93 protein-coding genes and 1 other annotated feature are annotated in these 100,200 nt (G+C 44.5%); of the genes, 2 read left to right on the forward strand and 91 right to left on the reverse strand.

The window, feature by feature from the left end; genetic code table 11:
- Window positions 1-275: 275 nt before the first annotated feature.
- The 32 genes from M3234_RS23805 to M3234_RS23960 all read right to left on the reverse strand — a co-directional run bounded on the left by M3234_RS23805 (window position 276) and on the right by M3234_RS23960 (window position 34,907).
- Window positions 276-1,055 carry a ribonuclease HII gene (locus tag M3234_RS23805; protein ID WP_262307109.1) on the reverse strand — a complete coding sequence of 260 codons (780 nt, stop codon included), beginning with the start codon at window positions 1,053-1,055 and terminating at the stop codon, window positions 276-278.
- Between the two features lie 57 nt (window positions 1,056-1,112).
- Window positions 1,113-1,988: a ribosome biogenesis GTPase YlqF gene (gene ylqF, locus M3234_RS23810; RefSeq protein WP_066318523.1), complete on the reverse strand. Its 876-nt coding sequence runs from the start codon at window positions 1,986-1,988 to the stop codon at window positions 1,113-1,115.
- Window positions 1,989-2,021: 33 nt separating this feature from the next.
- On the reverse strand, window positions 2,022-2,582 hold the full coding sequence (gene lepB / locus M3234_RS23815) for a signal peptidase I (protein ID WP_262307110.1): 561 nt from the start codon (window positions 2,580-2,582) through the stop codon (window positions 2,022-2,024).
- Window positions 2,583-2,786: 204 nt separating this feature from the next.
- A complete protein-coding gene (rplS, locus tag M3234_RS23820; protein WP_262307111.1) occupies window positions 2,787-3,131 on the reverse strand; it encodes a 50S ribosomal protein L19 in 345 nt (114 codons plus the stop codon).
- 142 nt (window positions 3,132-3,273) lie between these two features.
- Window positions 3,274-4,017 carry a tRNA (guanosine(37)-N1)-methyltransferase TrmD gene (gene trmD / locus M3234_RS23825; RefSeq protein WP_262307112.1) on the reverse strand — a complete coding sequence of 248 codons (744 nt, stop codon included), beginning with the start codon at window positions 4,015-4,017 and terminating at the stop codon, window positions 3,274-3,276.
- Window positions 4,014-4,532, reverse strand: a complete 519-nt coding sequence (gene rimM, locus M3234_RS23830) for a ribosome maturation factor RimM (RefSeq protein ID WP_262307113.1) — start codon at window positions 4,530-4,532, stop codon at window positions 4,014-4,016. Before rimM ends, trmD begins: the two co-directional genes overlap by 4 nt.
- Before the next feature lie 11 nt (window positions 4,533-4,543).
- A complete protein-coding gene (locus tag M3234_RS23835) occupies window positions 4,544-4,927 on the reverse strand; it encodes a YlqD family protein (RefSeq protein ID WP_262307114.1) in 384 nt (127 codons plus the stop codon).
- A gap of 86 nt (window positions 4,928-5,013) precedes the next feature.
- Window positions 5,014-5,244, reverse strand: a complete 231-nt coding sequence (locus M3234_RS23840; protein WP_066318505.1) for a KH domain-containing protein — start codon at window positions 5,242-5,244, stop codon at window positions 5,014-5,016.
- 14 nt (window positions 5,245-5,258) lie between these two features.
- Window positions 5,259-5,531, reverse strand: a complete 273-nt coding sequence (rpsP, locus tag M3234_RS23845) for a 30S ribosomal protein S16 (RefSeq protein ID WP_262307115.1) — start codon at window positions 5,529-5,531, stop codon at window positions 5,259-5,261.
- 198 nt (window positions 5,532-5,729) lie between these two features.
- Window positions 5,730-7,082 (reverse strand): signal recognition particle protein, encoded by a 1,353-nt coding sequence (gene ffh, locus M3234_RS23850; protein WP_262307116.1) that lies wholly within the window; start codon window positions 7,080-7,082, stop codon window positions 5,730-5,732.
- 12 nt (window positions 7,083-7,094) lie between these two features.
- Window positions 7,095-7,427, reverse strand: coding sequence for a putative DNA-binding protein (locus M3234_RS23855; RefSeq protein ID WP_262307184.1), 333 nt, complete (start codon window positions 7,425-7,427; stop codon window positions 7,095-7,097).
- A 138-nt stretch (window positions 7,428-7,565) separates the two neighbouring features.
- A complete protein-coding gene (locus tag M3234_RS23860; RefSeq protein WP_262307117.1) occupies window positions 7,566-10,364 on the reverse strand; it encodes a VWA domain-containing protein in 2,799 nt (932 codons plus the stop codon).
- Complete coding sequence (locus M3234_RS23865) at window positions 10,348-12,129, reverse strand: vWA domain-containing protein (protein ID WP_262307118.1); 1,782 nt, start codon at window positions 12,127-12,129, stop codon at window positions 10,348-10,350. The genes M3234_RS23860 and M3234_RS23865 overlap by 17 nt, the downstream gene beginning before the upstream one ends.
- Before the next feature lie 13 nt (window positions 12,130-12,142).
- A complete protein-coding gene (locus M3234_RS23870) occupies window positions 12,143-13,012 on the reverse strand; it encodes a DUF58 domain-containing protein (protein WP_262307119.1) in 870 nt (289 codons plus the stop codon).
- On the reverse strand, window positions 13,009-14,016 hold the full coding sequence (locus M3234_RS23875) for an AAA family ATPase (protein WP_262307120.1): 1,008 nt from the start codon (window positions 14,014-14,016) through the stop codon (window positions 13,009-13,011). Before M3234_RS23875 ends, M3234_RS23870 begins: the two co-directional genes overlap by 4 nt.
- Before the next feature lie 5 nt (window positions 14,017-14,021).
- Complete coding sequence (locus M3234_RS23880; RefSeq protein ID WP_262307121.1) at window positions 14,022-15,578, reverse strand: hypothetical protein; 1,557 nt, start codon at window positions 15,576-15,578, stop codon at window positions 14,022-14,024.
- A gap of 11 nt (window positions 15,579-15,589) precedes the next feature.
- Entirely contained in the window at window positions 15,590-16,441 is an 852-nt protein-coding gene (locus tag M3234_RS23885; protein WP_262307122.1) for an ABC transporter permease, read from the reverse strand.
- The gene (locus M3234_RS23890; RefSeq protein ID WP_262307123.1) at window positions 16,438-17,373 is read right to left on the reverse strand and encodes an ABC transporter ATP-binding protein; all 936 of its coding nucleotides are present in this window, start codon (window positions 17,371-17,373) and stop codon (window positions 16,438-16,440) included. The genes M3234_RS23885 and M3234_RS23890 overlap by 4 nt, the downstream gene beginning before the upstream one ends.
- Window positions 17,370-19,736, reverse strand: a complete 2,367-nt coding sequence (locus M3234_RS23895) for a hypothetical protein (protein ID WP_262307124.1) — start codon at window positions 19,734-19,736, stop codon at window positions 17,370-17,372. The genes M3234_RS23890 and M3234_RS23895 overlap by 4 nt, the downstream gene beginning before the upstream one ends.
- A 172-nt stretch (window positions 19,737-19,908) precedes the next feature.
- Window positions 19,909-20,895, reverse strand: coding sequence for a signal recognition particle-docking protein FtsY (ftsY, locus tag M3234_RS23900; RefSeq protein ID WP_262307125.1), 987 nt, complete (start codon window positions 20,893-20,895; stop codon window positions 19,909-19,911).
- 17 nt (window positions 20,896-20,912) lie between these two features.
- Window positions 20,913-24,479 carry a chromosome segregation protein SMC gene (smc, locus tag M3234_RS23905; protein ID WP_262307126.1) on the reverse strand — a complete coding sequence of 1,189 codons (3,567 nt, stop codon included), beginning with the start codon at window positions 24,477-24,479 and terminating at the stop codon, window positions 20,913-20,915.
- A 46-nt stretch (window positions 24,480-24,525) separates the two neighbouring features.
- A complete protein-coding gene (gene rnc, locus M3234_RS23910) occupies window positions 24,526-25,272 on the reverse strand; it encodes a ribonuclease III (protein ID WP_262307127.1) in 747 nt (248 codons plus the stop codon).
- A 152-nt stretch (window positions 25,273-25,424) separates the two neighbouring features.
- Window positions 25,425-25,658 (reverse strand): acyl carrier protein, encoded by a 234-nt coding sequence (gene acpP, locus M3234_RS23915; protein WP_066318449.1) that lies wholly within the window; start codon window positions 25,656-25,658, stop codon window positions 25,425-25,427.
- Window positions 25,659-25,712: 54 nt separating this feature from the next.
- Window positions 25,713-26,456 (reverse strand): 3-oxoacyl-[acyl-carrier-protein] reductase, encoded by a 744-nt coding sequence (gene fabG / locus M3234_RS23920; RefSeq protein WP_262307128.1) that lies wholly within the window; start codon window positions 26,454-26,456, stop codon window positions 25,713-25,715.
- Window positions 26,456-27,400, reverse strand: a complete 945-nt coding sequence (gene fabD / locus M3234_RS23925; protein ID WP_262307129.1) for an ACP S-malonyltransferase — start codon at window positions 27,398-27,400, stop codon at window positions 26,456-26,458. The genes fabG and fabD overlap by 1 nt, the downstream gene beginning before the upstream one ends.
- Before the next feature lie 13 nt (window positions 27,401-27,413).
- On the reverse strand, window positions 27,414-28,418 hold the full coding sequence (gene plsX, locus M3234_RS23930) for a phosphate acyltransferase PlsX (RefSeq protein ID WP_262307130.1): 1,005 nt from the start codon (window positions 28,416-28,418) through the stop codon (window positions 27,414-27,416).
- A gap of 7 nt (window positions 28,419-28,425) precedes the next feature.
- Complete coding sequence (fapR, locus tag M3234_RS23935; protein ID WP_262307131.1) at window positions 28,426-28,998, reverse strand: transcription factor FapR; 573 nt, start codon at window positions 28,996-28,998, stop codon at window positions 28,426-28,428.
- 106 nt (window positions 28,999-29,104) lie between these two features.
- Window positions 29,105-31,153 (reverse strand): ATP-dependent DNA helicase RecG, encoded by a 2,049-nt coding sequence (recG, locus tag M3234_RS23940; protein ID WP_262307132.1) that lies wholly within the window; start codon window positions 31,151-31,153, stop codon window positions 29,105-29,107.
- The gene (sdaAA, locus tag M3234_RS23945) at window positions 31,150-32,034 is read right to left on the reverse strand and encodes an L-serine ammonia-lyase, iron-sulfur-dependent, subunit alpha (RefSeq protein ID WP_262307133.1); all 885 of its coding nucleotides are present in this window, start codon (window positions 32,032-32,034) and stop codon (window positions 31,150-31,152) included. The genes recG and sdaAA overlap by 4 nt, the downstream gene beginning before the upstream one ends.
- Before the next feature lie 27 nt (window positions 32,035-32,061).
- Entirely contained in the window at window positions 32,062-32,724 is a 663-nt protein-coding gene (gene sdaAB / locus M3234_RS23950) for an L-serine ammonia-lyase, iron-sulfur-dependent subunit beta (protein WP_262307134.1), read from the reverse strand.
- 120 nt (window positions 32,725-32,844) lie between these two features.
- Complete coding sequence (locus tag M3234_RS23955; protein WP_262307135.1) at window positions 32,845-34,527, reverse strand: DAK2 domain-containing protein; 1,683 nt, start codon at window positions 34,525-34,527, stop codon at window positions 32,845-32,847.
- A 17-nt stretch (window positions 34,528-34,544) separates the two neighbouring features.
- Window positions 34,545-34,907 carry an Asp23/Gls24 family envelope stress response protein gene (locus M3234_RS23960; protein WP_066318411.1) on the reverse strand — a complete coding sequence of 121 codons (363 nt, stop codon included), beginning with the start codon at window positions 34,905-34,907 and terminating at the stop codon, window positions 34,545-34,547.
- Window positions 34,908-35,195: 288 nt separating this feature from the next.
- Between M3234_RS23960 and rpmB the strand changes: the two genes are divergently transcribed.
- Window positions 35,196-35,384 carry a 50S ribosomal protein L28 gene (gene rpmB / locus M3234_RS23965; protein WP_007087786.1) on the forward strand — a complete coding sequence of 63 codons (189 nt, stop codon included), beginning with the start codon at window positions 35,196-35,198 and terminating at the stop codon, window positions 35,382-35,384.
- 115 nt (window positions 35,385-35,499) lie between these two features.
- On the opposite strand, the gene spoVM is transcribed toward rpmB, so the two are convergent.
- The 17 genes from spoVM to M3234_RS24050 form a co-directional block, all read right to left on the reverse strand.
- Window positions 35,500-35,583 carry a stage V sporulation protein SpoVM gene (gene spoVM, locus M3234_RS23970; RefSeq protein WP_066318409.1) on the reverse strand — a complete coding sequence of 28 codons (84 nt, stop codon included), beginning with the start codon at window positions 35,581-35,583 and terminating at the stop codon, window positions 35,500-35,502.
- Window positions 35,584-35,694: 111 nt separating this feature from the next.
- Window positions 35,695-36,342: a thiamine diphosphokinase gene (locus tag M3234_RS23975; protein ID WP_262307136.1), complete on the reverse strand. Its 648-nt coding sequence runs from the start codon at window positions 36,340-36,342 to the stop codon at window positions 35,695-35,697.
- 58 nt (window positions 36,343-36,400) lie between these two features.
- Window positions 36,401-37,045 carry a ribulose-phosphate 3-epimerase gene (rpe, locus tag M3234_RS23980; protein WP_262307137.1) on the reverse strand — a complete coding sequence of 215 codons (645 nt, stop codon included), beginning with the start codon at window positions 37,043-37,045 and terminating at the stop codon, window positions 36,401-36,403.
- A gap of 2 nt (window positions 37,046-37,047) precedes the next feature.
- Window positions 37,048-37,929: a ribosome small subunit-dependent GTPase A gene (gene rsgA, locus M3234_RS23985; RefSeq protein WP_262307138.1), complete on the reverse strand. Its 882-nt coding sequence runs from the start codon at window positions 37,927-37,929 to the stop codon at window positions 37,048-37,050.
- Window positions 37,930-37,976: 47 nt separating this feature from the next.
- Window positions 37,977-39,947, reverse strand: coding sequence for a Stk1 family PASTA domain-containing Ser/Thr kinase (pknB, locus tag M3234_RS23990; RefSeq protein WP_262307139.1), 1,971 nt, complete (start codon window positions 39,945-39,947; stop codon window positions 37,977-37,979).
- The gene (locus tag M3234_RS23995) at window positions 39,948-40,700 is read right to left on the reverse strand and encodes a Stp1/IreP family PP2C-type Ser/Thr phosphatase (protein WP_262307140.1); all 753 of its coding nucleotides are present in this window, start codon (window positions 40,698-40,700) and stop codon (window positions 39,948-39,950) included.
- 4 nt (window positions 40,701-40,704) lie between these two features.
- Window positions 40,705-41,793 (reverse strand): dual-specificity RNA methyltransferase RlmN, encoded by a 1,089-nt coding sequence (gene rlmN, locus M3234_RS24000; RefSeq protein ID WP_262307141.1) that lies wholly within the window; start codon window positions 41,791-41,793, stop codon window positions 40,705-40,707.
- Window positions 41,794-41,796: 3 nt separating this feature from the next.
- Window positions 41,797-43,149, reverse strand: a complete 1,353-nt coding sequence (gene rsmB, locus M3234_RS24005) for a 16S rRNA (cytosine(967)-C(5))-methyltransferase RsmB (protein WP_262307142.1) — start codon at window positions 43,147-43,149, stop codon at window positions 41,797-41,799.
- A gap of 1 nt (window position 43,150) precedes the next feature.
- Window positions 43,151-44,095 (reverse strand): methionyl-tRNA formyltransferase, encoded by a 945-nt coding sequence (gene fmt / locus M3234_RS24010; RefSeq protein ID WP_262307143.1) that lies wholly within the window; start codon window positions 44,093-44,095, stop codon window positions 43,151-43,153.
- A 1-nt stretch (window position 44,096) separates the two neighbouring features.
- The gene (def, locus tag M3234_RS24015) at window positions 44,097-44,579 is read right to left on the reverse strand and encodes a peptide deformylase (RefSeq protein WP_262307144.1); all 483 of its coding nucleotides are present in this window, start codon (window positions 44,577-44,579) and stop codon (window positions 44,097-44,099) included.
- 57 nt (window positions 44,580-44,636) lie between these two features.
- Window positions 44,637-47,048 (reverse strand): primosomal protein N', encoded by a 2,412-nt coding sequence (gene priA / locus M3234_RS24020; RefSeq protein WP_262307145.1) that lies wholly within the window; start codon window positions 47,046-47,048, stop codon window positions 44,637-44,639.
- Window positions 47,048-48,259, reverse strand: a complete 1,212-nt coding sequence (coaBC, locus tag M3234_RS24025) for a bifunctional phosphopantothenoylcysteine decarboxylase/phosphopantothenate--cysteine ligase CoaBC (protein ID WP_262307146.1) — start codon at window positions 48,257-48,259, stop codon at window positions 47,048-47,050. Before coaBC ends, priA begins: the two co-directional genes overlap by 1 nt.
- Before the next feature lie 275 nt (window positions 48,260-48,534).
- Window positions 48,535-48,753, reverse strand: coding sequence for a DNA-directed RNA polymerase subunit omega (gene rpoZ / locus M3234_RS24030; RefSeq protein ID WP_066318348.1), 219 nt, complete (start codon window positions 48,751-48,753; stop codon window positions 48,535-48,537).
- A 1-nt stretch (window position 48,754) separates the two neighbouring features.
- The gene (gmk, locus tag M3234_RS24035) at window positions 48,755-49,369 is read right to left on the reverse strand and encodes a guanylate kinase (RefSeq protein WP_262307147.1); all 615 of its coding nucleotides are present in this window, start codon (window positions 49,367-49,369) and stop codon (window positions 48,755-48,757) included.
- Between the two features lie 12 nt (window positions 49,370-49,381).
- Complete coding sequence (gene remA / locus M3234_RS24040; protein WP_066318345.1) at window positions 49,382-49,645, reverse strand: extracellular matrix/biofilm regulator RemA; 264 nt, start codon at window positions 49,643-49,645, stop codon at window positions 49,382-49,384.
- A gap of 57 nt (window positions 49,646-49,702) precedes the next feature.
- Window positions 49,703-50,578, reverse strand: coding sequence for a YicC/YloC family endoribonuclease (locus M3234_RS24045; RefSeq protein ID WP_262307148.1), 876 nt, complete (start codon window positions 50,576-50,578; stop codon window positions 49,703-49,705).
- Window positions 50,579-50,684: 106 nt separating this feature from the next.
- Window positions 50,685-53,363 carry a calcium-translocating P-type ATPase, SERCA-type gene (locus M3234_RS24050; protein ID WP_262307149.1) on the reverse strand — a complete coding sequence of 893 codons (2,679 nt, stop codon included), beginning with the start codon at window positions 53,361-53,363 and terminating at the stop codon, window positions 50,685-50,687.
- A gap of 167 nt (window positions 53,364-53,530) precedes the next feature.
- On the opposite strand from M3234_RS24050, the gene M3234_RS24055 reads away from it, so the two are divergent.
- Window positions 53,531-55,246 (forward strand): Rqc2 family fibronectin-binding protein, encoded by a 1,716-nt coding sequence (locus M3234_RS24055; protein ID WP_262307150.1) that lies wholly within the window; start codon window positions 53,531-53,533, stop codon window positions 55,244-55,246.
- An 88-nt stretch (window positions 55,247-55,334) separates the two neighbouring features.
- Here M3234_RS24055 and pyrE read toward each other — a convergent pair whose 3' ends face one another.
- The 42 genes from pyrE to mraZ form a co-directional block, all read right to left on the reverse strand.
- Window positions 55,335-55,967, reverse strand: a complete 633-nt coding sequence (gene pyrE / locus M3234_RS24060) for an orotate phosphoribosyltransferase (protein ID WP_262307151.1) — start codon at window positions 55,965-55,967, stop codon at window positions 55,335-55,337.
- Window positions 55,964-56,680: an orotidine-5'-phosphate decarboxylase gene (pyrF, locus tag M3234_RS24065; protein ID WP_262307152.1), complete on the reverse strand. Its 717-nt coding sequence runs from the start codon at window positions 56,678-56,680 to the stop codon at window positions 55,964-55,966. The genes pyrE and pyrF overlap by 4 nt, the downstream gene beginning before the upstream one ends.
- Entirely contained in the window at window positions 56,652-57,593 is a 942-nt protein-coding gene (locus M3234_RS24070) for a dihydroorotate dehydrogenase (RefSeq protein WP_262307153.1), read from the reverse strand. The genes pyrF and M3234_RS24070 overlap by 29 nt, the downstream gene beginning before the upstream one ends.
- Window positions 57,590-58,369: a dihydroorotate dehydrogenase electron transfer subunit gene (locus M3234_RS24075; RefSeq protein ID WP_262307154.1), complete on the reverse strand. Its 780-nt coding sequence runs from the start codon at window positions 58,367-58,369 to the stop codon at window positions 57,590-57,592. Before M3234_RS24075 ends, M3234_RS24070 begins: the two co-directional genes overlap by 4 nt.
- Window positions 58,366-61,572 (reverse strand): carbamoyl-phosphate synthase large subunit, encoded by a 3,207-nt coding sequence (carB, locus tag M3234_RS24080; protein WP_262307155.1) that lies wholly within the window; start codon window positions 61,570-61,572, stop codon window positions 58,366-58,368. The genes M3234_RS24075 and carB overlap by 4 nt, the downstream gene beginning before the upstream one ends.
- The gene (locus M3234_RS24085) at window positions 61,565-62,656 is read right to left on the reverse strand and encodes a carbamoyl phosphate synthase small subunit (protein ID WP_262307156.1); all 1,092 of its coding nucleotides are present in this window, start codon (window positions 62,654-62,656) and stop codon (window positions 61,565-61,567) included. Before M3234_RS24085 ends, carB begins: the two co-directional genes overlap by 8 nt.
- Entirely contained in the window at window positions 62,653-63,939 is a 1,287-nt protein-coding gene (locus M3234_RS24090; protein ID WP_262307157.1) for a dihydroorotase, read from the reverse strand. Before M3234_RS24090 ends, M3234_RS24085 begins: the two co-directional genes overlap by 4 nt.
- Window positions 63,899-64,843, reverse strand: coding sequence for an aspartate carbamoyltransferase catalytic subunit (locus tag M3234_RS24095; RefSeq protein ID WP_262307158.1), 945 nt, complete (start codon window positions 64,841-64,843; stop codon window positions 63,899-63,901). The genes M3234_RS24090 and M3234_RS24095 overlap by 41 nt, the downstream gene beginning before the upstream one ends.
- A gap of 161 nt (window positions 64,844-65,004) precedes the next feature.
- Complete coding sequence (locus M3234_RS24100) at window positions 65,005-66,318, reverse strand: solute carrier family 23 protein (protein WP_262307159.1); 1,314 nt, start codon at window positions 66,316-66,318, stop codon at window positions 65,005-65,007.
- 156 nt (window positions 66,319-66,474) lie between these two features.
- Window positions 66,475-67,017 (reverse strand): bifunctional pyr operon transcriptional regulator/uracil phosphoribosyltransferase PyrR, encoded by a 543-nt coding sequence (gene pyrR, locus M3234_RS24105; RefSeq protein WP_066318290.1) that lies wholly within the window; start codon window positions 67,015-67,017, stop codon window positions 66,475-66,477.
- Between the two features lie 164 nt (window positions 67,018-67,181).
- A complete protein-coding gene (locus M3234_RS24110) occupies window positions 67,182-68,093 on the reverse strand; it encodes an RluA family pseudouridine synthase (protein WP_262307160.1) in 912 nt (303 codons plus the stop codon).
- The gene (gene lspA / locus M3234_RS24115) at window positions 68,065-68,556 is read right to left on the reverse strand and encodes a signal peptidase II (RefSeq protein ID WP_066318283.1); all 492 of its coding nucleotides are present in this window, start codon (window positions 68,554-68,556) and stop codon (window positions 68,065-68,067) included. Before lspA ends, M3234_RS24110 begins: the two co-directional genes overlap by 29 nt.
- A gap of 76 nt (window positions 68,557-68,632) precedes the next feature.
- Window positions 68,633-68,929, reverse strand: a complete 297-nt coding sequence (locus M3234_RS24120; RefSeq protein WP_262307161.1) for a hypothetical protein — start codon at window positions 68,927-68,929, stop codon at window positions 68,633-68,635.
- A gap of 148 nt (window positions 68,930-69,077) precedes the next feature.
- Window positions 69,078-71,849: an isoleucine--tRNA ligase gene (gene ileS / locus M3234_RS24125; RefSeq protein WP_262307162.1), complete on the reverse strand. Its 2,772-nt coding sequence runs from the start codon at window positions 71,847-71,849 to the stop codon at window positions 69,078-69,080.
- Between the two features lie 73 nt (window positions 71,850-71,922).
- Window positions 71,923-72,161: a binding site (T-box leader), on the reverse strand.
- A 49-nt stretch (window positions 72,162-72,210) separates the two neighbouring features.
- On the reverse strand, window positions 72,211-72,726 hold the full coding sequence (locus M3234_RS24130) for a DivIVA domain-containing protein (protein ID WP_262307163.1): 516 nt from the start codon (window positions 72,724-72,726) through the stop codon (window positions 72,211-72,213).
- A 202-nt stretch (window positions 72,727-72,928) separates the two neighbouring features.
- Complete coding sequence (locus tag M3234_RS24135; protein ID WP_262307164.1) at window positions 72,929-73,705, reverse strand: YlmH family RNA-binding protein; 777 nt, start codon at window positions 73,703-73,705, stop codon at window positions 72,929-72,931.
- A gap of 26 nt (window positions 73,706-73,731) precedes the next feature.
- On the reverse strand, window positions 73,732-73,995 hold the full coding sequence (locus M3234_RS24140) for a YggT family protein (RefSeq protein WP_262307165.1): 264 nt from the start codon (window positions 73,993-73,995) through the stop codon (window positions 73,732-73,734).
- A gap of 5 nt (window positions 73,996-74,000) precedes the next feature.
- Window positions 74,001-74,471, reverse strand: coding sequence for a cell division protein SepF (locus M3234_RS24145; RefSeq protein WP_066318262.1), 471 nt, complete (start codon window positions 74,469-74,471; stop codon window positions 74,001-74,003).
- Between the two features lie 11 nt (window positions 74,472-74,482).
- Window positions 74,483-75,160: a YggS family pyridoxal phosphate-dependent enzyme gene (locus tag M3234_RS24150; protein ID WP_262307166.1), complete on the reverse strand. Its 678-nt coding sequence runs from the start codon at window positions 75,158-75,160 to the stop codon at window positions 74,483-74,485.
- A gap of 7 nt (window positions 75,161-75,167) precedes the next feature.
- Window positions 75,168-75,983 carry a peptidoglycan editing factor PgeF gene (gene pgeF, locus M3234_RS24155; RefSeq protein WP_262307167.1) on the reverse strand — a complete coding sequence of 272 codons (816 nt, stop codon included), beginning with the start codon at window positions 75,981-75,983 and terminating at the stop codon, window positions 75,168-75,170.
- A gap of 79 nt (window positions 75,984-76,062) precedes the next feature.
- Window positions 76,063-76,323: a YlmC/YmxH family sporulation protein gene (locus M3234_RS24160; protein WP_262307168.1), complete on the reverse strand. Its 261-nt coding sequence runs from the start codon at window positions 76,321-76,323 to the stop codon at window positions 76,063-76,065.
- Window positions 76,324-76,491: 168 nt separating this feature from the next.
- Complete coding sequence (sigG, locus tag M3234_RS24165; RefSeq protein WP_066318246.1) at window positions 76,492-77,271, reverse strand: RNA polymerase sporulation sigma factor SigG; 780 nt, start codon at window positions 77,269-77,271, stop codon at window positions 76,492-76,494.
- A 161-nt stretch (window positions 77,272-77,432) separates the two neighbouring features.
- Window positions 77,433-78,152, reverse strand: a complete 720-nt coding sequence (gene sigE / locus M3234_RS24170; RefSeq protein ID WP_066318243.1) for an RNA polymerase sporulation sigma factor SigE — start codon at window positions 78,150-78,152, stop codon at window positions 77,433-77,435.
- A gap of 45 nt (window positions 78,153-78,197) precedes the next feature.
- Window positions 78,198-79,130, reverse strand: coding sequence for a sigma-E processing peptidase SpoIIGA (spoIIGA, locus tag M3234_RS24175; protein WP_311315694.1), 933 nt, complete (start codon window positions 79,128-79,130; stop codon window positions 78,198-78,200).
- 1,173 nt (window positions 79,131-80,303) lie between these two features.
- Window positions 80,304-81,458, reverse strand: coding sequence for a cell division protein FtsZ (gene ftsZ, locus M3234_RS24180; protein WP_066318239.1), 1,155 nt, complete (start codon window positions 81,456-81,458; stop codon window positions 80,304-80,306).
- Window positions 81,459-81,500: 42 nt separating this feature from the next.
- On the reverse strand, window positions 81,501-82,796 hold the full coding sequence (ftsA, locus tag M3234_RS24185; RefSeq protein WP_262307170.1) for a cell division protein FtsA: 1,296 nt from the start codon (window positions 82,794-82,796) through the stop codon (window positions 81,501-81,503).
- Between the two features lie 128 nt (window positions 82,797-82,924).
- A complete protein-coding gene (locus M3234_RS24190) occupies window positions 82,925-83,287 on the reverse strand; it encodes a small basic family protein (protein WP_066318218.1) in 363 nt (120 codons plus the stop codon).
- Entirely contained in the window at window positions 83,287-84,018 is a 732-nt protein-coding gene (locus M3234_RS24195; RefSeq protein ID WP_262307171.1) for a DUF881 domain-containing protein, read from the reverse strand. The genes M3234_RS24190 and M3234_RS24195 overlap by 1 nt, the downstream gene beginning before the upstream one ends.
- 36 nt (window positions 84,019-84,054) lie before the next feature.
- Complete coding sequence (locus M3234_RS24200) at window positions 84,055-84,768, reverse strand: DUF881 domain-containing protein (protein ID WP_262307172.1); 714 nt, start codon at window positions 84,766-84,768, stop codon at window positions 84,055-84,057.
- Window positions 84,743-85,534, reverse strand: coding sequence for a cell division protein FtsQ/DivIB (locus M3234_RS24205; RefSeq protein ID WP_262307173.1), 792 nt, complete (start codon window positions 85,532-85,534; stop codon window positions 84,743-84,745). Before M3234_RS24205 ends, M3234_RS24200 begins: the two co-directional genes overlap by 26 nt.
- Before the next feature lie 242 nt (window positions 85,535-85,776).
- Entirely contained in the window at window positions 85,777-86,685 is a 909-nt protein-coding gene (gene murB, locus M3234_RS24210) for a UDP-N-acetylmuramate dehydrogenase (protein WP_262307174.1), read from the reverse strand.
- A 62-nt stretch (window positions 86,686-86,747) separates the two neighbouring features.
- Window positions 86,748-87,851, reverse strand: a complete 1,104-nt coding sequence (murG, locus tag M3234_RS24215) for an undecaprenyldiphospho-muramoylpentapeptide beta-N-acetylglucosaminyltransferase (protein ID WP_262307175.1) — start codon at window positions 87,849-87,851, stop codon at window positions 86,748-86,750.
- 157 nt (window positions 87,852-88,008) lie between these two features.
- Window positions 88,009-89,109: a stage V sporulation protein E gene (spoVE, locus tag M3234_RS24220; protein ID WP_262307176.1), complete on the reverse strand. Its 1,101-nt coding sequence runs from the start codon at window positions 89,107-89,109 to the stop codon at window positions 88,009-88,011.
- A 76-nt stretch (window positions 89,110-89,185) separates the two neighbouring features.
- Window positions 89,186-90,538, reverse strand: a complete 1,353-nt coding sequence (gene murD / locus M3234_RS24225) for a UDP-N-acetylmuramoyl-L-alanine--D-glutamate ligase (RefSeq protein ID WP_262307177.1) — start codon at window positions 90,536-90,538, stop codon at window positions 89,186-89,188.
- Window positions 90,539-91,513, reverse strand: coding sequence for a phospho-N-acetylmuramoyl-pentapeptide-transferase (gene mraY / locus M3234_RS24230; RefSeq protein ID WP_262307178.1), 975 nt, complete (start codon window positions 91,511-91,513; stop codon window positions 90,539-90,541). It lies immediately after the preceding gene.
- A gap of 3 nt (window positions 91,514-91,516) precedes the next feature.
- Window positions 91,517-91,966, reverse strand: coding sequence for a hypothetical protein (locus M3234_RS24235; RefSeq protein WP_262307179.1), 450 nt, complete (start codon window positions 91,964-91,966; stop codon window positions 91,517-91,519).
- Window positions 91,967-91,968: 2 nt separating this feature from the next.
- Window positions 91,969-93,429 (reverse strand): UDP-N-acetylmuramoyl-L-alanyl-D-glutamate--2,6-diaminopimelate ligase, encoded by a 1,461-nt coding sequence (locus tag M3234_RS24240; protein WP_262307180.1) that lies wholly within the window; start codon window positions 93,427-93,429, stop codon window positions 91,969-91,971.
- A 356-nt stretch (window positions 93,430-93,785) separates the two neighbouring features.
- Complete coding sequence (locus M3234_RS24245; protein WP_262307185.1) at window positions 93,786-95,705, reverse strand: stage V sporulation protein D; 1,920 nt, start codon at window positions 95,703-95,705, stop codon at window positions 93,786-93,788.
- A 108-nt stretch (window positions 95,706-95,813) separates the two neighbouring features.
- Window positions 95,814-98,051: a penicillin-binding protein gene (locus M3234_RS24250; protein WP_262307181.1), complete on the reverse strand. Its 2,238-nt coding sequence runs from the start codon at window positions 98,049-98,051 to the stop codon at window positions 95,814-95,816.
- Window positions 98,048-98,407, reverse strand: coding sequence for a cell division protein FtsL (gene ftsL, locus M3234_RS24255; protein ID WP_066318156.1), 360 nt, complete (start codon window positions 98,405-98,407; stop codon window positions 98,048-98,050). The genes M3234_RS24250 and ftsL overlap by 4 nt, the downstream gene beginning before the upstream one ends.
- A 32-nt stretch (window positions 98,408-98,439) precedes the next feature.
- Window positions 98,440-99,372, reverse strand: coding sequence for a 16S rRNA (cytosine(1402)-N(4))-methyltransferase RsmH (gene rsmH / locus M3234_RS24260; protein WP_262307182.1), 933 nt, complete (start codon window positions 99,370-99,372; stop codon window positions 98,440-98,442).
- A gap of 67 nt (window positions 99,373-99,439) precedes the next feature.
- Window positions 99,440-99,871, reverse strand: a complete 432-nt coding sequence (gene mraZ / locus M3234_RS24265) for a division/cell wall cluster transcriptional repressor MraZ (protein ID WP_262307183.1) — start codon at window positions 99,869-99,871, stop codon at window positions 99,440-99,442.
- Window positions 99,872-100,200 lie beyond the last annotated feature (329 nt).

Genomic DNA, 100,200 nt, shown 5'->3' on the forward strand with positions numbered 1-100,200 from the left:
CAAAAATGGATCGAAACCTAGGGGTGGAGTTGGGGCCTTGACAGTTTCGTTCATATCAGGAGGCTCCCAGGCACGCCCGCGGAAAGCGAAGTGCCTGGAGCGCAAATCAACAGACATATCGAATAGTCTATTTATTAATAGTATTATAACAAATTAACGCGGTGGATTGTTAAAGAAAATAAACAAAATAAAGGCTGTCGAAACTTTCTCGACAGCCTGAACAGGCTTTCGCCTGTATTATTTTGGAATTGATGCCAAATTTTTATGTATTTTGATTATAAATCGCCATAAATAAAGTCTTTGACGGGAGCAAATGTTTTTCGGTGATAAGGGGTCACGCCAAAATTCTGAATCGCCTCGATATGCTCTTTTGTTCCATACCCCATATTTTGGTCAAAGCGATATTCAGGGTAGTGCCCGGCAAGCTCCTTCATCCACTCGTCCCTGGCCACCTTGGCCACAATCGAAGCGGCTGCAATTGAGATACTTTTGGCATCGCCTTTGATAATCGATTCCGAAGCAAATGGAAGTTCTAGTTTCATTGCATCAATCAAGACCATATCAGGGTTGTGCCCTAATGAGGCAATCGCCGTTTTCATTGCCTTCTTTGTGGCCTGATAGATATTAAGGTCATCGATTTCCTCGGCATGAATCATCGACACCCCGACTGCGGTTGCCTCAGTTCTAATGATTCCAGCATATTCCTGGCGTTTTTTTTCAGATAGCTGTTTTGAGTCGTTCAGTCCCGGCAGATAGAAATCCTCAGGCAAGATCACCGCCGCTGCAACTACCGGACCGGCAAGCGGCCCCCTGCCTACTTCGTCGACCCCAGCAATAGCCTTGAAGCCCTGTAAACGGCAGTTGCGTTCGTATTGTGTCATCTCGAAAAATTTATCTTTTAGCCGCTTTTCCTGCTGTTGTTTTTTCTTCCATCTTGTCAGAATAGTTTGGACACCTTTGCGGTCATCCTTCTCCAATTGTAGAATAAAAGGGTGTGATTGTTCATCCAATGCTGCCAGCCGTTTTTCAATTTCTGCAATCGCCAATTTTTCCATGTCATTCACCTTGCCATTTTTTTAAAAAGGAAAGCCCCCCAGTTCGGAGGGCGTGTTTTATTCCTTATTGTCCATCTCTGTTTGGTAATCTTCCGGTTTTTCAAATGTCAGCGGGCCAAACTTTTCGGTACGGATTTCCCGGATGACCAGTTCCGCTACCTTATCGTAATCGACCACGCCTCCGCCCATCAGGCAGCCTCTTAGCGTGCCGATATGGTCGAACAGGGCTACGACATCCTCCGGTATTTCAGAAAGCTTGTACCTCTCCTGGAGGCGTTCAGGGTACTCACGTTCCAGAAATCTAAGTGTATAGACAGTCAAATCCTGCAGATTCAATAACGTGTCCTTAATTGCCCCGGTAATCGCAAGCTTCACTCCGACCTCCTGGTCTTCAAACTTGGGCCAGAGGATCCCCGGTGTATCAAGCAGTTCCAATTCTTTGCCCACTTTTATCCACTGTTGGGCTTTTGTCACTCCAGGAGTATTACCTGTTTTGGCAATATTCTTTTTAGCCAGGCGGTTAATCAGCGTTGATTTCCCAGCATTCGGAATCCCGACAATCATAGCTCGGATTGCCCTCGGCTTAACGCCTTTGGCTTTTAGCCGGTCAAACTTTTCTTTCAGGATTTCCTGTGAGGCTTTGACAATGTCCTTCATCCCCTCGCCAGCCTGGGAATTTACCGCCAAGGCTTTGACACCCTGCCCGGCAAAGAAGGCAATCCATTGCTTTGTTACCTCTTTATCCGCCATATCCGCCTTATTTAACAATACAAGCCGCGGCTTGTGTTGAATAATTTCGTCAATCATTGGGTTTCTAGAAGAATAGGGGATTCTTGCATCCACCAATTCAAAAATAATATCAACTAATTTTAATTTTTCCGTGACCTCTCTGCGAGCCTTGGCCATGTGGCCAGGAAACCATTGAATCGTCAAAGCTGCCACCTCCTTTTAAAGCTTAAACACATTTTATTTAGAAGTGACGATGTGAGCATCCTTTATTGGCCAATAAACAATGCTGGTATTGCCAATTACCTTTTCCATTGGAATGGACCCAATATGCCTAGAGTCTTTGCTAAAGCGGCGATTGTCACCCATCACAAATAATTCTCCTTCAGGAACCGTCATTTGACCGACTGGTGTTTCTTCCAATGTGAAATTGTCTGTTAAAGGCCCATCCTGCGCCTGCTTTTTGTATTCCTCTAAATAGGGCTCTTCATATGCTTTACCATTTACATACAAAATATCATCTTTATACTCAATTTTATCACCCGGAAGCCCGATAACGCGCTTAATATAATCTTTTTGCTCGGGTGCGTGAAACACGATAATATCAAACCGTTTTGGTTCGCCAATCTTATAGCTGAACTTATTGACAATCATTCGGTCCTGATCTTTTAAAGTAGGCATCATCGACAATCCGTCGACCACTATCGGCGCAAATAAGAAATAGCGGATGATCGCCGCAAGGGCGACAGCAATTAACAGCGCTTTTGTCCATTCCCAAAATTCATTTTTCTTTTTAGCCATTCCAAGTCCCCACCAATCCTGCAAAAAAATCTTTGATAATGTCTATTTTACATAAATTAAACATATTAAACACGATGGGAGTGTGATTTTTAATCAAACTTAAAAAATAGTTTACAAAAATCAGGCTTACCAACCCGTTTTTACTAATGAATCGTCTGTTATGTATGAAAAAAGAGCTTGCCAAGCAAGCTCTTTTTTTTCATATTAGCGGATTTCTTTAATACGAGCTTTCTTACCACGAAGTTCACGCAAGTAGTAAAGCTTCGCACGGCGAACTTTACCGCGGCGAATTACTTCAAGATTCGCAATTTTTGGTGTGTGTACTGGGAATGTACGCTCAACGCCAACTCCGTAAGAAATTTTACGGACTGTGAATGTTTCGCTGATACCACCACCACGACGCTTAATCACAACACCTTCAAATAACTGAATACGCTCACGAGTACCCTCAACAACCTTAACGTGTACACGTACAGTGTCACCAGGGCGGAACGAAGGAAGGTCAGAACGAAGTTGTTCTTTAGTGATTTCTTCAATTAATTTATGCATCGTTTTCAACTCCTTCCAACAGATGCTCTTGCAAAACGAATATCAAGAAAATTGCAGCGGAACATCGTTATCAGACCCAAAACTGTTATTTCAGTTCAAGTCACAAGAAGTATCATACCACATTTGCCATGCTGCCGCAATACTACTGTGACTCTTTTTTTATTTCCTCCAGCCATTTTTTCTGCTGTGATGTAAGGTCAATTTTATCCAACAGGTCCGGCCTTCTTACAAGCGTCCGTCGTAATGCCTCTTTATTGCGCCATTCCTCGATTAATTTATGGTTCCCTGACATCAGTACGTCCGGCACCTTCATGCCGCGAAAATCCGCCGGCCGTGTATAATGCGGATGTTCTAGTAGTCCTGTACTGAAGGAATCCTTCATATGAGATTCCTGATTCCCCAACACTTCAGGAAGCAGGCGGACCACACTGTCAACGACCACCATGGCGCCAAGTTCGCCGCCGGTCAGGACGTAATCGCCAATCGAAATTTCATCGGTAACAATATGCTCTCTAATCCTTTCGTCATAGCCTTCATAATGGCCGCAAATAAAAATCAGATGGTCTTCCTTGGCTAATTCTTCGGCTTTTCTTTGGTCAAACCGCTCTCCCTGGGGACAAAGAAGAATGACTTTCGGATTTTTATTCCCGGCTTGCTCCCGAAGCGATGCCACCGCATCAAAGATTGGCTGTGGCTTTAACACCATGCCCGCTCCGCCGCCATACGGGTAATCATCAACGGTTGCATGTTTGTTGTCAGCAAAATCGCGAAAATTAACGACGTTGTAGTGCACAGCGGATTTTTCGGCACCCTTGGCCAAGATTGAAGAGCCCAGCACGCCGGCAAACATCTCCGGAAATAGCGTAAGAATATCGATTTGCATCATGACAAGAGCCCTTCCATCGGCTCAATTAACACGACTTTTTCCTTTACATCTACCTTTTTCACAACGTCTTGGATATAAGGGATCAGAATTTCCTTCCCACCCTTTCCCTTCACTACCCACACATCGTTGGCACCCGGGGACAGGATATCGGTAATTTTGCCTAATTCTTCCCCTTTTGTTGTTGCTACTAGGCAGCCGATTATTTCATGGTAATAAAATTCATCTTCCTCAAGTTCAGTCAATTGAGACTGGGGCACCTTCAGTATCCCGTCCCGAAATTTTTCGACCAAATTAATATTTTCGTATCCTTCAAACATAAGCAAGTCAAAATTTTTATGGGTACGGTGGCCTTTCACTGTTAATTCGAGTGGTTCGTCAGCTTTAGGGAGAAACAGGTACAATTTATTCCCGGCTTTATATCTCTGGTCAGGAAAATCTGTCCGTGAGATCACCCGAACTTCTCCTCCTATGCCATGGGTATTGACAATTTTTCCGACATTAAACCATTTTTCCATCGTTTCACCTTCTATCTAATTTCCTCTATTTTGCCATCTTTAATAATGATCGTGGAAGTTTGCGATGGGTTCCAGGCATCTCCCACATTCACTTCAACCAAGGCTTGCATTTCCTTTTCTTTTAATTCACTGCCTATCGGTAGGATATGTAATTGTTCGATTTGAAACTCAAGCAGCTTTATTTTTTCCCGGCGCATTTGAATTTCTTTTTCAAAATGGCTTTTTAGCGCTGCCTGGGAAAAGGTTTTCGACTTTTCCAAGCGTTTTAATTCAAACTGGAGCTGGTCGGATTCCTTTTGATATTGAAGCTTCCGGTCATGGAATTGCGTAAACAGATGCTGCTTGCTATTTTCCGTTAAAATTTGTTTCACCACAACAGTCTGAATCAGCTGCATGTCATTGTCTCCTTTTTAGAGTTTTGCTTTCTGATAGCAAAAAAGGGAGGTTCAAAATCCCCTCCCTTTACTCTAGATGCAAAAAGCTATTCACCAATTTCCAAGAAAATTTTCTTATGTTGTGATGATCCTGCTGCGTAAACAACAGTCCTGATGGCCTTTGCAACACGCCCTTGTTTGCCGATCACCTTGCCAATATCCGTTTTATTCACCGTCAAATGGTAGGTAATTCGTGATTCTTCCTCGAATGATTCCACGAGGACATCCTCAGGAAAATCAACAAGTGGCTTAACAATCGTTTCAATTAGCTGTTTCATCGTAGGTTACACGATTACTTGCCTAATTTTGCATTGTGGAATTTTTCCATAATGCCTTGCTTTGAGAACAGGTTACGTACTGTATCAGATGGCTTAGCGCCGTCTTGTAACCACTTAAGAGCCAATTCTTCGTTGATTTCAACTTTTGCAGGCTCTGCAACTGGGTTGTAAGTTCCAACTGTTTCAATGAAACGTCCATCACGTGGTGAACGAGAATCTGCTACTACAATACGATAGAAAGGAGTTTTCTTAGCTCCCATACGCTTTAAACGAATTTTTACTGCCATTTTAAATAAGCACCTCCGAATAGTTTCACACAAGATAGTATAATACCAATTGTTATATCATTTGTAAAGTGTTTTTTCTTTACAGGCCTGCTTCGCTGAATTTTCATCCCTGCAGGCATGCGACGAGCTGAACAATACTCCCTGAATAGGCTTTAGCGCAGGAGCAGGTAGTACCATTATCCCCAAATATTACCAAGTTTAAAAAGGCTTGAATGGGAATTTAAACCCGCCTTTTTTCTTGGCCTTTTGCTGCATGCCGGTCATTTGCTTCATCATTTTCTTCATGTCCTCAAACTGCTTTAACAGACGGTTTACTTCGGCTACAGTGCGGCCGCTGCCTTTGGCAATCCTACGCTTGCGGCTTGAGTTCATGATTTCCGGCTGAATCTTTTCTTCTTTTGTCATCGATCTGATGATGGCTTCAACATGGGCGATTTGCTTTTCATCAATTTGAATATTGTTCAAGCCCTTAATTTTATTGGCACCCGGCATCATTTTCAATAACTCGTCAAGTGGACCAAGATTGCGGACCTGGCCAAGCTGGTCTAGAAAATCGTCCAGGGTAAACGATGCTGTCCGCATTTTCTTTTCCAATTCTTTTGCCTTTTCCTCGTCAATATTGGCCTGTGCTTTTTCAATTAATGTCAGCACATCTCCCATGCCGAGAATTCTGGAGGCCATTCGTTCCGGGTGAAATGGCTCAAGCGCATCCATTTTTTCGCCCATTCCGATAAATTTGATAGGTGTCTGGGTAACGGACCGAATCGACAGCGCTGCTCCGCCTCGGGTATCGCCGTCAAGTTTTGTCAGGACCACCCCGGTTAACCCAAGCTGTTCATTAAAGCTTTGCGCGACATTGACGGCATCCTGACCGGTCATTGCATCCACGACAAGGAAAATTTCATCAGGCTTGGTCAGTTCCTTGATATCCTTCAGCTCGTTCATCAAGGCTTCATCAACATGAAGACGGCCGGCGGTATCAATCAGGACATAATCATGATGTTCTTCCTTTGCTTTGGCGATTGCCTGCCTGGCAATCTCCACCGGACTAACCTGGTCACCTAGAGAAAATACCGGCATTCCCAGCTGCTTACCGAGTGTTTCTAGCTGCTTGATGGCAGCAGGACGATAAATATCGGCAGCAACGAGCATTGGTTTTCGGTTATACTTCTTCCGGAGCAGATTTGCCAACTTTCCGGAAGTTGTTGTTTTACCGGCACCTTGCAAACCAACCATCATGATGACGGTTGGCGGGCGATTTGAAACGGCAATTTTGCTTTGCTCACCGCCCATTAGCTCCGTTAACTCTTCGTTAACAATTTTGATGATCTGCTGGCCGGGTGTTAAACTTTTTAAAACCTCTTGCCCTACCGAACGTTCACTGACCTTTTTGACAAAGTCTTTGACGACCTTGAAGTTGACGTCCGCTTCGAGCAACGCTAAACGGACTTCACGCATCATTTCTTTTACATCCGCCTCAGAGACTTTTCCTTTGCCGCGGATTTTCTGAATCGTATTCTGCAGTCGGTCGGCCAATCCTTCAAATGCCATTCATGCCGCCTCCTAATCCAAATTTTCAAGTTCGGCAACGAGTTCAAGTATTGCCTGTTTTGAGGGAGTCTCCTCACTCAGTAAATCCTTAAAATCTCGCAAAAGCCGGGAACGCTGTTGAAATTTTTGAAATAATAATAGCTTTTCCTCATATTCCTCGAGCATTGCCTCTGTCCTTTTTATATTATCATAAACCGCCTGGCGGCTGACATCATACTCTTCGGCAATTTCACCAAGGGAGTAGTCATCCAAATAATAGAGAGACATATAGCTTTGCTGCTTTGGGGTCAATAACGAATGATAAAAATCATATAAATAGTTCATTCGCGTTGTCTTTTCTAACATCAATTGGCACCCCTCCTCATTTGTTAAGGAAAAAGCCTTTACATTGTAGTTTACACAGTCCCATACAGGCTGTCAAGAAAATATCTTTACAGCTGGTTTTCCTGGCCCTTTATCCTCCAGCTTGCTGCGATTCCTATCTTACCGCTTTCGCTTCTTTGCTTCAAGCAGCCTTTTCATCCGGGCTTCTTTTTCTTCCTGTGAAACGACTGGAATCCTCTTCTTCTTATCGGATGCAGCCGACATCGGTGGTTGCGGTTGGTCAGGCTTCATTTCCGGAACTGGGTCCTGTTTTATCCATCTTTTATTTTCCTGCCTAGTTATTATGTTGTTTTTTGCGTTTGCAAGCTGACCGATCGAAGGCTTCTCTGTTTCCACCTTTTGCCTTACGGTATTGTTAAATAAGGCTATTAGTGGATAAAACGGTTTAAATCCAAGCCGTCGGATCAGGATTTCGAGAACCAGCAATAGAAACGCGGCGAGCAGCAGCTGTTCGCTGATTGGCATTTTCCGCTTTGGCTGTTCCATTAACGGGCGGAACGCCTCTTTTGGGGAGGCAAGCTGTTTGCCTCCTGTAATGTCCGCCAGTTCTTTTAACAGCCCATTATTTGTCCCCTTTAACAAATATTCATCCGAATACGGTACAGAGAAACCGGTTTGAAACAGACGTTCCTGCCCATCTCCTGACGTTTGTTTTGCCCGTAAAAAGTACATCCCCGGTTCATTTGGAAAGATTACTTCATATTCTCCAGGTGCGGTCGGTTTTACACTAGCATCTATTACAGTACCTGTTTGAGAGACGACCGATACTTCGAGTGGAAGAAATTGGCCATCCGTTCCCTTTAAATTGATGACCGTATTGCCGCTTTCCTTGTTGACCGTGTACCGAAACGGCTCGCTATCATATTGCGGAAGCGATTTGGAAACCATCTGATTGATAAATTGCGGCCATTCTGGCCACTGGGCCCAATCCCCCGACCACTTGCCCGTCATATCCGATGTAAAGGCAAGCGTAGTTCCCAAGCCATATTGCCACTCAGCTAGAATCGGGTCCTCTTTTTCACTAATTAGCGGGACAAGTGCCCGATTTTTTGCGGTTACGGCAATATAGGCATTCATCTTTGGAATTCCATTTTTAAAAAATGCTGTCCATTCCGGGTATGGCTGCACAATCGGATAGAATGGGTTATCTTCAATATACGTTCTTGTCGTCATCACGGTCTCTCTGGAAAGGATGCTTGGAATGACAGAAGCATCGGTAACATCATAAAACCGACCGCTCCCTTGCTGCGCCAAATCCTCCAACAGCCTTCGATCCGCGTCGGTACCGAGGGCAACCGTCGATAAGGTTATATTGTTCTGTTTTCCCTCTTCGATCAGTGCTTCATAATCACCGCCCGCTGCTGACTGCCCGTCGGTCAATAGAATAATGTGCTTCCGCTGCAGCTTTAGATCCTGCAATTCCTGAAAAGCCTTTTCAAGGGCCGGATAAATGTTCGTACCACCTCCTACTGAGACAGATCGAATCTGTTCTATCACTTTCTTCTTATCCTCAAGCGGCGCCGTTTCCACGATTTCCCAAGGCCGGTCGTCAAAGGCAATAAAACCCAAAGTATCTTTTTCCCTTAGCAAATCTACCGACCGGGCCGCCGCTTCCTTGGCCAATGTCAGTTTATTGCCGCTCATGCTTCCAGAACGGTCAATGACAATAACCAGCCCAAGCGAGGGCAGTTCTTTTTTTCCTTTAATATCCATATCAACCGGCAGCAATTTTTCAATCGGGGTCTTAAAATAGCCGCCAAGGCCAAAACTGTCTTCACCGCCGAGCATCAGAAACCCGGTGCCAAATTCTTGAACGGCTTTTTCGATTAAGTTCATTTGTAGTTCGCTTACCCTCGTCCCCGAAACATTATTAAAAATAATCGATTGATATTGGAGCATGCCTGCCAAGGTAGTTGGGAGTTTTTCGGGAATAAGCTCGTCGATGACGTAACCGGCCGATTGGAGAATCTCGGTCAGCGAATCATCCTGCTTTCCCTGGATTACCAGGATCCTTGGTGTTCCCTTGACAGTAGTAACAGCATAAAGGGAGTTATTTTCGATAAAGGCGTCTTGTTTATCTGTAACCAATTCAGCCTTAAAAACGGCCATCCCGGGTTCCCTAATCGGATATGCGAAACTATACTGGTTTTGGCCCTCCTTAACAGCGATTTGTTCTTGAAGGATATCCTGATTGTTTAAGGAAATCCGCAATTGGGCCATTTTTTCAGTATTGCTGATGACGCCGACTGTGATATTTACCTGTTCCCCTACATAAAGCGAAGGAGGCACATCAAGCTTTGTTATGGCCGCATCCTCACGAAATGATTGATTAAATTTGACGTAATCAAGCTCAAACTTCTGATTTTTCAATAGCTTCGCCGCATCTTTACCAGTGCCTTCAGTTTCATTTCCATCCGTCAACAGAACAATCCGCCCGCCCTGTTCGCTACTCAGTAAGGAAGATGCAAAACCGATGCCCTCCTCCAAATTGGTTTCGGCGTTATTTATTTTTCCAGTCAATTCGGCAATGGACCTTTTTTTAATAGAAAAGGACTGGTCAACGACGGCTCCATCCGCGAACGAGACGACGGAATAAGTTTGCTCACCCTTCTTTGCTTCTACGCTCTTATCCAGCCAATCGAGAATTTGCGCTTGCTTGTCTTCGAAACTGGCCGAGCGATCGACGAGAAAAACGATGGGTTCCGCTTTTATCGGCAAAAGGATTTGCGGAACCGCCAAAGCCGCAATCAGCAGAAAAAAAATGACCAACCTTAAGCTGAGAATTGTCACTTTTTCTGTAGTACGAGATTTATATATTTGTTTTGCAAACCGATAAATAAGCAGTGAGGCGGGCACCAATAAAAGTAACAAGAATGGGTATTTAAGCTCTAAACCCACGGCGATACACCTCCCACTCTAACGCAAGTAATACTAATGCAATAGCTGCCAGCCAAAACCAGATCGAATCATTTACAGTTACCACTTGTTTTTTCCCTTCGGTTTTTGTGCTATTGAGCGAGAAGGATGGCGCGCTCTTCAACTTCTTTTCACGGTCGTCTAGCTGTACGGTGAAATAGGAAATTTGCCCGTCTGTTACAGCCTGATAGACCCCTGGCTTAACTGGGGCTGTGAAATTTTCTTTGACCAAATCAAATGATGAAAGACTTTTTCCCGCATCATTGAACACTTCCAAGGCTGTCTGCCCTTCCCCAAGCTGGAGGCGCTTTACCTCTCCGGGCTGAAAATAGCCGAGAAAACCTGTCTGCTTTGCCAACCACTGGTAGCTGTTAAACAAAAAGATTGGAAAACCGGGCTGCAGCGGCCAATCGGAATGTTCAAGCGAAAAATTTAATAGAATCGCAGGCTTCCCATTGATGCTCCCTGTCTGAATTAACGGATGGCTGCCGCTATCCATAATCGTATCCCAATTTCCCTCGATTGGGCTGGCAGCGTATTTTATGTAAGTTTTGCTTGTATCAACATATTGTGTTAAAGGTGAATCATTCGCGACAATTGAGTCCTTCAATTCAATTAAATCTTCAGTTTCTTTCGGCTTGTTAATAAAAATGACCGGCAAATTAGGCAGTTTTTCACGCTTCAGCCCTTCAGCAATCATGATCCCTGTTTTTGGAACCTCTGCCTCTTTAGAACTGTCAAGCTGAGTCACCTTAATTCCTATAGTCTCCAGCCCTTTTATGAAGAAGGGATTCACTTCTCCTACAGCAAAAACATCAGGGCTCAAGTTAAAATAAACTGCGGTTTGTTCATTATCAGCAGCATAATGGTCGTTTGTCTCAATTTTTGCCTGATAAAATTTGCGCTGCGGCAAATCTGGGATATTGATGACTAGTTGTTCACCTGGGGCCGCGGTAACCTGTTGTTGAAAAACCACGGTGCCCTCACTACTAACAGTCAAAGGAAAGGTTTTTGGCTCTTTGCCTTGGTTTTCCAAAACAGCAAGGGCGGATATCCCGTTTTCTTTTTGCGCCACCCCAAATGACAGGATTGCAATATTATCCTGGATGACTTGGCTATTATGAATTTCATATGCGACATCATTAAGGCTTGTCTCCAAGCTTTCCCGCTTGGAAGAGTCTGTAAAGATATGGATAACCGTTTCTTGTTTTGCTACTAATGATTCCGCGAGTCGGACAGCTTTGTCGATATTTTCATGCTCATAAGTCACGGATAGATTGTCGATTGTCCGCCCAATCACGGTGGGATTCATTTCCCGATTCAACAGGATGGCAGGATTGTCCCCCGCCTTAATGATCGTTACCTCTTGAGACTTGAGACGCCCAGCCATTTGCTTCATCTCTCGTTTTGCTTCATCTAGAGCTGAATGATTTTCACTTATAGCAGACATCGTAGCCGAGGTATCGACAATCCAAATAATCTGCTCCCCTTCCACTCCCTTTGAAAACCAAACCGGCTTGGCTAATGACAGCATTAAAAGGGTTAGGGCGATAATCTGCAGCCAAAACAAAAGGTTTTGCTGCAGTTTCTGCAGCCAGGGACTTGCTTTCCATTCGTTCATTGCCTGCTGCCACAAAAGGTTTGATGGGTTCATCACGGCCTGATATTGCTTGCGGAAAAAGTATAAAACGACGACGAAGGCGATAAAAACGACCAGGCTAAAAAAAATCGGATTGGCAAAATTCATTTTTATCACCTCATTAACAAAGCATTTTTTTCGCCTTACATTCATGAAAGAGAAATTTCATCAGGTCGGCGTCATCTGTTGTCAGCACATATTGGAAGCCGAACCGTTGGCATAATGCCTCAAGCTGGCTGTTATGTTCTATTAAACGCTTTTGATATTTTTCGATGATCAATTCATTAACCGTCACATTTACCGCTTCATTTGTTTCACTATCGATCAGCTTAATATCACCGGCATAGTCAGGCTCCAGTTCTTGTCTACTTAATAGCTGGATCAACTTTACCTCCTGTTTTGCCGAAGAAATCAAGCGAAATAATGCTTCAAAGTGAGGTATTGGCTCAAGTCCATCGGTAATCACCAAGGTTAGCTGATTGTTTTTTAATGCACTCTTGGGCAAGTTTTCCGTAAATGCCCCGGAAGACTCTAGCTTTGGCAGCTGTTGAATTTGATATAAGACACTTTTTCCATAAACAGAGCCCTTTCTGGTCACCTTGTTAACTGGATGAGATGACACCGGTATAAACGAGAGGCGGTCTTCAGCATTTAGAGCAATGTAACTGAAGGCGGCAGCCAAGTCTTTTGCCCTGTGCCACTTTGTATCCACTGCCGCCATCGAGTTGGAAGTGTCTAAAAAAATCGCGATGGCCAATTCCTGTTCATCCAGAAATCTCTTAATATAATGCTTCTGGGTCCTGCCATAAATATTCCAATCGATCTGCCGCACATCATCCCCTGGCTGATACAGACGAAAATCGGAGAACTCGAGGGAGGAACCATATTTAGCCGCCGTTCTTCTGCCATTATGGCTGCCACGGCGCCGTGTTTTGGCAGTAAACCTGAGCTGTTCCAGCCTGGAGAGCAATGCTGAACCGACGGGTGTCATCGACTGTCCCCATCCTGACCGGCGGTCTCAACGATTTCCATAATCAACTCATCGGTTAAAACACCACTCGCCTCTCCTTCAAAGTTTAATAAGAGACGATGTCTTAACACAGGAACTGCTGTCTGCTTGATATCCCCGATGGCGACATGGTATCTGCCTGCAAATAATGCCCGTGTTTTCGCCATTTGCAGCAGGCCTTGCAGCCCCCGTGGCCCGCTTCCAAATTCGACATATTGTTTTACCCGTTGCGGGGCTTCCTCTGCAGCAGGGTGGGTCGCAGCAATGATGGATACTGCCGTATTAAGGATATCTTCCGAAACAAGAATTTCTTTGGAAAGCTGTTGAATCAGCAAGACATCGCTTATTCCCAACACTTTTGATAATTTTGGAACAGTTGTGCCTGTTGTTCTTAAGGCGATTTCTCTTAATTCTTCCTTGGACGGATAATCAACGTGAATTTTGCAAGTAAACCGGTCCATTTGCGCTTCCGGGAGCGGGTACGTTCCCTCCATATCGATCGGGTTTTGGGTTGCCAGCACAAAGAATGGTTTGGCTAGCTGTTTTGTGCTCCCCATCACCGTAACCGTTTGTTCAGCCATCGCTTCCAGCAAGGCGCTTTGTGTTTTCGGGGTTGCTCGGTTTATTTCGTCCGCCAAAATAATATTGGCAAATAGCGGACCTTCGTGAAAAGCAAATTCCTGCCTTCCGTCGTTCCCAGGCTGAAGAATCATTGTACCGGTAATATCGGACGGCATTAAATCAGGAGTGAATTGGATTCGCCGAAAAGATAATTCAAGACATTCAGAGATGGAGCGGATCAGCATTGTTTTACCGAGCCCGGGCAATCCCTCAAGCAAGGCATGTCCCCCGGAAAAAATGCTCCAAAGCACTTGGTCGATTACCTCATCCTGACCAACAATAAAACTCTTTAACTCTTGTTTTACGCTATTTAATTGTTCAGCTGCAGTAATAAATTGATTTTCTTTCTCCTTTAGTTGAGACAATTTCGTCACTCCCTATTTGGATCCAGCGATAGAAAATAGTTCTTAACGATTTCCTCCAAATCAGCTGGTAGTTTTACACGATCCTGACTATTTCGATAAGCATCCATATAACCGCTATACACATCTTGATACGGACGAAGCTGACCCGGTAATATCGGTCCGTTCCCCTCGTATTGTTCGGCCGGGCTGCCGCCAGATAGTGTTCCGGTTTCGGTTTCAAGATTGGTTTTTCCTGACTGTTTCTCCGGAATTGTCAGAAGCTGACGCGAACCGGGACCAAGCCCAGCACCACTGCCAGTTCCTGTCCCCGAGCCTTGGCCGCTTCCGGAACCTGAACCTGTCCCGCTCCCGTTGCCATTGCCCGAACCACTTCTTGTTTCCGAACCATTTCCAGGTTGCTGGCCATTGCCGGTTCCTTGCTGGTCTTGACCTAGGCCGGTGGCACCTGTTTGCGGTTGGCCATTTTTACCTGATGGCCCTGAGGGATTTTTACCTGATGCTTGATTTGAAGCATACTGATTTGGCGAAAGTCCTTTTGCAGCCAGTTCACTTTGAAGGCTTTTTTCAGCTGTAGTGATGGCGTTTTGCGCTGCCACTAATTGTTTATGGACGGTTTCGGCGTTAAGACCCTCAGAAATTTTTTTCGCAAGCTCTGCCAGTTCCTGTTCCGACAATTTTTTATCGATTCCGGACATTTTTGCGATTGCCTGTTTTTGACCCTCGGTTAACGAGTTATAGTTCTTGTTTAATTGTTCCAATTCCTGTCTGATTTTTTCAATGTCCTTTTCTTGTAAAGCGGCTGCCATTTTTGCCAAATCATTGTTTTTCAATTCCTGCTTCCAGGCCTCAAGTTTTTCTTGTTTTTCTTGTTCCTTTAACGCTTTTAGCTCCAGTTCTTTTTTCTGCTTTGCCAGTTGCTCAAGGGCTTTTAGCGGGTCAGGATTCTGCGTAATGATTTTCTGGGCTTGTTCAAGCGCTTTTTTCTTTTCACCTGTTTTTTCCTGTGCTGTTTTTTCGGCCAATTCCTTTTTGACCTTTTTCATTACCTTTATTTCCGTTTCCTTTTTCGCCGCCATCTTAAGGTTATCGTTTGGAAGCGAAGCAATTAGCGCAGCAGCAGTGACAAGCAGTACCGCCAAGAATAGCCATTTCGGCAAAAAAAAGGTTTGCTTTCTCGATAGGACCCGATGCTGCTCCCGTTTCATACAAGTTAACGCTTCTTTAAGCTGTAATTTTTCAAGAATGCCATCACTGTCGATAAACGATAGCGCTGTGATTACCCGGTCGTCAGGAATGTATCGATTAAATACCATGGCTGCCTCCCTCCAGCCCGGCCGATTCCGCCAGAAACGGAATCCATAGACAATGAGCAGGAGAAAACAGCCAACCCAAATAACCAGATGGTAGAATGGAATCACCATCATCCGTGCCGTGATTAAGATGATCACAACAAAAGCTGCAGAAGCTGTCAGCCAATATTGGATTTCGACACTAGTTTTCTGGAATAACAGCTGGCGCCGCACCGGTTTCAACAGCTGATAATACATTTTTTGCTCTTCCATCGCCCTCATCCCTACGCTTCCGATTTTACTTTCATATTGGGCCGAAGCTTTCGTATGCTAACAACAATCATGATGATAAATATAATCGAATAGGATACAAGATAGGCTGCCCATAACGGAACATCGATTCCAAATCCAATTTGATTGGATAATTCATTAAAGGCATTAGGCTCCAGAAAACCAAAGAGAATGAACCCCGGATTCAGCATCGCAAAAAAATAGGCGACTGGATTGTTTGCCGGCATCGCGCCCATAGAATTGACCGCCATAGAAATGGTAAATAAAAACGCGGTTCCGCCGATCAGAAACAGTGCAACCCCGTAGGTACTGACCATGGCGATGATGGTTCTTCTGACAATAGTCGAGAAAAAGATACCAATGCTCCCAAAGACTAGAATCGTAAATATATAAAAAATAAGGATCAATAAAACCTGCCCCGGAGATATGCCGCCGAATAAGAAAACAATACTGTAAATCGGCATGCTTGCAATAATCATCAACAATAAGAAAGAGATGGACGAAACCAGCTTTCCCATAATAATGCTGGTGGAGCTTTGGTTCGTCGTCAATAAAATATTCAATGTCTGTTTTTCCCGCTCACCGCTTATCACTCCAGCCGTTAACCCGGGAGTAATAAACAGAATTAAACCCAATTGGATAAAGGCAAGAAGCATAAACATCTCCCTGCTCTGATCCGGCCGAAATAATCCCATCGGCGAATTTTGCGTTTGCAGATAGATAAACCCGACAATCAGGATGGTCAGGGCGAGCAAGTAAAAGGCAAGCCCAAGAAAGCTTTTAAAAGAGCGAAACCTGAGCTTAAATTCCTTATTCATGACTGGATTTAGAAACAGATTTCTCATGAAAGCTCCACCCCTTTCGTTATCTCCATAAACACATCTTCAAGGTTTGTTTCCATTTCCGAAAAGCTGATGATGGCAATATCCTGCATCAGAGCGGCTTTTAGCAGTCCAACCTGCTCTTTGGCATTTCCTTGAAAGAGAAATTCCAGCGTCGCGCCGTCGTCCCGTTTGGTTAATTTGCTGACAAGGTGCTGGTCCTCGAAAAAACGGATGGCCTTGTCCACACCGCCATAAAGCTTTACAATAATCAACTTTTCACCCTTCAACCGCTGCTGGATGTCTGACACTGAACCTTCGGCCACCAACCTTCCTTGGTCGATGATCCCAATCGTATCGCACATTTCCGCCAGTTCGGGCAAAATATGCGAAGAAATCAAAATGGTTTTGCCCATATGCTTTAATTCTTTTAAAATTTCACGCATCTCCACTCTCGCTCTTGGATCAAGCCCGGAAGCAGGTTCATCGAGAATTAAAACTTCCGGGTCATGAATCAGTGATCTTGCAAGACAGAGTCTTTGCTTCATCCCTCTTGAGAGAACATCAACATAGGAATCTTGTTTATGGGACAAATTCACCAATTCCAACAGCTGTGGGATCAACTTCTGCCGCTCATTTTGGCTCAGGCCATAACTGGCGCCGTAGAAATCCAAATATTCCACCGTCTTCAACTGGTCGTAAACGCCAAAGAAATCCGGCATATAGCCAATCTGGCTGCGAACCTGTTTAGGCTCCTTCGAAATATTATAGCCATTAATATAAGCGGTACCCGAGGTTGGAGAAAGCAGGGTTGCCAAAATAGAAAAGGTGGTCGATTTACCTGCGCCATTTTGTCCAACAAACCCAAAGACAGTGCCTTTTTCAATCGTTAAATTCAATGAATCGAGCGCAGTAAATTTCCCATATTTTTTTGTCAGATTTATGATTTCAATCATGAGTTGATTTCCCCCTTTATCGACAGCGCCGGCATCCTTACTCGAGGGTCACCTTGTCCTGTTTTAATCAATTTGATCACGATTTCCCCTTCATTTGAAATATACTGCTCCAATTGCTCTGTTATCGCCGTTTTCATATCCGGTAATGGCAAAAATTCACCCGTTGCCTGGTTTTTTATTGAGTAGGCAACATTACTGCCATACCAGACGATTTCCAATTCACGGAGGATTGGCTTTTGTTCTGTTAACTGCTTGGGAACCTGAAGCACGTACTCATATTCTCCATCATCCATTTCCATTTCATTTTGGACACCGCCCATGTCATTAAAAAGGGTCCCACGGATGATATGGATCTTACGTCGTAGCATATCGTCTTTGACCGTAAAAGAACCCGACAGTTCTGTTTTGATATCCATCGGTTGATAGATTAAGCTTAGGCCATTTTTCGCTTCCTTTTTCGCTGCAATATCCGCTTCAATGACAGATGCTTTTGAAAAGCCATAAAGAATCGGCTGATTGCCTAGTGACGAGGAATTATAAAGGAATTCTATTGCTCCGTATTCCATCCTTTCCTGTTTTAGGCGCTTGACATCATTTGGTGAAGCCGGCATCATATATTGGAACATCTGATTGTAAGGACCTGTGAGATAATCTTGCTGCAAAGTTTCATTTACCGTTACCGTTTCACCGCTTTTTAGCGGACCGAGACTAAGTTTTTTTGTCCCCGACCAAATGAATAGTTCATCAAAGTCGTAAGGAAACTGATTGGCGATCGTTCCTGAAAGCTGTTTATTCTTTAAGCTTAAGTTTAAATCGAATTTTCCGGCATTCTGCTTGCTCGCCCTGCCGAAAAAGCTCCTTGTCGACCAATATTCCACATTTGGAAATGTCACTTTGCTTTCTTTCCTCGCATTTTCCAGGATTGCATAACGCTTCCCATCGCCGGCCGACATCATCGAGGAGCCGGGAACACCGTAAAATGTCCCTTTCGAAAAAGTCAGCTCATAGTCACCGCCGGTATTGGAAAGAAACGTGACCGCCTCGAGACCAGTCAAATAGCCATTTTCCGCCTGATAAATCCCTGTCTGATTGATTTGTGGTTTGGCAATCCGGTCCTTTGCACCCACTGCGAAAATGCCAATTGATGATAGGACCGCAAACCCAATAATGACCCACCAGGCATGCTCGCGTTTATCCAGCCTTTTTAGCGTGAAATACAGAATTGGAGAAATAAGGAGCAGGTAAAGCAATAAAAACAAGCTAATTTGCCCGGCTGAAAATTGAGTGGAAGCAAAATATTGATTGACTTCGGCAAATTCGTTATAGAGCATCTCAAACTGGTTCTGATACATTTTTGGCGATTGGTTATTCATTTGCACGCCAAGCATCGGGCTTTGAGCAAACCAGCGGCCGTAATAGTTCCAAGACGCTAATGGCTCGTCCCCAAGCGAAAAGGCTGTTTGCCAAATTTCACCGGCTCCATAGCCTTTATGTACAATCATTGGCAAATCTCCGCTGGTTGCAGATACATTTGCCTCAGGCTTCACCTCACCGACAAAGACCGGCAATGTGTTAAATTCCAATGTTTCAGGCGCTTTTAAGAACTGGGTATCTGCCACTGCCTCCCGTTCTGGTTTCATTGGCAATTCCCTGTATAATGCTCCATAGCTGCCGATCGCATTGGGAGTAGCGCCGACAATTAATCTGCCGCCATTTTTCACCCAATTCAACAAGGCTTGCTGCTGTGTTTCTTTTAGCTTCGCGACCGCAAACTCATCAATGACTATGTAATCCAGGGTATCAAGGCCAAGTTCGTCATAAGGGAGCATCTCTTCTTCCAGGACAATCGGTTCAAGTTGACTTCCTGACGCTTGTACCTTTAATTCTTTCAAACGGTCGGGATTTTCGCTTAACAATCCCATGGTCCTGCCTGCAGGGTCAATATACTTTGGTGACAGGATTTTTTTTCCAACAAAAGCTGTCTCCTTGCCGTCCTTCCAGCTTCCTTTATACAGAAAAATTGATTGTTTTATTTGTTTGCTATTATAAAATTCCTCGGAATACGCCGGTAATGACAGCGAATATGTTTTTTTGCTTCCTTTAGGCACATCAATAGATAAAACCTTTGCCCCGCTGGAATTATAAGTTACACCAAAGTTGAAAAGAAGATCCCCCGAAAAATCTTCACCGTTGTTTTCAACTGTCACTTGAACAGGAAAGCCGCGTCCGCTTTTGATTTTCCCATCAAAGCCCTCTTTGACGGATATTTTTATGTTGCTGCTTGCCGCTTCGGCATCGTAAACCGCAAAAGCCATGAATGACAGGCAAAATAATACTATGATTGCAATCTGTTTTTTTAGCAAATCAATTCCCCCTTTAATCCTTCCATATTTGTAGACGAAAAAATGGACCTATTACACTACAATTCTTTTAAGAATTTTTCTCTTTAGTGTATTTTTACACTTCTACCAATAAAAAGCAATCAGTTTTACAAAAAAACAGCAGTCCATTGGCTGCTGTTTTCGTTGACATGCTTTATTCGCTTTTTTCTACTTGTTCGGCAAATAGGCCGTACACGTATTTCTCCGCATCAAATTCTTGGAGATCATCCATCTTTTCGCCAAGGCCGACGAATTTAACCGGGATTTTTAGTTCGTTCCGGATCGCAAGGACAATTCCGCCTTTTGCCGTTCCATCCAGCTTGGACAGGACGATTCCGCTGACATTGGTGGCTTCTTTGAAGGTTTTCGCCTGGATTAAGGCATTTTGCCCTGTTGTTGCATCCAGTACAAGCAATACTTCATGTGGCGCACCGGGCACCTCGCGTTCGATGACACGCTTGACTTTTTCCAGTTCCTTCATCAAATTCACTTTGTTTTGCAGTCTTCCCGCCGTGTCACATAGCAAAATATCGGCTTTCCGGGATTTCGCCGCCTGAATCGCATCAAACATGACGGCGGCTGGGTCGGAGCCTTCAGCCTGCTTGATCGTCTCAACTCCGACTCTGTCGCCCCAAACCTCGAGTTGGTCAATGGCCCCGGCACGGAACGTATCACCGGCAGCCAACAAAACGGACTTGCCTTCGGCTTTAAATTTATGGGCCAGCTTTCCGATGGTCGTTGTTTTACCAACCCCATTGACTCCAACAAACAGGATTACCGTCAAGCCATCATGCTGGATGTTCAAAGCTGATGATTGTCCCTCACCGGCATTATAGATTTCAACCAGCTTTTCGGAGATGACACTTTGAACTTCTGCTGGATCCTGAATGTTACGGCGTTTCACTTCCGTTTTCAGTTCATCAATCAGCTCCATTACCGTTTCAAAACCGACATCAGCCTGGATTAAGATTTCTTCCAATTCTTCAAAGAAATCCTCATCGACTTTACGGTATCTGGCAACCAGGTCATTGACCTTGCCAGAAAAGCTGTCACGGGTTTTCGTGAGTCCTTCTTTGAATTTCTCTGTGACAGAGTCTGTCGATTTGGTGATTTTATCTTTTAATTTCTTAAAAAAGCTCATGCTTACACTTCCTTTGACTATGATTCAACAAGTTCCCTTGTATCCTCCAGGCGGACGGATACAAGCTTGGATACCCCCGACTCCTGCATTGTGACACCATAGAGGACATTTGCCTCTTCCATTGTCCCTTTGCGATGGGTAATCACGATAAATTGCGTTTCCGAGCTATAACGCTTGAGATATTGGCTGAAACGGTAGACATTGGCTTCATCAAGCGCCGCCTCGACCTCGTCAAGAATGCAAAATGGCACGGGCCGGACCTTTAAAATGGAAAACAATAGGGCAATCGCCGTTAATGCACGTTCTCCGCCTGATAAGAGCCCAAGATTCTGGAGCTTTTTCCCCGGCGGCTGGGCAACGATTTCGACACCTGTGTTTAATAAGTCCTCCGGATCTGTCAATATCAGGTCCGCTCGCCCGCCGCCGAAAAGCGCACGGAACACTGGCTCAAAGTGTTCCCGGATGCCGTCAAAGGTCCCCTTGAAACGTTTTTTCATTTCTTCATCCATCTCTTCTATGACCTTAAACAGCGTATCCTTGGCTTCCTGGAGGTCGGCCTTTTGTTCATTCAGAAACTCATAGCGCTCGGAAACCCGCTCATATTCCTCAATCGCCCCAAGATTGACATTGCCAAGTTCGTCAATCGCAAGCTTGATTAATTTGACCTTTTTCCGCGCCTCATCAACCGTCACTGTCAGCGGGTATTGTTCCTTGGCCCCCTCATAGGTTAATAAATATTCCTCGCGAAGATGTGCCAATCTGTTTTCCAGCTCCACATCCAGGCGGGTCATTTTTACTTCCTCATCCTTCAACACAACGGTCAGACCCTTATGAAGCCGTTTCAATTCTTTAACCTCGAGTTCTACATCTTCCAATTGCCCTTGAAGCGCAAGCCGTTCCTCCCGCCTTGCAGCAATTAGCTGAAGGGTTGCCTCTTTATCCTGTTGTTTTCTCTTTGCCGCTTCCTCCAACTGATCCTCGCCGGTGGAGCTATTTGTCATTTCTGAGGTTAATAGCTGAAAGTCCTCCTCAAGAATGGCCAACTTCTTCCTGCTTTCCTCAAGATCGTTGATGGTCAGTCCAAGGCGTTCGTTGGCATTTGTCAGCTGTTCATTTTTCGAGGCAAATTCAATCTTTAATTCATTTATTTCCGAGGTGATGGTTTCCTTTGATGTTAAATCTTTGGATTTCTGTTCGGTGAGTGCGTTGATTTGCCTGTCTAAATCGGCGATGGCAGTTTGGCATGCTTCCATTGCTTGCAAATTTTGCCCTTTTCTTTGCGATAGCCGGTTATGCTCAGCGTCGATTTGCTCTTTTTCCAAGTCATAGATCGCCAGGCGTTCATTCAGGTTTTTTTCCTCCAACTCTGCTTCACGAAGTTCACCTTTGATCGACTGTTCACTAAGCCGCAGCTCTTCCCCGGTTCTTCTGATTTCCTCCAGCCTTGACTCGGCAATGCGCACCGCTTCTTTAAGGCTTTTGACACTTTGCTCCAGGCCAGCGGTTTGTTCCTCCATGATAACAAGCTTTGCTTTTAAATCCTCTAGCTCGCCTTTTCTTGATAATAGCGACGAGGATTTTTGCTTAGTTGCTCCCCCTGTCATCGAACCGCCCGGATTGACGACATCACCATCTACCGTAACCAGGCGGACCCGGTACTGCAAAAGCTTTGCCATTTCGTTGGCGCCCTTTAAATCTTTTGTGATGACAACATTCCCGAGAAGGTTGTTCATAATCTCGGTATACTTTGGGTCAAATCCAATCAGGCTGACCGCTGTTCCAATAAATGATGGATGATGTTGAATTAATGTAGCCTGGGCAGAAGAGAGCGGCCGCCCCTTGATCACGCTAAGCGGCAAAAAAGTGGCGCGTCCATATGAATGCTGTTTTAGGTATTGGATGGCGGCTCGGGCATTTTCCTCGGTATCCACCACAATATGCTGCAGGGCGCCGCCAAATGCTGTTTCCAGGGCCGCCTCGTATTGTTTAGGAACAGAGACAAGTTCCGCTACAGCGCCTTCGATGCCGCGAAGCTTGGTGCCGCGCATTTTTAATACCTCTTTTACACCCTGGAAGAAGCCGGAATAATCTTCTTCCATCTCCTCCAGCATTTCTTTTCTTGACTTGGCCTGCTGAATAAGTTGGTAGGCTTGGTATAAGGTTTTTTCCTGCTTTTGATAATTACTTTTTGTACTCTCGAGCTTGTGCTGCTGCTCGCGATAATGGACTACCTGTTGTTCCAGTTGCTTCTGGAGATCATCAAGTGCCGTCTGCACTTTCTGCTTACCCGCTTGGACCGTTTCACGTTCCTTAAGGAATTTTTCATTTTCTTCGTCAAGCCTGGCACTTCTTCGTTCCTGCTGCTGGAGTTGTTCAGCAATATGCTTTAATTCATTTTTTGTGCCAGCCTGATCATTAAGCAAATCAATGTATTCACTTTTCAGATTTTCAATTTTCTCATCCAAATTTTCGGTAAATAATAGCAGTTTGTCCTGTTTTCCCTTTAATTGGGCAAGAAGTGCGCTTACTTGTTTTTCCAGTTCGTCAGCGGTATGCTGCTGCACTTCCCGATTTTTCTCCAGTAAACTAATTTTGTCTGTTAATTCCGCAATTGATTGGATGAGCTGCTCTTTGTTTTGTGCCGCATTTTTCTTCCGTTCTTTTAAAACTTCCTTACGGCCCTCAAGCTTTTCCAACTCTTCACTGGCATGAAGCAGAACATTCTGCAGGTCGGTAATGGATTCGTCCAAGGCGGCAATTTGGTCCCGTGTCTCGATGATTTTAGCTTCCTTCAACTGCAATTCTGATGACAGCCTCAGTTCTTCCTGCTGATGCTCATCAAGCTGTTTCGAAAGTGCTTCCCATTTTTGATGAAGATCTTCGATTTCATAAACTGTCAAGGCTACTTCAAATTTCTCTAGCTCTTGCTTTTTCTCCAAATAGTCCTTGGCCATTGATGCCTGCATCTTTAATGGCTCGACCTGCCCTTCGAGCTCATGAAGAATATCATGGACACGGTTTAAATTGTCCTGCGTTTCTGTAAGCTTTTGTTCCGCCTTTTTCTTACGGTTTTTATATTTTAATACACCGGCTGCCTCTTCGAAAATTGTCCGGCGGTCTTCTGCTTTGCTATTTAAAATTTCTTCTACTTTTCCTTGGCTAATGATTGAAAATGCTTCTCTGCCAAGTCCGGAATCCATGAACAAGTCAATGATATCCTTTAACCGGCAAGGCTGCTTGTTAATTAAAAATTCGCTTTCCCCCGCGCGTGTCACCCGTCTGGTCACACTGACTTCATTGTAATCAAGCGCCAGACCCTGGTCCTGATTATCCAAAGTCAAAGTCACTTCGGCATAGTTCAACGCTTTTCTCGAATCACTGCCGGCAAAAATAATATCCTCCATTTTGCTTCCTCGAAGTGATTTGGCAGATTGCTCGCCTAAAACCCAGCGGATGGCATCGGTAATATTACTTTTGCCGCTTCCGTTTGGCCCGACTACCGCGGTAACACCGGGTACAAAATCTACACCTATGCGATCGGCAAATGATTTAAAGCCAATAATGTCCAACCGTTTCAAAAACATTGTTAATCCTCCCTAAAATGCCCGGGATCTCTCCAGTTCCATTTTGTCATTTTCTATGCTGATTGTTTTTTAATACACCCAAAGCCATTTGGGCAGCATGCTGCTCCGCTTCCTTCTTTGACCTGCCTGTTCCTATTCCCAATTCTTCCCCGTTTAAGGTTACCTTGGAAACAAATTCCTTGTTATGGGCAGGGCCTTTTTCCTGCAGGACGCTATATTCAATCACACCGGTCCCGTCGCGCTGGACCAGTTCCTGCAATTGGCTTTTAAAATCCATCACATGAGAAAAAGCACCGGCATTAATTTTCGGAAAAACAACCTTCTCAAGAAATTTAATGACCATTTCCATTCCTTTATCCAAATATAAGGCGCCGATAAATGCCTCAAACACATCGGCAAGCAGGGCAGGACGTTCTCTTCCGCCCGTCATTTCCTCCCCTTTGCCCAGCAGGATCAAGCGGCCAAATCCAAGCTCATTTGCGAAGGCAACAAGCGATGGTTCGCAAACAATGGCGGCCCGTAGCTTTGTCAGTTCCCCTTCGGTCATGGTGGGGTATTTATTAAAAAGAAAATGGGAAATGGTCAGTTCGAGAACGGCATCCCCCAAAAATTCGAGCCGTTCATTATCTTCAAAAGGTTTTCTGCGATGCTCATTCACATAGGATGAATGAGTAAAAGCCTGCCTCAACAATTTTTCATTGTCAAAAATAAAATCTATTTCTTGCTGAAATTCCTTAAATTGTTTGTCTTTTGCGCGATAGTTTAAATCTTTTTCATTCCCATTCTTGCGCATTACATTCTCCACCTTGTATCTGATTTACACTGTTAAAAGTATAACCTTGTTTATACGTAAAGAAACTTGGCCTCCAAAAGGAGCACCAAGTTCTATTCTACCTTAAAAAAGCCCCGTTTGAAAACGGAGCTTTAAGAATTATTCCAACAAGATTACTTTTGACTTTGTATGTAGTTAACAGCGTCGCCAACTGTACCAATCTTTTCAGCATCTTCGTCGGAAATTTCCATATCAAATTCATCTTCCAATTCCATAACTAGTTCCACTACGTCAAGGGAATCGGCACCTAAATCATCTTTAAAGGAAGCTTCAAGAGTCACTTGAGATTCCTCAACACCCAAACGGTCCACGATGATTTTTGTCACACGTTCTAATACTTCTGCCATTCTCACTTCACCTCCCCTCAAGCTATTATATAGTTAAATTAATTTATAGACAAATCACATTACCATGCCGCCATTAATATGGAGTGTCTGACCAGTAATATAGGATGCATCGTCTGAAGCAAGGAAGGCTGTCATCTTTGCGATATCTTTTGGCTCTCCCAGTCTTGCCAACGGAATCTGCTTCAGCATCTCCGCTTTGACATCTTCCGGCAATTGATCCGTCATATCGGTTGTAATAAAGCCAGGTGCAATCGCGTTTACGGTAATATTCCGTGATGCCAGCTCTTTGGCTGTTGTTTTTGTCAAGCCGATGACACCTGCTTTGGCGGCCACATAGTTGGCCTGTCCGGGATTCCCGCTTATGCCGACTACGGAGGTAATATTAATGATTCTGCCGCTTCGCTGTTTCATCAATTGCCGCGTAACCGCCTTGGTTACAAGGAAGACTCCCTTCAGGTTCGTATTGATGACATCATCCCATTCCTGCTCTTTCATCCTCATCAATAGGTTGTCGCGAGTGATTCCAGCATTATTGACGACAATATCGAGCCGGCCAAAACGGTCTACCGCCGTTTTCACCATATCCGTCACTTCATCAGGATTGGCCACATCGCATTTCACCGTAAAAGCATCTCTTCCCAAGGCCTTGATTTCGTCAACGACTTCATTTGCCTTTGCTTCACTGCCGGCAAAATTTACGGCAACATTGGCACCCTGTCTGGCAAGCTCAAGGGCAATCTCCCTCCCAATTCCTCTTGACGCACCTGTTACCAGCGCCGCTTTCCCTTCCAAATTCATCAGTTTTCCTCCTTCAACGCCTCGATGACACCAAGAGCGGTTTCTTCATCGTAGACAGAATAGGTTTTTACTGTTTTGTCAATTTTCTTTATTAATCCCGATAATACCTTTCCGGGTCCGATTTCAATAAAGGTATCGACACCGAGGGCGATCATTTTTTGGACAGAATCCTCCCATAATACCGGAGAATAAAGTTGTTCAATCAATTTATCCTTAATATCCGGAGCGGAAGTAACCGGTTCGGCGCTCACATTGACTACGACAGGAATATTGGCGTCGTTCATTTTCGCTGCATCCAAAACTTCCCGCAGCTGTCCGGCGGCCGGTTCCATCAACGGGGAATGGAACGGTCCACTTACTTCAAGGGGCAGGACCCGTTTCGCTCCTGCTTCCTTCGCTTTTCCTCCTGCTGTTTCCACGCCCTGTCTTGTACCTGATATAACAATTTGCCCTGGACAATTTAAATTCGCTAATGCCACTACGTGTCCGGATTCTGTAACCTCTTGAGTCACCGCAGCCAATTTATCCCGGTCGAGCCCCAAAACTGCGGCCATTGAGCCCTCACCATTGGGAACGGCATGCTCCATGAATTCTCCCCTTTTCCGGACGGCCATAACCCCATCTTCAAAGCTGAGAACACCAGCAGCTACAAGTGCCGAGTATTCCCCAAGGCTATGCCCTGCGACATAATCAGCAGCAATCCCTGATTTTACAAAATGTGTCAATATAGCGATACTCGTTGTTAATAATGCCGGTTGTGTATTGTAGGTCAGAGTCAGCTCTTCTTTAGGCCCCGCAAAAATCAATTGACTCAACGGAAATTGAAGCGCATCATCAGCCCTTTGAAAATACCCCATTACCTCTGGATACTTATCCGCCAAATCTTTGCCCATTCCAACTGCCTGTGAACCTTGGCCGGGGAACACAAATGCTATTTTTCCCACTGACTTCGCTCCTTTACTGTTCTATTTTTTCGGTCTTTGTCTCTTCCACTGTTTGCTTGACCAGGCTGACGATATCACCAGCCACCATTTCCCTAGTCTGGCGAATCGCACTGAAAATCGCTTGCGCATTTGAGGAACCGTGCGCCTTGATGACAGGTGCTTTAAGACCGAATAATCCGGCACCGCCATATTCTGAATAATCAAGCTTATTCTTCAACTGCATTAAATTTGGTTTTAATACCGCGGCGGCAAGCTTGCTAGTAAAACTGCCCATTAACGCTGTTTTTAACATTTTGAACATCGATAGGGCCGTACCCTCAATGGTTTTTAACACCATATTACCGGTAAATCCATCTGTTACCACCACATCCGCAACACCATCGAGTAAATCGCGGGCCTCAACATTACCGACGAAATTTAAATTAGAATTTTTCAGCAAGTCAAACGCGTGACGAGTCAGTTCATTGCCCTTTTTTTCTTCGGTTCCGATATTTAACAGTCCAACTCGCGGTAAAGTAATATTCCTTACCTTTTCGCAGTAGATTGAACCCATGATCGCGTATTGCAGCAAATGTTCCGGTTTCGCATCGGCATTGGCGCCGACATCAAGCAATAAAAAGCCTTCTCCACCTATGGTCGGTAAGGTTGGTGCCAGCGCCGGACGATCAATTCCCTCGATTCTGCCAACCACAAACAATCCTGCAGCCATTAACGCGCCGGTATTTCCTGCAGACAGGCAGGCATCGGCCGCTCTATCGGCAACCTGTTGGGCGGCAAGCACCATTGAAGCTGTTTTTTTACGGCGGACGGCCCTAACCGGTTCATCCGTTCCGAGAATAACCTCTGTCGTATGTAAAATAGAAATTCGGTCATGTCCTGTTAAGGTTTCTTTTATTTTGGCCTCATCGCCAACAAGTGTGATATGTAAATCAGGATAGGCTTCAACTGCTTTCATTGCACCCAAAACAATTTCCTTTGGCGCGTGGTCGCCGCCCATTGCGTCAATTGCTAGTTTCATGTATGTCTCATCCTTTATTGTTTTTCGAACGGTACATTTCAAATTGTCCGGAAAAAACCTGTTCATTATTCACAAAACTGTTAACTTCGACAAATGTTCGTCCGGCATGGTCATCAATTTTTGTCACCCTTGCTTTGGCGACAACCCGTTCGTTCAATTTAACCGATCGCTTAAACTGAATATTGGCTTTTGCCGTTAATGCCAGCTCATCATTGATGACAGCCACTGCCAGGGAGTTGGCCTGGGCAAATACATGGTGGCCTCGGGCTATTTGATTCCGTTTAAACACGTGTTCCGCTTTCACGTCAAAAATCGATATCGCGCTTTGATCAAGCTCAATATCAATGATTTCACCAATGACCTCTTCAAGCGGGAGGGATCGGACTTCGTCTTCAAACCGTTTTTCCGCTACTGTTTTGATCCGTTCACGCAGCTCGGGAATCGAAAGCTCCAACCGGTCAAGCCGAATTGTTTGAACACTTACTTGGAATTTTTCCGCCAACTCCTCATCAGTGATAAATGGATTATCTTCGATGGTTGAGGTTAATAATCGTTGACGCTCTTTTTTGCTTCGTCTCATTTGTTCACACCGTCCGAGTATTATGACTAGGTACTAAGAGTAGTATAAAATTTAAAAAAGCAGATTGCAAGGATTACTTTTTTATTGCAATCTGCTTTTATGGCTGCTAATCCAACTTTTCGCCCTCCAAAACCCCTGATTGTTCAAGCTGGTTTCGCAAATATTGATAGTCGGGAGAGGTCCAGAAGGTTTCGAATTGGATCAGCTGGGCGGCGTCGCTCCGCGCCGTTTCCAGCGCCCGGTAATCATGGACCATATCGGCCACTTTAAACTCGGGAACTCCGCTTTGCTTTTTGCCAAAAAAGTCGCCCGGTCCGCGAAGCTCCAAATCCTTCTCGCTGAGAACAAAACCATCATTGGTTTCGGTCATGATTCTCATCCGTTCCTGCCCGACTTCCGTTTTAGGGCTGGCAAGCAAAATGCAGTAGGCCTGATCGCTGCCGCGGCCAACGCGCCCGCGAAGCTGGTGGAGCTGGGATAAGCCAAAGCGTTCGGCATCGTAAATGACCATGATTGTTGCGTTTGGCACGTTTACGCCCACCTCGACCACCGTTGTCGAAACCAGCAACTGAACTTCATTGGCACTGTAGGCCTTCATGATGGCGTCTTTTTCATCGGAACCCAACCGTCCATGCATGAGACCCACCTTGAAGCGATTTTGAAAATAATGGCTCAAGGCCGTATGCACATCAATTGCGTTTTGGACATCGAGCTTGTCCGATTCTTCGATAAGAGGGCAGATTACGTACGCTTGGTGTCCCTTCACCAATTCTTTTTCGACAAAGCCCAATACTCGTTCAAGCATTTCCGGTTTTGCCCAATACGTCTCGATCGTTTTTCTGCCTGCAGGCATTTCATCAATTACGGAAACATCCATTTCACCGAAAACAGTTATCGCAAGTGTCCGGGGAATCGGGGTTGCTGTCATAAACAGGACATCGGGATTCTCGCCTTTTTCACGCAGGACCCGGCGCTGCTCCACACCGAAACGGTGCTGCTCATCAGTAATCACGAAGCCAAGCCGGTTAAACGTAACTTCATCCTGTATCAGGGCATGTGTTCCGACTAAAATGTCGATTTTACCGCTGGCCAGCTCTTCAAGGATTTCCCGCCGGCGCTTGCCTTTAACTGAACTTGTCAGCAGCTCGCAGCTAACCTGGAATGGTGCGAGCAATTGCTTTAATGATTGGGCATGCTGCTCGGCAAGTATTTCGGTCGGCACCATCATGGCTCCCTGATACCCGGCCGTCACACTGGCATATAAACCGATTGCCGCTACAGCCGTTTTTCCGGAACCGACATCCCCCTGCAATAATCTGTTCATCCGATAAGGCGATTTAAGATCGGTCAGAATTTCATTGACGACCCGTTTTTGCGCATTGGTCAACGAAAACGGAAGACCGTTAATAAAATCTTTTACTTTATTAACATCATAGTCTTGGCTGATCCCTTGGGATTGTTCCCGTTCAAATTTCCGCAACGCCTGCATTTTTAGTTGAAACAGCAAAAATTCCTCATACACAAACCGGCGGCGGGCTTGTTTCACATCTTCTTGGCTTGAGGGAAAATGCATCGCCCTAACGGCATCCTTCCGGTTAAGCAGGCGGTATTTTTGTAAAAAGTACCCTGGCAGCGTTTCCTCTATTAAACTGCCATATTGCTGGAAAGCAAGACTAATAAATTTACGCATCCCTTTTGTGGTAATTTTCCCCCTTAATGAATAAACTGGTTCGAACTGATTCACTTTGGTATTTGTCCCTAGCTGCACTTCATTTGCCGTAATCGTTTGGCGATGCGCATCCCATTTTCCCGTAACGGTGATGATGTCATTCATGTTTAATTTATTTTTCAAATACGGCTGGTTAAAGAAAACGACTTTGATTAAATAAACGCCGATAAACATCCGGATCGTCAGCTTGGATTTCTTCCTGCCATAATAGGCAAGAGAAGGCTCGCTGTGAACCTTCCCCTCCACGGTTATTTTCTCATCATGCTGGACTTCGGTAAGGTCTCGCAGCCGGTAATCCTCATACCGGTAAGGAAAGTATTCCAATAAATCTCGAATGGTTGCGATGTTCATTTCTGCGAGGCTTTCCGCTGTTTCTTCCCCTATGCCCTTTAATGCCATTACTGATTGGCTTAGAATCTGGTTCACTTCTCTTTCAGCGGCATACCAAAGATTTTTGCCTCAAGCCTGCGTCCTGTTGGAGTAGCCGCCAACCCTCCTCCTGCAGTTTCTCGTAAAGCAGTTGGCATGGTTTGGCCAATTTTGTACATCGCCTCAATGACTTCATCACACGGGATTCGACTGGTGACCCCTGCCAGTGCCATATCGGCTGCAACCATCGCATTGGCTGCTCCCATGGCATTTCGTTTGACGCATGGGACTTCAACAAGTCCGGCAACTGGGTCACAAACAAGTCCGAGCATATTTTTCAGCGTGATGGCCATCGCTTCGGCACACTGTTGTGGTGTACCCCCAGCCATTTCAACAATTGCAGCAGCAGCCATTCCCGCTGCCGAACCGACCTCAGCTTGACAGCCGCCAGCGGCACCGGAAATGGATGCATTATTGGCAACAACGAATCCAAAGGCTCCGGCAGTAAATAAAAAGGAAACCATTTGCTCTCTCGTAGGATTAAGTTTTTTCTTAACAGCAAATAATGTTCCCGGAACTACTCCCGCAGAACCTGCTGTCGGTGTGGCACAAATTGTTCCCATGGCGGCGTTTACTTCGTTAGTCGCCACTGCTTTGCTTACTGCATCAAGTATTGTTTCCCCGGATAGGAAATTTCCTTTTTCAATATATTTTTGCAGCAAAACGGCATCCCCTCCAGTCAAACCTGAATGGGACTTGACCCCTTTTATTCCCCGTTCCACTGCCTCCTCCATTACCTTCAAATTGCGGTCCATAAAGGAGAGAACCTCTTCACGCGAACGCCCCGTTACCCCTACTTCCTGCTCAATCATGATTTCCGAGATTTTCTTGTTTTGGCTGACAGCCAGTTCCACTAATTCCGCTACATTTCTAAACATTGGTTTCACCCCTTTTTCATTTGACCGTTAGTCAACAATTTTTGTTACTTTTAATATATTCGGAAGCTGTTCAAGTTCTTCAAGCAGCTGATCATCCACATTTTCATCGACCTCAATGGTCATGAGCGCCATTTTTCCGACTTCCTTGCGGGAAACCTCCATATGGCCGATGTTAATTTCGTACTTGGCCAAAGTATTGGCGACACTGGCAATCGCGCCGAAGCGGTCATTATGGACCACGAGAAGGGCCGGGTGGTTTCCTGACAGCTTTAAGACAAAACCGTTTAACTCGGTAATTTCAATTTTTCCTCCGCCAATGGATATTCCGACCAATTCAAGTTCACCGTTATGGTCGCCAATTATAACTCTTGCGGTATTCGGATGGTCAGGCACGGCATCCTCTTCTATAAACTGAATTTTCATTCCCCGTTCGTTTGCAATATCGAGGGCATTGATAATTCGGGTATCATCAGTATCAAAATCCAACAGCCCACCAACGATGGCCACGTCGGTTCCATGGCCTTTATAAGTTTTGGCAAACGAGCCATACAGGGATATGTTGGCCCATTTAGGCTCTCTGCCAAACAGGCTTCTGGCCACGCGGCCAATTCTTGCCGCACCCGCAGTATGGGAACTTGAAGGACCAATCATCACCGGTCCGATAATATCGAAAACACTTCTATATTTCACCTTATTCTCCCCCTTACCATCAGTGTATTAGTCAAGGTTCTATTTGAACCGCATTTCGCTTTACAAACCAAAAAGAAGGGTTGCCCCGAATGGAGGGCGCCCTTCTATTTTAGCGGTTGTTTATTCAATTGAAAAGATAAATGAATATAATGGCTGCTGGCCATTATGCACTTCAATTTCGACATCGCTGTATTGCTCTTCCACAAATTGAGTCAATGTCGCTACCTCTGCCTCGGTCACATCTTCACCATAAATAATTGTCAGGATTTCCGAATCCGAATCCATCATTTGTGTTAACAAATCTTGGGCAACCTTTTGTTTGTCTTTATTTTTCACGACAATTTTACCTTCAGATATGCCCATGAAATCATCTTTTTCAATTTCAAGGCCATCGATTTGAGTATCGCGGACTGCAAAGGTAATTTGACCTGTTTTAACATGATTTAACGCTTCGGTCATACCTGCTGCATTCGCTTCCGCATCAGCAGAAGGATTGAATGCCAGCAATGCCGAAAGTCCTTGAGGCACGGTCTTTGACGGGATGACGTAGATTTCTTCATCCGCCACATCGGCTGCCTGCTGGGCTGCCATAATGATATTTTTATTATTAGGCAAAATAAAAATCTTTTTCGCGTTGACATCCTTGACAGCCTTCACAATATCCTCTGTGCTTGGGTTCATTGTCTGACCGCCTTCAATGACTGCATGGGCACCGATGCTCTTAAATAAATCAGCAATGCCTGCTCCCATTGATACGGTAACAATCCCATACTCCTGTTTTTCCTTTGGCGCTTCGGTACGGCCCGAAACAAGCGGTGTTTTCGTTTCACCGACAATATTGGAATGCTGCAGACGCATATTTTCGATCTTCATGTTAATTAAGTTTCCGTAACTCTGGCCATAGGATAATACTTCTCCCGGCTGTTCAGAGTGAATATGTACCTTAACTACATCGTCATCGGCAATCACTAATAAGGAATCGCCGTATTTGTCCAAATCATTCCGGAACTTTGTTTCATCGAATGGATTTTTGGCCAGCTTATCTTCTTCAAACCGCACCATAAATTCTGTACAATATCCAAATACGATGTCTTCCGTGTTGATATGGCTTTGCACACTTTTATGATGCTCAGCGCTCACCAGCTCATCCATTGATGGCAGATCTTCAGGTGAATCAGGAAGTTGTTCGCCTTTTAACTGGGCAAGAAAACCTTCATAGACGCAAACGAGACCCTGCCCGCCGCTGTCAACGACACCGACTTCCTTTAACACAGGTAGCAGGTCTGGAGTCCGCTTTAACGAGGCTTTTGCTTCTTTTAAAACTTCCTCCATAACGACTATGATATCAACTGTCTTTTGTGCAGCCTGAACGCCTTTTTTCGCTGCATCTTTTGCAACCGTTAAAATGGTCCCTTCGACAGGCTTCATTACAGCTTTATACGCAGTTTCAACGCCAGCTTCCAGCGCGCCGGCAAAATCTTGGGCATTTATTTGAGCTTTTGCTTCAATCGCTTTGGAAAAACCACGGAACAACTGGGATAGAATAACGCCTGAATTTCCCCGAGCCCCCATTAAAAGACCTTTGGAAAGAGATGTTCCGACTTTCCCAATATGCTCCTGCACATTATTTTTTACTTCTTTGGCTCCGGAAGTCATGGATAAATTCATATTTGTTCCAGTATCGCCATCCGGCACGGGAAAAACGTTTAGCGCATCGACCATTTTGGCATTCACCGCCAAATTATTAGCACCAGAAATGACCATTTCGGCAAAACGTTTTCCATCCAACGATGTTATTGACACAAAACCTTCCTCCTTAACTATGGGTTCGTCACACGAACTCCTTGAACGTAAATATTAACCGAGTCAACGGCAAGTCCAACAGTCTTATCAAGGGTATATTTCACCTTTGATTGCACGTTGTGAGCAATTTCGGAAATTTTCGTTCCATAGCTGACAATTATGTACATATCGATATGTATTGCCTCATTTTCCTGACGAACAATCACACCGCGGGTAAAGTTTTCCTTGCGGAGTATTTCCGTAATGCCGTCTTTGATTTGATTCTTTGAGGCCATGCCTACAATACCATAGCATTCGATTGCTGCTCCACCGGCAATGGTTGCGATTACTTCGTTGGAAATATCAATTTGTCCGTACTTGGTTTTTAATTCAATGGACATGAATCGTTCCCCCTCATGTATAATTGCTCCTTAACTACAGTCATTTTACTATAGTAACTGCAAGATTGAAAGTCATACCTGCCTGTTATCTATAACAGCATTTTTTTCAAAAGGTTGTCAAGGTTTTTTTCTTGAAACCTTTAAACTAAGCTATTGCATTCGAATAGGTTGTATGATAAATTATTAAGGTATCTTAAGACTAGAAAATTCAGCTTGGCCATTTCCTAATATAAATGTATATTTTATGGATTGCTGGTAAAGCTTTTGTTAGTTAAGGAGGGATAGTCTATGCCACGTAAATGTGTAGTAACTGGAAAGAAAACCACTACTGGTAATGCACGTTCTCACGCAATGAACGCAAACAAGCGCACATGGGGCGCCAACCTACAAAAAGTTCGTATTCTTGTTGATGGAAAGCCAAAGCGTGTTTGGGTTTCTGCAAGAGCGTTAAGATCTGGTAAAGTAGAACGCGTTTAATAATTGATGGGCATCCTTTAGAAGGATGCTCATTTTATTTCCTGCCCTATTTTATTAACTTACCCAAAATCGTAAAAATAAAAGCACCCAATTGGTTTGGGTGCCGCTCTCATATCTATTCGTTTTTCTTAAACACACCAATCATCGCCCGCACAAGTCCGCCTAAAAATCTCGGCAGTTTAATCGTATAAAATTTCATACTTTCCCTCCTCAAAAATCTCGGCATCTCTACTCTTATTCACTAAACCTCTTTCGCCGCCCTTACCATATTATTCAAACGAACGAAATCGGGCACAATTAGTGAGGCCTATTAATCATGACTTCTTATCACTATTAATATGCCTTCTGAAAATGAAAAAGTACCATATTCACTAATAAGTTCATTACTAATACATAGTGTAGAACCGATGGAAATATGACGATTTTCCAACGGAAATTTGAAGCCCCGAAGAGTTAGATCGGAAACATTGAGTGTTAACGGAACAAACGATATGTATTTTTTTTCGAGCATTTTTTCGACTGTATAGGTACCCGGACCTGCTAAATAAGCAATGTTTTTCCGGTCGATTAGACTAATTTTTGTGGAAATTCCTTGACTTAGCGGCTTGGTCAACAGTTGGACATTGGCCAGCAAATGGTCCAGCCTGCCGCCGGTTGCCCCAAACAAGCGAATTTCCTCGGGTTTTTGAGCGACTGCCCAATTTAAGGCCAGCTCGGTGTCGGTTTCATCTTTTTCTGGCTTAAATCGTTTCAAATTGGTGATTTTGCTTTCAATAAAAGCCAGTTCCCGCTCTGAAACAGAATCAAAATCACCAAAGGCCATCATGGGTTGTATGTTGCGTGATAAAAGATGGAAAACCCCGCGGTCAACCCCAACCCATACTTCATTTTCTGTATTGTATTCTGTTAAATCAGGCAAAAGTTCTTCAGGCCCTCCGGCAAGAATATTAATGACCATCTATTATTACTCCTTTATGTATGAAAAAGAGCTGTCTTAAGTGACAGCCCCTCCTTTATTATCCTCTAATTAGCGCTATTGCCTTGGTATAATCTTGTTGGTTGTAAATGGCCGAACCGGCAACAAGCACGGTGGCTCCCGCCTCTATACACAACTTTGCCGTTTCCGGATTTACCCCGCCATCGATTTCAATTTCTAGACTAACGCCTTTTTCCTCCGCCAATTCTTTTACTTCTTTTATTTTTGGCAGGACTTCGGGAATAAATTTTTGACCCCCAAATCCGGGATTGACTGACATGAGGAGAACCATATCAATATCCTTGACAATATGCTGGATGGAATTAACCGGTGTAGCCGGATTTAACACAACACCCGCTTTTACGCCAAAGGATTTTATGTTCTGAATGGTCCGGTGAAGATGCCGGCATGCTTCCACATGAACAGTAATATAATCGGCTCCCGCTTTGGCAAATGCCTCGATATATTGATCAGGGTTTTCAATCATCAGATGCACATCAAGCGGCAGCTTTGTTACAGGACGTATCGCCTCGACAATTAACGGCCCAATCGTAATATTCGGCACAAAGTGACCATCCATTACATCAACATGAATATAATCGGCTCCCCCTGTTTCTACGGCGGTGATTTCCTCTGCCAATTTTGCAAAATCGGCTGAAAGGATGGACGGTGCTATTTTTACCATCTTTAATACCTCGGCTTTCTATCTTTTATTTCCTGGAGAAAATCCAGATAATGTTGATATCGATACCCCGGAATTTCCCCTGCTTCCACCTTGGCCTTTACCCCGCACTTTGGTTCACTTACATGAAGGCAGCCACGAAATTTGCAATTCTCGCTTGCCCTCAGCATTTCAGGAAAACAAGCAGTCAAATCCTCGGCTTCAATATTGGCAAATTCCAATGAACTAAAGCCGGGTGTATCTGCAACAAGACCATTGCCCACTTTTATCAATTCAACATGTCTTGTGGTATGCTTACCTCTGCCCAAATGCATGGAAATATCGTTTGTTTTTAGTTCTAGGTCAGGTCTTAGCACATTCAAGAGCGAGGACTTACCCACCCCGGATTGCCCGGCAAACACGGATATTTTATTTTCAAGATGCGGGGTCAATTGTTCGACTCCGGTTTCCGTTTCCGAGGAGGTAAGAACGACTTCATATCCGGCAGCCCGGTATTGACGGGCGAATACTTCAATCTTCTCGTGCTGCAGTTCATTTGCCAAATCCATTTTGGTAATGCAAATAATTGGCTCTATATCGTTAAATTCAACAAGGACAAGAAATCGGTCCAACAGGACGGTGCTGAAATCCGGCTCAACGGCCGAAAACACCAGAATTGCCTGATCCACGTTCGCGATGGGCGGGCGTACTAATTCATTCTTTCGTTCCTTCACCTCAAGGATGTAGCCCTCTTGGTCATTTTCCGCTTGAAAAACGACCTCATCCCCAACAAGCGGGGAAATTTTATTTTTTCGGAATACTCCTCTTCCCCGGCATTGAATTAATTCTTCCTTATTGAGAACGTAATAAAAACCACTTAATGCCTTGACAATTTTCCCTTCAGGCATAGCAGCCCTCCTTGCCTGACTCATAAGCTATTTGAATTTTTATACCCTTATTGAACATCGTTGTAATTAACAGTTTCTTCGGCAATCTCTTGCGAATCGCGCCACACCTTGTAGCTCGCTGTTTTACCTTCGGCAATGATTAATTTAATTTGGCGTCTTGTCGTTTCTGTGATAAAGAATCGGTCCGCAGGAACAGTCGGATTGTGGTCCATATCATCAATATAGATGATGACCTCCTGTTTTTGTCCCGGCTGGCCAGGAATAGGCGGGACAAATTCAATGGTTACTTCCTTGCTATATTCTTTCGGTGGTTTTTCTTCTTTTCCTTTTGAAACAATCACGGCAACCTTGTTGCCTTTTTGCAACTCTGTTCCCTGTTTTGGTTCTTGCGAGATAATCATGCCTTTGGGAATCGTGTCGTTATATTGTTCCTGAGAAGCATCTAAGGTTAAACCGACTGAGGCGGCATAATCCTGAGCAGCTTTCACGCTATATTGCGTTAGGTCCATGAGGACAATTTTTTCAGGCCCTTTGCTTACCTCTAACTCCAAAATAGTATCCTCGGGAACGACTTTTTTACCTGGTGCCGGATTCTGGCTAATAATTGTCCCAGGTTCACTATCATCGTGTTTTTCAATCTTTTTTATGTCTTTAAAATCCAATTTTTCCAACAGTCTAACGATATCATCAAATTGGCGGTCAACATAATCATCAAGCTCATATTTTTCTTTGCCACTGCTAATATACAGTGTCACTCTTGCATGTTCCTTAACGGTTGTGCCTGCTGGTGGATTTGTCTTGATAACCTGTCCTTGTTTGACTTTTTCATCTGTAAGTTCAATTGTTTTATCGATATTCAGGCCTTTTAGTTTAAGCTTTGAGATCGCATCTTCTTCATTCATGCCGCTTACATCCGGAATCTTAATATCTTTTGCCTGCAGCATCCCCGAGATGAAGAAGGCCGACAATCCGAGCAGGATGAGTGCTAGAAGTACGGAAATCAAAATGATCGGCCACTTTTTCCGCTTCTTGCCCGGTTTTTTCTCCTTATTTGAATGAGCTGCTGAATCACTTTTCTCACTGCTATGAACCAGTGTTTCGTCGAGATTTTTTAACGGTTTGTCATTGGTAATGACAGGGATGGCCTTCGTAGCCTCGTCATCAACCGGGATGACAAACTTCGGTTCATTCATTCTTTCGGGATCAAGCGCCGTTCTTAAGTCTTCCTCCATTTCATCCACACTATTATAGCGATGGAATGGGTCTTTGGCGGTCGCCTTTAAGACGATGTTTTCCACACTTTGTGGGATGTTTGGATTCCATCTCCTGACTGAAGGCGTTTCGGATTGCAAATGCTTTAAGGCAATTGAAACTGCCGATTCTCCCGAAAATGGGAGCCGGCCGGTCAATAATTCAAACATGACAATGCCTAAAGAGTATATGTCTGATTTACGATTGGCCATACCGCCGCGTGCTTGTTCTGGAGATAAGTAATGAACCGAGCCAAGGACTGAATTTGTTTGGGTGATGCTTGTGGCCGTCAAAGCCATGGCAATGCCGAAATCAGTAATTTTGACATTACCGTCATGGTCAATCAAAATGTTCTGCGGTTTTATATCCCGATGAATAATATGGTTGTGGTGTGCATGAGAAATGGCTGAGGTCAATTCTCTCATAATTCCGATCGTTTCTTCGACTCGAAGAGGCGAGTTTTGCTGTATGTATTGTTTCAATGTTGTCCCATCAACATACTCCATCACTATATAATAAAGATCGTCTTCTTCACCGACATCATAGATGTTGACAATGTTTGGATGGGCAAGGCTTGTCGCCGACTGGGCTTCCCTGTGAAATCTCCGAATAAACTCCTCGTCATTGGCGAAGTCGAGCCGGAGCATTTTTACGGCAACATCACGGTCGAGAATCATGTCATGTGCCAAGTAAACATTGGCCATACCGCCGCCGCCGACCATATTTAAAATCTTGTAGCGTCCGCTTAATCTTTTCCCAATCATCATTTAGCAATCACCCTCACTGCACTCGGAAAACTTTACAATCGAAAGCGTAATATTATCTTCTCCACCGTATTCATTTGCGAGTGAGATAAAGGCTGCGGCTTTTTGCTCCAGCTGCTCGTCATTCAAGAGAATTTCCATCATTTCTTGTTCACTTACTTTATTGGAAAGCCCATCTGAACATAGTAGCAGAATATCGCCTTCTTCGAACATAATCGTTTTCAGATCCATTTCGACCATTTTTTCAGTGCCCAGTGACCGGAGCAGGACATTTTTACGAGGATGGTGTTCCGCATCCTCCTTCGATATTTGCCCGGTACGGACCAATTCATTGACGAGCGAGTGATCTTCGGTGATTTGTTTAAAGCCTGACTCATTTAACAAATACCCGCGGCTATCCCCAATGTGCGCCAAGGTGGCAAACGTATCCGTTGTGATTGCGGCAACGATCGTCGTACCCATCCCAAAGCATTCGGAATGGGTAGCGGCATGTTCAAACAAAAGTCCGTTGACAATCGAAATATGTTCCATTAGCCATTTTTCGGCAGCATCCGCAGTTTTAATACCCTTGGACTCCTCCCAAGCGTTTTTCAATTGAGTCACTGTCATGTTACTTGCCACATCGCCGGCGCGATGCCCTCCCATCCCGTCAGCAATAACGGCAAGAAGGCTGCCATCGAGATTTTGAAAGACACCGCCGGCATCTTCATTGTGAACCCGCACTTTCCCTCTGTCTGTTAGAAATACCGCTCTCATACGATTACATCGTCTCCTCTTTCCGCTCCTTTGCCCGGAGCTGACCACATGCAGCATCAATGTCATGACCGTGCTCTCGGCGAATAGTTACATTGATTCCATGGTTTTTTAATGTTTTTTCAAAGGCAAAAATCTTGTCTTTTGGGGTCCGGACGTAATCCCGCTCAGGGACATAGTTTACCGGTATCAAATTGACATGGCATTTCAAACCTCTGATTAGGGCAGCCAATTCCTCCGCATGCTCGACTGTATCATTTACCCCGCCGAACAAACCATACTCAAAGCTGACACGACGACCCGTCTTATCGATATAATACCTTACTGCTTTCATTAAGTCATCAAGTTTATAGGCTTTGTTGATCGGCATAAGCCTAGTGCGAAGCTCGGTATTCGGGGCATGCAGGGAAATCGCAAAATTGATCTGCATATTTTCATCGGCAAATTGATAGATTTTTGGAATAATCCCGCTCGTCGATACCGTGATATGGCGCGCGCCGATATTAAGTCCATTCTCATGGTTAATGATTTTTAAAAACGACAGCATGTTATCGTAGTTATCAAAGGGCTCGCCGATTCCCATGATCACAACAGAACTGACTCGCTCCGCTGATTCATCAAGCGCCTTTTGAACCTTGACTACCTGGGCAACAATTTCCCCTGCTTCCAAATGCCGCTTCAGTCCGCCAAGTGTGGAAGCGCAGAAGGTGCAGCCAATCCGGCAGCCCACCTGGGTTGTGACACACACGGAATTTCCGTAATCATGGCGCATCAGGACTGTCTCAATGGAGTAGCCATCATGAAGTTCAAATAAAAATTTGATGGTTCCATCTGAGGAGGTTTGTTGAATCACCGTGTTTAATGTTGTTATTTGGAAATGATTCGCTAGCTGTTCTCGCAAACCCTTAGATAAATTGCTCATCTCTTCAAATTCGATAGCCCTTTTCTTATAGAGCCAATCAAAGATTTGCTCTGCCCTAAACGGCTTTTCACCGTGATCCTTAAGCCACTCTCGAAGTTCATTCAGCTGCAATGAGTAGATGGATTGTTTTTTTTCCAATGTTGTATTTGTCTCTGTTGTATTTAATTGCTCCAATACTTACACCTTCCTTTTCAGTACCGCAATATAAAAGCCGTCCGACCCAAAGTCCTGCGGGAATATTTGCAAATCAAAGCCGGTAATCAGCGGTTGGACCGCCTCGGGCATCCGAGTTTTGAAGGATAAATCCCCTTCAAATTCCGGGTTGGTTTCTAAAAATGTCTTAACAGTTTGTTCATTTTCCTCTTTGTCTACTGTACAGGTACTATAAACAAGGGTGCCGCCTTTTCTCAGAAGCGAAGCAACAGACGTTAGTAAATCCTGCTGAATACTGCTCAATCGGTCTAAATCCTTTTCAGTCTTCGTATATTTCATATCCGGCTTTCTTCGCATCACCCCGAGGCCTGAACAGGGTGCATCAAGCAATATTCGATGGAATGTTTCATGCTTGAACTTTTCCGGTAAAAGTCTTGAATCGGAAACATTCGTTTTTACATTTGATAACCCTAGCCTGCGGGCATTTTCATTGATTAACCGGACTTTGTGCTGGTGAAGGTCAACTGAAATCACCTCGCCAGTATTTTGCATTTTTTCAGCGATGTGCGTACTTTTGCCTCCAGGGGCAGCGCACGCATCAAGGACAAATTCGTTTTCCTCAGCGCCTAATGCATAGGTGGCAAGCATCGAACTTTCATCCTGGATGGTTAACATCCCATATTTATAGGCCATGCTGGATGCCAGGTTCCCTTTTAATGCCCTGATTGCTTCGGGAATAATCGGGCTTTTTTCAATTTGATAGCCTTCTTCTTCAAGAAGCTGGACACATTCAACCCTCGAAATCTTCGTGAGATTGACTCTGGCTGTTTGCATTGGTGCTGTTAAATTAATCTCACACATTTCCTTCGTTTTATCATAGCCAAATTGGTTAACCCATCTTGTTACCAACCATAGTGGGTGACTGGTTTCTAATGATAATCTCTCAACCGGGTCATTGACTTCACTTAAAGAGGGAAGCCCCTCTCTCTGTATGCTCCGCAACACCCCATTTACCAAACTAGCAATCCCTTTATGCCCGCGTTTTTTGGCAATTTCCACCGCTTCATAGATTGCGGCGCGATCGGGGATTCGATCAAGATAAACCATTTGGTATACCGTAAGTCTTAGTAAATGAAGAATCCAATCGGCCAGCTTTTTATTGTCCTTCACAAACGGCTTTAGAAAAAAATCCAGCGCCATTCTTCTTTGCAATGTTCCGTAGGTCAATTCTGTTAATAAGCCAACATCGACAGGCGACAATTCATTTTTTTCAATTGTACTGTTTAAAAGCAAATTGCTGTAAGATTGATTTTTCTCAATTGATGTTAATAAGTCCAATGCAGTTTCACGTACATTTTTTTTTGCCTTTATTGTCATATCATTCTCCTAGCTTGCTTCCTGCTGTTAATTTGGAGCCTGCGCCCCTTAAGAATTGTTCACCTGTCATTTTTGTCTTCCCGGCTGGCTGAAGCTGCGTTATTTTAATGGCTGTTTCATTGCCTGTGCTGACAATGGGTCCATCAGGGTCAATTTTAATGATAGTGCCAGGTTCCGTATTTGCGGGTCCTTTTACTTTTTCCCCTTGCCAAATTTTTACCGTTTGGCCATCCAATGTGGTAAAGGCAACCGGCCATGGATTTAATCCACGTATGTGATTATAAATTTCTTCCCCGGGCTTGTTCCAATTTATTTTCTCCTGCTCCCGTTTAATATTTGGAGCAAAGGTCGCTTCTGCGTCATTTTGTGGGATCGGCTCCAATTTGCCCGAAAGAAGCGGAGGCAGTGTTTCCGACAACAGTTTGGCTCCAGCAGCGCTAAGCTTATTATGAAGGGTGCCTACATTATCTTCATTAGTGATCGGAACCTCAACACTGGCTAGCATATCGCCTGCATCCAATTTCTCTACCATATACATAATCGTGATTCCTGTTTTTGCCTTTCCTTGCATAATCGCATAGTGAATCGGAGCTCCGCCGCGGAGTTCCGGAAGCAAGGAAGCGTGCACATTAATGCAGCCATGGGCGGGAGCATCCAGCAATTGTTTTGGCAAAATTTGGCCGAATGCCGCGGTTATGATTAAATCCGGCTTTAACGCTATGATTTTTTCCAGTTCTTCCGGCTGGCGGATTTTTTCAGGCTGCAACACTGGAATTCCCTGTTTTACTGCTTCCACTTTAACGGGGGGCGGGGTCAGCACCTTTTTTCTGCCAACCGGGCGGTCAGGCTGGGTCACGACACCGATTACTTCATAGCCATCCTCAATAATTTGCCTTAAGATGGGTACTGAAAAATCAGGCGTGCCCATAAATACAATCTTCGTCATTTTACGCTTCTTCTCCTTTTAACTCGTCTTCCTCTAGATACCTAATAACCTTTGATGTAAATAGGATTCCATCCAGGTGATCTATTTCATGCTGAATCGCTCGAGCAAGAAACCCTTCCGCTTCCAGTTCATACTGTCTGCCTTTGCGATCATATGCCTCGATTTTCACGTAATTTGGTCTTGTTACTTCTCCAAATAATCCCGGAAAGCTTAGGCAGCCTTCCGGACCAGTTTGTTCTCCGGAAGTATTCAGGATTTTCGGGTTAATCATTTCGATTGTACCAGCTTCGTCATCAATATCGACAATTGCGACTCGCGCATCCAGACCGATTTGTGGTGCAGCAAGGCCGACACCATCATGTTCAATCATCGTATCGTACATATCATCAAGCGTTTTTGCAAGTTTTCGGTTAAACACTGTTACCTCTTTACATTTCGTCTCGAGGATGTCAGCGGGGTAGTTTACTATCTTTCTTATTGCCAAAATCTTTCCTCCGTTAATTCAATCTCGTGCATATATATATTAATCATTTTTACCAGATTACATCAGGATAAACGGGTTAACATCAACCGAAACCAACAGGCCGTTTTTTGCTTCTTTCTGATACTGGTCCAGAATCGTCTTTAACGTTCTGGTCAGGTTCGGTTCCCGTTTGTATTTTATCAGACATTGATAGCGGTATCTATTATTTATCCTTGCAATTGGCGATACGGCGGGCCCTAAGATCACCGCCTCATTTGACAGCTGTGAGCGCACATAGTTTGTGATCTTTTCCGTTGCGGATACCACAGTCAGCAGCTGCTCATGGCTAACAGTAATTAGTGATAAATAATAAAATGGAGGGTAATGGTGCATCCTCCGGACCAGCATTTCTCGCTGGTAAAACTGATCGAAATCCTGGTGCCCAGCAAGTTCAATGCTGTAGTGCTCGGGGGTATAGGTTTGAATGATGACCTCCCCCGGCAGTTGATGGCGTCCAGCCCTGCCGCTTACCTGCGTCAATAATTGAAAGGTTTTTTCAGACGAACGAAAGTCCGGAAGATGAAGCATCGTATCAGCCGATAACACTCCAACTAGCGTGATATTGGGGAAATCGAGGCCTTTGGCAATCATTTGCGTTCCTAATAATATATCGGCTTTCCCTTCCTGAAACTCCTTTAACAGCCGCTCATGTGCCCCTTTCCGGCCTGTCGTATCGACATCCATACGTATTACTCTTGCCTCGGGAAGAATTTTCCCCAGCTCGTCTTCCACCTTTTGCGTGCCTGTGCCAAAATAACGGATATATTCACTTGAACACTCGGGACAGACTTTTGGCACGATTGTTTCGTACCCGCAATAATGGCATTTCATCTGTACTCCGGCGCGATGATAGGTGAGGGAAATATCACAGTTTGGGCAATTTACCACATAGCCGCAATCGCGGCACATCACGAACGACGAGTGGCCACGTTTATTTAAAAACAACACGGTCTGCTGCTTTTTGGCAATCCTGTCTTGCAGCAATTCAAACAATTTTCTGGAAAACATCGAGCGGTTTCCCGCTCTTAGTTCCTCCCGCATGTCGATAATTTCTACTGCGGGGAGGGGCTGATTGTTCATCCTCGTAGGCAGCGTCAATAAATGATAAACATTTTTCTGCGCTCTGGCAAAGGACTCCAGCGATGGCGTGGCGCTGCCAAGCACAACCGGGCAGTTATTGGTTTGGGCCCTTCTGATTGCCACATCGCGGGCGTGATAGCGCGGCATATCCTCCTGCTTATAGCTTGTTTCATGTTCTTCATCAATAATAATGATGCCAATATTTTCAAACGGCGCGAAAATAGCTGACCTGGCCCCCACCGCAACCTTGACCTCTTTGCGCTGAATTTTCCGCCATTCGTCATATTTTTCTCCGGCCGATAACCCACTGTGCAGGACTGCCACCAAATCGCCGAATCTGCCCTTAAACCTGTTCACCATTTGCGGTGTTAATGAAATTTCCGGAACCAGTACAATCGCTTCTTTTCCTTTGTCAATGACTTCCTGGATCGATTGCAGATAGATTTCAGTTTTTCCGCTTCCGGTTACCCCGTATAGCAAAAATACTTCGTGTTCATTTTTTTCAATGGCAGTCAGGATTGGTTTGATTGCTGTCGTTTGGGCATTCGTTAATGGCAGAGGAATGGTTCTTTCAAAGGATCGGTGCTCGAAAGGATCCCTGTAGATTTCCATATCAAACTCAGCAACGAGCTGTTTAGACGCGAGTGCCTTCACAACTGCTGATGACACCTTTAATTCGGCGGTTAACTGCTTTAATTCAATGGGCTGATTATGGTCTAAAAAAAATCTTAGAATTTGTTTTTGTTTCTCAGCGTTAGCGGGCAACCCTTCCAGTTCCTTTTTTATTTCTTCGGGGCTAACAACCGGTTTAACGAATTTGACCTGTTTTTTCCTAACCTTGTCTTTTACCAAGTAGATCACTTCAAGCAGTCCTGCCGCCGCCTCCCGCTGCAGCAGCGGCACAATATTATGTTCTAATGCCATCGTCCAGTCTAGCATTTGCCCTGTTTCAAAATAGCCCCTTAGTTGCACAGGCAATTGTTCAGGCTCTACCCCGGCAGCCAGCCGCACCTTTTTTTCATACTTTGCCTTTAGGGCAGCCGGAAGCATTGCCTGGTAAGCGAAGATTTTAAAACAAAGCGTTTTGTCAGTCAGCCAATCACCAAGTTCAAGTAATTCCCGATTTAAAACTGGCTCAATGTCCATTGGCTCAATAATTTCCCTAAGCTGTTTAATTTCGGATTCTACTTTAATGCCGGTCACAAATCCTTGAATGTTTCTTGGTCCAAAAGGAACAATCACTCTCATGCCCGGCTGAATGACATCCTGCCATTTTTCTGGAATCAAATAGTCGTATGACTTATCCGTTTGTTTTGTCGGTACATCCACAACCACACTGGCAATTTTCATTAGTTATTCATATCCTTCAATAGTGCTTCAATTTCCTCGATGATTTTTCCAGCAACTGCCGCTTTTGACATTAATGGTAATACAACACTTGAACCATTCCGTTTAAACATCGTCACAATATTTGTATCCGTGCCAAATCCCGCCCCGTCAGCTTTGACATTGTTGGCGACAATCATATCGGCATTTTTCGCAGATAGCTTCTTCCTGGCGTAATCGTCGACATCGTTCGTTTCAGCCGCAAATCCGATTAACAGTTGATGTTCCTTACGTTTACCGAGCTCAAACAAAATATCCTTTGTTCTTTCTAGCTCAAGGATTGCATCGCCTGTCTGTTTCTTTACTTTATGGTCATGAACCATTTTCGGGCGGTAGTCCGCCACGGCAGCTGTTTTAATGACAACATCCGCTTCGCTAAAATGTTCCAGGACAGCCTGATACATCTCTTCAGCGCTTTCCACTTTGACAAGTTCAACTCCAGCAGGAACCTGAAGACTAACGGGTCCTGAAACCAGGATAACTCGGGCGCCTTGTTTCTTGGCTTCCTCTGCCAACGCATATCCCATTTTTCCACTTGAATGATTTGAAATAAACCGGACTGGGTCAATTTTTTCCCTTGTTGGCCCCGCGGTAAGCAAAACCGTTTTTCCGACTAGCCGTTTTGCTTCCCTTCCTGCGAAATATGCCTGGATTGTCGAAACGATTTTTTCAGGTTCTTCCAATCTGCCTTTGCCGACATAACCACAGGCAAGATATCCTTCGCCCGGCTCGATAAATTGGCAGCCGTATTCTGCTAAAATCGCCAAATTTCTTTTAACAGCAGGGTGGTCATACATATGAACATTCATCGCAGGAGCAATCCACACTGGAGCGGAAGTGGCTAGAAGGGTGGTAGTAATCATATTGTCGGCAATTCCTCCCGCCAATTTTCCGATAATATTGGCTGTTGCCGGGGCAACCAAAACCAGGTCAGCCCAGTCTGCAAGATCGATATGGGCAATGACTTGCGGATTTTTTTCATCAAATGTGTCAGTATACACATCATTTCGTGATAAAGCCTGAAAGGTTAATGGGGTGACAAATTTTGCCGCGGATTCGCTCAGGACCACTTTTACATGTGCCCCCGCCTGAACAAGCTTGCTTGTCAGGGCCGCGGCCTTGTATACGGCGATTCCTCCCGTGACACATAGCAGAATTTTTTTATTGTTAATCATGGTTATCCCCCGCTCTCGATACAGTTTCTCTTCCTTCTATTATGCTGGAATAGCAACATTTTTTCACGTTTTTCCTTCTAATTATCGACAGATTTCTTCATTCAACAGAAGGCGGTGTGATCAGAGCCGCGCTACCCTACATTCATTTGACAAAATGTATATCTCCACTCAGGTTTGTCTGAACTACTAAAAATATGCGGCGCTCCGCCCCTGCACAAAAAAAAGGCTGACAGTAAAGGAATTATCCTTTATTGTCAGACCTTTCTATCAATTAATTATTCGGATGGGCTATCCGCTTTTTTGGCAATTCGGTAGGTCAACTCGCCGCTATAGATTTCTTCAAGTGCCTTTCCAACATGCTTATGGGAAACATATTTCGGCAGTCTTTCATCTTTTATCTGCGACATGACGCGGGCTCGCTTGGCTGCCACAGAAACTAGTGAATATTTTGAGTCAATTTTTTCAAGTAATGAATCAATAGAAGGATATAGCATATTAGTCAACCTCCAACAATTTTTTATAGCGATGTTCTACTCGAACCCGGCGGCAATGCTCCGCTGTTACAATCGATTTTATTCGATCGCAGGCTCGCTCAACCTGATCGTTCTCCACCACGTAATCATATAATTCCATCATTTCAATTTCTTCACGTGCCGTCAACATCCGGTTTTGGATGATATCCTCTGTTTCAGTACCTCGGGTTACAATCCGATTTTTTAGTTCGGAAAGGCTCGGCGGCATAAGGAAGATAAATAAGCCCTCTGGGAATTTTTCGCGAACCTGACGGGCACCCTTTACCTCAATTTCAAGAAAAACATCCTTGCCGCTGTCCAGGGTTTCGCGGACATAATCCACCGGCGTTCCGTAATAGTTGCCGACAAATTCAGCATATTCTAGCAGCTTATCATTCCGGATCAATTCCTCAAATTCTTCCCTTGTCCTAAAAAAGTAATCGACCCCATCCACTTCACCGGCGCGCGGCTTTCTTGTCGTAACAGAAATCGAATATTCAAATGCCGTATCGGGCTGCGAAAAAATCTCTTTACGGACGGTTCCTTTACCGACCCCCGATGGTCCTGACAATACAATCAGCAATCCTTTTTCTTGCATGCTTATTAAATCCTACCCTTCATCAATAGTGTCCTCGCGATCCGTCAAGCGATGGGCAACCGTTTCCGGCTGTACCGCGGACAGGATGACATGGTCTGAGTCCATGACAATCACCGCGCGAGTCCGCCTGCCATATGTAGCATCAATTAGTGACCCTCGATCTCTGGCATCCTGGATAATTCTTTTTATCGGCGCCGACTCAGGACTAACAATTGAAATAATTCGATTAGCCGAAACAATATTGCCAAATCCAATATTAATTAACCTAATAGCCATGATCATCATCCAATCATCAATAATATATTTTGACCGTGCCGAACCTTTTCTAAACGCCTATTCAATATTTTGAACCTGCTCCTTTAACTTCTCTAGCAGACTTTTTATTTCAACGACGTTTTTGGCTATGGTTGCATCATTGGCTTTTGAGCCGATGGTGTTTGTCTCACGGTTCATTTCCTGAACAAGAAAATCAAGCTTTCGGCCGATTGCTTCGTCCTCATTGAGCGTCTGGACAAACTGCCCGATATGGCTCTTTAATCGGGTGATTTCTTCATTAATATCGGCCTTCTCGGAAAAAACAGCAACCTCCGTTACAAGTCTCGTTTCGTCCAACTGTCCATTCGCAAATTCTTGCATTCTCTTTGTCAACCGATCTTTATAGAGTTGAATCACAGCAGGGGCAAACTTTTGCAATTCTGCCAGCAAAAATTCGACTTGGGCAATGATGTCAAGTAAGTCTTTCTTTAACTCTGCCCCCTCAGCCAAACGCATCTTCTTGAGCAAGGTAACAGCTTCTTCCACTGCGGCTAGCACCAGCCCATCAAGCTGTTCATTTTCAGCTTCACTTTCTTCAATATGTACAAGGTCAGTCCGACCCAACAAGTCTACGAGCTTTACCGGGCCTTCAATCCCGTACTTGCTTTGTGCTTGTTTAATAAATTGAAAGTATTCTTCAATTAATTTCCAGTCTACCTGCAATTTGCGGGAAACGACACCTTGTCCCTCCAAACTGATATAAACCTCTATTCTGCCGCGACGGATATGTTGGTTAAGTGATTTCTTTATTTTGTCTTCTATTTTTAACAGCTGCCTCGGCATACGGATATTGAATTCGCTAAAACGGTGATTCACCGTTTTAATTTCCACATTGACAGTGCACGATTCGGATTCGGCCCTTGCCCTGCCGAAGCCTGTCATACTAAAAACCATTTATTGCACATCCATTCTATAATAAATGTTCAGCGCTTTAATATAATGGAAAAAACCCAAAAAGGCAATAGATTGGATTCTATTACCTTTTGGATTATAACACACTTTATTTCGTTTTTCTTAATAAAAATGAGCCGGCCAGCAAAAAAGTTGGAATGGCGGATAACCCGACAATTAACAGCCAATCCTTGGCCGCGATCGGCAGCGTATGGAATACCGGCTGCAGCGGCGGGTAATAGATCACGACAAACATCAGCAGCAAGGAAGATATTACTGCCCAAACCAAGTATGGATTGCCGAATGGATTTCTTGATAACACTGATTTTTCACTGCGGCAGTCAAACACATGAATCAGCTGTGCCATGACCAATGTGGCAAACGCAACCGTTTGAGCATATTCCAGCTGTGACGGGTCGTTATGATAGACAATCATAAAGGCCATCAAGGTTACAAGCCCGATTAAGAACCCCCGGGAAAGCACCTTCCAGCCAAGTCCGCGGGAAAATACCCCCTCATTCGGACTCCTTGGTCCCCGCTTCATTACATTTTCTTCCGGACGATCAAGTCCAAGGGCCATTGCTGGCAGTCCATCCGTCACCAAGTTTACCCAGAGGATTTGGATCGGAACGAGCGGCAGCGGCAGTCCCAGCAGCATCGCAAACAACATCACCAAGATCTCACCAACATTGGATGCCAACAAATAACGGACAAATTTACGAATATTTTCATAGATATTTCTGCCTTCTTTAATTGCAGCTTTAATGGTGGCAAAATTGTCATCCAATAGCACGAGCGCTGAAGCTTCTTTAGCGACATCCGTCCCGGTTATCCCCATCGCTACACCGATATCGGCCGCTTTTATTGCCGGAGCATCATTGACGCCGTCTCCGGTCATTGCGACAATATGGCCGCGATTTTGCAGGGCATTGACAATTTTCAGCTTATGCTCGGGCGATACCCTGGCGAAAACGGACACGTCCTCGACCACTTCTTCTAGGGCCGAAACAGACATTTCCGACAATGCTTTGCCATCTAGAACTTTGCTTTTCTTCGTTAAAATCCCAAGCTGTGCGGCGATGGCTTTAGCGGTAATGATATGATCCCCGGTGATCATAACCGTTTTAATCCCAGCTTCTTTACACTCCTGGACCGCCGCCTTCACTTCCGGTCTTGGCGGATCAATCATCCCCTGGACACCGATAAAGGTCAATTTGCTCTCCGCTTCCTGCTCACTAAAAATAATTGTATTGGCCGAAATCGGCTTAAAGGCAATCGCAATTGTCCTCAGTGCCTGTGAAGCTAGATTGTCGATTGCAGTCTGGACCTTAATTTGTGTTTCCTTATTCAAATATTGGGTCCGGCCATCCCATAGAATCGATTCGCTGATCCCCAGAATAACATCCGGGGCGCCTTTGGTGACAATGAAATGCCGACCCTGTTTATCTTTAACATGGATGCTCATCATTTTTCGTGCTGAATCAAACGGAAATTCCTTGATGATGGTGAATTCCTCCAACAGCTTCGGCCTATTAAATCCGGCCTTCATCGCACTGACTAGCAAAGCCCCTTCTGTCGGGTCACCATCAAGTGTGTATTGGTTCTCTTTCAGGTTCAATTCTGAATGATTGCAAAGCATGCCAAAAATGAGCATTTGCTGCAGGGCTTTTTCTTCCCGAGGCTGAACCTTTTGTTCATTTCGGTAAAAATCGCCTTGAGGCTGGTAACCGACACCATCGACAGTCCACGTTTGCCCGCCACTCCAGAGATGAGTAACTGTCATTTTGTTTTGAGTCATCGTCCCTGTTTTGTCGGAACATATTACCGAGGCACAACCGAGCGTCTCCACAGCAGGAAGCTTGCGGACAATCGCATTTTGCTTGATCATTTTTTGCACGCCAAGCGAAAGCGCCACGGTAACAATCGCCGGCAGTCCTTCAGGTATCGCCGCCACGGCAAGCGAAACCCCAGCCAGGAACATTGTATAAATGTCGTGCCCTTGAATCACACCAACTACTACCACGAGAACCGTTAACAATAGCGCAACGGTTATTAGAATTTTCCCTAATTGGGCAAGGCGCCGCTGCAACGGGGTTTCCTGTGCTTCAGCGCTCTGCAGGAGCCCGGCAATTTGCCCCATTGCCGTCTTCATGCCTGTTGCAATCACGACACCCATTCCGCTTCCCCGGGTAACCATCGTTCCCATAAACGCGGTATTTTCCATATCACCAATGCCTGGATTGGCTTGAGCCAACGGGTCTATATTTTTTGCAACAGGAACGGATTCTCCTGTCAACGCAGATTCCTCTATCTCCAAACTGTTAGACTCGATAATCCGGACATCGGCGCCGATTCGGTCACCGCTCGAAAATTTCAAAATATCTCCGATGATAATTTCTTTGGAGGGAATCTTCACCCATTTTCCTTCCCTAAGCACATGAACCTGCGGCGCTGACAGCTCTTTTAAAGCCTGGAGGGATTTTTCCGCCCGCCGCTCTTGATAGAAACCGAGAATGCCATTTATAATGACAATCGCGATAATCGCAATCGCATCAATATATTCACCCAACAGTCCTGATATTAAAGTTGCAGCAAGCAGCACCAGGACCATGAAATCTTTAAATTGGCTGAAAAATAACAGTAAGGCCGATTGCTTTTCCCCTTCTTCCAGTTCGTTTAATCCATGTTGTTTTAACCTTTGGTTAACTTCAGTTTGTGATAACCCAGCCGAAAAGTCGGTTTCTAAAGCCTTTTCTACTTGTTTTATCTCCATCTCATGGAACTTCATCCGACCATCTCACTTCCCCCTTTAAGAATTCAGACATGCTCTAAGAAAGCTTATTCGGGGTCGTCCAAAAAAATGCTATCGGAATGGATTATTCCGGAGGTATTTGCGACAGAACATTATAAAGTAGGATATAATGAAGTCATATGTATTAGTAAAGGATGTTTTCCATGTCATTTGATGGTTTATTTACAAAAGCGATGGCCAATGAACTTTCCCGGGCCCTTAAAGGTGGCCGGATCAATAAGGTTCATCAGCCCTATAAAAATGAAATTATCCTGACGATCCGGTCAGGCGGGGTCAACCATAAACTCCTGTTGTCGGCCCATCCGAGTTATGCCAGGGCCCAGCTGACAAACGAAGCTTATGAAAACCCAAGCGAACCGCCAATGTTTTGCATGCTGCTTCGAAAGCATATTGAGGGCCATATTGTCGAGGATTTATATCAAGTCGAGACAGAGCGGATGATCATTTTGGAGGTCAAAGGCCGAAATGAAATCGGTGATGTATCGTATAAACAGCTTATTATTGAAATTATGGGGCGGCACAGCAATATCGTGCTTGTCGATAAGACGCGCAATCTCATTCTTGACAGCATCAAGCATGTTTCGTTTGCGGTCAACAGCCATCGGGCGATCTTGCCTGGCCAGTCATATGTTTTCCCGCCGGAGCAGCATAAGCAAAATCCATTTTCAGCGACGGCCGAGGATGTTATGCAAAAAATTGATTTTAACGCCGGACGTATCGACCGCCAACTAGTAGAACAGTTTGCCGGAATCTCCCCGCTGTTCGCCAAGGAAGTGATTTTTCAAAGCGGAATAGCTAACCGAACGACGGTGCCGCCTGTTTTTATCACGTTGATTAATCAGATTTCTTCCGGCGATCTTAAACCAGCAATAATGGCTGCTGCAAATAAAGAAGTATTTTATCTGTACCCGCTTCAGCATGTCAACGCGGAGGTCCGTAGTTTTGCCACATTAAGCGAAATGCTGGACCGTTTCTATTTTGGCAAGGCCGAACGCGACCGCGTCAAGCAGCAGGGGCACGACATCGAACGGCTGATTGCCAATGAAAAAGAAAAAAATGAAAAGAAAATCGAGAAGTTGGAAGCTACGCTTAAGGACGCAGAGCAGGCGGAGAAATTTCAGCGTTACGGCGAATTATTAACCGCCAATTTATATGCCGCCAAGAAAGGCATGAAGGAAATCGAAGTGCTCGATTATTACGATGAAGCAGGCGGGACCATTGTCATTCCCCTTGACCCTAGGAAAACGCCGTCCGATAACGCACAAAAATATTTCTCCAAATACCAGAAGGCGAAAAATTCCGTTTCGATTGTAATGGAGCAAATCGAAAAGGCACGAGAAGAGGCGGCCTATTTTGACAGCCTGCTGCAACAGGTACAAACCGCCTCGCCGAAGGATCTTCAGGAAATCCGCGAAGAGCTGGTTGAAGGCGGATATATTCGCGAGCGCCAAAAACGGCATGGCAAAAAGGTGCAAAACGCGCGGCCGGTCCTGGATCATTTTATCGCCTCAGACGGTACGGAGATAATTGTTGGAAAAAATAATAAGCAAAATGATTATTTAACCAATAAGCTGGCCGCCCGCGATGAAATTTGGCTCCATACGAAGGATATTCCCGGTTCGCACGTGGTCATCCGTAGCAAGGAGCCCGCTGAAGAGACGATCTTGGAAGCGGCGATGCTGGCGGCCTATTTTAGCAAGGCACGCAATTCGAGTTCGGTGCCGGTTGACTTTACAAAAGTGCGCCATGTGAAGAAACCAAACGGGGCCAAGCCGGGATTTGTGATTTATGACAATCAGCAGACGGTGTACGTCACCCCGGATGAGGATACTGTATTAAAATTGAAGAAAAATGGCTGATATAGTGAGGAAAGCCCCGGGTGTGAACTGCACCCCAATTGTTAGACACAATCTAACAATTGGAGGTGCAGTTCATTACGCCGGGGTTTTATTTAAAACGTTTACTCCACTCAGAAGGGTCGGCACTCCAAGCTAGTAAACTTTCCTCGTCCGCTTGGCTAATATACCCTTTTTCGATCGCAGTCTCGACTAACGCCGGAAAATCGGTTAATGAATGGCTCACGATGCTTTCCTCGCCAAAGGCTGTTTTCCCCTTTTCCAGTCCATATGTAAAAATAGAAACGACCCCAAGCACGTCGCAGCCTGCTTCTCTTAAAGCTTGAACCGCGGTAATCACACTGCCGCCAGTGGAAATCAGGTCCTCGACAACGACTACCTTTTGCCCCCGCTCGACTTTTCCTTCAATTTGATTTCCCTTGCCGTGGCCTTTCGCTTTGGATCGGACATAGCACATCGGCAGGTCCATCAGCTCGCTGACCCAGGCCGCATGGGGAATTCCGGCGGTTGCCGTACCTGCAATGGCCTCGACTCCAGCAAAGTTATCATGAATCAATGTCTGTAATCCCTTGGCAATCTGGCGGCGCACTTCCGGATAGGACAGGGTTAACCGATTATCACAATATATTGGCGAGCGAAGGCCTGAAGTCCAGGTAAATGGCTCCTGCGGTCTCAACGCCACGGCATTCATTTCTAATAGTTTTTCAGCAATTAAGTGTTTCATACTCCTACTCCCTTCCATGCTTCCATCCATTGTTGGTAACTTGCAATCGGGTCTACGGCCCTCGTAATCGACCTGCCTACCACAATTGAGCTGGCGCCAGACTTTCTGGCAAACTCTGGTGTAGTGACACGTTTCTGATCCCCAGTTCCATCAACAGGCATTCTGATTCCCGGACAGACTGTTAAAAATGATTCACCGGACTGCTTACGAATCGCTGCAGCTTCCCAGGCCGAGCAGACAACTCCGTCCAAGCCGGCTTCCCTTGTCAGCATTGCATAATGCAGCACCGATTCCTCCAGTGAAACGGGAATTAGCTGCTCTTGCTTCATTTGTTCTTCGGAAGTACTTGTTAATTGTGTGACTGCAATACATAACGGACGGTTGCTTCCTGCAGGTGTACCTGCCTCGAGCCCTTCAAGTGCGGCTGCCATCATCTCTTTACCGCCGGCTGCATGAACATTGACAAGGTCACATTCCAAGCGCGCCAGCCCTTTCATGGCCCCATAAACTGTATTCGGAATATCATGAAGCTTTAAATCCAGGAATATTTGATGCCCTGATTCTTTTAACCTATGAATAATCTCAGGCCCTTCCTGATAAAATAGTTCCATTCCGACCTTCACAAACAGGCTTTTCCCGGAAAACGGCTGTAAAAATTGCTCAACTTCCCTTAGTCCCGGAAAATCAAGCGCGATGATAAGCGAGTTGTCCATGCTGTTTCCAGCTCCTTCCCGTACATTCACTGATATGATCAAACCCTAACTGGGCAATTAAAGCGGGCAATTGTTCAATAATCGTTGGACAGACGAATGGATCCACGAAATTTGCTGTCCCGACGGCGACTGCACTTGCACCGGCATAAAAAAATTCAATGACATCCTCCGCAGATGAAATGCCGCCCATCCCGATGACCGGGAGATCCACGGCCTGGCTGACTTCATAAATCATCCGAAGTGCCACCGGCTTAATCGCTGGGCCCGACAAGCCGCCCGTCCGATTAGCCAAGATCGGCTTTCCTGTCTTTAAATCAAGCCTCATCCCGACAAGTGTATTAATCATTGTGATTCCATCTGCTCCACCAGCCTCAATAGCCTTGGCCATTTCGACGATATTGGTGACATTCGGTGACAGCTTCACGTACACCGGGACCGCGGACACCTCCTTCACTCTCCGAGTCAATACTCTGGCAACCTCGGGAATAGTTCCAAACGCCATCCCGCCTTCCTTGACATTGGGGCAGGAAATGTTTAACTCAAGCGCATGAACATTAGGTGCTTGGGATATTCGTTTGGCGACAGTCACGTAGTCTTCCTCTAAGGATCCGGCGACATTGGCGATAATCGGTACATCATATTGCGCTAGCCATGGGAGCTCCTCGGAGATTACTTTTTCAAGCCCGGGATTTTGCAAGCCGATTGCATTAAGCATCCCCGCTGTTGTTTCCGCGACTCTTGGGGTTGGGTTACCAAATCGCGGTTCCACCGTTGTGGCTTTAATCATGATAGCTCCAAGCATGCTTAAATCATAAAACTGGCTATATTCGCGTCCAAATCCGAAGCAGCCAGAGGCCGGCATAATCGGATTTTTCAATGACAAGCCGGGCAATTCAATATTCAACATGCTCATATCAGCACCTCCCCTGCCCGGAACACAGGCCCATCGCTGCAAACTTTTTTATAAGAAACCCCCGATGGATCGTCCGCTTGCTTACAGACACAGGCAAAACAAGCGCCGATTCCGCAGCCCATCCGTTCCTCCAACGACAGAAACATCTTTTTGCCAGCGTAGCGCTGTTCCAGAGCCCTTAACATTGGTGTCGGTCCGCAGCTATAAATGCAGTCAAAACTTAAATCCCGGCTATCAATTACATCCGTGACAAAGCCTTTTGTGCCGTAAGATCCATCAACAGTTGCCACATATGTTACTCCGGTTTCCCCAAATTCCTGTTCATAAAAGACAGCGGATTCTGTTTGAAACCCCAGGACATGGACAACTTTTACACCTTTCGCCCGCAATTGTTTAGAAAGTTCGTAAAGAGGCGGGACACCGATACCGCCGCCAACAAGGAGGGCGGTATCCCCTATTTCAGCTTCTTCTACCGGAAAACCATTTCCCAGCGGACCTAGGATATCCAGCTCCATTCCCGGCACCATTTCTGCAAGGCAGGAGGTGCCTTTGCCTTCCTTGCGGTAAATCATTGTAAATTGATTCAGGGTCTTATCGAAGGATGATATGCTAATAGGCCGTCTAAGCAGCAGATCCCAACCATTTCCCACCCGGATATGGACAAACTGCCCTGGTGTCTTAATCTCGCTGACGAATTCTGCTTCTACAGTGAGTTCATAAATATCGGAGGCAATTTCTTTTTGGCTGATTATTTTACATACCTCTTTTTTAATCATGCAAAAACAGCCTCCTTTTCCGCCGGTTTCATCGGGTCTGCAGAAAAATTCATCGATTCGATAATATTCAAAATGGCATTGGCGGTGTCCAATGAAGTTAAACACGGGACACCGTTTTCAACTGCTTCGCGGCGGATTCTAAAGCCGTCCCGCTCTGGCTGTTTCCCTTTTGTTAACGTATTGATAATCAACTGGGCCTCGCCCTGATGAATGATATCCAACAATGTCGGTCCTTCGGAGCCGATTTTGCCGACAACCTTTACCTGAAGTCCTGCACTTTCCAGCACCACTGCGGTTCCGCTGGTTGCCATTAACCGATAACCGTTTGCCGCAAACCGTTTGGCCAGTCTTAGGCTTTCCGCCTTATCCTTGTCGGCGACAGTGAACAATACGGTACCAAACTTTTGAATATTCATTCCCGAAGCTATCAAGCCTTTATATAACGCCTTTTCAAGCGTTAAGTCTTTGCCCATCACCTCGCCTGTCGATTTCATTTCCGGTCCAAGACTAATGTCAACACTCCGGAGTTTGGCAAAAGAGAATACCGGAACCTTTACAAATACGCCTGTTTTTTCAGGCACCAATCCGGTTTGATAGCCTTGTTCCGGCAGAGAATGGCCCAAGATAGCTTTCGTTGCGATTTTTGCCATAGGAACATTGGTTATTTTGCTTAAAAATGGGACAGTACGGCTTGACCGCGGATTTACTTCAAGTACGTATACTTCCTTTCCGCAGACGACATATTGAATATTCAGCAGGCCGATGATATTAAGCCCGACCGCCAATTTCTCCGTATAGTTTACAAGCTTTTGTTTTACTTCGGCTTCTAGTGTTTGCGGCGGGTAAACGGCAATCGAGTCGCCTGAATGGACCCCAGCCCGTTCGATATGTTCCATAATTCCCGGTATTAGAACGTTTCTTCCATCGGAAATCGCATCGACTTCAATTTCTTTCCCGGTAAGATACCGGTCTATAAGAACCGGTTGCTCAGGATTAATTTTTACCGCATGTTCCATATATTTAAGCAATTCTTCCTGGTGATAGACAATTTCCATTGCCCGTCCGCCAAGTACGTAGGATGGGCGAATCAATACCGGGTAGCCAATTTCTTCGGCAATAAGCAAAGCCTCTTCAACCGTTAAGGCCGTTTTCCCAAGTGGCTGCGGAATATTTAATTTCTGCAGTGTATGTTCAAATTTGTCGCGGTTTTCGGCACGGTCCAAATCTTCAAGGCTGGTTCCTAGGATTTTTACGCCGTTTGCGGCTAGACCTGCGGCCAGATTTATCGCTGTCTGCCCGCCAAACTGAACGACCACTCCGACTGGCTGCTCGAGGTCGATAATGTGCATAACATCCTCAATGGTCAAAGGTTCGAAATATAGCTTGTCGGAGATACTAAAGTCTGTTGAAACGGTTTCGGGATTATTATTGATAATGATCGCTTCATAGCCTGCCTCTTTGATTGCTGTTACAGAATGGACGGTTGCATAATCAAACTCAATTCCCTGCCCGATTCGAATGGGACCGGAACCAAGGACAATTACGCTGTCACGGCCGGTGACAATCGACTCGTTCTCTTCTTCATAAGTGCCATAATAATACGGCGTTTCCGATTCAAACTCGGCTGCGCAAGTATCCACCATCTTATAAACAGGCACAATTCCCATCTGCTTTCTATATCTGCAAATCTCGTATTCTGTGCTCACCCACAACTCGGCAATTTTCTTGTCGGTAAACCCTTTTTGCTTTGCTTCCTTGAGAAGTTCATATTGAAATGGGTGTTGCCAGAGTCTTGCCTCCAGTTCAATAATTCCTTCCATTTTCTTAAGGAAAAACAGGTCAATCTTGCTCCAGTCGTGAATATCTTCAATCGTAACACCGCGTTTCAGGGCCTCGGCTATATAAAACAACCGTTCATCGCCCGCTTTGCGGATTCGCTTTTCCAACAGTTCATTGTCTATCTCAGCAGCACCAGTCAATTCAAAATGATGAACGCCTGCTTCCAGAGACCGAATCGCTTTTAATAACGATTCTTCAAAATTGCGGCCAATTGCCATCACTTCACCGGTCGCTTTCATTTGAGTGCCAAGCGAACGGTTGCCGGATTCGAACTTATCAAACGGCCATCTTGGTATTTTTGTGACGATGTAATCCAGTGCTGGCTCAAAGCTGGCATAGGTTTTTCCGGTGACCGGGTTCATCATTTCATCAAGCGTGAGTCCAACGGCAATTTTGGCGGCCAGCTTGGCAATTGGATAGCCGGTTGCTTTGGAAGCCAGTGCCGATGAGCGGCTTACTCGTGGGTTGACTTCGATAATATAGTAATGAAAGCTATCAGGGTCTAATGCAAGTTGAACGTTACAGCCGCCTTCGATGCCGAGGGCACGGATAATTTTTAAAGACACATTCCGCAAAAGCTGGTATTCGCGGTCACTCAATGTTTGACTTGGGGCGACAACGATGGAATCACCGGTGTGCACACCGACCGGGTCGATGTTTTCCATGTTGCAGACGACAATCGCATTATCGTTACTGTCGCGCATGACTTCATATTCAATTTCCTTGTAGCCGGCGATACTTTTTTCAAGCAGGCATTGGTGAACAGGGCTGTTTTTCAACCCGCTTGTAATGATTTCCTCAAGCTCTTCCATCGTGTGGCAGATGCCGCCCCCTGTCCCTCCCAGGGTAAACGCAGGGCGGACAATCACCGGAAAGCCAATTTTATCGACGAATGCAGCAGCCTCTCCTAACTCATGGACAATTTCACTTTCAGGAACAGGCTCGTCTAGTTCGTTCATTAATTGGCGGAATAATTCCCGGTCTTCTGCCTGGTTAATAGCTGATAGCTTTGTTCCCAAGATTTCGACACCGCATTCGTCAAGAACGCCTGATTTAGACAGCTCGACAGCAAGGTTCAGGCCTGTCTGTCCGCCTAGCGTGGCAACAAGAGCATCTGGGCGCTCCTTGCGGATAATGCGGCTGACAAATTCTACTGTCAGCGGTTCAATATAGACGGCATCGGCAATTTCGGTATCGGTCATGATCGTTGCCGGGTTCGAGTTAACGAGTATGACGCGGTACCCTTCTTCTTTCAGTGCAAGGCAAGCCTGGGTCCCGGCATAGTCAAATTCTGCCGCCTGGCCGATGACGATCGGGCCCGAACCGATTACTAGGATGGAGTATATATCTGTACGTTTAGGCATGTGTAGGCACCTCCTGTTTTTGTGCTTCGATCATCGCTAAAAATTGGTCAAATAAACGATTGGCATCCTCAGGACCCGGCGAGGCCTCCGGATGGTATTGAACAGTAAAGGCGGGATAGTCTAAATGCCGCAATCCTTCGACGGTCCCATCATTTATGGCAATATGGGTAACTTCAAGTCTCGTATTTTTGATTGATATCGCATCAACGGTATAACCGTGGTTTTGTGACGTTATCGCTATTTTCCCGGTGGCTAAGTCCTTTACCGGATGGTTTGAGCCGCGGTGACCAAATTTCATCCTCATCGTGTCGGCGCCGCAGGCAAGGGCAAATAATTGATGTCCTAGACAGATGCCGAATAATGGAAGCCGGCCGAGAATTTCTTTGATCATCTGAATGCCTTCCGGAACATCCTTCGGGTCTCCCGGGCCATTTGTTAGCATGACGCCGTCCGGGCGAAGTTTCAAGATTTCATCAGCTGTTGTGTGGTAAGGAACTACGATGACGTCGCAGCCGCGATTATTTAGCTCACGCAGAATCCCATGCTTCATCCCAAAATCGACGACAACGATTCTCTTCCCGCGGCCGGGGCTTGGGTATGAATTTTTAGTGGATACACTGCGAACTTGATCGATGGGGAGCCTTGTTTGCCTTAACTTCCGCAGAACCTCGTCACCATCGGTTTCAATACTGCAAATCGCCCCTTTCAATGTTCCGTACTGGCGAATGATTCTCGTTAATTTGCGGGTATCAATTCCAGCAATTCCCGGGATATTTTTCATCTTAAAATATTCATCAACAGTGAATTCACTTCTCCAATTGGACGGATAGTCGCACACCTCTTTTACAATGAATCCTTTTACGGCAGGAGTGATGGATTCAAAATCATCCCGGTTGATCCCGTAGTTTCCAATTAACGGGTATGTAAGCATGACGATTTGGCCGCAATAGGATGGATCAGAAAGAATTTCCTGATAGCCGGTCATCCCGGTATTAAATACCACTTCACCAATACTATCGTTATGGCTTCCGAATCCCTCTCCGATAAAAATCGTTCCGTCTTCCAGTATCAGCTGAGCTTTCATGCTGTCACACATCCTTTTTCCCATACTATTTGCCCGTGAGCGATTGTCAGAACCGGCCACCCCTTGCAGCTCCAGCCGGCAAATGGGGTATTTTTGCCTTTTGATAAAAATTTCTTTGGATCGATTTCTTGTTCCTCATTCAGGTCTAACAAGACGATATCTGCCGGTGCGCCTTCGGCTATGTTTCCATATGGCAAGTTAAAGGCTGCTGCCGGTTTCCTGGTCAAATACTCTATCAACTGTTGTAGCGAGATTATTTCATTTACTACAAAATGGGTATACAGAAGCGGGAACGCTGTTTCCAGGCCGACAATGCCAAACGGAGCCAGTACCATGCCTTCGCTTTTCTCTGAATCGGTGTGAGGGGCATGGTCGGTTGCGATAAAATCAATCGTTCCATCAAGCAACCCAGCGATTAACGCTTCACGGTCCTCTGCACCACGCAGCGGCGGGTTCATTTTGAAATTCGTGTCAAGTCCCGGGATATCATCCTCGGATAATAAAAGGTGATGAGGTGATACTTCAGCCGTGACCTTAATCCCCGCACGTTTTGCATCTCTTACAACCCTGACCGACTCCTTCGTGCTGATGTGGCAGACATGATAATGGCAGCCTGCGGCTTCCGCGAGCAAAACATCGCGGGCGATTTGTACTGATTCACAAACAGAAGGAATCCCGTTTAAACCATGCTGCTTCGAGAACGTCCCCTCGTGGACACAACCTTTATTGATCAAGGTATTATCCTCACAATGAGCGACAATTGCCATATCAAGATTGGCAGCCCGCTTCATCGCCGCAAGCATCATCCCTGCCGACTGGACCCCGACGCCATCATCCGTAAACGCAAATGCGCCCGCTTCCTTTAAAGCTTCGAAATCGGTTAACTCCTGGCCCAACTGTCTGGTCGTAATAGAGGCATAAGGCAAGACCCGGACCTTGGCCGTCGCATGAATTCGCTTTTGCAAGTCGTCCATATTGCTTTTGGTGTCAGGCACCGGACGGGTATTTGGCATGTTGGCAATAGTGGTAAACCCACCTCTGGCCGCTGCCATGGTTCCGGTAGCGATGGTTTCCTTTTTTTCGCCGCCAGGTTCACGCAGGTGGACGTGCAGGTCGATAAAACCTGGTGATACCAATAGTCCTGATGCATCAATTTTACGGTCGGCATCCTTTTCAATGTTTTTATCGATTTTTACGATGATGCCATTTTCTATTAAAATATCAGATTGTTTGATATGTCCCTCACACGCTAAATAGTTGGCGTTCTGAATAAGGATTTTCATTTATTACCCCTCCATTTAAGCTTTCTAATGATCTTTTTAAGACAGCCATTCTGACATAGACACCATTTTCCATTTGCTTGAAGATTCTCGAACGCTGGGATTCTACCAGGCTGTCAGCAATCTCGACATTCCGGTTAACCGGTGCAGGATGCATAATGATGCTGTTATGTTTCATTTGTTTTTCCCTCTCCAAGGTCAAACCGAACTTTTTATGATATTCCGCGGCTGTAAAACTTCCCTTTTTCTGATGCCGCTCATGCTGGACGCGAAGCAACATCACAACATCGGCCTGCGGGATGGCCTGGTCAATTGGAATAAAGCGGGATGAATGGAGGCTGTGGCTGTCAAACCATTCTTCTGGGCCCGAAAAAATGACATCGGCTCCAAGCCTTGTCAGAGCATCGGCATTGGACCGAGCGACACGGCTATGTCTGATATCGCCGATGATCGCTATTTTCAAACCAGAGAAGCGCCCGAATTCTTGTTTGATGGTTAGGAGGTCAAGCAGGGATTGGGTCGGATGATGACCGCAGCCGTCTCCTCCATTAATGAGTGGAATATTAATTCTACCAACTAATTCGTCAAAATAACGATCCTGGCTGTGCCGGATCACTATGGCATTTACGCCGATGGCTTCAAGTGTCTTTACCGTATCGTAAAGCGTTTCACCCTTTTGCACACTTGAGGTTTGCACCTCAAAAGGGATTACACCCAACCCTAATCTTCTCTCGGCCACTTCAAAACTGCATTTTGTTCTGGTGCTATTTTCAAAAAAGAGATTGGCCGCAAACATTTGTCCTTCAGGGTGCCAGGTTGTTCCTTCGGCGAAGCTTTGAGCATCCGCGAGGATTCCATATATCTCTTCCACTTTTAACTCATTTGTCGTTAATAAATGATTTAGCATCCTTTTCCCCACCTTTTCGCTAAAAAAAATACCCTGATCCAACCAGATCAGGGTGCAAAACCGCAAGCAATCGGAAGTTCAGCCTATTTTCATGCCAAACCTCGATTCGCACACCCTTATAAGCCTCTCTGGACTTCATTTAAAAGGTTGTTCTTTTTTTATTAAGCTGTTTGCCGTCCTTTTTTCTCCGCTTCGGTTTCAAACATATTGTCACTGACAATCGGCTTACCAGGCAGGATCAGGTTTAACAAGACACCGATAATCGCTGCCAACGCCATGCCTTGGATTACAATATCCTTAAACGGAAGTTTCACTATCGCTCCGCCGAGCCCGATAATGAGAATGACTGACGCTATGACAAGGTTTCGTTTATTGTCGAAATCAATTTTGCTGTCAACCAGCATCCGCAGTCCCGAAGAAGCGATAATTCCAAACAGCAGGATGGAGACGCCGCCCATTACAGGGGTCGGAATCGAATGAATCAGAGCCGTAATTTTCCCAATAAACCCGAATACAATCGCCAACACCGCTGCACCTGCCAGAACATATACGCTATAGACCCGGGTAATCGCGAGCACCCCAATATTTTCGCCATAGGTTGTCTTTGGCGGTCCGCCGACCAAAGCCGAAATCAGAGTTGCCGTCCCGTCACCTAAGATTGAACGGTGCAAGCCTGGCTCTTTAATGTAGTCGCGCCCGACTACTTTGCTTAAAATCAGCTGGTGCCCGATATGTTCTGACAGCGTCACCACTGCAACCGGCACCATCAGCCAAAAGATATCCCAGCTAAATTCCACCTTATAGCTCACAAACGGGATGATGAATTTTGGCATTTCAAACCATCCGGCTTCCAGGACAGGCTTGAAATCGACAATCCCGACAATCGCTGCATAAATGTATCCGACAACAATGCCCGCAAGAATCGGTATGATGCTAAAGATTTTTTTTGCATAAATCGAGAATACGATCGTTGCAGTGAGGGTAACCAAGGCTGCAGAAAAATGCAGCATACTATATTCCCCGGCTGCGTTATTCATTGCCATACCCACAGCAGTCGGGGCAATCGACAAGCCGATTATGATGATAACTGGTCCGACAACCACTGGCGGCAATAGGTTCATAATCCAACGGTATCCTGCTTTACTGATAATTAGCGCGACAATCCCATATACGAGGCCGGCCATGAAGGTGCCGATCATCGCCGCACCCGGGCCACCAGCAGCTTTGGCAGCAATCACCGGTGCGATGAACGCAAAGGAAGAACCGAGGTAGGCAGGAACTTGAAATTTTGTTATCAATAAGAATGCCAATGTTCCCAAGCCGCTGGATATTAGGGCAATGGACGGGTCAAGACCGACGAGATACGGAACAAGGATGGTTGCCCCGAACATGGCGAATAGGTGCTGCAGGCTTAAGGTCAGCCATTGCGTTGGTTTTGGCATGTCTTTTACGTCAAGGATTGGTTTGTTGCTCATGGTAATCTCCTCTGCTTTTTAATATTTATTTTAGTAAAAGGATAAAAAAAACTCTTTGCCGGCGGGGACAAAGAGGTATGGAAGGCCAAACTACTCTGGGTTTGGCGATTTCCCCTTTGTCAGCCTCACGGGACTGCATTTAAAAAGGGCAGCTATTTACTTTTCATAAATACTAACTTGGTCAATCTGATCCACTTCGGCCAGTTCAACAACAATTTTCTCACTGCTTGATGTTGGAATGTTTTTTCCGACATAATCGGCTCTAATTGGCAGTTCGCGATGGCCACGGTCAACAAGGACCGCCAGTTGGATCGCTGCGGGACGCCCAAGGTCCATTAAGGCATCAAGCCCGGCTCGCACAGTTCTGCCTGTATAAAGGACATCATCGATCAAAATGACCTTTTTTTCATTAATATCAAACGGTATGTCAGAACCCTTAACAAGTGGTTCCTGGTTATCTGTTTTTTTCGTCAAATCATCCCGGTAAAGCGTAATATCAAGTTCCCCGACCGGGATCGGACTACCTTCGATCCCTTCGATTTTGGAAGCAAGACGCTTGGCAACATGAATTCCCCTGGTACGAATTCCGACAAGAACACATTCTTCAATTCCTTTATTCTTTTCGATAATTTGATGCGCAATCCGTGTCAATGCCCTTCCGATTGCCTGCTCATCAAGAATTAATGCTTTTTGGCTCATTATTTTCACCCGCTTTTTTTAAAAAATAAAAACCTCTCGCCGGCGGCGAGAGGTGTACAGTTAAAGATACCAAAAAAAAATATTAACCGACCCTTCTCAGCCTCACGGGACTGAATTAAAGGCATATTTGACTATAGTTATCTTACTTTAGTTAGGTTCAGGTGTCAACCATTATTTCTTAGTTGTTTCAGCAGCTGTTCATAATCAGAAGGCAGCGGGGCTTCAAATTCGAGATATTCGGCGGTTCTCGGATGGGTAAATCCAAGCACGCCCGCATGCAGCACCTGTCCGTTAAAATCGATCGTTTTTTTCGGCCCATATTTTGGGTCTCCGGCAAGCGGATAGCCGATATATTTCATATGAACGCGAATTTGATGGGTACGTCCCGTTTCAAGCTGGCACTCAACAAATGTAAAATCCTTAAACCGCTCCAGCACCCGAAAATGGGTAACGGCCTGCTTGCCGTTATCTACTACGGCCATGCTTTGCCGATCCCTTTGGTCCCTTCCAAGCGGAGCATCGATTGTGCCGACATCATGAGGAATAACCCCATGAATAACGGCTTTATACTTGCGAGTAACTGTTTTTTGGACCAACTGATTAACAAGGCTTTCATGGGCCATATCATTCTTGGCGACCATTAACAGCCCTGAGGTATCTTTATCAATCCGGTGGACAATTCCGGGTCTTAACACTCCGTTAATCCCCGACAAATCCTTGCAATGTGCCATCAGACCATTTACCAGTGTCCCCGTCATATGTCCGGGCGCAGGATGAACAACCATCCCCTTTGGCTTATTGACGACGAGGACATCACGATCTTCGTAATAAATGTCCAAATCCATCTCCTCGGGGACCACATCCAGCTCTTCCGGGTCCGGAATATGGATTTCGATTTCGTCATTGTAGTTGCATTTGTAATTGGTTTTTACATTTTGTCCGTTTACAAGCACATGGCCATTCTTGATCCATTGCTGTACCTGGGTGCGGGACCATTCCTCGTTAAGGCCGGACAAAACTTTGTCAATCCGGTCACCTTTTTGTTGTTCAAGAATGGTGTGAACCATTTTCTCCATATGTTTTCTCCTTTGATTCTCTCTCTTCGAGCAGCATTTGAATCATCAGCAGCGCCACGCCAATGACCAATGCGGAATCGGCGATATTAAATACCGGGAAGTTATAGCTGAAAATATACGTATGTATAAAGTCAACGACTTCTTTGCGAAACACGCGATCAATAAAATTGCCGATTGCACCGCCAAGCATAAAGGACAGGGAAACTCCCAACAACCATTTGCCTTTGGCTGCCTTGTGCAAATAATACACAATTCCAGCAATAACGATAATTGTTATCACGTAAAAGAGCCACATCTGCCCTTGGAGAATGCCCCAAGCTGCCCCCCTGTTCCGGTGGGAAGTAATATACAAAACTTGATCAATGATCGGAATACTTTCGCCGATATACATGTTTTTCACGATTAACCATTTTGTGAATTGATCCAAAAGGATAATGAAAAGTGCGATTAAGTAATAAAACACTAAGAAATACCTCCACTACCGATGCTCATACTTCTTTAGAATTTTAGCATACTTAATCGCATAAGGACAATTAACATTATAAAAATGTTGATGGAATTGGAATTTTACAATACCGATCCAATAAATCTGAATCTTTTTTCGACCTAATTGTGGGCATTAGCTTTATTAATTCTTCCGGGAGCAATTCGCCAGAAATTTCACATTCGCCGAATTTTCCAGCCTGAATTTTTTGAATGGCGTGATCAATATCTTCAAGCTCTTCCTCGAGAATCCTTGTAAGCCAATCTTGTTTTGATTTTGTTTTTAAAGAATGTTCAATTTCAGTTTTTGTTTGACGGAGTTCGATAAACAGCTTTTCCTGCATGGCATTCATAGTGTTACTACCTCCGTTTGTCATTTGTTATATTATGTCCCGCTCCTTTTCGGCGACACGGGACAACATTTGACATCGCCAACAACAATTGACTTTACAGGAAAAAATTAAAACCCTGTACAGAATTGTACAGGGTCTAAAATAAATGTTATGCCAAGTGTGAATAATTTTCTTTAACTACATGCGCACAGCGCGGGCAAAGGGATGGATGCTCCGGATCTTGACCAACTTCTGGCGTAACAACCCAGCAGCGTTCACATGTTTCCCCTTCAGCCTTTGTAACAACGATTGCTGCATTATCAAGCTTAAGGGCGGTTTCTGGAGCCTGATCATAAGTACCGGCTACTTCAAAACCGGAAACGATGAAGAGTTGGTTCAAATTTTCTTCAATTGAATCCAACAGGGCTTTCGTCTTGTCATTCACATACAAGGTAACCTTAGCGGTCAGTGATTTGCCAATTACCTTCGCATTCCGTGATTCCTCTAGTGCTTTTAAGACATCATCACGAAGCTTCATGAATGCCGACCACTTTTCCTCAAGCACCTTGGCACCGCCTAGCTCTTGATATTCTGGAAGGTCTGTTAATTGCACACTCTCTTCCTGGACATTTGGAATGTATTTCCACACTTCATCCGCTGTATGGGAAAGAATTGGCGATACCAATTTTGTCAGCGCAAGCAATGACTCGTACAGAACAGTTTGAATTGCCCGGCGCTCATGGTGGTCTTTTGCTTCAATATATAGTACATCCTTTGCAAAATCAAGGTAGAACGCACTTAGATCTAGCGTACAGAAATTGTTCACCGCATGGTAGATGGCGGCATATTCATAATTTTCATAAGCGTTACGAACGTTTTTGATCAGTTTATTTAATTTTACGAGCATAAATTGATCGACTTCACGCAGGTTTTCATAGGCAACCTTGTTGACTGCTGGATCAAAATCGGCCAAATTCCCCAATAAGAATCGGAAGGTATTGCGAATTTTCCGGTAAACCTCGGCAACCTGTTTAAGAATGGCATCAGAAACCCGGACGTCTGATTGATAATCAACCGAGGCAACCCACAGGCGCAATATGTCGGCTCCCAACTGATTCATAACTTTTGCTGGGACGACTACATTTCCCAAAGATTTACTCATTTTTCTGCCTTCGCCGTCAAGAGCAAACCCATGGCTTAGCACACCTTTATATGGGGCCTTGCCGGTTACTGCAACAGCGGTTGACAATGAGGAATTAAACCAGCCGCGATATTGGTCAGAGCCTTCCAAATAAAGGTCTGCAGGACGGACCAAGTCTTCCCGTTCAACCAAGACGGCTTGGTGAGAGGAACCAGAGTCAAACCAGACATCCATGATATCATTTTCTTTTGTAAATGTTCCGTTCGGGCTTCCCGGATGTGTAAAACCTTCAGGCAGCAAGTCTTTTGCTTCACGCTGGAACCAAATATTAGAGCCATGTTCACGGAATAATTCCGATACATGATTAATCGTTTCATCGGTAATGATTTCTTCACCGTTTTCCGCATAGAATACTGGAATCGGCACACCCCAGACACGCTGACGGGAGATACACCAGTCACCGCGGTCACGGACCATGTTAAACAGGCGGGTTTCTCCCCAAGCAGGCACCCATTTTGTTTCCTTAACAGCATCAAGCAACTGTTCGCGGAAATCTTTAATCGATGCAAACCACTGCGCTGTGGCACGGAAAATGACCGGTTTTTTCGTACGCCAGTCATGCGGATAGGAGTGAGTGATAAACGAAAGCTTGAGAAGTGCTCCCGCTTCTTCCAAGGCCTGGGTGATTGGCTTATTAGCTTCATCGTAAAAAATTCCTTCGAAACCTGGTGCCTCACTGGTCATATAGCCTTTGTCATCAACAGGGTTCAGTACATCCAAGCCATATTTTTGGCCAACATGGAAGTCATCTTCCCCATGTCCTGGCGCTGTATGGACACAGCCGGTACCGGCATCAGTTGTAACATGTTCCCCTAACATGACAAGTGAATCACGGCCATAAAGCGGGTGTAAAGCGACAACGTATTCAAGTTCGGTTCCTTTTACCTTTTTGACAACCGTTGTCTCTTCCCAACCGATTTCCTTTGTCACTGCTTCTAGTAAATCCTCGGCAACTACATATTTTTGACCATTTGCAGAGACAACTACATACGTAAGGTCTCCATGTACGGAAATGCCGAGGTTCGCCGGAATTGTCCATGGTGTTGTTGTCCAGATCACAATTTGTGTATCTTGGTCAAGGACTCCTTTGCCATCCTTTACCTTGAACCCGACATAGATGGACGGGGAACGCTTATCTTTATATTCAATCTCCGCTTCGGCCAGCGCCGATTCACTTGACGGTGACCAATATACTGGCTTCAGGCCTTTATAAATATAGCCTTTTTTCGCCATTTCCCCAAACACTTTAATTTGCTGTGCTTCGTACTCAGGCTTTAAGGTGATGTATGGGTTTTCCCAATCGCCGCGAACACCTAGACGTTTAAATTGGGTGCGCTGATTGTCGATTTGCTCCAACGCATATTCGGTGCAAAGCTTACGGAAATCGGCAACCGACATTTCTTTGCGTTTAACCCCTTTATTGGTTAGCGCCTGTTCGATTGGCAGACCATGGGTATCCCACCCCGGCACATACGGTGCGTGATAGCCGCTCATCGATTTATAGCGAACGATAAAGTCCTTTAAAATTTTATTAAGGGCATGACCCATATGGATATCGCCATTTGCGTACGGCGGGCCATCATGCAAGACAAACATTGGACGCCCTTTTGTCCGTTCCTGAACCTTTTGATAAATATTCATCTCTTCCCATTTCGCCTGGATGTCAGGTTCTCTTTGCGGAAGATTGCCGCGCATTGGAAACTCCGTCTGCGGCATTAACAACGTATCTTTGTACTCCATCTTTCCTAGCCTCCATTACATTTCTATTGAACAGAATGACCATTTTTACAAATAAAAAAACCTCCTCATCCCAAATAGGGACGAGAAGGTTTATTCCCGCGGTACCACCCTGATAAATAGAATCAAGTGAGATTCTATTCTCTTCGTTATTCGTAACGTGAATCGCACGCTTGGTCTATTAATCCAAATGGAGTTTCGACCACAGAACTCAAGGGTGATTTTCCAATTCTTCCGCTCTGTCAGGCTTGCACCGTCCCCGACTCGCTGATAAAGCATTCTGAAAAATTGTACTGTCCCCGTCATCGTCAATGTTCATTCTATTTAGCTGTTAAGAAATTATATTCTATTATGGCGTTATTCGTCAAGCTAATGAATCCTCTTCTTCGTGCATTTTTAATTCTGTTGCATCCACTTCATAATCCAACAGGTGATCCCAGTCATCCGTATTCAACATGTCAAGTTGTGCTTCGATTAGCATCTTAAAACGGGTCCGGAAAATTTTCGATTGTTTCTTTAAATCTTCGATTTCCAAGGCAATTCTTCTTGCTTTAGATAGAGATTCGTTAACAATCCGGTCGGCATTTTTCTCTGCTTCTTTAATGATCAGCTTTGCTTCCTTTTGGGCATTTCTTTTAACGTCTTCACCGGCCTCCTGAGCAATCACGATTGATTTGTTCAAGGTTTCCTCGATACTGGTGAAATGACCCAGCCGTTCTTGCATATCGTGCAGGCGCTCTTCCAATTCTTTTTTCTCGCGAAGCACCAATTCATAATCCTTAATCACCTGATCAAGAAATTCATTAACTTCATCCTCATCGTACCCTCTAAATCCCTTATTAAATTCCTTATTGTGAATATCCAACGGTGTTAACGGCATAATGCCACCTCCATCAAACTGTACTACAAATATATGTATTAGGAAATATTCGACATGGTTTTCGAATTTCCTGCATAAATTTTAATTAGCTAATAAAAAAATATAAAATTTTGTCCAATTTTTTCATTTCAGCTACGCACGCATAAATTCAACTACGCCTCTGTCTTCGTCCTATCGGACTTGCCAATCGGCGAGTTTTCATTTATTTTTGTTTTCCTACCGTAATTCGCCATTTTTCTTTTTTCGTTTTGCCGTCCAGCTGCAGGATCTTTACCCTCCCATAGCCGCGGACCGAAATCATATCTCCAGGTTCACAGATAAAGGCAGGATTTTCAATCACTGTCCAATTAACTTTGACAAGACCTGCCCCAACAAGACTTTGGGATTTTTGCCTTGCCAGATTGCAAACACCAGAAATAACAGTATCCAAACGTAAAGAAGATACTGTTAATTCGGTTTCTTCCCAATGTTCTTCTAACGGAATCGCTTGCCCGATGGCAGCCTCAGCCAATTTTACACCTGCTCGGCCAATCGATTCAACATTATTTTTAATATATTCCCCGATTTCGCTAGCCGCAAAAAATTGCACCTGCCCGTTGTCGTTCATCAGGATATCGCCGAATTTCCCGCGTTTTAGCCCAAGCGACATAAGCGTTCCAAGCACTTGCCGGTGTTCAATTTTGACAAATTTCTTGGGGTAGAAAATTTCAAATAAAGTAATTTGAAAATCCTCGTCGGTTGGAGCCAAATAATCAGGATATAACAGCGCTCTTTTCCTTTCCGAATGGTGGCTCCCGCCAAAGAGGGCGTATTTCACGTCTCCACTTTCGCCTACAATCATTTTTAAAATATGCTGCTCTCTTGGGTCAAGAAAATCAGTCAGTTTAGATGAATACTGGTTTTCTACAATGTCCTTCCATTGCAAAACCCGGTCTATATATTCCCGTTCTTCCGGGCGGAAATGCTGATAAATATTCATTGATGCCAACACAACCTAATCAAAATTTAAGTAAGCCAGAGATAGACACTATGCAAGCCGCTTTGAGCAAAGTTAAGGACAAGGAAGGCCACAATCGGCGAAATGTCGATCATTCCAAGCGGCGGAATAATTCTTCTGAATGGCTCTAAATACGGCTCGCAAATCCGCGACAAAAATTGGCCAATCGATGATCCTCTTGCATTTGGAAACCAGGACATCAATATGTAAATAATTAATGCCCAAGAGTAAATTTGAATCAATCTTTGCAATATCCCGAAAACGATATCCATTTATTTTACCACCTCGTATTTTGATCTTCTTGCTCCGAAAAAAGCTCCGAAATATTTCCCGACACCTCAACGTTATCAGGTGTGCACAAGAAAATATTGACGCCAATTTTTTGAATGTCTCCGCCAAGAGCATAGACTACCCCGCCTAAAAAATCGACGATCTGTCTTCCTTCCTGATGATTAATCCGCTGAAGATTTACAACAACGGCACGGCGGCTTTTCAAATGGTCGGCAATCTCCGTGACTTCGGAACTGGAATGCGGTTCAACCAAGATGACCTTAGAAGCCTTTGAAGAGGTCCCGGCACCTGCAGAAGCCGCCTGTTTTTGGACGCTTTGCAAACTAACAACATTTTGGCTTTTAACTGCCTGTCTTTTTTGTTTGACCGGTTCTTGAGCCTGAGTGTACTCATCGTTATTCTCATCGAAGTCATCATCCAAAAAGAAAAATGTTTTTAATTTTGATTTTAATGTCATCTTCTTCTCCCCTAATCATCTTCGCCAACTAATGCTGTACCAATTCTTACCATCGTTGCTCCCTCTTCGATTGCAATCGCAAAATCATTGGACATGCCCATCGACAACTCGGTGCACGGAGCAAATTCAAATTGTCGGGATTGAACCTGGTCCCGTAGATCTTTCAGCTTGTGGAAGCAATTTCTAAGTATCTCTTCATCGTCAGTAAGCGGAGCCATCGCCATTAGACCTTGGATGCTTATATTTTGATACGGTCGAAGTGATTCAATAAATCCGATTACTTCTACGGGTGCCAGCCCATGCTTTGAGTCTTCCCCGGAGACGTTTACTTGTATCAAACATTTCACTTGACGGCTGGCGCGTTTATTAATTTCTTCTGCCAGTGATTGGCGGTCCAGCGAATGAATATAATCCACTTTATCGATAATGTTTTTTACCTTTCTTGTTTGCAGCGTTCCAATAAAATGCCAGGCAGGCTTGTCCCCAAGCATCTGCCATTTTTCCAACAACCCATCATCACGATTTTCGCCGAGGTTTGTAATGCCTGCCTCCAAGGCCTCTTTAGCCCTTTCGGCACTCACATATTTGGTAACAGCAATAACTGTCACTTCCTCAGGTTTTCGGCCGGACTTCCGGCATGCTGTTTCGATTTGCTGCCTTATTTGCTCTAGCTTTGCTGCCACTTTCATATTGCTTTCAAATCTCCTTCCAGCCAATAAAGCTTAATATTCTTCCAGTGCTACCTTGGTCGCGCCGGTGAGAAAAAAAACTATTATCACAGCTTGTGCATAGCCCTGTGACAAGAATGTTTTCTTCGGGCACTCCAGCTTTTAGAAGAAGCAGCCGATTAGCTTCTCGCAAGTCCAAATAATATTGATTGCCATTAATTAAATTATATGGTTTTCCATCGACATCTTCTAGTATATTTTCCACCAAGTTAATGACACGATTATCCACAATATAACAATTTTTGCAGATCGACGGCCCAATTGCGACGAAAATTTCTTCAGGCCTGATGCCTTCGTGCTCCCAGGTAATGATCATCTCTCGGGCAATTCCCCCTACGGTACCCTTCCAACCGGCGTGAGCCGCCCCAATCATCCCTGACTTTGGTGCGATAAAGAAAAGCGGGACACAATCAGCAAAGCAAAGGGTTAATAGAATCCCCTTTTCATTCGTATAAAAACCGTCTGTCCCCTCAAAGGCCTGGTCATACGAATTGGAACCCGTGCCCCGGTCCGCTATTGATATTTTCCTGATCATAATATCGTGCGTTTGCTGTGCGCCAACCCAAGATTCCAGCGGGAAATTCAGCAGGCGGGCGACAGTTTCCCGATTTATGCATACGTCATTTACATCATCGCCAACATGATAGCCCATATTGAGGGATTGAAAGCTGCCCTGACCAACTCCGCCATGTTTGGAGGTAATTCCCGCAGTCAAACCCGGAAATCGGTTCATCCAGCCATCAATCATAAACAATGATTCATTTTTTAAAACAAAGGGTTCCATTTCTCTACCTCAAATGTTTTTCTATAGTTTACCATGAAAATTCAAAATGGTCATTGTGAGGGGACCGATTTACGGAAACTTAAACTTCTTCCGGAACCCGGTCATCTATTTTATGCCTGACCAATATTACATCCTGGCCAATTTTAATGATGTTTTTCCAGGGAATCACGATTTCATCTTCCTTTCCAAAAAAGCCAAGCACTCTCCCATTCCCCGATATAACCACCGATTCTATTTTTCCAGTCGTTAAATTTATCTCAATATCACCTATATTACCTAACCGTTTACCATCCGAAACGTTTACGACATCCTTTACCTGAAACTCGGAAATCCTCACCATTAATATTCCCCCCGTAATAGTACTATAATTGAATATATGATGAACCTTGTCAGTTTAGTATCGAAAGGCATCGCAGGAACAAGCACAGCTTGTTACTGCGATGCTTATGCTGTCGAAGCAATCCTTGTGGAGCTGGACAAATAAAAATAAGCTGCCCATCTGGACAGCTTAGCTTTGAATATTTTTGTTCATTTGCCTGATGGCCGCTTTTTCAAGTCTTGAAACCTGGGCTTGGGAAATGCCAATTTCATCAGCAACCTCCATTTGGGTTTTCCCTTGGAAGAATCGCTTTCTAAGGATTAGTTTTTCCCGTTCATTCAATCTCCGCATGCCTTCTTTTAAGGCAATTTCCTCAATCCAATGAATATCTTTATTTTTCTCATCGCTTAATTGATCCACCACATAAATCGGATCGCCGCCGTCATTATAAATCGGTTCAAATAAAGATACCGGATCCTGTATCGCGTCCAATGCAAATACAATTTCTTCGTGCGGCACCTCGAGAACCTTGGCAATTTCTTCGGCGGTTGGCTCTCTTGATGTTTCGCTCATCAGACGCTCTCTAACCTGCAGCGCTTTGTAGGCAATATCCCTTAAGGAGCGGGATACGCGAATCGGGTTATTGTCGCGAAGATAACGCCGGATTTCACCAATAATCATCGGTACCGCATAAGTGGAAAACTTAACGTTTTGCCCTAAATCAAAGTTATCAATTGATTTCATAAGTCCAATACAGCCAACCTGAAACAGGTCATCGACGAATTCACCCCGGTTGTTAAACCGTTGAATTACACTCAAGACAAGGCGCAAATTACCATTTACCAGCTTTTCCCTGGCACTAATATCACCGTCTTGCATTTGCTTGAACAGTATTCTCATTTCTTCGTTCTTAAGTACGGGGAGTTTTGATGTGTCTACACCGCAAATTTCAACTTTATTTCGAGTCAAATCTTTTCCCTCCTCGAGAGAGCTGCTGTACAAAAAACAGTATCTCCTTGGAAAGGAAAAATATGCACTTGCGTATGCCACAGCATAGGAACATACATTCTTTTTTATCCAGTAAAACCTCGAACTTGTTGGGTTTTACTGGCTGAAAAAATTTTCCTGTCTTATACCATTTTATTAAATTCCTTCCTTAATCTCTTAATGATTCTTTTTTCCAATCTGGAAATATAGGATTGCGAAATCCCGAGCATATCAGCAACATCTTTTTGGGTTTTTTCTTCTCCGTTTGTCAGGCCAAAACGAAGCTCCATAATTTGCTTTTCACGATCCGTTAGCTGATGAAGCGCCTTGGTGAGAAGCTTGCGGTCGACGTTTGCTTCCAAATCTTTCGTAATAATATCATCATCCGTTCCCAATACATCGGATAACAACAATTCATTGCCATCCCAGTCAATATTCAGCGGTTCATCAAATGAAACTTCCGATCTAATTTTATTGTTCCGTCGTAAGTACATGAGAATCTCATTTTCAATGCATCTTGATGCGTATGTAGCCAGTTTGATTTTCTTTTCCGGATTAAAAGTATTAACTGCTTTGATTAGGCCGATTGTCCCAATACTGATTAAATCTTCAATATTGATCCCGGTATTTTCAAACTTTCTGGCAATGTAGACAACGAGACGAAGATTGCGCTCAATTAAGATTGATCTTGCTGCCTTATCACCGCCGGGAAGCTTTTTCAGCAGTAGTTCTTCCTCGTCTTTGCTTAAGGGAGGAGGAAGGGCTTCGCTGCCACCAATATAATAAACTTCATCTGTTTTTAGTCCCAATTTTATTAATAGCTTATACCAGTAATAGGATAAGCGAAGTTTCCACTTTTTCATTTGTATTCCTCCTTCTAAAAATATGTTTTTCTGAGTATAGTATTATTAACTTACCTTCACGGTGCCGCTGTCTTGCTTTGGTCCTGTAAGCATCTTCGGATGGACTATGCACTGAAAGGCATCATCCGCCGAGAGTTCCTGCATGGTAAATGATACAAGTCCCTTTTCAAATAGATGCAGGCTGCCATTATGCACAATAAGAATGCTGTCAGGCTTAATGGCAGTAATGAGCTGGGAACCTTGGCCTACCACCCTATAAGGTACAATTCTCATCCGATTTTGCCAGGTTTCAGGATATTTATCTGTGCCGATGGAAAGCGGGTCAGGATTCGCGGCTAATTGTTGAATGGGTTCAGAAAAGGATTCGAATTGCTTTTTAACGGAAATGAACATGACAGGTTGTTTTGATAACGGGTCATACAGCTGATTACCGCTGTCGATTAACCCTTTTAGATTTAATGTTTCATTGTCTATTTTTACTGCTACGCTCACAATCTGATCATATTGGATTTTAGTCATTTCCATTGACTCGATATTTTTTCTTGAAAAATGCCAAGCGACTGGAAATCCGATAAGCACAAACAGCCAGCTGATCGGATCACCAAATCCCATTACACTTGACTGAAGGACTTCCATCGTTAATTCCGGATCATACTGAATGAAAAAATGAACCCCCATTAATGACCCGCCAATTAAAAAAGTAGAGACATAAAATGTCATTAATGCTTTTATAAAAAACGAAAATCGTTTATAACCAAAAGCGATTAATATCATTATGACGGAGAATAACAGTTTTGAGATTGGATGACCGGAAATGGCATTTATAGGCGTGAAGGTTAGTAAAATGATCACTGAACCGATTAATCCCCCGGTAAAAATTCTCCACCATCGGACCCTCCTCTTTAGAATAATCGCTGTTAAATAAAGGAGAAGACTATCAAAGAGCAGATTAAGCGCCCAAATCACATCCAAATACACAATCAAGAAAGCATCCTCCTTTATCAAGACTGTTTCTATTATTCTGTTTAGAGAAAAGTATAACGTACTTGCATGGCGGAAGTGTGTCACTTTCTGTAATCAAAAAATCAGAAATTTTCCCTATTTACATAGGATTTTGTCAGAAAAATTTTTCTAAAATAAGAAAGGTACAGCCAGTAATTGGCGTACCTTAGTACCTTGGATTGCCTAGATAGGGTATTTAGAACCCCCTAATAGTTGGTTGCCCCTGCTACTAGGCTTGTAATTTCCGCTACAGGGTGAAATAAAACTAAAGGAGGCAACATACTTAGAAAAATCCCCTTAGCCATTTCATCAGTTGCCATCTCATGGAGCGGTTGATTAAATTTTTCCCAAAAACACGTCATATGAGGCGCGGTCTTATAACGCGCTCGATTGGATTTCTCGCTAAAACATGTCATTAGAGACGGTCTTATAACGCGTTTGATTAGATTTTCCCCTCAAACATGTCATTAGAGACGGTCTTATAACGTGTTTGACTAGATTCTCCCCTCAAACATGTCATAAGAGACGGTCTTATAACGCGTTTGATTAGATTTTCCCCTCAAACATGTCATTAGAGGCGGTCTTATAACGCGTTTGACTAGATTCCTCCCCTCAAACATGTCATAAGAGGCAATCTTATAACGCGTTCGCTCGGATTTTTCGCTAGAACATGTCATAAGAGACGGCCTTATAACGCGTTTGATAGGATTTTTTCCTCAAACATGTCATAAGAGACGGTCTTATAACGCGTTTGATTAGATTTTCCCCTCAAACATGTCATAAGAGACGGTCTTATAACGCGTTTGATTAGATTTTTCCCTCAAACATGTCATTAGAGGCGGTCTTATAACGCGTTTGACTAGATTCCTCCACACAAACATGTCATAAGAGGCAATCTTATAACGCGTTCGCTCGGATTTTTCGCTAGAACATGTCATAAGAGACGGCCTTAGATTTTTTTCTTCTTAGTGTGGGGAATCTTTATTTAAAAACTGTTGATTTGCGCGGAAGGCCCGAAGACTCCTCGAAAATGCTATCGCATTTTCTTCGAGCGTGGGCGGATTCGAGGAAGTATAGACAATGTTACAGACAGAAGAAATAAAAAGACTGCCGAAAGATTCTCGACAGCCTGAGGAAAAATTATCAAGTTTAACGTCTTCTATTACGATTTCTCAAGAAGGTTGGGATATCCAATGTATCTTCTTGGAATGTGTTGTTCGTGCGTACAGGCTCTTGTTGTGGTGCCTGCTGCTGTTGCTGCGGTTCTTCACGCTTGTGTTCTCTCTTGACAACGCCAGCCTGCGGCTTAACTTGTCCGAAAGTCGGGCGTGTTGGTTTTTGCTGGATCACTTCTTCCTTAAAGCCGGTCGCAATTACGGTTACGACAATTTCATCCTTAAGATTTTCATTGATAACTGAACCGAAAATCATATTTACTTCCTGGTCTGAAGCAGAAGCAACGATATCGGCAGCCTCTTGTACCTCGTAAAGGCTTAAGTTTGTGCCACCGGTAATATTCATTAACACACCTTGTGCGCCATCAATGGAAGTTTCAAGTAGCGGTGAACTGATCGCTTTTTTAGCAGCCTCTGTTGCACGGTTTTCGCCAGATGAAACACCAATCCCCATTAAAGCGGAACCTTTATTGGACATAATCGTCTTAACATCGGCAAAGTCAAGGTTGATTAATCCAGGTACCGCGATTAAATCGGAAATACCTGAAACACCCTGACGGAGAACATTGTCCGCTTCGCGGAATGCTTCAAGCATCGGTGTGCTCTTGTCGACTATTTCAAGCAAACGGTCATTCGGAATAACAATTAACGTGTCTACTGCTTCCTTCATGGATGAGATTCCACCGGCAGCCTGTGTTGCGCGTTTCTTCCCTTCAAACGTGAACGGTCGGGTTACAACACCAACTGTCAATGCCCCAAGATCACGGGCGATTTGGGCAATGACTGGCGCAGCACCAGTACCTGTACCGCCGCCCATTCCGGCCGTTACAAACACCATATCAGCTCCGCGTAATGCTTCTTCAATTTGCTCTTTACTCTCTTCGGCGGCTTTTTTGCCCACCTCGGGGTTGGCACCTGCACCTAAACCGCGGGTTAACTTTGACCCAATCTGCATTTTGACCTCTGCCTTTGACAGGTTTAATGCTTGGGCGTCGGTATTGACAGCAATGAATTCTACACCTTGAACACCGTGCTCGATCATTCGGTTTACCGCATTGTTACCGCCACCGCCGACTCCAATTACCTTTATTGTGGCAAGAGAATCTAAATTTGTATCAAACTCTAACATGAAAAATCCTCCTAATTCGTCGATATTCCTTTTCGATTCAAGCTATTCGAAAAAGTATCCAAGGAATTTTTTTACCTTTGATGACATTTTTTCATCTGGATGCTTTTCCACTTTTGTTTTAGGCTGGTGCTGCTTTGGCGCCCTCTTTTCAACTGGCTCGGAAACAGATGCATTTGAGCTGGATGTGCTGCCTGGCAATCTAGCATTCTTGTATGCATATTTAATCAAACCGACCGCAGTTGTATATTGAGGTTCTCTTACTCCAATATAGTCGGGACGGGCGATGCGGACCGGATTTTTAAACATATCCTGCGCCAGCTCGAGCAACCCTTGCATATTGGCAGTTCCACCTGTTAACACGAAACCGCCCGGCAGGTCGGTAACGCCTAATCGTTTTAATTCTTTTGCGATTAACTCAAAAATTTCTTCCATTCTCGCTTCAATGATTTCTGAAACATAAAGCTGATTGAATTGCTGATGCTGGTCACTACCAATGATTGGTACGCTAAAATATTCCTCTTCTGATGCATGGTCGTAAAACGCATGCCCGTACTTTACTTTAATATTTTCGGCATCCTCAGTTGAGGTGTGCAATACCTTGGAAAGATCGTTTGTAACCAAATCCCCGCCAACAGGAATGACACTCGTAGCCTTCAAATATCCTTCTTCAAATACGGAAATTGTCGTTGAACCCCCACCGATATCAATCAGGGCAACGCCAAGATTCTTTTCATCCTTTGATAAAGCATAATCTCCTGCCGCAAGCGGCTGTAGAATGATGTCGGAGAAATTGAGACCCGCTCGCTCCACACAGCGGATAATATTCGCAAGGACCGAATTGGAGCCAGTTACTAGTGTGCCATCCATTTCCAGACGAACACCAATCATCCCGCGCGGGTCATTGATTTCGTCCTTTCCATCAAGAATGAATTGCCTTTGGATTACCCCCATGTTTACTCTTTCAGGAGGGATTGAACCTGCATAAGCAGCCTCAATTACGCGGATTACATCTTCATTGGTAATCTCGCGGTTTTGGCCGGATACGGCAACAATTCCATGACATGGCTGAAGCATGACATTATGCCCTGGAATCCCGACCACAACTTCGTGAATCTCCATTCCAACCATTCTTTCTGCCTGCTCCACTGCCCTTTTAATGGAATGAACCGTGTCATCCATGTCAACAATCGACCCTTTGCGCAAGCCTTCAGATTCTACATTGCCAACACCTATTATATTTAATGAGCCTTTTCCAGAGTCATTGACCATTTCACCAATGATTACTTTTACACTGGATGTACCGATGTCAAGACTTACATATATTTCATTGCTGTTCATTCTCTGGCACCTCCTTTAACATCCCTTTATGTCGAACAACAAATCATTTTGTTCATTAAATAGTAATTTCCCATATTCATATCTTATAAGATTATTCGTCATAACTGAATGATTCCCTTTAAAAATTTTCAACTTTTTTCTAATTTTTCTTTGCTTGTTGACCATTTTGTCAATAATATTCGCCTAATTACAGCAATATTTTGAAATAATCTGACGCCGAACGCGAATACTGCCGCTAAATACAAGTCTACACCAAGATGGACACCTAGGAAAGCTAAACTTGCAGCAAGTATTATATTAAAAAAGAATCCCGAAACGAATACTTTTTCGTCATAAATATTTTGCAAATAGGCCCGAATTCCTCCAAATAATGTGTCGAGGGCTGCCAAGACAGCAATCGACAAATAATTGGAATATTCCTCTGGAATCCGAATTTCCGTCATTAGACCAAGCATGATTCCAATGATTAATCCTATCACTGGAAGCCACATCAGGAACCGCCCCCTTCTGTAACCGGCTCCATATACCGTACACGAATCGGATTAACATAAGCCGGTATCGTAATAGTAGGGCTCGGCGAAGAAATATTCAGTCTTAAACTCTCCGTAAAAAACTCATCCCTTGATTTTGAAACTTTCATCCGGTTATACAATTTTTCAGCTGTGTTTATATCATCCGTAACTACTTTAACCTCGATTGGAAGATCTCTAATCGTGTGGCCGTCTATTTTAGTTTCGTTATTAATATCGCGAATCACCGATGTATTGATCAATCGCTGCCCATCTATCGCAGTATATTTGGCCTCATACATATTCAATTCGTTCCGTAACCTTTGCAGTAGATCAGGAGAAACCGTTTTTGCCCTTGGGCTCCCTAGTTGGATATCTTCCATTACAGGTTCAATGACGAGCGTTATTCCTGGACCAGTAACCTCTGTCAAACCAGCCTCAACCTTTAATTCCTGAAACGTATCTCTTAAAGCTTGTTCCTTGCTTTGCGTACGCTTAGAGTCGTAAGCTGCCAGTTTTTCATCAATCGGCCGGATTTCCATCAACAGCTTCGATTGCAACTCTTTTTCCTTTAGGAGCGCTTCTCGTAGCTGCCATATATCTCGTGTATCCCGTTCAACCGGTTTTTTGACCGTTTGAAATTGAATCGCAATCATAAAACCCACTATTGCGGCAATCAAGGTAAAACTAATCTTCAATTTTGGCTTGTCCACTTTTTTCACCCAACCTTTTCATCATCTTTGTGGACACTACGAGTTTCCCAAAATCGGGTTAAAGACCAATGCACTGTCTTTTTCCAATGAAAACACAATATTATCATTAACCAGCTGGTCTTTAACCCCTCCGGTCAAGTTGATCGAGGATGCGAGGACATCTGGGTCACCGATTGCCGTAATCACGAAGGGAGCGGGGTACGGGGTTCCATCTACGGTAATGACTGGACCATTACAGACAATATAAGAATGGCTTGTTAGCCTTTGACCATTAATTGCCACAGCAGCCGCCCCGGATATGTACAGTTCATTGACAACTTTAAAGACATGATGTTCATGAACAAGATAATTATTTACATTGTCTTCCTTCGGATCATAGGCACCGTCGGAAAGCGTAATCCTTACGCCCTTACCCTTGACCTTTACCTTCCCCAGGAACATCCGGTATTTTTCCGAATCCTCGGCAAGATTAAGAAAGACCTGGGCTTCTTTGGCCAATTCCTTTTCACTCTTTTGAACTTTCTCCTGTTTCTTGTTTAATTCCCGCTGGAGTTTGCGATTGATTTCTTCCTGCGCAATTAATTGGTCTCTGAGTGCAATGGTTTTTTCATATTGTTTGTCTGACAGCTTTGGCTTTTCCTCTTTATATTCCATTTGGGTTAGATGATAGGAGAAGGCCATGATAAATCCCAATACCAGGCAGACAAGGGACAAAATAACATGATTACCCTTCACCTTCAGTATTTTCAACTTTTGTTTCCTCCGCTTCCGTTTCAAAAGCCTTAAAATAGGAACCTACTTCAAGGTCGATAATTCCTTTTTTATCGGGATCCAACTGACTGATGATCGAAGGATAGTGGACCATTTTTTCCGAGAACGTCCTTAAAGTGGCACTAACCTCAAAACCATCATTCATAAATAAAGATATATGATATTTGTCAGCCTTTTTTGGAGTATAATGAATTTCCGAGATGGAGTTTACAATCTCATTTGGAAGGACCTCCAAGCCGTCAACCAATTCATTAAGGGCGTCGCCTTTTTCAAAATTGAAGAGGATGGGAGCGTTAGCGGGAATGCCATCACTTTCCTTATCCATTAAAATGTGGCCATTCTCCATCACCGGATAGAACATATTGTCCTTTTTTAGATAGGCAATTCGTTTATGTTCCTTTACCTGGATTACAACCGAGTTCGGCCATTTCAATTTTACTTCCGCTTTGTTCATTTCGGGCAGCTTTTGTAGTTTGGTAGCGACCATACTCTTTCTGACTTCCCAGATATTTGTTTCAGTAGAAAGACCACTCTGATTGATAATTTCAGCACTGGAGTAAATTTCATTGCCTGTGACCGAAATGTTCTTTACGAGGCTTAGCGGTGATTGCGCATAAACGATTAGAGCAATCATCGTAAAAAATAAGAACATCAACAATATAAGCCGTCTATTTGCTTTTCGACGTCTTTGCTCCTTTAATTTTGGAATTCGGTCCTCTAGGGCCACGACCTTGCTTTTTTCCATTCAACTTTCCCCCAAATTATAGCGGAAGATTTCCGTCCGACTACAATGCCTGTCCCAATTAAAGCGAAAACAACGGCACGAAAAATCATGCCGTCATTCTTTTCTCAAGATTATCTCCACCTGTTAATTATGAGTAATTATAACACAAAATTTGTCATTCGTAAGGGATTTATTGAATGAAGTAACAGGTTTATTTCGGAATAAATTTGCAAAACCATTTTCAAATTAAACAGCAGTCATCCCTATTTCCTGCCGATGATTTCGACTTCCGTTTCCATTTTTACCTGGTATAAACTATAAATCGTATCCTTTACATGCTGGATTAAGGAAAGGACATCCCCAGCGGTTGCGTTACCCGCGTTGACGATGAAATTTCCGTGAAGCTCAGAAATCTTTGCTCCTCCAATACTAAAGCCCTTCAGCCCGGCTACCTCAATTAATTTTCCGGCATAATTCGGTAGCGGATTTCGGAAGATGCTGCCTGCACAAGGATAATTCCACGGCTGCGTATCCTTGCGGTAATCTTTATTTTTTTGCATTTGGGCGACAATGGCTTCTCTGTCACCTTCTTTAAGCTGAAACACCGCTTCCACCACAATTCCTGGGCGCTCTTTTTGCAGGATCGAGGTTCTGTAGGAAAAACTCATTTCTTCATTGGACAGCCATTCCATCGTGCCATCCTCAAATAAAATATGGGCTTTTGTCAAAATTTTGCTAATATCTGACCCGTGTGCCCCGGCATTCATATAGACTGCACCGCCGACAGAACCCGGAATTCCGCTGGCAAATTCCAGACCGGATAGCCCTTTCCTGCTTATTAAGGTTGATAGACTAACGAGGCTATAACCGCCGCCGACAAGGATTTCCGTTCCATTAACTTCAAGATGGTTGATGCCCGAACCTAGTTTAACAACAGCGCCTTCGATTCCTTTATCCGACACTAATAGATTAGAACCCCTGCCGATTGCACGCCAGTTTAACTTATGCTTTTTTATGAACTCCATTGTTGCTATTAAATTTTCAACAGAGCTTGGTTCAATAAAAAGATCTGCCGGTCCGCCAATTTTGATAGTCGTATGATGGGCAAGAAGTTCGTTTCGCTTTACCTTGCCAATATTCATTTTTTCCAGTTCCTGTATTAGAACGTCCATCTGAGATCACCTAACTTTCCAAACATGCGTATAGTTTAGTTTATGCTGAAAATCCAATTGGGCTACCTTCGATTTCCTTTTATAAGGTCAATTATCAAGTTGTATAGTCTGGCAGCAGAGTCAGGGACCCCAATTTTCATTGAATTTGCTTTCATTTCTTTAAGTGTTTCTTTATTTAGCAAAATCCGGTCGACTGCCGTTACAAGTCCATTGCCGGTTAAGTCTTTTTCAAGCATAACCTTGGCTGCGCCTTGCTCGCTTAAAGAGTTTGCGTTTTTTTCCTGATGATTATTTGTCACATATGGACTTGGAATCAAAATGGCCGGAATTCCAAGTGATGTGATTTCCGCGAGTGTGGTTGCCCCTGCCCTTGAGACGACCAAATCCATTCCAGCAAGGACCTCCGGCATATTATGAATAAATGGTTTGATGGCCACATTTTTCGGATTGCCGACAAGCTCCACCTCTTTTTTCACCTCTTCATAGTGGACTTCGCCGGTAATATAAAGAACCTGATAAGGTTTCCCGGCCAATTCGGGAAGCGATTTGATCACCGCTTCATTAATTGGCCTTGCACCACGGCTTCCGCCAAAAATTAATACAGATGGCATAGTGGTACTGAGCCCGACTGACAACCTTCCTTTAATTCCATCCTGGCCCAAAACCTCGGATGCCCTTGGATTACCGGTAAAAACGACTTTCTCGGAAGGAAAAAACTCTCTGGCCTGCTCAAAACAAATAGCTATTTTTTTGACATACCGGCTAAGGAATTTATTCGTCAACCCTGGGACGCTGTTCTGTTCATGGATGATCGTCGGAATCTTGAGTTTTGCCGCTGCGTACACGACAGGCCCACATACGTAACCGCCGGTGCCTACAACAATATCAGGTTTAAACTCTTTTAAAATTTTCCTGCTGTCCCTGACCCCTTTGATAAACCTGAGGACTGTTTTTACATTTTCAAACGATAGTTTCCGTCTAAATCCGGTAATATGGATCGATTTAAACGGAATATTTTCTTTCGGGACTATTTTGCTTTCCAAGCCGTTCAATGTGCCTATGTATATAACTTTTGCATCCTTATGTCGTTTTTGTATCTCTCTTATAAGTGCGAGTGCCGGATAAATATGTCCGCCGGTCCCTCCGCCGCTTACCGCTATCTTCATTTTCTCACCTCTACAATATTGCTAAACACATTCTACTACAAAACCATTCAAAAAAAAGCGAATGAAAAAATAATGTTATCTAAATGTAATCCATTATGCAAGAAATTCCACATCTTTTTGACACAAAAAGACCCTGTCTTAAGTAACAGGGCAGCGTTTAATACCTGGAATAGCGGCTAATATTTAGGAGAACACCAATGGCCATTAGCATTAATGTCAATGAGGAACCCCCGTAACTTAAAAACGGCAAGGTGATGCCGGTTACTGGCATCAAACCAGTGACAACCCCAATATTGATCATTACCTGAATCGCGACCATAGCAATGATTCCGACCGCGAGGAAACTGCCAAATAAATCGGGAGCCCCCAGGGCGATGCGAATTCCCCTCCAAAGCAACAGGGCAAATAATAGGATAATAAATGAACCGCCGATAAATCCCAATTCCTCAGAGAGAATCGCAAAAATAAAATCCGTTTGCGGCTCCGGGAGGTAGAAAAACTTCTGTCTACTCTCGCCGAGACCAAGTCCGAACAACCCACCAGGACCGATTGCATACAGCGATTGAATAATTTGAAACCCGCTCCCCAAAGGGTCTGACCAAGGGTCCAAAAACGAAGTAATCCGTTTGATTCGATACGGCGCTGAGGCAATTAACCCGACAAATCCGGCAATTCCGAGCAGCCCCAGAAACACAAAGTGGCTGATTCGCGCTCCAGCGATAAAAATCATGACCACACAGGTGCCCATCATCACGGTTCCCGTCCCTAAATCCGGCTGCAGCATAATCATGGCAAATGCAACAAACGCAATCCCTAAGGATGGGACTAATCCCTTTTTAAATGAGGTGATCAGCTTTTGATTGTCAGATAGGTACTTGGCCAGGAAAGCAATCATCGCCAGCTTCATAAATTCTGAAGGCTGGATGGAAAAGGCTCCCACGCCAATCCAACTCCGTGACCCGTTGCGGACGTTGCCGATTCCAGGGATTAACACCAAAATCAATAACACAAAACAAACAATTAAGATGGTTTTAGACCAGGTCCGCCATGTCCAATAGTTGATGTTCATGATAAAAAACATCGCCAGGATGCCGACACCGGCAAATAATGTTTGCCGCTTGGCAAAGAAAAACGAGTCTTCAAATTTATATTCAGCCCATATCGCACTTGCGCTATAAACCATGATTAGACCAACAGTCAGCAGTGTAAATGTTACAATCATTAAAATAAAATCAGGAGTGGTTCTTTTTGTCGGCACCAGTATACACCTCGGGCTAAAGATTTAGGGCTGAAGGTGACCGCCGCCTGCACAAAAGCGGGACAAGCCTTCCCCCCTACTTAAGCTTATGCACCGCTTCGATAAAAATGTCTCCCCTGACTTCAAAAGTTTTGTATTGATCCCAGCTTGCGCAGGCAGGAGACAATAAAATAACATCCCCCGGTTCAGAGAAACCAAATGCGACAGGTACGGCCTTGTCAACATTATCGACACGCTGATGTTGTTTTATTCCCGCTTCCATGCCAACACGCTCAAGTTTGGCAGCAGTTTGCCCAAAGGTAATCAATGCTTTAGCATTCTTTAAATATGGAATCAGCTCATCGAACTCATTCCCGCGGTCAAGCCCGCCCGCCAAAAGTATTACTGGAGCCTCAAACGCGGCAAGCGCATTAATCGTTGCCAGCATATTCGTTGCCTTTGAGTCATTATAAAACTTTCTCCCTTTAACATCAGCGACATATTGCAAACGGTGCCTGACACCAGTAAACGTTTTTAATACCTCTTCAATCGCACTGTTATCGACACCTGAAAGTTTTGCCGCTGCCATGGCAGAAAGGATATTTTCAAGATTATGGCGGCCAGGTAAGGCAATTTTCGTGATTTCTATCACTTGTTCACCGTTAAAGAAAATCCAGCCTTCTTTGAGATACGCTCCTTCCGTCAGTTCCCTTGTTGTTGAAAACGGAATGATTTTTGCTTGGGATCCTCGGGCGATATCCATTGTATCCTCTTGGTCCGCATTAACGATTAAGTACTCCCGCTCTGATTGATTCTTCGTTATATTAGCTTTTGCCGCTTTGTATTCATTCCTCGTCCCATGATAGTCCAAATGCGCATCATAGAGGTTTGTAATAATCGCAATTTTTGGTTTGAACGTTTCAATCCCCATCAGCTGGAAGGATGATAATTCAATGACAATCGTATTGTCGGCTGTTGCCTCCTGGGCAACCCCAGAAGCTACCGTACCGATATTCCCAGCAATTAACGGCTGCTTGCCCCCGGCATTTAACATTTCATAAACAAGCGTTGTAGTTGTAGTTTTTCCGTTGGTCCCGGTAATTCCGACAAATGGTGCCTCAGAAATTTGCCCTGCCAGCTCCACCTCGGTTATGACCGGTATTTGGCGCTCGATAGCAGCTTCAATGATCGGGTTGTTATAAGGTATTCCGGGATTTTTAACGATGAGCTCAAAACCTTCATCCAGAAGTTCGACCGGATGTTCGCCGCAAATGACCTTGATTCCTTGTTCCAATAGCCCCTGTGCCTCAGGATTTTCCGAGAACGGCTTTTTGTCATTAACTGTTACAAACGCTCCAAGCCTATGTAAAAGAGAAGCAGCGGTAACGCCGCTTTTGGCCAATCCGAGAACGAGTATTTTTTTATGACGGTAAGAATTAATCTGCTTCAATTACAACCACACCTCTATATAGATTCCAAGAACTGCAAACAGTAAGCCAACGCTCCAAAAAGTTACGACAACCCGCCATTCGGACCAGCCAATAAGTTCATAATGATGATGTAATGGGCTCATTCTAAAAATCCGTTTTCCGGTTGTTTTAAATGAGGCAACCTGAAGAATGACCGATAGGGTTTCAATGACAAACACACCGCCAATAAGAAGCAGCAGCACTTCAAGCTTGGTCATAATTGAAATGGCCGCGATTGCTCCCCCTAGGGCCAACGATCCGGTATCCCCCATAAACACCTTTGCCGGATGAGCATTAAACACAAGAAACCCGAGCACTGCCCCGACAATCGCTACCGAAAAGATGGCTATTTCCATTTGCGATTGATTCCAGGCCAAGACAGCAAATGCCCCAAAGGCTATCGCAGCGGTACCTGACACGAGACCGTCGAGTCCATCAGTCAGATTTACAGCATTGGAAAAGCCTACCAGCCAGAACACAATGAAAATAACAAAAAACCATCCCAGATCAATTGTCTTGTCAGTAAGCGGGATTCCAATCTCGGTAGAAAAATCGTTTTGTTTATAAACCAAATAAAAAATAACGGAAATAATAATTTGTCCAAGCAGTTTTTGTCTGGATGTTAACCCAAGGTTCCGCTTTAGTGCCACTTTGATAAAATCATCCAAAAAGCCAAGCAGACCGAATCCAAGCGTCACCAATAACAGCAAATAAGTTTTTACGGTCGGTTCAGAAAATTTACCGGTCATGACAATCGTGGTAATGACGATTGAAAATAAAATCATAATACCACCCATCGTCGGGGTTCCCGATTTCTTTTGATGGGATTTGGGACCTTCCTCACGAATGCTTTGTCCAAATTTCAATCTTCGTAAGAAGGGAATAAAAACTGGAGAGAGCAATACTGATATTAGAAATGCCATGATGATTGTGAAAAATATAACTTGCTCAAGCATCTATTATCCCCTCCCTTCGCGATTGTGATCTTGCTTTTCACTTAGTTGTTTAAGCATTACAGCAATATCATATGTTTTATGATTTTTATTAAGAAGTTTTTTATTAGAAATTTTAAAGTTTGTCATTTCCATAATACAATCTGTTTCTCCATTTAGTTTTTCATTGTAGTGCTGAATAATTCGGATGACCGCCTCGAGAGGGTCATCTGCAAAAAATACCGGAAAATGATTAGGAGTATACCGAGGCAGTTGTTCGCCTTTAGTCCAAATAGCTGCTACAGCTCCATTGGCTATTGCACGGGACAGCTCTCTAGACTCCTCTCCAAGCGGCACAAATAATCCTCGAGGCTGGATTTCATCTGCCTGGTCGGTTACCGTATAAAATTCCATCTCGACGGTAACCCCCTGCATTTCCGAAAATAAATGTGCTACATCGTTAAAGCTTAACAGCATGATTATCTCTCCTTAATTGCTTCCTTCGCAACCAGCCGGTCATCAAAATCATGAACGACACTGCCAATGATTTGGTATGTTTCATGACCTTTCCCGGCAATTAGGATGACATCATCTGTCGAAGCCTGACGAATCGCATGATGGATGGCTTCCCTGCGGTCCGGGATGATCTGATATGCTTCACCCTTAACCCCTGCTTCCATTTCCGAGAGGATGGCCAAAGGGTCTTCGCTTCTTGGGTTATCGGAAGTGAAAATGGGGTCTGTTCCATATTGACAGGCAATTTGCGCCATTAACGGCCGTTTCGTGCGATCGCGGTCCCCGCCGCAGCCGACAATGACAAAAATTCTTTTTTGGGCAAAATGCTGAATGGTCTTAAGCACATTTTCAAGGCTATCCGGGGTATGGGCATAATCGACAATGACAGTAAAATCCTGACCAGCGCGGACAAGTTCAACTCTGCCTGACACTCCTGGGAGAGTTTCCAGCGACTGAATGATATCGGTTATCTTGATTCCCGAGACGATCGATGCCGCAATCGCCGCCAGGGTGTTATAGACACTGAATTTCCCGATAAATTGAATTTGTACCGGATGCTGTTTCTGCCCAATAACGAGATCAAATTGCGTACCGGATGCAGTCATCCTGATATTTTTTGCCATGATATCGGCTGGCGAATCAATCCCATATGTAACCACGAGTCCGGCCGTTGACCGTTTAAACATTTCTGTCGCAGGGTCATCTGCATTTAATACGGCATACTTGGGATGATTATGGTTGAATGTATTGCCTAGCTGAGCAAACAACAAGCTTTTTGCACGCCGGTACTCATCCATGGTTTTATGGTAATCAAGGTGATCCTGTGTCAGGTTGCTAAACACCGCCACATCAAAATCACAGCCATGCACCCTGCCCAAATCAAGAGCATGGGACGATACCTCCATTACACAGGTATCAACACCTGCATCTGCCATTTGCCTAAACGTCTTCTGCAATGTTAGGCTTTCAGGCGTTGTATTTTTGGTTTCAATGGCCTGGGCCGCAATTTTGGTATACATCGTGCCAATCAGTCCTGTTTGATGGCCGGAATCTGAAAATATTTTTTCAATCATGTGGCTCGTTGTCGTTTTTCCATTTGTTCCGGTAATACCGATTAAATGCAGCTTTCTGGTTGGCTGCCCGTAAAAAGCATCCGCAAGTACCGCCATTGCTCTCGCAGTGTCGTTGACGACAATTACTGGTACATCTAGCGGGAGCATTCGTTCTGCCAATATCGCAACAGCGCCGTTTTGGACAGCGGAATCTGCAAAATCATGGCCGTCCACCGTATAGCCTTTTATACAAATAAATAAGCTCCCTGGCCCAACCTTACGATTATCATTTTCGATCGAGGTTATGTCCGGGTCCGCTCCCTCATATGGGGTTAATAGATGCAAATGTTCAATCAGCTTTTGTAGCTTCATGGTAATCTCAATCCTCTCAGTTGACCATACATCTTTTTGCCGGAATCGCTTGCTGAAACCCTCCGGCAGAAGTCCCACCTTATTTTACATGAAAATAGATTTTTTTGCTATTTTGTTATGGACATTTTTAAGAAAAGCGGAAACGCCTTCGGAACAAGCACAGCTTGTTCCTGCGAAGCTTATTCTCCCAGTAGCTTCCCTTAGTGGTCAGCCTCGACAAGCTTAAGACGTTCCCTGCAGGATGGGCCTGCCCTCCGGAAGGGGACGGCTTAAGACCTCGAGGGGCTAGGCGTTGAAGCTAGACATTTGTAAAAGAAACTCGCCAATTTTGGCGAGTCTCTGTGTTGTTCATTGGGTTAATCTCCGCTCCCGAAATAAAGTCTGATTTTTGAACCTTCCTTCACCTTTGTTCCCGGTGCCGGTGACTGTCTTACAACTACATTCCCTTCCCCGCTCGCATCGATTTTCAAATTGAACATTTGCTCATGAAGTTCCATTTTTGTCATGCCGACAAAGTCAGGCAGTACAATCGGCGGTGTATCCGGCCATTTAATTTTTTTGTCAATTTGTTCTTTTCTTGGTTCTATGCCCATGGCGCTCAAGCCATCCTTCATAATATTGCCCACGATCGGCGCACTTACAGTACCCCCGAAGGCGGTTACACCTTTTGGATTATCGACCGCGACATAAACAACAATCTGCGGGTCATCTGCTGGTGCAAAACCAATGAATGAAACGATGAAGTTATTCTCCAAATAGCGGCCGCCTTCGGCTTTTTGCGCCGTTCCGGTTTTCCCGCCAATTCGATAAGAATCAACAAATGCCCTGCCCCCGGTTCCTTGAGCAACGACACTTTCCAGTGCATGGCGGATTTCTTCTGAGGTTTCCTCGGTAATGACTCTTCGCTTCTCCACCGGGGTATTTCTCATAACGACCTCTTTTGTTACCGGGTCAATTAATTCCTTGGCTATATATGGTTTATATAAAATTCCGCCGTTCACGGCGGCAGATACAGCTGCTACCTGCTGGATCGGCGTTACTGAAACGCCTTGACCAAATGCAGTTGTCGCCTGTTCAACCGGTCCGACCCGATTCATATTAAACAGGATTCCTGTTCCTTCCCCCTGAAGATCGATCCCCGTTTTTTGGCCAAAGCCAAAATCCTTTATATATTTAAAAAGCTTCTCCTTGCCAAGCCGTTCGCCTAATTCCACAAAACCGGGGTTACAGGAGTTTTGGACGACTTCAAGGAAGGTTTGGCTCCCGTGACCACCACGTTTCCAGCATTTCAACCGGGCTCCCGCCACCTGAACTGAACCTGAATCATGAAAATGCTCTTTTTCCAAATCCACTTTTCCTTCGTTCAACGCAGCTGCCAAGGTGATAATTTTAAACGTGGATCCTGGCTCATACGTCATCCACACCGGGAGATTTCGGTTATACACCTCTTGCGGGACATTGCGGAAATTGGCCGGATCAAATGTAGGACGACTCGACATCGCCAATATTTCCCCGTTATTCGGGTTCATCGCGATGGCGATAATCCCGTCCGGATTATATTTTGCTTCGGCAATATCCAGCTCCCGTTCGACGATCGTCTGGATTTTTGTATCAATGGTCAGTTTCAAATCCAAGCCTTTAACAGGGTGCTCGTAATCATCGGCCATATCATTCATTCGTTCGCCCTTGGCATTGGCATAAAATTTGACTGAGCCGCGTTCTCCGTTCAGTTCTTTGTCATAATACTTTTCCAAGCCCATTAATCCTTGGTTGTCCACTCCTGCAAACCCAAGTACATGGGACAGATAGCTGTTAAAGGGATAGTGCCTTTTTGAATCTTCTCCGATATAAATCCCCTCAAGACCGAGTGCCCTTATTTCCTTGGCCTTTTCGTGAGAGATTTTCCTGCCTTCCTTAATACGAACAATCCGCTCTTTTTGGGTAATGTCGCGGTATGCTTTTTCCTTGGGCATATTCAGCACACTCGCCAATTTTTCCGCAGTGGCTGCGGGATCCTTTATTTGTCTTGGTACGACCCAGACTGTCGGCGCACTAATATTGGTGGCTAATGCAACTCCATTCCGGTCGACGATTTCTCCGCGCTCTGGTTCAAATGGTATATTTCGGCTCCATGAGTCCTTGGCTCTCGCGGTCAGCATGTCACCCAGGACAAACTGTACATAGCCAAGCCGAACGTCAATGACCAAGAAAATAAGAATTCCGACGACTAGTGTAACTAATAAGCGTTTACGGACCGTAACATTGGATACGCGCATATTTTGTGACAAGCCTCCTTTATATCATCGTTTATTAATATGCTTGTACCAGTCAGATTAGAACGTTTCCGAATTATGCAAAAAAGAGACCGAGTTCGGTCTCTTTAGTTAGTCCTGCATCACTTCATCTTCATTTTTTTGCCCTTCGGCATTTCCCGCTTGTTCCTGCACGGTTGCTTCAGCGTCCCACTGCTCCTCAGGGGTTTTCATATCAACAATCAGGAAATCCCCTTTATTTAACAGTGCTTTAGGTTTTATATTTTGCTGGACGACATAACCCTTGCCCTTTGCATTCAGTTTTAATTGTGCGATATTGGAAACCTTCATGACATCCCGGAGCGACCAGCCTGTCATGTCCGGTGCGGTCAGTTCTCCGTTCGTTTTCAAGATGACCTTTTCTCCTTCCAACAGATTGGTACCGGCCTTGGGTAACTGCCCCGTCACTTCCGTGCCATTTCCAAGCACAACTGCTTCAATTCCCTTGTTTGTTAAGGTTTTCACAGCTTCAGTGACGTTCAGCCCTGTCAATTTATCCAATTTATTGATGGACGTTTTTTCAACCACTGATGGTTGAATATTTAAATAGTGGAGGCTGTTTTTCATAATCGGATTAAAAATAGCCGAAACTGGGATGGCACCAATGTTGGTATCTGCTCCTTCAAGCTCTGGCTGCTGGACAGCCACATAGACAATCAGCTTGGGGTCATCCGCTGGGGCCATGCCTAAAAATGAATAGAGATAATTGTTAACACCCTTTAAATATCCTCCAGGTCCCGGAATATTGGCAGTACCCGTTTTTCCGGCAACACTGTAGCCTTCAATTTGATAACGGCCGCCGGTTCCTTTTGGTGCGGTCACAACTGTTTCCAGATAATCACGTACAGTTTTCGCGGTTTCGGCGGATATAGGCTGAGACACAACCTCAACTCCCGTCTCCTTTACCGTTTCACCTGTATCATGATTGACAATTTTTTTGACAACATGCGGCCTCACCATTTTTCCATCATTGGCAATAGCGGTAGCGGCCTGGATTTGTTGAATTGGTGTAATCGCAGTCCCTTGTCCATATGCGGTGGTGATTTTTTCAATTGGATAGGTGTAGCGGATTTTTCCGCTTGTTTCGTCAGGCAATTCAATCCCTGTTGGTTTATCGAAACCAAATTTACTCAAATATTCTCTAAATTTCTCAAAGCCCAACTTTTCATTAGCGATTTTTGCAAAGGCAACATTTGAAGACCGCTGAACCCCTTCGAGATAAGTAATTGGCCCCCAACCGTAGCCATTATGGTCATGAATGGCCTGACTTCTCTCCGTTACCCGATAAGAACCTGATTGATACACTTCATCCGGATTAAAGACGCCCTCCTGGACAGCAGCCGCAAGCGTAAATATTTTCATCGTCGAACCCGGTTCAAAGGACGTTTCTATCGCTTCATTATGCCAACTATCCTTGATACCCTGCTTTGAAGTCGGATGAAAACTCGGGCGCTGGCCCATCGCCAAAATATCACCCGTTTTCGGATCGGCGACAATCGCAATGATTTTTTTTGGTTTATACTGAGCGGCAGCCTTGTCCATTGCATCTTCCAAAAAGGTTTGAATTTTTTTATCGATTGTTAAATAGATATCGTCCCCATTACGGGCTGGGGTAACCTTCTCTTTTCCGTCAGGAAGAATATACCCCCATAAGTCACTTTCATAATTGATTTTCCCATTCGTCCCGGTCAATTCCTCATTAAACGCTTTTTCTATCCCCATTTTTCCTTCGGTTTTATAGGTACTGTTCTCCTGTTCAATCCGGTCCGCATATCCCACCACATGGGAGGCGAATATTCCGTTCGGATAAAACCGTTTTGCATCGCGGGTAAAGACAATTCCAGGCAATTTTAAACTCTCGATTTTTTTCTTCGTTTCATGAGTAATATCTCTGCCGGCTTTGCCAAATTCCACCTGAAACCTTCCCTTTTTTGTTAGAATGCTATAAATCTCGGATTCGTCCATTTTAATATACTTAGCAAGTTCCCTGGCCGTTTTTTCCGGATCCTTAACATGCCTCGGTTTTTTCTTGTCAGTGGTCATACTTTTATCAAGGATGGCAACCAGCTTGTAGGCTGCTGTATCCTCCGCAACCACTTCTCCGTTCCGGTCCAAAATATTACCCCTGGCAGCCTGCAGGGTTCCTTCCCGGCTGTATTTTTGCTGTGCCTTTGCCGCAAGCGGCTGCCCGTGGACTTCACCGCTAATTTGGATTGTAAAATACCTGACCAGCAATACAAAAAAGAGCAGGCCGAATATTACAAACAATATCGCTGCTCCTGCATTCATATATGGCTGTTTCTTGTTCATTTCTCCTGCACAACCTTGACGTTATTTTCGTTTAAAACAAGACCCATCTGTTTGGCTTTTTCATAAATTCGCTCATACGTGCTTAGTTCACTGACCTGAACTTTCAGATCGCTATTGACCTTTTTCTGTTCCTTAACCTGCGCTTCAATGGCTTGAATTTCCTGGTTAACTTCATAGATTTTGGCTTGATTTGAGATGAGGTGTACAGCACCAAAACAAATAATTCCAGCGAAAGCAACACCTATGATTTTTTCTCCTGGAGTCAGCCAGGATTTCTTTATCTTTACTTCTCTCCCCTGATGGACTGTTTGTTCAACTCGCTGCTGCTGACCCAAACTCCTGGCAAGATTACTCATTCTTTCCCCTCCGAATAAAATTTATATTTGTTCTATAATTTTTCTGCAATCCTTAGCTTTGCAGAACGTGCACGATTATTTTGTTCTACCTCTCCTTCGGAAGGAAGAATAGGTTTCCGAGTAATAATTTTTATTACCGGCTTGTACTCATCTGGGATCACTGGCAACGCGCGCGGCAGATTTGGTGTTTCCCCCGCTTTTTTGAAGGTTGCCTTACAAATTCGATCCTCTAGCGAATGAAAAGTAATACAGCTGATTCGTCCGCCCGGATTTAACAGGTCAATTGCCTGATGAAGTGATTTTTCAAATACGGACAATTCATCATTAACCGCAATGCGGATCGCCTGAAAAACTCTTTTGGCTGGATGTCCGCCTTTTCGCCTTGCAGGTGCCGGAATGGCCTCCTTAATTAATTCAACTAATTCCGCCGTAGTTTCTATTGGCTGTTTCATTCGGGCCGCCTCAATTTTCCTGGCGATTTGTTTCGAAAATTTCTCCTCGCCATAGTGAAAAAAGATGCGGACCAAGTCTTCATATGACCAATGATTAATCACATCGTATGCCGAAATCTCGGCATCCTGATCCATCCTCATGTCCAATGGTGCATCATGATGGTAGCTAAAGCCTCTTTCGGGAGTATCCAGCTGTGGTGAGGATACGCCGAGGTCATACAAGACGCCATCCACCCTTTCAACCCCGAGGTTTCCAAGTTCTTCCTTTAAATATAGAAAATTGCTTTTAATAATAGTTAAACGGTCCCCATATTGGGCCAATTTCTCCCGGGCGTTGGCGATGGCTGTTTCGTCCTGGTCAAATGCATATAATTTTCCATTTTGTCCAAGCTTTGAAAGAATCGCCGAACTATGTCCGGCCCCTCCCAATGTACAATCGACGTAAACCCCATCCTGCTTAATGTTCAATCCGTCAACAGCTTCCTCTAATAACACAGTTGTATGTTCAAACATGTCGTACCACCTTTTCCAATCGTCGAAAAATTATTATTGCAAAAAATATATTAATATAACTTGTCCATTATATATCAAAGCCAATCATATTTTCCGCAATTTCTGCAAAAGAATCTTCGGACTGTGAGAAATAGTCTTCCCAAATCTGTTTGCTCCAAATTTCAATTCGATTGGAAACACCCAAGATTACACATTCTTTTTCCAGCTTGGCATATTGCAAAAGTGGTGCCGGGATATTAATTCTTCCTTGTTTATCAAGCTCGCTCTCAGTTGCACCGGAAAAGAAGAATCTTGTAAAGGCGCGGGCATCTTTCTTGGTCAGCGGCAAGCCTTTTAATTTTTCTTCAATTAGCTGCCATTCTGATAACGGGTAACCAAATAAACATTGATCCAAACCCCTAGTGATGATAAACATCTCGCCAAGATCATCACGGAATTTGGAGGGCACGATGATTCGGCCTTTACTATCAATGCTATGATGGTATTCACCCATGAACATACCCACTACCCCCACTTTCTATTAAAAATGTACCACAATCCCCCACTTTCCACCACCTATTTTTTAACTATTCGTCTTAAAATCTTTAAAATCCTTTATTCTTATTAAATTTTTGCAAAAAAAAAGAAAAACTTCACTGAATAAGTGAAGTCAGGCTGTCGAGAAAGTTTCGACAGCCTTTATTTTGTTTATTTTCTTTAACAATTCACCGCGTTAATTTGTTATAATACTATTAATAAATAGACTATTCGATATGTCTGTTGATTTGCGCTCCAGGCACTTCGCTTTCCGCGGGCGTGCCTGGGAGCCTCCTCGGCGCAAGCGCCTGT

Origin of the sequence: Neobacillus niacini (genome assembly GCF_023715785.1) — a bacterium.
Classification (GTDB): Bacteria; Bacillota; Bacilli; order Bacillales; family Cytobacillaceae; genus Neobacillus; species Neobacillus niacini_E.

Coding starts and splice junctions, on each gene's coding strand:
- murG (WP_262307175.1), bottom strand. CDS start 87,851: ATGAAGATAGCGGTAAGCGGCGGAGGGACCGGCGGACATATTTATCCG.
- M3234_RS23890 (WP_262307123.1), bottom strand. CDS start 17,373: ATGATTGAAATCATAAATCTGACAAAAAAATATGGGAAATTTACTGCG.
- rnc (WP_262307127.1), bottom strand. CDS start 25,272: ATGCGCAAGAATGGGAATGAAAAAGATTTAAACTATCGCGCAAAAGAC.
- M3234_RS23995 (WP_262307140.1), bottom strand. CDS start 40,700: ATGAGAGCGGTATTTCTAACAGACAGAGGGAAAGTGCGGGTTCACAAT.
- M3234_RS24055 (WP_262307150.1), top strand. CDS start 53,531: ATGTCATTTGATGGTTTATTTACAAAAGCGATGGCCAATGAACTTTCC.
- fabG (WP_262307128.1), bottom strand. CDS start 26,456: ATGAATTTGGAAGGGAAAGCGGCGCTGGTAACAGGTGCGTCAAGAGGA.
- pyrF (WP_262307152.1), bottom strand. CDS start 56,680: ATGGACAACTCGCTTATCATCGCGCTTGATTTTCCGGGACTAAGGGAA.
- rplS (WP_262307111.1), bottom strand. CDS start 3,131: ATGCATAAATTAATTGAAGAAATCACTAAAGAACAACTTCGTTCTGAC.
- sdaAA (WP_262307133.1), bottom strand. CDS start 32,034: ATGTTTAGAAATGTAGCGGAATTAGTGGAACTGGCTGTCAGCCAAAAC.
- sigE (WP_066318243.1), bottom strand. CDS start 78,152: ATGAAAAAGTGGAAACTTCGCTTATCCTATTACTGGTATAAGCTATTA.
- M3234_RS24190 (WP_066318218.1), bottom strand. CDS start 83,287: ATGTGGCTTCCAGTGATAGGATTAATCATTGGAATCATGCTTGGTCTA.
- ileS (WP_262307162.1), bottom strand. CDS start 71,849: ATGGAGTACAAAGATACGTTGTTAATGCCGCAGACGGAGTTTCCAATG.
- rpmB (WP_007087786.1), top strand. CDS start 35,196: ATGCCACGTAAATGTGTAGTAACTGGAAAGAAAACCACTACTGGTAAT.
- M3234_RS24250 (WP_262307181.1), bottom strand. CDS start 98,051: ATGAACAAGAAACAGCCATATATGAATGCAGGAGCAGCGATATTGTTT.
- M3234_RS24085 (WP_262307156.1), bottom strand. CDS start 62,656: ATGAAAGCTCAGCTGATACTGGAAGACGGAACGATTTTTATCGGAGAG.
- M3234_RS24140 (WP_262307165.1), bottom strand. CDS start 73,995: ATGGATATCGTTTTCGGGATATTGCAAAGATTGATTCAAATTTACTCT.
- M3234_RS24145 (WP_066318262.1), bottom strand. CDS start 74,471: ATGACATTAAAATCAAAATTAAAAACATTTTTCTTTTTGGATGATGAC.
- rsgA (WP_262307138.1), bottom strand. CDS start 37,929: ATGCCTGAAGGGAAAATTGTCAAGGCATTAAGTGGTTTTTATTACGTT.
- M3234_RS23855 (WP_262307184.1), bottom strand. CDS start 7,427: ATGTTAGAAAAGACAACGCGAATGAACTATTTATATGATTTTTATCAT.
- M3234_RS24095 (WP_262307158.1), bottom strand. CDS start 64,843: ATGCTAAATCATTTATTAACGACAAATGAGTTAAAAGTGGAAGAGATA.
- mraY (WP_262307178.1), bottom strand. CDS start 91,513: ATGCTTGAGCAAGTTATATTTTTCACAATCATCATGGCATTTCTAATA.
- trmD (WP_262307112.1), bottom strand. CDS start 4,017: ATGATGCAAATCGATATTCTTACGCTATTTCCGGAGATGTTTGCCGGC.
- carB (WP_262307155.1), bottom strand. CDS start 61,572: ATGCCTAAACGTACAGATATATACTCCATCCTAGTAATCGGTTCGGGC.
- rpe (WP_262307137.1), bottom strand. CDS start 37,045: ATGGTAAAAATAGCACCGTCCATCCTTTCAGCCGATTTTGCAAAATTG.
- mraZ (WP_262307183.1), bottom strand. CDS start 99,871: ATGTTCATGGGTGAATACCATCATAGCATTGATAGTAAAGGCCGAATC.
- priA (WP_262307145.1), bottom strand. CDS start 47,048: ATGAAAATTGCCAGTGTGGTTGTGGATGTACCGACAAAACAAACGGAT.
- M3234_RS23975 (WP_262307136.1), bottom strand. CDS start 36,342: ATGGTCATTAATATTCTTGCCGGAGGGCCTGAAGAACTTTTGCCTGAT.
- M3234_RS24245 (WP_262307185.1), bottom strand. CDS start 95,705: ATGCGCGTATCCAATGTTACGGTCCGTAAACGCTTATTAGTTACACTA.
- pgeF (WP_262307167.1), bottom strand. CDS start 75,983: ATGGAACCCTTTGTTTTAAAAAATGAATCATTGTTTATGATTGATGGC.
- M3234_RS23805 (WP_262307109.1), bottom strand. CDS start 1,055: ATGGAAAAATTGGCGATTGCAGAAATTGAAAAACGGCTGGCAGCATTG.
- M3234_RS24205 (WP_262307173.1), bottom strand. CDS start 85,534: ATGGAAAAAAGCAAGGTCGTGGCCCTAGAGGACCGAATTCCAAAATTA.
- ftsA (WP_262307170.1), bottom strand. CDS start 82,796: ATGAACAGCAATGAAATATATGTAAGTCTTGACATCGGTACATCCAGT.
- M3234_RS24235 (WP_262307179.1), bottom strand. CDS start 91,966: ATGCTGTTAAGCTTTAACGATGTAGCACATTTATTTTCGGAAATGCAG.
- M3234_RS24150 (WP_262307166.1), bottom strand. CDS start 75,160: ATGAAAGTGGCAGCAAAGCTAGAGCAAATAAGGCAGCAAATCGAAACA.
- lepB (WP_262307110.1), bottom strand. CDS start 2,582: ATGGCTAAAAAGAAAAATGAATTTTGGGAATGGACAAAAGCGCTGTTA.
- M3234_RS23960 (WP_066318411.1), bottom strand. CDS start 34,907: ATGTCCATTGAATTAAAAACCAAGTACGGACAAATTGATATTTCCAAC.
- M3234_RS24070 (WP_262307153.1), bottom strand. CDS start 57,593: ATGAGCATGTTGAATATTGAATTGCCCGGCTTGTCATTGAAAAATCCG.
- acpP (WP_066318449.1), bottom strand. CDS start 25,658: ATGGCAGAAGTATTAGAACGTGTGACAAAAATCATCGTGGACCGTTTG.
- M3234_RS24240 (WP_262307180.1), bottom strand. CDS start 93,429: ATGAAGCTACAAAAGCTGATTGAACATTTGCATCTATTAACCCCATAT.
- M3234_RS23880 (WP_262307121.1), bottom strand. CDS start 15,578: ATGGAAGAGCAAAAAATGTATTATCAGCTGTTGAAACCGGTGCGGCGC.
- gmk (WP_262307147.1), bottom strand. CDS start 49,369: ATGCAAGAAAAAGGATTGCTGATTGTATTGTCAGGACCATCGGGGGTC.
- M3234_RS24090 (WP_262307157.1), bottom strand. CDS start 63,939: ATGAAAATCCTTATTCAGAACGCCAACTATTTAGCGTGTGAGGGACAT.
- fmt (WP_262307143.1), bottom strand. CDS start 44,095: ATGACGAAGATTGTATTTATGGGCACGCCTGATTTTTCAGTACCCATC.
- M3234_RS24075 (WP_262307154.1), bottom strand. CDS start 58,369: ATGATTAAAAAAGAGGTATGTAAAATAATCAGCCAAAAAGAAATTGCC.
- M3234_RS24135 (WP_262307164.1), bottom strand. CDS start 73,705: ATGAATATTTATCAGCATTTCCGCCCGGAAGAACGGGAATATATAGAC.
- fapR (WP_262307131.1), bottom strand. CDS start 28,998: ATGAGACGAAGCAAAAAAGAGCGTCAACGATTATTAACCTCAACCATC.
- pknB (WP_262307139.1), bottom strand. CDS start 39,947: ATGATGATTGGGAAAAGATTAAGCGGACGCTACAAGATTTTAAATATG.
- M3234_RS24045 (WP_262307148.1), bottom strand. CDS start 50,578: ATGGTTTTTAGTATGACAGGCTTCGGCAGGGCAAGGGCCGAATCCGAA.
- M3234_RS23840 (WP_066318505.1), bottom strand. CDS start 5,244: ATGAAACAGCTAATTGAAACGATTGTTAAGCCACTTGTTGATTTTCCT.
- M3234_RS24110 (WP_262307160.1), bottom strand. CDS start 68,093: ATGGAGAAAATGGTTCACACCATTCTTGAACAACAAAAAGGTGACCGG.
- M3234_RS24160 (WP_262307168.1), bottom strand. CDS start 76,323: ATGGTGAGGATTTCCGAGTTTCAGGTAAAGGATGTCGTAAACGTTTCG.
- rsmB (WP_262307142.1), bottom strand. CDS start 43,149: ATGACAATAAAGGCAAAAAAAAATGTACGTGAAACTGCATTGGACTTA.
- ftsZ (WP_066318239.1), bottom strand. CDS start 81,458: ATGTTAGAGTTTGATACAAATTTAGATTCTCTTGCCACAATAAAGGTA.
- M3234_RS23885 (WP_262307122.1), bottom strand. CDS start 16,441: ATGAGAAATCTGTTTCTAAATCCAGTCATGAATAAGGAATTTAAGCTC.
- pyrE (WP_262307151.1), bottom strand. CDS start 55,967: ATGAAACACTTAATTGCTGAAAAACTATTAGAAATGAATGCCGTGGCG.
- rsmH (WP_262307182.1), bottom strand. CDS start 99,372: ATGTTTGAACATACAACTGTGTTATTAGAGGAAGCTGTTGACGGATTG.
- pyrR (WP_066318290.1), bottom strand. CDS start 67,017: ATGAGCCAAAAAGCATTAATTCTTGATGAGCAGGCAATCGGAAGGGCA.
- M3234_RS23865 (WP_262307118.1), bottom strand. CDS start 12,129: ATGAATTTTGCCAATCCGATTTTTTTTAGCCTGGTCGTTTTTATCGCC.
- M3234_RS24050 (WP_262307149.1), bottom strand. CDS start 53,363: ATGAAGTTCCATGAGATGGAGATAAAACAAGTAGAAAAGGCTTTAGAA.
- M3234_RS23835 (WP_262307114.1), bottom strand. CDS start 4,927: ATGCAGCTGATTCAGACTGTTGTGGTGAAACAAATTTTAACGGAAAAT.
- rimM (WP_262307113.1), bottom strand. CDS start 4,532: ATGGAAAAATGGTTTAATGTCGGAAAAATTGTCAATACCCATGGCATA.
- smc (WP_262307126.1), bottom strand. CDS start 24,479: ATGTTTTTGAAACGGTTGGACATTATTGGCTTTAAATCATTTGCCGAT.
- coaBC (WP_262307146.1), bottom strand. CDS start 48,259: ATGATTAACAATAAAAAAATTCTGCTATGTGTCACGGGAGGAATCGCC.
- ftsY (WP_262307125.1), bottom strand. CDS start 20,895: ATGAGCTTTTTTAAGAAATTAAAAGATAAAATCACCAAATCGACAGAC.
- M3234_RS23870 (WP_262307119.1), bottom strand. CDS start 13,012: ATGACACCCGTCGGTTCAGCATTGCTCTCCAGGCTGGAACAGCTCAGG.
- spoVM (WP_066318409.1), bottom strand. CDS start 35,583: ATGAAATTTTATACGATTAAACTGCCGAGATTTTTAGGCGGACTTGTG.
- rpoZ (WP_066318348.1), bottom strand. CDS start 48,753: ATGCTATATCCTTCTATTGATTCATTACTTGAAAAAATTGACTCAAAA.
- plsX (WP_262307130.1), bottom strand. CDS start 28,418: ATGAAACTAGCAATTGACGCAATGGGCGGCGACCACGCGCCAAAGGAA.
- ffh (WP_262307116.1), bottom strand. CDS start 7,082: ATGGCATTTGAAGGATTGGCCGACCGACTGCAGAATACGATTCAGAAA.
- M3234_RS24120 (WP_262307161.1), bottom strand. CDS start 68,929: ATGAATGCCATGCAGGAAAAGCTGTTTATCGAACTCCGTCAAACAAAA.
- ftsL (WP_066318156.1), bottom strand. CDS start 98,407: ATGAGTAATCTTGCCAGGAGTTTGGGTCAGCAGCAGCGAGTTGAACAA.
- M3234_RS24100 (WP_262307159.1), bottom strand. CDS start 66,318: ATGAGCAACAAACCAATCCTTGACGTAAAAGACATGCCAAAACCAACG.
- remA (WP_066318345.1), bottom strand. CDS start 49,645: ATGGCTATTAGGTTAATTAATATTGGATTTGGCAATATTGTTTCGGCT.
- M3234_RS24130 (WP_262307163.1), bottom strand. CDS start 72,726: ATGCCGTTAACACCGTTGGATATTCACAATAAGGAATTTAATAAGGGA.
- murB (WP_262307174.1), bottom strand. CDS start 86,685: ATGGACGTTCTAATACAGGAACTGGAAAAAATGAATATTGGCAAGGTA.
- rpsP (WP_262307115.1), bottom strand. CDS start 5,531: ATGGCAGTAAAAATTCGTTTAAAGCGTATGGGAGCTAAGAAAACTCCT.